This window comes from Stenotrophomonas sp. YJH_SMC_10 (genome assembly GCF_059371555.1).
Map to the genome: position 1 here is coordinate 1 of NZ_JCAFUS010000004.1, position 113,919 is coordinate 113,919.

The following is a 113,919-nucleotide window of genomic DNA, read 5'->3' on the forward strand; positions in this document are numbered from 1 at the left end:
TTACGCTGGCCTGAAGGCCAAGGGCAAAGCGAGCAAGGTGGCGCTCGTGGCGGTCATGCGCAAAATGCTGGTGATCCTAAACGCCCGTAAGCGGGACGCCGAGGTGGCCCTCGGCTGCCCCTGACAAGACAGTTGCTACTCGGCGGCACCGGCTACGGGCGCATGCCAGATCCGCTGCCACATCACGGCCAGCCGGCGACCGGCGTCGGCGCGCGCGGCCGGGCTGCGGTAATCCATCCGCACCTGCTCGGGAACGATCGCCCGCCACTGCCCGTCGGCTTGCTCGGCCACGACGAAGTTGAAGGTGTAGTCCGGCTCCAGGCCCATGCGCAGGTCACTCAGCACCAGCCGGCCGTCCACCACCCGTGCACGCATGAAGCCGCGGTTGAACCACTGCAGCTGCTGCACCGCCGGGATGTCTCCCGCTTCGCGCAAGGCCTGCACGTTGGACGCATGGCCTTCGAACCGCATCGGCCCGTGGTCGGCCACCAGCGAGCGATCACCCACCACGTAGCCGTTGGGCGTCATCGCCACCACCCGCCACAGCAGGGTGTTGAACGGCATCGGCACCGAGAAGCGCGGCGCATCGCCCAGGCCCATCGCGGCCAGGCTCTGCTGCGCGGCACGGTCGACCTGCGCCTTGGCGATCAGGCCCCAGCCCAGGTAGCCACTGCTGATCAGCAGCGCCACGCCCAGCACCTTGCCCACCCACGGCCGGGCGTGGCCAAACCAGGCCAGCACGCAGCCCAGCAGCAGCCACACCGTATAACCCGGGTCGATGATGAAGACACTGGAACCCATGGTCGGGTGTGGCCGCAACGGCCACCACAGCTGCGTGCCATACACGGTGAACGCATCGAGCACGGGATGGGTGACCAGCGCCAGCTGGATCGCCCAGAACCAGCGCACGGGTGACTGTGCGACCCGACCGTTGCCGAAGCGCTTGAACAGCCACCAGACCAGCGCCGCCACCCAGGGCAGCACCAGCAGCGAATGGCTGAAGCTGCGGTGCTCGATCATGTTCACCACCGGGTCGGCTGCGGTGAAGCCGAGCCACAGGGCGTCGAGGTCCGGCAGGGTGCCAAGCGCGGCACCGGCCAGCAGGGCCGCGCGGCGATGGCCGGGCGGAGCGATGGCAGCAGCGACGGCGCCGCCGAGCACGATCTGGGTCAATGAATCCATGGCCTGATGCTAGCCGCTTGCGGGCGCGCCGTCTCACTCCCGGACACCGCTTCTGTAGAGTCGACTGCCAGTCGACTGCTCTTCCATCAGGTTGCGGAAACCGCGCGCTACGCGCGACAGTCGACGCTACGGAAACGGGTCATGCTGCCTGCGACAAGCGCGCGCCTGGCAGTTCCGCCAGGGTCTGGCCGTTGTGGTCCAGCAGGCGCAGCGCGCCATCATGGTCTTCGGCCAGTGCGGTCAGGCTCTCCACCCAGTCACCATCGTTGGCATAGACCAGGCCATCGCGTTCGAGCAGTGCGGCACGATGGATGTGGCCACAGACGATGCCGTCCAGGCCACGCCGGCGCACGTCGTCCAGCCCGGCCTGCACGAAGCGCTCGATGTAGCGTTCAGCGGCCCCGCTGCGCTTCTTCAGGAACTCCGACAGCGACCAGTAGCGCATGCCCAGCCGCCGCCGCACTGCATTCAAGGCCTGGTTGCCGGTCAGGATGCGGTAGTACAGCCAGTCGCCGAACTTTTCCTGCAGGCCGCCGAAGTGGGTCACGCCGTCGTACTCGTCGCCGTGCGCGACCAGCAACCGGCGGCCATCGGCGGTCACGTGGATGGCGCGGCGGCGTACCTGCATGGCCGGCAGCATCACCCCGCAGACGTGACGCAGCGATGCGTCATGGTTTCCGGGAATGTAGATGATCTCGGTACCGGCACGGCGCAGCGCGTGCAGGGCCTGGATGACGTCGCTGTGCGACTGCCGCCAGTGGGCGCGGCGATGCGCCATCCACCACAGGTCGATGATGTCGCCGACCAGGTACAGCCGTTCGCAGCGCAGCTGCGACAGGAACCGTGCCAGCTCGGTGGCATGGCAATGACGTGAACCCAGGTGCACGTCGGAGACGAACACTGCGCGCCGGTGCGGCGACAGGTTCGCCAGCGTGCTCATGCCGGCGTCCCCGCGTCGCGCAGATAGCGTTTGCGCTTGTTTGGCCGGATCGCGCACAGGTCCACTTCGATCAGGCCGTCGATCGAATCGCTGAAGTCCGGGTCGACGCCGAACGCAAGGAAACGTGCGCCGCCGGGTTCGCACAGATCGGTGTACTGCCGGTACAGCGTCGGCACGCCGGTGCCGAGCGCGGCCAGGTTGGCCTTGAGCACATCGAAGGCTGCGCCTGCATCCAGCTCGCCGAAACTGGGCGGCGCGGCGAAGTACTGGAACGGACGGTTCGATTCGGCCAGGCCGGCGCTACCGCTGTAGTAGCGCTGGTAGTACGCCACCAGCTGCTCGCGTGCCTCGCGCGGCAGCGCCGCGCTGATCGACACGGCGCCGAACAGGTAGCGGATGCCGGGCCGGCACTGCAGGTAGGCGCCGATGCCCTGCCACAGGTAATCCAGGCTGCGGCTGCCCCAGTAGTCGGGCACCACGAAGCTGCGGCCCAGTTCCAGGCCCTCGGCGATGTGGGTGATCGCATCGTCGGAATAGCGGAACAGGGACGCGCTGTAGAGCCCGGACAGGCCGTGCCGGGCCAGGGCCTGCGCGCCGCGCATGATCCGGTAGGCACCGGCGATGCGCTGCGCGGCCGCGTCCCAGATCACGATGTGCTCGTACCGTGGGTCGTAGTCGTCCAGGTCGCGGCTGCGCCCGGTGCCCTCGCCGACCTGGCGGAAGGTCAGCTCGCGCAGGCGGCCCAGCTCCAGCAGCAGCGGGGAATCGGCGGTGCAGGTGGCCAGCAGGATCTGCTTGCCATCGGCGGTCTGGCCCAGCTGGGTCGCTGCGGCAATGCCGGCGGCGACCCGCGAAGGCGGCACCGGCGCCGCCAACGGCTCGGGGCCGGTGAACGCAGCGGCAGGGTCGGCCGCGCCGTTGCGGCCCAGCGCGTACAGCGCACGGCGCACGGCCAGCAGCTGCGTGCCCGGGTCACCGCCCTTGCCCAGCTGCATCGGCTCGCCGATGCTCAGCCGCAGCGGGCGGCCACGACGGGTGAACATCTCACGTGCCAGCAGCGCGGTACCGGCCGGCTTGAACAGGGTCGAGGCGCCGTAGAACAGCGCCGAGTTGCGCGCCTCCACCCGTACCGGCAGCACCGGTGCCCCGGCGGCGCGGGCAAAGCGGACGAACCCGCGCTGCCAGCGGCCATCGCGGATGCCGCGCAGCGACAGGCGCGAGACCTCGCCGGCCGGGAACACGATCACGCACTGCTCGGCAGCCAACGCCTGCTCCACCGCATGCAGGCTGCCGCGCTGCGCCTTGCCGCCGAGGATGCGCACCGGCAGCAGCAGATCCTGCAGCGGTGCGATCGCCCCCAGCAGGTCATTGGCCACGATCCGCACGTCGCGGCGTATACGGCCGACCGCGTCCAGCAGCGCCAGCGCATCCAGGGCTCCGGAAGGGTGGTTGGCGACGATCAGCAGGCGGCCGGTGGCCGGAATCCTGGCCAGCGCGGCCGGATCCACCTGGTACTGGCCACCGATGAATTCCAGGCCGGCGGCGACGAAGCCGAAGCCGCGCAATCCCGCACTGCGCTGCAGGAAGGCTTCGATCTGGTCCAGCCGCGACCAGCGGCCGACGCTGCGCAGCAACGGCCGCGCCAGTTGGCCGCGACGGCCGTGGAACCAGTCGGGGAAACGTTGCTGGAGGCGCTGTTCGAGTTCCTGCATGGCGGATCCACGGATGCCCGGCGGCCGGATTGGCCGACAGCCTGCGCTCGCCAGGCGGCAGCCAGATGGCGGTTTCGGGGCAGAACGATGACGCCCGCCCCCTGCCGACGGACCCGCGACCTGCGCGGCCGGCCCCGGCAGCCCCCGCCCCGCTGTCACGCTGGTGGAACACTGGGCCCCGCGCCCGGGGCCCAATCCCGCTGGGACAGGCCCTGCAGGCCGACACGGGCTTAACCACCGGCAACCGGTACAGGTTCACAATGCACAGGCGGCGCACCCCGTGTATCATGCGCGCCCATCTTTCCATCCGAATCAAGGGATATTACGCCTGATGTCCAGCTATCTCTTCACCTCCGAGTCGGTCTCCGAAGGCCATCCGGACAAGGTTGCCGACCAGATCTCCGATGCGGTGCTGGACGCGATCCTGACCCAGGACCAGCGCGCCCGCGTGGCCTGCGAGACCATGGTCAAGACCGGCGTTGCCATCGTGGCCGGCGAAATCACCACCAGCGCCTGGATCGACCTGGAAGCGCTGACCCGCAAGGTCATCACGGACATCGGCTATGACAGCTCCGACGTCGGCTTCGACGGCGCCACCTGCGGCGTGCTGAACCTGATCGGCAAGCAGTCGCCGCACATCGCCCAGGGCGTGGACCGCAAGAAGCCGGAAGAAATGGGCGCGGGCGACCAGGGCCTGATGTTCGGCTATGCCACCAACGAGACCGACAGCTACATGCCGGCCGCGATCCACCTGTCGCACCGCCTGGTCGAGCAGCAGGCCAAGATCCGCAAGAAGAAGAACTCGCCGCTGTCGTGGCTGCGCCCGGACGCCAAGAGCCAGGTCACCCTGCGCTATGAGAACGGCGTGGTCTCGGCCATCGACGCCGTGGTCCTGTCGACCCAGCACGCCCCGGGCATCAAGCAGAAGGACCTCATCGAGGCCGTCCGCGAAGAGATCATCAAGCCGGTGCTGCCGGCCAAGTGGCTGCACAAGGGCACCAAGTTCCACATCAACCCGACCGGCAAGTTCGAGATCGGCGGCCCGGTGGGCGACTGCGGCCTGACCGGCCGCAAGATCATCGTCGACACCTACGGCGGCTGGGCCCGTCACGGTGGTGGCGCGTTCTCCGGCAAGGACCCGTCCAAGGTCGACCGTTCGGCGGCCTACGCGGCCCGCTACGTCGCCAAGAACGTGGTCGCCGCCGGCCTGGCCGACCGTTGCGAAGTGCAGGTCTCCTACGCCATCGGCGTGGCTGAGCCGACCTCGATCTCGGTCACCACCTTCGGCACCGGCAAGATCAGCGACGACAAGATCGAGAAGCTGATCCGCAAGCACTTCGACCTGCGCCCGTACGGCATCATCAAGATGCTGGACCTGATCCACCCGATGTACCAGCAGACCGCGGCCTATGGCCACTTCGGCCGCAAGCCGAAGGAGTTCAGCTACCTCAACGGCGAAGGCGAGACCGTCAACGCCACGGCCTTCTCCTGGGAGAAGACCGACCGCGCCGCCGCCCTGCGCGCCGATGCGAAGCTGAAGTAAGACAGACGAAGGGCCGCGCAAGCGGCCCTTCTCTTTTCTGGTAGAGCCGGCCGCTGGCCGGCTTTTTCATGGCCTCCGGAAACAATCGCGCGGTTGCCGGCCAGCGGCCGGCCCTACCCGGTTGCCGATACAATCGCCCCATGTCGACCGAACTGAAAACCCACCAGCTGTCCATGACCGTGCTGATGTCGCCGGAGATGGCCAATTTCTCCGGCAAGGTCCACGGCGGTGCCATCCTGCGCCTGCTCGACCAGGTCGCCTACGCCTGCGCCAGCCGTTACGCCGGCAGCTACGTGGTCACCCTGTCGGTGGACCAGGTGATGTTCCGCCAGCCCATCGCGGTGGGCGAGCTGGTCACCTTCCTGGCCTCGGTGAATTACACCGGCACCTCGTCGATGGAGATCGGCATCAAGGTGGTGGCCGAGGACATCCTCAAGCGCAGCGTGCGCCACGCCAACAGCTGCTTCTTCACCATGGTGGCGGTGGATGAGGAAGGCCGGCCGACGCCCGTCCCGTCCTTGCAGCCGGCAACATCCGACGAAAAACGCCGCCAGGCCGCAGCACAGATCCGCCGCCAGCTGCGCCAGGAAATGGAACAGCGCCACCTGGAACTGCTGGCGTCGAATCCGCCGTCGCCGGAAGAATGAGGTAGTGCCGGGCGCTGGCCGGCAACCTCGTGCGTGCCGCGAAACATCATGAGGTTGCCGGCCAGCGGCCGGCACTACCGCGACACCTCAACCGGTGTTCTGCACACCCTGCGAAACGCCGTTCACGCACGCCACCAGCGCGCGCAGCAGATCGTCATCCTCGCGCCCGCTGGCCCGCCAGCGCTGCAGCAGGTCGACCTGCAGCACGCTGATCGGGTCGACGTAGGGATTGCGCAGGCGGATCGACAATGCCAGACGCGCATCGTGGTCCAGCAGCGTCTGCTGGCCCATCAACGCCAGCAGCCAGTGCCGGGTGAGTTCCAGTTCGCGCTGCACCTGCGGGAAGAACCGGCCGTGCAGGTCGCCCGACAACCGCGAGAACTGCTCGGCGATGGTGATATCGCCCTTGGACAGCACCATCGCGATGTCGTCCAGGAAGGTGCGGAAAAACGGCCAGTCTCGCGCCATGTCGCGCAGGGTCTGTTCGTGGCCGGCATCGACCGCCGCCTGCAGGCCGCTGCCCACGCCGTACCAGCCGGGAATGACGGCACGCGCCTGGCTCCAGGCGAACACCCACGGAATCGCACGCAGGTTGCCCAGCGCGGCATCCTGGCCGAGCCGGCGCGACGGCCGCGAGCCCAGCGTCATCCGCTCGATCACGTCGATCGGCGTGGCGGTACGGAAGTAATCCATGAAACCGGCCTGTCCAACGAAGGCGCGATACACCTCGCTGCTGGCAGAGGCGACCGCGTCCATCACCGGCCGCCAGTCGTCCTCGCGGGGTTCGGCGGCACGCGGGCGCAGGCTGGCGCGCAGCACCGCACCGGTGGCCTGTTCCAGCGACCGCAGCGCCAGCGCACGGATGCCGTACTTGCGGTGGATCACCTCGCCCTGCTCGGTCACCCGCAGGCGGCCATCGATGCTGCCGCGCGGCGACGCATCGACCGCATGCGTGGTCTTGCCGCCACCGCGGCTGATCGAGCCGCCACGGCCATGGAAGAAGGTCAGGCGGATGCCCGCCTCGGCTGCCACCTCCAGCAGTTCCACCTGCGCACGTTGCAGGCCCCAGCGCGAGGCGGCGATGCCACCGTCCTTGCTGCTGTCCGAATAGCCGAGCATCACCATCTGCACGTCCTCGCGCGCACGCAGGTGAGCGCGGTACACCGGATCGGCCAGCAGGTCACGCAGGGTCGCCGTGCCGCGCTTGAGGTCGTCCACCGTCTCGAACAGCGGCGCGATGTCCAGCGGGACTGATCCATTGCCTTCCACCAGCCCGCCACGGCGCGCCAGCGCCAGCACCGCCAGCACGTCGCTGCGGTCGTGTGCCATCGAGATGATGTAGCTGCCCAGCGCGTCACCACCGTGGCGCGCACGCGCATCGGCCAGTGCGGCGAACACCGCGTCCAGGCGCCGGTTGCCTTCGTCGTCGCCCTTCGGCAACGGGGCCTCACCGCTGGCATGCGGGGCCAGCAGGCGCGCGCGGCCCAAGGCATCCAGACCCTCCCACGTCGCGTCGCCGCCCAGCACTGCGGCCAGCGCGCGCGCATGCACGCTCGATTCCTGGCGCACGTCCAGCCGTGCCAGATGGAAGCCGAAGGTCTTCACCCGCCACAGCAGGCGTTGCACAGCGAAGCCACCGGCATGTTCACCGCGGTTCGCGCGTAGGCTGTCCAGGATCAGCTGTACGTCGTCGATCAGTTCGTCGGGACCGGCATAGGCGCCTTCGCCATCCTCCAGCGTAGCCTGCAGGCGTGCGCGCATGCGGTCGTTGAGCAGGCGGTACGGCATGTCCGCATGGCGCGGCCGCGGCTGCACCTGCGGCAGCAGCTGCTGGTAGTGCGCCACACGCGCCTGCAGCGCCTCGCTCACGCCCACCCGCTCGGTGGACTGGCTGAGCAGGCTGGCCAGCTGCAGCAGTTCCTTCTGGTAGCGCCCCAGCACTGCCTGCCGCTGCGCATCCAGCGTATTGCGGATGGTGTGCGCGTCCACGTTCGGGTTGCCGTCCATGTCGCCGCCCACCCAGGTACCGAAGCGCAGCAGGCGCGGCAGCGGCAGTTCCTCGCCGTAGGTATCACGCAGCGCCTGCTGCAGCGATTCGTACAGCACCGGAATCACCCGGTACAGCACCTGCACCAGGTAGAAGCCGACGTGCTCGCGCTCGTCGTCGACGGTGGGCCGCACCGGCGAGGAGTCGGTGGTCTGCCACGAAGCGGTCAGCGCCATGCGGAAGCGCGCGGCATCGGCGGCCGCCTCGCCCGGCGTGCGCTGGCCGTCGAGGTTGTCGACCAGGCTGGCCACCATCAGCTGCTCCTTCTCCAGCAACGCACGGCGCACGGCTTCGGTGGGATGCGCGGTGAACACCGGCTCGATGTCGATGCGCGGCAGCCACTGCGCCAGTTCGTCCAGCGTCACGCCCTGCGCCTTCAGGTGCTGCAGCGCATCCTGCAGGCCATCGGGCTGCGGCGCGGTGGTGCCCGCGCGCTGGTAATCGCGGCGGCGGCGGATGCGATGCACGCGCTCGGCGATGTTGACCACCTGGAAGTAGGTGCTGAACGCCCGCACCATGGTCTCGGCCTGCTGCGGCGTGCGCCCGGCCAGCCCTTCGGCCAGCTCCGACAGCGGCGCCTGGTTCTCGCGGCGGGCGATGGCGCGGGTGCGCACGTCCTCGACATCATCGAGGAACGCGGCCGATACCTGTTCGACCAGCAGGTCGCCGACCAGTGCGCCGAGCCGGCGCACGTCATCGCGAAGCGGAAGATCGGGAGAAGCAAACTCGATGCTGCTGCGGTACTCGTTCATCGGCGACGCACAGGCCTCGGTCAACGGATCCAGACCCCAAGCCTATCCCAGATCGGGCGTCGTGCTGCGATGCAAAAATGGTTTCATCTGGTAGTGCCGGCCGCCGGCCGGCAACCTCAGGGGGCGTGGGTCCATGAGGTTGCCGGCCGGCGGCCGGCACTGCCCGGTCCGGTCAGCGCTTCTTCTTCGCCGTGCCCTGCGCGGCCGGGCCGATGGTCTGCTCCAGCCAGCGCTCGCTCTCGGCCAGCATGGTCATGATCGATTCGCGTGCGCGGTAGGCATGCGATTCGTTGGGCAGCATCACCAGCCGCGCGGTGCCACCCAGGCCCTTCACCGCGGCGAACATGCGCTCGCTCTGGATCGGGAACGTGCCGGAGTTGTTGTCGTCCACGCCGTGGATGAACAGGATCGGATCCTTGATCCTGTCGGCGTAGTTGAACGGCGCCATCTTCTGGTAGACGTCCTGTGCCTGCCAGTAGTTGCGTTCCTCGGCCTGGAAGCCGAACGGCGTGAGCGTGCGGTTGTAGGCGCCGCTGCGTGCGATGCCGGCCTTGAACAGGCGGGTGTGTGCCAGCAGGTTGGCGGTCATGAATGCACCATAGGAATGGCCGCCGATGGCGATGTGGTCGCGATCGGTCACGCCACGGCGCACCACCTCATCCACCGCGGCCTGCGCGTTGGCGACCAGCTGTTCGATATAGGTGTCGTTCGGCTCCTTGTCGCCCTCGCCGATGATCGGCATCGACGGGCTGGCCAGCACCACGTAGCCCTTGGCCAGGAACGCCTGCGGGCCCCAGTAGCTGATCGCATTGAAGCGGTACGGCGAATCGGTGACCTGGCTGGCCGCGGCCGCGCTCTTGAACTCGCCCGGGTAGGCCCACATCAGCAGCGGGCGCGGGCCATCGCGCTTCGGGTCGTAGCCCGGCGGCAGCAGCAGGGTCGCGGTCAGGTCGACGCCATCCTTGCGCTTGTAGCGGATCTGCTCCTTCTGCACGCCCTTCAGCTGCGGCAGCGGATGGGCAAAGTGGGTCAGTGCGCGCGGCGCGGCGCTGGCATCGGCTAGCGACTGCACGAAGAAATTGGCCGGCTCGTCCGGGCTCTCACGGCTCAGCAGCAGCGAGCTGCCCTGGTTGTCCAGCAGTGCCACCGGCAGCGAATAGCTCGGCGCCTGCGAGTGGAACAGGCGCGTCGCCTTGCCCGTGGCGAGGTCGAAGCGATCCACGAACGGACGGTCGCCTTCCGGCGACGCGCCAGCACCGGCCAGGTACAGGCTGCCGCCATCGGGGCTGGTCTGCAGCAGCGAACGGCCGCGCGCGTCGCTGGCCAGCAGCGGCCGGCCCGGATCGGCGTAGCGGTCCTGCGCATCGCGATCCCACAGCAGGCGCGGTTCGGCGCTGGCAGTGTCCGGGGCGATCAGCCAGGTCTTGGTCCTGCGGGTCTTCCACCACGATTCGGTCAGCACGGCCAGGTCACCGCGGCCCCAGCTGATGCCGGCCAGGCGGCTGCCCAGCTGGGCCAGCGTCACCGGCGGCTTGTCGAACGGCGCGGCCTGCATCAGCACCGCGTCGCGCACCTTCGCGTCCCTGTTCGGGTCGCCACCATCCTGCGCTTCGGCCCAGACCAGGGTGGCATCGGCATCCCCCCGCCAGCTGATGTCGCGCACGCCGGTCACTTCGGCATCGTTGCCGGTCGGCAGGCCTTCCACCAGCGGCCGCACCGCCACGGTGTGCACCAGCGTGCCGCTGGCGCGGTCGATCACTTCGATGCGGCGCGGGAAGCTGCTCACCGGCACCACGTAGGAATACGGGCGCTGCACCGGCTGGCGCAGCACGAAGCGGCCATCGGGCGACACCGAGAAGCCCATGAAGATGCCGGCCGCACCGATCGCGCGGGTGCGCCCGTCCAGGCTGACTTCCACCGGCTGGGTGGTGGCGTAGTAGTCGAACTGGCGCGCATCGGCTTCGTTCTTCAGCAGGTCCTGGTAGGTCCGGATCGACACGACGCCGCCATCCTGGCGGGTCTGCTGCACGGCCGGGCCGGTCGGGATGCCGTCGGCGGCCGGGGCGGGCCCCAGGTTCGCCGGGCGGGTGAACACCACCAGCCCCCGACTGTCCGGCAGCCACTGGTAGCCACTGCCGATGACGGTGTTCAGGCCCGCAACCAGGCGGCGGGCGCTGCCGGCGGCCACGTCCACCAGCCACAGTTCGTTGGCGCCGCTGGTGGCGTCGACCTGGTTGAAAGCGAGCCACTTCTGGTCCGGCGACCACATCAGGCTGGCGATCGACAGCGTGGCCGGCAGGCCGCTGATCGGCCGTTCCCTGCCATCGGCCACGTTCATCAGCCACAGCTTCTCGCCGAAGCTGAAGCGGCTGTCGGAGAACGTGCGCGGGTTGATGCGCAGGCCGGCCAGCTTCAACTCCGGTTGCGCCACCACCTGGATCGACGGCAGCGACGGCATCTGCATCATCGCGGCCACGTCGCGGCGCGGCGACAGGAACAGCGACGGCGCGCGCGGCGCATCGACCACCGCCTGCAACGCCGCCGAGGGCAGTTCGTAGCCGGTGACGCCCTGGGCCTGCGCTGCAGCAGGCTGCGGCGCCAGCGCCCATGCCAGCGGGGCCACCGCCAGCAGTCCCATCGACAGGACCAGGCCGGTCCAGCGCCGCGTACGGCGCGCGTGCATGCTCATCGTTCCACCTGTGTGATGCGTGAAAACACCGACCTTAACAGCCCATGCACGCTTGCCCACCTGCCGATGGTTGGGTCATCCGGATGTCATGGCGAGGCCGCGATATAATGGGGGTTCTCCCCTGCCGAGGGGCGCTGCGACCGGATCCCCCGAGGCCCGGCCAGGCTCGGTAAGGTGGCTTTGTAACAACGGCGCCCGGCCAGATGCGAGCACCCGCTCGCCCACAACCGGAGCACATCAATGAACGCTGTTGCCAAGACCTTCTCCACCGAAGGTGATTACAAGATCCGCGACATCACGCTGGCCGACTGGGGCCGCAAGGAACTGGACATCGCCGAGCACGAGATGCCGGGCCTGATGTCGATCCGCCGCAAGTACCAGGCCGAGCTGCCGCTGAAGGGCGTGCGCGTGACCGGCTCGCTGCACATGACCATCCAGACCGCGGTGCTGATCGAGACCCTGAAGGACATCGGCGCCGACGTGCGCTGGGCCTCGTGCAACATCTTCTCGACCCAGGACCACGCCGCTGCCGCCATCGCCGCCACCGGCACCCCGGTGTTCGCCTGGAAGGGCGAGACCCTGGAGGAGTACTGGGACTGCACCCTGGACGCGCTGACCTTCACCCTGGCCGACGGCACCCTGACCGGCCCGGAGCTGGTGGTGGACGACGGTGGTGACGTGACCCTGCTGATCCACAAGGGCTACGAGCTGGAAAACGGCAGCGACTGGGTCAACACCGCCTCGTCCTCGCACGAAGAACAGGTCATCAAGAACCTGCTCAAGCGCGTGGCCAAGGAGCGCCCGGGTTACTGGGGCCGCGTGGTCAAGGACTGGAAGGGCGTCTCCGAAGAGACCACCACCGGCGTGCACCGCCTGTACCAGCTGGCCCAGGCCGGCACCCTGCTGATCCCGGCGATCAACGTCAACGACTCGGTCACCAAGAGCAAGTTCGACAACCTGTACGGCTGCCGCGAGTCGCTGGCCGATGGCCTGAAGCGCGCGATGGACGTGATGCTGGCCGGCAAGGTGGCCGTGGTCTGCGGCTACGGCGACGTCGGCAAGGGCTGCGCCGCCTCGCTGCGTGCCTACGGCGCGCGCGTGATCGTCACCGAGATCGACCCGATCTGCGCCCTGCAGGCGGCGATGGAAGGCTACGAAGTCAACACCATCGAATCGACCCTGGGCCGTGCCGACCTGTACGTCACCACCACCGGCAACCGCGACATCATCCGCATCGAGCACCTGAGCGCGATGAAGGACCAGGCCATCGTCTGCAACATCGGCCACTTCGACAACGAGATCCAGGTCGACGCACTGGTGTCCTACCCGGGCATCAAGCACGTCAACATCAAGCCGCAGGTGGACAAGTACATCTTCCCGAACGGCAATGCGATCTTCCTGCTGGCCGAAGGCCGCCTGGTGAACCTGGGCTGCGCCACCGGCCACCCGAGCTTCGTGATGTCCAACAGCTTCGCCAACCAGACCCTGGCACAGATCGACCTGTGGGCGAACAAGGACAGCTACGAGAAGAAGGTCTACCTGCTGCCGAAGAAGCTGGACGAGGAAGTGGCTCGCCTGCACCTGGAAAAGATCGGCGTGAAGCTGACCACCCTGACCCAGGACCAGGCCGACTACATCGGCGTGCCGGTGGAAGGCCCGTTCAAGCCGGACCACTACCGCTACTGATGCCCTGCGCGGTGCCGGCCAGCGGCCGGCACTACCGGTGCATGCAAAGAACGGAACGGGCGCCTTGGGGCGCCCGTTCTGCGTTTGCGTGCGGCCGGGCACCGCGCATCCTCACCCGGGGCGGCAACAATAGCCTCGGTCAAGGCACGGCCCCCGCCGCACGCTACGATGCCTGCATGACCCCGGCCATCAACCTGCTCAAGCGCGAGAAGATCGCCCACACCGTGCGCAGCTACGTGCACGACGCCCACGCCGAATCGTATGGCGGCGAAGCCGTCGACAAGCTCGGCCTCGACCCGGCCCAGGTGTTCAAGACCCTGCTGGCCAGTACCGAGGCCCACGAACTGCTGGTGGCGATCGTGCCGGTGGCCGGCCAGCTCGACCTGAAGGCGCTGGCCGAAGCGGCCGGCTGCAAGAAGTGCGAGATGGCCGCCGCCGACGCCGCACAGCGCGCGACCGGCTACCTGGTCGGCGGCATCAGCCCACTGGGGCAGAAGAAGCGCCTGCGCACGTTCCTGGACGCCAGCGCGCAGGCGTTGCCCACGCTGCACGTCAGCGCCGGCCGCCGTGGCCTGGAAGTGGAACTGGCGCCGGCCGACCTGCTGCGCCTGACCGCTGGCCACTTCGCCGCCATCGGCAAGGCACGCTGATGCGCTGGCCTTGGACTGCCCGCCCAATACCGCGGCTGGACGATGCGCAGGCCGATGTGCTGCTGCAGGACCTGCTGTCGCGCGACGCCGAGCGCATCACCGACGCCGCCCGCGTCGTCGCACGACTGTTCAGTGCACCGTCGCTGGACGCATTGGCCGCGCATGTGGACCTGATCGAACGCAGCTGCCAGGGCATCGCTTTCGGCGGCATGCTGATCAGCAACCAGGCGCATCTGGAGGCGGCCCTGAAACGGCTGCGGTACTGGCAGGCGCACGCAGGCTGCCTGTGCGCGCTCAATCCCGGCTACCCGTTCTTCGATCCGCGCCGCCTGATCGAACAAGGGCAGATGCAGCTGCTCGCGTTGCAGGCGGCCGAGGAGGGTTGGGGCGATTGCCACAACGTTGCCTGCACGCACTGCGGCCAGCATTGGCAGGCCATCGACCGCGAGTACCACTACCCGTGGTGGGAGTGGAAAGCTGCCTGAAGGCCAGGCAGCCACGCATGGCGTGGCTCTACTGCGGTCTGTACATTCACGTGAGGCGTGGATGATCAATGTCGCTCAGGGCCGCCAGTTGGCGTTGTTCTCCCAGAACGCGACCGAGCGCCGGTAGGCCTCGCGGTCCAGTGGTACGCCGGAACCGCCCTCTTCCACACCCAGCGCATTGCGCATCATCGTGATCGGCGCCATCGGCACCTCTTCCGGTTCGGCGGTATAGATGCAACCGACGATGCCCCACTCGGCCTCGATCGGCGAGCCTTCCTTCGCCAGCTGCCCGGCGCTGTACAGGATCACCACCAGGTAGTTCGCACGCGGCGACTCCACGCCCTCGAACCAGCGCACCAGCACCGGCAGTTCGTCGCGATTGCGTGCCTCGTAACCACTGCGCAGCAGAGGGCGGTTGGCCTCGGTGATCGGCACGGTCAGGCAGCGCGTGCTGGTCCAGTTCTCGTAGACGAACAGTTTGCAGAACGGTGCATAGCCGTCCAGCACCTTCAGCGGCGCGTGCGCGTTGAGGTGCGCCTCGAACTGTTCGGCAGTGCAGTCCTGGATCGTGTTGCCACGCGGTACGCGCGGGAACAGGCGGGGACGGGCGAAATCGGTGAGGACGATGGACATGGCGCGGCGTGATCTGGGAATCCGCTGCACAGGGTAACCGCTGGCAGCGCCTACAGCGCCATCCGCTCGCGCAGCTCCCGCGCCTGCCGCCGCGACACCTCCACCTCGCTGCCATCCTCCAGCGTCAGGTCGTAGCCATCGCCGATGCTGGGCGCTATGCCGCGGATACGGCGCAGATTGACCAGCGTGTTGCGGTTGGCACGGAAGAACAGCTCCTGCGGCAGGCGAGCCTCCAGCGCGCTCAGGCTGCGGGTCAGCAACGCGTTCTGGTCGCGGAACCACAGCCGCGTGTAGTTGCCGTCCACCACCAGCCTGCGGATCTCCGAGACCGCGACGAACCAGCAGCGTTCGCCCTCGCGCACGAACACCTGGTCCTGCGCAGCCAGCGTGCTGCGCAGTGCCGGCGCCCCGCTCGCCCCTGCGTTGCGCTCGCGCGCGCGCTCCAGTGCTTCCAGCAGGCGCGGTGCCTCCACCGGCTTCACCAGATAGTCCAGCGCGTTGGCCTGGAACGCGCGCACCGCGTAGCTGTCATAGGCGGTGACGAAGACCACCGCCGGCACTGCCTCCAGGCCCTCCAGCACGTCGAAGCCGCTGCCGGAAGGCATCTGCACGTCCAGCAGCACCAGGTCCGGCGCCAGCGCGGCGATCGCCTCGCGTGCGGCGGGCACGTCGTCGGCTTCGCCGACGCACTGCACCCACGGCAGCGCCGACAACAGCGTACGCAGTTCCTGCCGCGCCAGCCGCGCATCATCCACGATCAACACGCGCAGCAGGCCACTCATTGTGGAATCTCCAGCAGGGCCTGCATGCGGTCGCCGACCGGCTGCAGCACGAATCGGCCACGCGTGCCCAACTGCGCATGCAGGTAGGCCAGGCCGACGCCATGGCCATGGGTGGGTTCGCTGCCGGTTGCACGTGGGTTCTCCACCTGCAACCGCAGCACGTCATTGTCCAGCGTGGCGCGGATCTGTACCTCGCCGCCGCCGGGGCGGCTGGCGATACCGTGCTTGATCGCGTTCTCCACCAGCAACTGCAACGCCATCGCCGGCAGCTGCGCCTGCGTGGCATCGGCATCGATCTGCTGCCGCACCTGCAGGCGCTGTTCGAAATGGACCGCCTCGATGGCCAGGTAATCGTCGACCACCGCCAGTTCCTCGGCCAACGTCACCTGCTCGCTGCGGTTGTGCGCCAGCGCCTGGCGCAGCGTGCGCGACAGCCGCGTGACCATGTCGCGCGCACGCTCGGGATCTTCCAGGATCAGCGCGCGCAGGTTGTTCAGCGCATTGAACATGAAGTGCGGATTGAGCCGCGCACGCAGCGCGTCACGTTCCAGCGCACTGCGTTCGGCTTCGGCGCGCAGGCGTGCCAGTTCGGCGCCGCGCACACGGCGAAGGCTGTGCAGGCTTGCCCAGAGCGCGGTCCACAGTGCCAGCATCACCGCGGTGGTGTACCAGTAGAGCAGCAGCGCCTTGGGGCTGAAGTCGGCCACCTGGCGACCGATGTCCACCCATCCCCAGGCCAGCGCTGCGTGCAACGCGATGTTCACCAGCACCTGTGCCAACGCAGCGCCTACGCCCACCGACAGCGCCAGTCGCAGCAGCAGCCCGGCGGTCCCGCGCGACCACCAGCCGGCGCCCAGGGCCAGGGCGCGGATGCCGCCGCTGCACGCGAACAGGGTCAGCGCCAGGCCGACCGTGATCAATGCACCCGCACTTCCGGCGTCGGCGAGGTAGGCATGCCGCAAGCCAAGTCCCGCGGCGCCATAAAGCGCCCATACCAGTGCATTGAGCAGCCAGAAGCGTACCGTCGAGGAGGAAGCCGGCATGTCCATTCCGAGGCGTGGTGAAACTCAGGGGTGGCGGTCGAGGAAGGCCTGCACCTGCCCGTGCAGCCAGCGCGGATCATCCCACATCAGGAAATGGAAACCCTGCGCGCTCATCGCGATCTGCACGCCCTGCAGCTTCGCGTACTGGGCCTGGAAGACGGCACGGGTGCTTTCCTCGGTGCCGCCCATCGGCTGGTAGCCGGCCCAGCTGCCGAGCACCAGTGTCGGTGCGGTGATCGACGCAATGCTGTCGCGAAGGTCGGTGGTCATGACCGCATGCATGGCATCGGCCGTGGTCTGGCGATCACTGGCGTCGCCCCAACGACCCAGTTCGGCCTGGCGCTGCGTATCGCGGGTCAGGCCCGGCAGGCCGGCCTTCAGCTGCGCCTGCCATTGCGCGGCGTCGGCGGCGAGCATGCCGCTGCGCAGCCGGTCGGCCATGGGCCGCACGCTGTCTGCGGTGGCACTCGGGTCACGCGCCGCAGGCAGGAACGGCAGTGCATCGACCACCACCAGTGCGCTGACCGCCGTCGGCTCGGCCTGCGCCATCTGCAGGCCCAACAGGCCCCCCAGGCTGTGGCCGATCACCGCCGGATGGTCCAGCTTCTGGTCATGCACATAGGCCAGCAGCTGGTCGCGCATGGCCGGAAGGAAATCCGCCGGCCGCGGGTCTGCCGGCGCGGCGCCGGCAAACCCCGGCAGCTGTACCAGGTGGCACTGCACATCCTTGAGGGCCCGGCAGGTCCCGCGCCAGACCTCGGCGCTGCTGTTGAGACCGGGGATCATCAGCAGCGGGCGGCCCTTGCCGACCACCTCGACCTGCACCTTGCCAGCGCTCGCGCCGGTGGCGGCATGTGCGGAACCGGAGCCCAGCACGGCCATCGCCATGCCGATCATCGCCAGTCGGGCCAGGGCGTTCATCGCGTACCAGAGTGCCAGCAAGATCTTCATCGTCTGCTCCTTCGTCGGGTGGGTGCTGCCGGGATGGGAACAGCGTGGCGCCGGCGCGGGGCCGCCGGTTGCGGTTCCGGAGCAACGGCCGGTCGCCGCCGCGAACGGTCGCGTGCCCCGGACGAGCGACCCTCACACCGTAATCGCACATCCATCTTGATGAAGCGATATACTGATCCGCACCCGCCGCCGCCGCCCGTGCCATGACTGCCATCAGCTTCGAGTTCTATCCGCCCAAGACCGACGAACAGCGCAGCCAGCTGGACCGCGCCGCGGCCAGGCTGAAGGACTACAGCCCCGAGTACGTGTCCTGTACCTTCGGTGCCGGTGGCTCGACCCTCAGCTACACCTCCGAGACCGTGCGCCACCTCAACCAGCACCACGGCTTCGAGGCGGCACCGCATCTGTCCTGCGTCGGCGGCACCCGCCAGGAAATCCGCGAACTGCTCAAGCTGTACCGCGCCATCGGCTGCCATCGCCTGGTCGCGCTGCGTGGCGACCTGCCCTCCGGCATGGGCTTCCCCGGCGACATGCGCTATGCCGCCGAGCTGATCGAGTTCATCCGCGCCGAGCACGGCGATGCCTTCCGCATCGAGGTCGGCGCCTACCCGGAGACCCACCCACAGGCCTCCGATGCACTGGCCGACCTGAAGCACTTCAAGGCCAAGATCGATGCCGGCGCCGACGCGGCGATCACCCAGTATTTCTACAACCCGGATGCGTATTTCCATTTCGTCGATGCCGTGCGCCGGCTCGGCGTGCAGGTGCCGATCACGCCCGGCATCATGCCGATCGCCAACTTCAGCCAGCTGCGCCGCTTTTCCGAACAGTGCGGTGCGGAAATTCCGCGCTGGATCAGCCGCAAGATGCAGGCCTATGGCGATGACGCCGAATCGGTGCGCGCGTTCGGTACCGAAGTGGTGGCCAGGCTGTGCCAACGCCTGGTCGAGGGCGGCGCGCCGGGCCTGCACTTCTACACCTTGAACCTGGCCAAGCCGACCACGTCGGTGTTGAAGCTGCTGCACGGCTGAAAGCACGCCATCTGGCCACGATCGGCGCTACCCTGCGGCGATGAACCGGCTTTCCTTCCTGCTGTTGCTGCTGTCGTTGTGCTCGGCATCGAGCGTTGTCCATGCGCAGTCCACGCGCTTGAACCGCTGCACCGATGCGCAGGGCCAGAGCGTGTATACCGACCGGCCCTGCGACAGCGTCGGCGCCCGATCACGATTGCCACCGCCCGCGCCCGCCGGCAACACCCCGCCGCGCGATACCCTGGGTGCGCGCTGCCCGCGGCGGCTGAGCGAACTGGTGGAGGCGCTGCGTACCGGCATCGTCAGCAACGATGTGAACCGGCTGTCCTCCCTGTACCTGTGGGGCGCGGTTTCCGACGTGGGCGCACAGCGCATCCTCGGCCAGTTGGAATCGTTGGCGCGGCGGCCGCTGGTGGACGTGGTGCCGGTGTATCCGTCACAGGGGCTGGCGGCCTCGCAGGAGGACGGTCAGAGCGCTGCGGCGCAGGAATCCGACCCCGAGCCGCCGCCGGCGCGCCATCCGATCGGCCTGCGCCTGGAACAGACGCTGCCCGGCAGCGTGTCGCGCGCTTCGACCGTGCTGGGGTTGCGGCGGCAATACGGATGTTTCTGGATCACGTTGTGATCGGACGGGGCCGGATCCTTTCCAGCGGAAGGGCTCTGACCCCGGATCTCGGCCATGGGGTCAGAGCCCTGCCGCGCAGGGATCTGACCCCGCGTGCGCGGCGTTATGTTGGCCACAGCCCGCGGATGGCGGCGATCCCCTGCCCACCATGGCGGCGGGCTTCGGTGATGTGTCCCGCGGCCATGCCGCCCAGGGCGTAGATCGGCAGCGACACCTGCGCACGCAGTGCGGCGAAGGCCTCCCAGCCCAGCGGCGCTGCCCCGGGGTGGCTGGCGGTGGCCTGCACCGGGCCGAGCACTGCGAAGTCGCAGCCCAGCCGCTGCGCCGCCTGCAACTGGTCCAGGTCATGGCAGGACGCGGCGACCAGCTGCCCCTCCGGCAAGGGCCGTTCCTGCAGGTCATGCAGCTGCTCGCTGCCCAGATGCACCCCCACGCCCAGTGAGCGTGCCAGCGCGATATCGCGGTTGAGCAGCCACTGCACGCCGCGACGATGCGCGCGCACGGCCTGTTCGATCATCGCCTGCCGTTGCGGGTGTTCCGGCGGCAGCCGCAGCTGGATGCGCTGCTGGCCCGCCGCGACCGCGCGCTGCAGGCAGTCATGCCAGTGCTGCACGCCGCTGGCATCGTCGGCCGGTGCCGGGGTGATCAGGTAGCGGTCCGGTTGGCGCAAGGCGGCCACCACCGGCAGGTCGGCCGGCGGCATCGAGTAGCGGCCCAGCTTGTCCTGCGCCACCCAGGTGATCGCCTGGCCCTCGCGGCCACGCGGGGTGCCCTTCCAGCTGCGCACATGGCGCACCTCCAGGGTCAGGTGCTTGTCGGGGTAGCGCTGCGGCACGTCCATCAGCCACGGCCCGACATCGGCCTCGATGCCCAGCTCCTCGCGCAATTCACGCACCAGCGCCTGTTCGGAGGTCTCGCCGGATTCGCGCTTGCCGCCGGGGAATTCCCACAGGCCGGCCATGTCGCGGTTCTCGGTACGGCGGTTGAGCAGCACGCGGCCGCGGGCGTCGGTGATGACGGCAGCGACAACGTGGATCGATCGGGTGGGGGAAACCATGGGGGCAGCATGCCCAGAACAGGGCGACCAGCGCAATCACGAATCCGCGCCGGATTGCCCGCGCCAAAGCAGAAGGCCCCGCTTGCGCGGGGCCTTCCGGGGTCAGCTCAGCTGGCCGTGGCAGTGCTTGTACTTCTTGCCACTGCCGCACGGGCACGGATCATTGCGGCCGATCTTCGGCTCGTCGCGCTGCAGCGTGGCCACGCCCTGCTGGGCGGCTTCCACCTGCGCGGCTTCCTCGTCGGCGCTGTAACCGCCGGCATCCTGGTGCTGGAACTGCGACTGGCTCAGGCGGGCCTGCGCCTGCTGGCGCTCGGCCGCTTCCAGCGCCTGCACTTCCTCGTCGCTGCGGATGCGCACGCGGGCCAACAGGGTCACCACTTCGCGCTTGACGTTCTCCAGCATGTCCGAGAACAGCTCGAAGGCTTCCTTCTTGTATTCCTGCTTCGGCTGCTTCTGCGCGTAACCTCGCAGGTAGATGCCCTGGCGCAGGTAATCCATGCGTGCCAGGTGCTCCTTCCAGCTCTGGTCCAGCACGGTCAGCATCACGTGCTTCTCCAGCGCGCGCATGGTCTCTTCGCCCAGGCCGGCTTCCTTCTCGGCGAAGTGCTGGTTGACGCGCTCCTGGACCTTGGCGGCGATGGCCTCCGCGTCCAGTTCCTCATGCGCCTTGACCAGGTCGGTCAGCGACATCTGCAGGCCGAAGTCCGACTCCAGGGTCGCTTCCAGGCCACGCAGGTCCCACTGCTCGTCGATCGAGTTCGGCGGCACGAAGCGCGCCACGGTGTCGAAGATCACGTCGTCGCGGATGCCGTCGACGTTGGCCTTCACCGACTCGGCGTCCAGCAGCTCGTCGCGCTGGGCGTAGATCACCTTGCGCTGGTCGTTGTTGACATCGTCGAAGTCCAGCAGGTTCTTGCGGATGTCGAAGTTGTGGGCCTCGACCTTGCGCTGCGCCTTTTCGATCTGGCGGCTGACCAGGCGGTCCTCGATGACGTCGTCTTCCTTCATGCCCATCATGCGCATGGCCTTCTGCACCCAGTCGGAAGCGAAGATGCGCATCAGGTTGTCTTCCAGCGACAGGTAGAAGCGGGACGAACCCGGGTCACCCTGGCGGCCCGAACGGCCGCGCAGCTGGTTGTCGATACGACGCGATTCGTGGCGCTCGGTACCGACGATGTGCAGGCCGCCGGCCGCCTTCACTGCCTCGTGGCGCTTCTGCCATTCGGCCTTGACCGCCGCCTTCTGCTCGTCAGTCGCGTCCTCGCCCAGGGCGTGGATCTCGGCTTCCAGCGAACCGCCCAGCACGATGTCGGTACCGCGGCCGGCCATGTTGGTGGCGATGGTCACTGCGCCCGGACGGCCGGCGTTGGCGACGATGGTCGCTTCGCGGTCGTGCTGCTTGGCATTGAGCACCTCGTGCTTCACGCCCGCCTTGCTCAGGTGCTCGGACAGCATTTCCGAGGTTTCGATCGAGGTGGTACCCACCAGCACCGGCTGGCCGCGCTTGGCGCACTCTTCGATGTCGGCCAGCACCGCATTGAACTTGCCCTTGCGGTTGAGGAACACCTGGTCCGGGCTGTCCTTGCGGATGGTCGGGCGGTTGGTCGGGATCACCACCACTTCCAGGCCGTAGATGCTCTGGAACTCGAATGCTTCGGTATCGGCCGTACCGGTCATGCCGGACAGCTTCTTGTACATGCGGAACAGGTTCTGGAAGGTGATGCTCGCCAGCGTCTGGTTCTCGCGCTGCACCGGCACGCCTTCCTTCGCTTCCACCGCCTGGTGCAGGCCATCGGACCAGCGGCGGCCGGCCAGGGTGCGACCGGTGAACTCATCGACGATGACCACTTCGCCGTCGCGCACGATGTAGTCCACGTCACGCTGGTAGATCGCGTGCGCGCGCAGGGCGGCGTTGAGGTGGTGGACCACGGTCAGGTTCTGCGCCGCGTACAGGCCTTCGGTCTCGCCGTCGAGGATGCCGGCTTCCACCAGCAGCTGCTCGGCGTGCTCCATGCCCGCCTCGGACAGGTGCACCTGCTTGCCCTTCTCGTCGACCCAGAAATCGCCGTCGCCGTCTTCCGCTTCCTGCTTGACCAGGTGCGGCACGACGCGGTTGACGCGGATGTACAGCTCCGGGGAATCATCGGCCGGGCCGGAGATGATCAGCGGGGTACGCGCCTCGTCGATCAGGATGGAGTCGACTTCGTCGACGATGGCGTAGTGCAGGCCACGCTGGTAGCGATCGGCCTTGGACAGCGCCATGTTGTCGCGCAGGTAGTCGAAACCGAATTCGTTGTTGGTGCCGTAGGTGATGTCGGCCGCGTAGGCTTCGCGCTTGTCGCTGTGCGGCATGCCCGGGTACACCACGCCCACGCTCAGGCCCAGCCAGTTGTACAGCTTGCCCATCTGCGCGGCGTCGCGACGGGCTAGGTAGTCGTTCACGGTGACCACGTGCACGCCCTTGCCTTCCAGTGCATTGAGGTACACCGGCAGGGTCGCCACCAGGGTCTTGCCTTCACCGGTGCGCATTTCTGCGATCTTGCCCAGGTGAAGCACCATGCCGCCGATCAGCTGCACGTCGTAATGGCGCATGCCCAGCACGCGGCGGCCGGCTTCGCGGCAGACCGCGAACGCTTCCGGCAGCACCTTGTCCAGGGCTTCACCGCCAGCGATGCGCTGCTTGAACTCCGGCGTCTTGGCCTGAAGCTGCTCGTCGGACAGCTTCTCGATCTCCGGCTCCAGCGCATTGATCTTGGCGACGATGCGGTTGAGCTGGCGCAGCTGTCGTTCGTTACGACTGCCAAATACGCGGGTAAGCAGGCTGTTGATCATTGAAGGAACCGGGTTGGATGGACACGACGCCCGGCCTCCCCCTGGGGATCCGTCCGCCGCAAACGAAACAGGGCGCCTGGCGCCCTGTCGATGGCAACACCCATTGTAGCTTGGGACGGGCGCGAGGGGTTTCAACCCTTTGGCGGCAATGGCATCCGAACCTTGCCGGTAATGCCGGCCGCTGGCCGGGTACGCGATGCCGCCGCAGATCATGAGGTTGCCGGCCAGCGGCCGGCACTACCAGATCAACCGAATCCGGCCCGGGCATCAGCCGCGGCTGATGCGGCCGACCGGCGTGTTGCCGCCGTCGCCGAGGAACTTGCGCGGGTTGACCACGTTGCCGTTCTCCCACACCTCGAAGTGCACGTGGGCACCGGTCGAACGGCCGGTGGAACCGGCCTTGGCCACTTCCTGGCCGGCACGGACCAGGTCACCGGCCTTCACCACCAGGCGCGAATTGTGCGCGTAGCGGGTGACGTAGCCGTTACCGTGGTCGACATCGACGACATTGCCGTAGCCGCCCTTCACACCGGCGAAGCTGACCACGCCCTCGGCCACGGCCATCACCGGATCACCGACCTTGGCGTGGAAGTCCATGCCCTTGTGGGTGGCGGCGCCGCGGCCGAACGGGTCGGCGCGGGTGCCGAAACCGGAGGTCACGTAGCTGTTGCGGATCGGCATGCGCGAGGGCACGGCGTTCTGCTGCAGCTGGTGGTCGAACATCAGCGATTCCATCACCGACAACTGGCGGCCTGAAGCAGCGAAGCGCTGCTCCAGCACCTGTAAGTCGGCGTTGACGTCCTTGACCGGGATGTCGCTGGTCGGGCCGCCGGCGTCGCCATCACCGAGGCCGGGGGTCTCGTTGAAGTCGAACTCGCCATCTTCCAGCTTGCCCATCTGGGTCAGCCGTTCGCCAAGGGCGTTCAGGCGGGTGGCCTGCGCCTGCAGCTCGCCGAGGCGGGCGGCCAGCGCGTTGACCTGGGTCTGCGCATCGCGCTTGACCTTGGCCAGCTCCGCATCCTGGCGCTCGACCTTGGCCTGCAGGCGCGAATCATTCAGCGCACTGGCGCCAATGCCGCCGGCAAGGCCGATAATGCAGCCTACCCCGAGCACGCTGCCCAGCAGGGCGCGGGGGCGGTCCTCGAAATAGAACCGCAAACGCGTGATCGGCGACACCTTGGCCTGTCCTTCACGCGTTTTGATTACGATCTTTTTGAATGCCATCAGTGAGTTTTCATGTCTGAGCCGAAATCCAGCGTTCGCCCCGCGTCAGTGCCGAAACCGGCGCTGGATGCGGTAATGGCGGACAAAAGCGGGAACCCGCTGCGTCGGGCCTTGTGGCTCGACGCGCTGGACCGGCAGTTGCGCCCCCAGTTGCCGCCACCTCTGCGCAGCCGCTGCCGGCTGGCCAATGTGGACGGGGAACACCTCGTTTTTCTCGTCGAATCGCCGGTCTGGCATGCCAAGTTGCGGCTTGCCGAAGCCCAGTTGCTCGACGCGGCCCGTTCCATCGGGCTGAAGGCCACCAGGGTGACCATCAAGACTGCGTCCACCACTCCCTCACGCTCCCCAGCGATCGACAACCGGAATGGCCCCCACGCAGTTTCAGCCGCCACGCACAAAGGGCTACGCGACGCCTTGGCTTGCCTGCAGGACGTTCCCTCGAAGCCGAAGAAGCGGTCCTGATGGCAACGGAGCATCCGGCTCCGCTCCCCGTCGCGCGTGTCACCACGGCGTGAAACATTTCGGGGGCCGGGTCGCATCCTAGCGGCCATCCGGGGGCCTGTCGTTAGATTGGAGTTAAAACTTCGTTAAATTCAGGCTTCCGATCCAACAGGTTCACAAAACCGTGATCTCGAACCGGGCTTGACACGATCCAAGCGCGCTGAATACGTCGACGATGCCAGAAACAACAACGCCGCCCGGAAAGGCGGCGTTTTTATCTTTAAATTCAACGATCTACGGAATCAGGCGTAGGCCGGGGTGGCGTATTCAACCGGATCCGGGGTGGCCGGCGAGTCGAAGGTGACCCATTCCCAGGCGCTGGCGTCGGCCATCAGGGCCCGCACCAGCTTGTTGTTGAGCGCATGGCCGGACTTGAAGCCCTCATAGGCGCCCAGCACCTGGCCACCGGCCAGGTAGAGGTCGCCGATTGCGTCAAGAATCTTGTGGCGCACGAATTCGTCCGCATAGCGCAGGCCGTCTTCGTTGAGTACGCGGAACTCGTCCAGCACGATGGCGTTGTCCATCGAACCGCCCAGGCCCAGGTTGCGCTCGCGCATGTATTCCAGGTCGCGCATGAAACCGAAGGTGCGCGCCCGGGAGATTTCCTTGGTGTAGGCCAGCGTCGAGAACTCGATTTCCTGGCGCGACTGCTTGGCCGGGATCATCGGGTGGTCGAACTGGATGGTGAAGCCCAGCTTGTAGCCCTCGTACGGGGTGAAGCGGGCCACCTTGTCGCCCTCGGTCACTTCCACGGTCTTGAGCACGCGGATGAAGCGCTTGGGCGCATCCTGTTCGACGATGCCTGCCGACTGCAGCAGGAACACGAACGGGCCGGCCGAACCGTCCATGATCGGCAGCTCGGCCGAGGACAGTTCGACGATGATGTTGTCCACACCCAGGCCGGCCAGCGCCGACATCAGGTGTTCGACGGTCTGGATCTTGGCGTCGTTGCAGGTCAGGCCGGTGCACAGGGTCACTTCGGTGACCAGTTCGGCCTTGGCCGGCACCTCCACCACCGGGTCCAGGTCCACGCGGCGGAACACGATGCCATGGTTGACCGGTGCCGGGCGCAGGGTCATGTAGACCTTGTCACCACTGTGCAGGCCAACGCCGGTGGCGCGGATCGTGTTCTTGAGGGTGCGTTGCTGGATCATGGGGGATGGACCGGAAGTGACACATTAGATTAACACGCGCACTCCCCTACCCTGGCTGAAACGCCAGTGGCAGCCACCGGCAGGACCCACCGGCACGCCGCTGGAAAGCGCGTGAAGCAGGGCGGCCGGGCCCATCCTGGCCCGGCGCCCGCATTTTCAGGACATGGTGGCGCAACCCGGGGAGGACAACCCCGGGCCGCCCCGCTTAGTCCGCCTGGCGGCGCAGGAAGGCCGGGATGTCCAGGTAATCGTTCGGCAGTTCCGCCGCCGCCGGGGCCGATGCGGCCGGGGCAGACGGTGCGGACGCCGCCGCGGTGTCGCTGCTGGCACGACGCAGGCCCATGCCCATGCCCATCCCGCCGACGGCCTTGGACACGGCGTCGCCGCCGTTGTCGAAGTCGCCGAACTCCGGCTGGCCGGTCGTGGCATTGCGGACCAGCTTGATCGGTGCGCGCTCGCCCGGACGCTGGGTCTTGCTGGCCGAAACGCGGTTCAGGCCGGTGGCGACCACGGTCACGCGCACTTCGTCCTGCATGTCCGGATCGAGCACGGTGCCGACCACCACGGTGGCGTCTTCCGAAGCGAAGCCATCGATGGTGCGGCCGATCTCGTCGAACTCGGCCATGGTGAAGTCGGCGCCGGCGGTGATGTTGACCAGGATGCCGTTGGCACCGGCCAGGTTCACATCGTCCAGCAGCGGGTTCTGGATCGCGGCTTCGGCAGCGGCCTGGGCACGGTCATCGCCACGGGCGGTGCCGGTACCCATCATCGCCAGGCCCATTTCGGACATGACGGTGCGCACGTCGGCGAAGTCGACGTTGATCAGGCCCGGACGCACGATCAGGTCGGCGATGCCCTGCACGGCGCCCTGCAGCACGTCGTTGGCGGCACGGAAGGCCTGGATCATGGTCGCGTTGCGACCCAGCACGGTGATCAGCTTCTCGTTCGGGATGGTGATCAGCGAGTCGCAGTGCTGGCTCAGTTCCTCGATGCCCTTCAGCGCCACCTGCATGCGGCGACGGCCTTCGAACGGGAACGGCTTGGTGACCACGGCCACGGTCAGGATGCCCATTTCCTTGGCCAGCTGTGCCACCACCGGCGCAGCGCCGGTGCCGGTGCCGCCACCCATGCCGGCGGTGATGAACACCATGTCCGCGCCCTGCAGCGCGTCCATGATGCGCTCACGGTCTTCCAGCGCGGCCTGGCGGCCGACTTCCGGGTTCGCGCCTGCGCCCAGGCCCTTGGTCACGTTGGTACCCAGCTGCAGCTGCAGCTTGGCACCGCAATTCTTGATGGCCTGCGAGTCGGTGTTGGCGGTGATGAATTCCACGCCATCCACCGCCGAGTTGACCATGTGCGCCACGGCGTTGCCGCCGCCACCGCCCACGCCAACCACCTTGATCACCGCATTGGGTGCCATCTTTTCGATCAGTTCAAAATGCGCCATGTCCGTGTCCTCGTTGTATCCGCTTGTCGGTGGCATGGACGGTCGGGCCTCCTGCCTTCGCGTGTCATGTTGCCGTTGCGGCTGTGTGGGTTGTGTAGTGCGTTGCTGCGTTGTGATGCGGGTACTGCGGGTGTTGCACCGGGGTGACCCGGGTGTTGCGGGTTCCGCGTCAGAACTCGCCGCGGAACCAGGTCTTGAGTTTCTTGAACATGCTTCCAGCGCGCCCGGTCGGCAGCGACGGCCGCCGCGGGTGCTCGATCTGGCTGCCCATCAGCAGCAGGCCCACGCCGGTGGCGTGCACCGGGTTGCCGACCACTTCGCCCAGGCCGGTGACGTGCTGCGGGATGCCCACGCGCACCGGCATCTGCAGCATTTCCTCGGCCAGTTCGACCACGCCTTCCATCTTCGACGCGCCCCCGGTCAGCACCATGCCGGCGCGCACCAGTTCCTCGAAGCCGGAGCGGCGCAGTTCAGCCTGCACCATCTCGAAGATCTCCTCGTAACGGCCCTGCACGGCCTGCGCCAGCGAGTGGCGCGGCATGCGGCGCGGCGGACGATCACCCACCGACGGCACCTGGATGCTCTCCTCGGCGGTGGCCAGCTGGGCCAGGGCGCAGGCATAGCGCACCTTGATCTGCTCGGCTTCCGGGGTCGGCGTGCGCAGCATGTGCGCGATGTCGTTGGTCACGTGGTCGCCGGCGATCGGCAGCGAGGCCGTGTGGCAGATCGCGCCCTGCACGAACACGGCGATGTCGGTGGTGCCGGCGCCCATGTCGACCAGCACCACGCCCAGCTCGCGCTCGTCGGCGGTCAGCACCGCCACGCTGGAGGCCAGCGAGGACAGCACCAGGTCATCCACCTGCAGGCCGCAGCGCTGCACGCACTTGCTGATGTTGGCCGCGGCCGACTGCGCGCACACCACCAGGTGCGCATGCACCTCCAGGCGTACGCCGGTCATGCCCACCGGATTGCGGATGCCTTCCTGCGAATCGTCCAGCACGTACTCGCGCGGGATTGCGTGCAGGATCTTCTGGTCGGCCGGGATCGCCACCGCCTTGGCCGCATCGAGCACGCGATCCAGGTCGCCCCAGGTCACTTCGCCGTCGCGGATCGGCACGATGCCCGGCGAGTTCTTGCACTGCACGTGGTTGCCGGAGATCGAGGCGTACACCGAACGGATCTCGCAGCCGGCCATCAGCTCGGCTTCTTCCACCGCACGCTGGATCGACTGCACGGTCGATTCGATGTCCACCACCACGCCACGCTTCAGCCCGCGCGATTCGTGCGAGCCGATGCCGATCACTTCGATCGGGTTGCCCGGCGAATACTCGCCCACCAGCGCCACCACCTTGGAGGTGCCGATGTCCAGGCCAACGATCAGCGATTTGTCACCCTTGCGATTCATGTCCTTTCCTGCGTGCTTCTGGCCGGGGTCGCCGGCGTTTTCGCCGGCGTGGCCGGGGTACCCCAGCTCAGCGTGAAACCATTGGTGTAGCGGAGATCGGCGCGCTCGATCGGCACGTCCTGACGGTTGAGCTGCGGCAGCACCTTGACGAAGCGCTGCATGCGCGAGCGCGCGTCGTCACGGCCGACCACCACTTCGGTGCCATTGCTCAGCACCAGCGACCAGCTGCCGCGCGCATCCATCGTCACCCGGCGCACATCGACGCCGGCCGGTGCGAACAATGCACGTGCGTCGCTGTACAGCTTCATCACTTCTCCGGTCTGGCTGTCCGGGCCATCCAGTTCGGGCAACGCCAGGTCGGACAGCTTCTTCGGCGTGGGGAACAGCTTGCCCTGCTCGGACACCAGGCGGTCGGTGCCCCAGCGTGCGAACGGCTTGTGCTCGACCAGGGTCACTTCCAGCACGTCAGGCCACTGCTTGCGTACCTGGGCACTCTCCACCCAGGGCAGCTTTTCCAGGGCATCCTGCGCATCCTGCAGCTTGACCGCGAAGAACCCGGCGCGCGCATACGGCAGCAGCACCTGCTGCAGCTGCTCGGCCGGTACCCGCTTGAACTCGCCATGCACGCGCAGCTTCGCCAGCGGCCAGCGCTCGGCGCCGACCCAGCCATTGACCACGGCCACCACCGGCAGTGCAACCACCGACAGCGCCAACAGCCAGACGAAGATGCGCAGTAGCGCGTTCATGCGTGCGCGGCCTCCAGGGTCTGTTCCAGCACGCGCCACACCAGTTCCTCGAAACCGATGCCGGCCTGGCGCGCCGCCTTGGGTACCAGCGAATGGCTGGTCATGCCCGGCGCGGTGTTCACTTCCAGCAGGAAGAAACGGCCGCTGGCACGGTCGCGCATCACGTCCACGCGGCCCCAGCCACGGCAGCCGGCGGCGCGGAACGCGACCAGCGCGATGCGCCGGATCTCGTCCTCGGCATCGCCTTCCAGGCCCGGGCACAGGTACTGGGTATCCTCGGCGATGTACTTGGCGTTGTAGTCGTACCACTGGCCCTTGGGCACGATGCGGATCGACGGCAGCGCGACGTCGCCGAGAATGGCCACGGTCAGTTCGTCGCCGACCACCATCTGTTCCATCAGCAGCTGGCCGTCGTAGCGCGCGGCCAGGGCCACGGCCTCATCCAGGCCCGCCTCGTCGGTGACCCGGCTGATGCCCACGCTGGAGCCTTCGTTGGCCGGCTTCACCACCACCGGCAGGCCCAGCTCGGCGGCCAGCGCATGTACGTTCGAGGCGTCGACCTTGCGGTACTGCGGGGTCGGCAAGCTCAGCGACAGCCACACCTGCTTGGTGCGGATCTTGTCCATGCTCAGCGCCGAGCCCAGCACGTCCGAGCCGGTATACGGCACGCCGAAGGCGTCCATCAGGCCCTGCACGATGCCGTCCTCACCGCCACCGTTGTGGCCGTGCAGGATGTTGAAGACGCGGTCGATGCCACCGGCGGCCAGCGCGCTGGCCAGCGCCGGGATGCCATCCACCGCGAACGCATCGACGCCGCGCGACTGCAGGGCTTCGAGCACGTTGCGGCCCGAGTCCAGCGACACCTCGCGTTCACTGGAGCTGCCGCCGAGCAGCACGGCGACGCGGCCGAACACGGCCGGGTCGGTCACGCGCAGCGGCGGGAAGGTCAGCGTACTCACGCCTGGCCCTCCCCCTTGAAGCCTTCCACTGCGATGTGGGTAGCCACGGCACCGATGTCGCCGGCCCCCATCATCAGCAGCAGGTCACCGTCCTGCAGCACGTCCGGCAGCACGCTGGCCAGCTCGGCGGCCTTGCCCACCACCACCGGCTCGCTGCGGCCGCGCGCGCGGATGGCGCGGGCCAGCGCATGCGAGTCGGCACCGGCAATGGGTTCCTCACCGGCCGGATAGACCTCGCTCAGCACCAGCGCGTCGACGCTGGACAGCACCGCGGCGAACTTGTCGAACTGGTCGCGGGTACGGCTGTAGCGGTGCGGCTGGAAGGCCACCACCAAGCGCTTGTCGGTCCAGCCCCCGCGGGCGGCGGCGAACACTGCCTCCAGCTCGCTCGGGTGATGGCCGTAGTCGTCGATGATGCGCACCTTCGCACCGCTGGCGGTGGTCACTTCGCCCAGGTCGTTGAAGCGGCGGCCGACACCGGCGAAGCCTTCCAGCGCGCGCGCGATCGCGTCCGGGGCAACGCCGAGCTGCCAGCCCACCGCCGCGGCGGCCAGCGCGTTGAGCACGTTGTGCCTGCCCGGCAGCGCCAGCACCACTTCCTGGCTGGTGCCCTGCGGCAAGCGCAGCGTGAAGCGCATGCGCGAGCCTTCCTGCACCACGTTCTCGGCGCGCACGTCGGCCTGCGGGCTCATGCCGTAGCTCATCACGTGGCGCGGGGTCTTGGCAGCCAATGCCGCCACTTCCGGATCATCGATGCACAGCACCGCCAGGCCGTAGAACGGCAGGCGCTGCAGGAACTCGGCGAACGCCGCCTGCACGCGGGCGAAATCGTTGCCGTAGTTCTCCAGATGATCCGCATCAATGTTGGTGATGATCGACATCAACGGGTTCAGGCGCAGGAAGCTGCCATCGCTTTCGTCGGCCTCGGCCACCAGCCACTGCCCGCCACCCAGCTTGGCGTTGGCACCGGCGGCCAGCAGCTGGCCACCGATCACGAATGTCGGGTCCAGGCCACCTTCGCTCAGCACCGCAGCGGTCAGGCTGGTGGTGGTGGTCTTGCCATGGGTACCGGCCACGGCGATGCCGCGGCGGAAGCGCATCAGCTCGGCCAGCATCGCCGCACGCGGCATGATCGGAATGCGCTGGCTGCGCGCTTCCATCAGCTCCGGGTTGTCCTCGCGGATGGCGCTGGAGACCACCACGCAGTCGGTGCCCAGCACATTGGCGGCGGAGTGGCCGCGCATGATGCGCGCACCCAGGCTGGCCAGGCGGCGGGTCGCCACGTTGTCAGCGTTGTCCGAGCCGGACACTTCGTAGCCCAGCGTCAGCATCACTTCGGCGATGCCGCTCATGCCGGTGCCACCGATGCCGACGAAGTGCACGCGCGGGAACGCGCGCACCAGGTCGTTGGTGTCGTGCAGGCGACGGATCATGCGCGGCCTCGCGCAGGGCAGGCGCGGTGGCATGCCTTCTTCATACAGCTTCCTCGAGAATGATATCGGCGATGCGCTCGGCGGCATCGACCTTGGCCAGGGCACGCGCGGCTTGCGCCATCTGCATGCGGCGGGCGGGATTTTCGGACAGATCGCGCAGCAGTGCGGCGATGCCGTCGGCCAGCGTTCCGTCCTGCTTCAGCAATACCGCCGCGCCGCGCTCGACCAGGTACTCCGCGTTGCGGGTCTGGTGATCGTCGACGGCAGCGGGGAATGGCACCAGCACGCTGCCGACACCGACCGCGCACAGCTCGGCCAGGGTGGACGCGCCGGCGCGGCAGACGACCAGGTCAGCCCAGGCGAAGGCCTCGGCCATGTCCGCGATGAACGGGGTGATCTCAGCCTGCACGCCGGCCTTGGCATACGCTTCGACCGCTTCGGCATGCATCTTCTCGCCGCTCTGGTGGCGCACCTGCACCGGCACGTCGGCGCCCAGCGCGGCGATGGCCTGGGGCACGCCGGTGTTGAGTGCACGCGCGCCCTGGCTGCCCCCGACCACCAGCACGCGCAGCGGGCCGTGACGGTCGGCGAAGCGCTGCTCCGGCGGCGCAATGGCGGCGATTTCCGCACGCACCGGGTTGCCGACGAATTCCTCGCGCTGGGCAAAGGTGCCCGGGAAACCGGTCAGCAGGCGGCGCGCATAACGCGACAGGATGCGGTTGGTCAGGCCCGGCGCACGGTTCTGCTCATGCACGATCAGCGGCAGGCCATGCAGGCGCGTGGCCATGCCGCCGGGACCGGAGGCGAAGCCACCGAAGGCGACCACCGCGCGCGGCTGGCGCTTGCGGATGATCAGCCCGGCCGCGCGCAGTGCACGCATCAGCCGCCACGGTGCCGCCAGCAGGGCCAGCTTGCCCTTGCCGCGCAGGCCGGTGATGGCCAGCGTATCGATGGCAATGTCGTGCTGCGGCACCAGGCGCGTTTCCATCGCGCCTTCGGCACCCATCCAGGTCACCGGCACGCCACGCCCGCGCAGCACGCGGGCCACGGCCAGGCCGGGGAAGATGTGGCCGCCGGTGCCGCCGGCGAGGATCATCACCGGACGCGCGCTATCGGTGGCCGCGCTCATGACAGCCTCCCGAAGGTCGGTTCGATGCGCGACTGCAGGCGGCTGGTGCCGCGCGCGGCGTTCGCTGCAGCAGGCGCGGGGGCGACCGGGGCGGCGCTCAGCGGCACGCCGGTGGCCATCGGTGCGGCCGGCGTGTCCACTGGCTCGGCCGCGGCGTCTTCGGCGCCACCGATGCGCACGGCCTGGCGGCGCTCGGCGCGCTTGAGTTCATACGACACGCGCAGCAGCAGGCCCATCGCCACGCAGGTCATCAGCACCGACGAACCGCCGGAGGAGATCAGCGGCAGGGTCAGGCCCTTGGTCGGCAGGATGCCCAGGTTCACGCCGATCGAGACGAAGGTCTGCATGCTGATCCACAGGCCGATGCCGAAGGCGATGTAGCCGGAGAAGTGGCGCTTCATTTCCACGCAGCGCATGCCCAGCCAGAAGGTGCGGCCGACCAGCAGCGCATACAGCGCCACGATCACGCAGGTGCCCAGGAAGCCGAATTCCTCGGCGGTGACCGAGAAGATGAAGTCGGTGTGCGCTTCCGGCAGGTAGTACAGCTTCTGCACGGAATTGCCCAGGCCGACGCCGGTCCATTCGCCACGGCCCACTGCCATCAGTGCGTTGGACAGCTGGTAGCCGTCGCCCTGCTGGTCGGCCCACGGGTCCAGGAAGGAGGTGATGCGGCGCATGCGGTACGGCTCGATGATCGCCAGTGCGCTCATGCCGACCAGGCCGATGATCACCGGCATCGACATGCGCGGCATGTTGACCCCGCCCAGCACCAGCATGCCGGCGGTGATCGCCAGCAGCAGGGTCGAGGAACCGAAGTCCGGCTGCAGCAGCAGCAGCACCACCAGCGCGCCGGCCACGCCCAGCGGCTTGAGCATCGCCGGCCAGGTCGCATTGACCTCGTCGCGGAAGCGCACCAGGTAGCTGGACAGCCAGACGATGTAGAGCACCTTCACCGCCTCGACCGTCTGGAACTTGGAAATGCCCAGGTTGATCCAGCGGCGTGCGCCGTTGACCGTGCTGCCCAGGCCCGGCGCGAACACCGCCAGCAGCAGCACGAAGCAGCCCAGCAGCAGCATCTGGTTGTACTGCTCGATCGACTTCAGCTCGGTGCGGGCGGCGATGACCGCCAGCACGATACCCACCGCCAGGAAGATCAGGTGGCGGTTGAGGTAATAGAACGGGCTGCTCATCAGCGCGATCGAGCTGGAGGCCACCATCACCACGCCGACACCGGTGAGCGCGATGATCGCGCCCAGCAGCCACTTGTCGTAGCTGCCTTCGATGGCTTCAAGGCGTGTTGCCTGGCGGGACAGGTCGTTCATCTCAGCGCACCTTCAACGTGGCCAGGCCGATCAGCACGAGCACGACGGAGATGATCCAGAAGCGCACGATCACGCGCGGCTCCGGCCAGCCCTTCAGTTCGAAATGGTGGTGGATCGGCGCCATGCGGAACACGCGCTTGCCGGTCAGCTTGAACGATGCGACCTGGATCATCACCGACAGCGTCTCGATGACGAACACGCCGCCCATGATCACCAGCACCAGCTCCTGGCGGGTGATCACCGCGATCGTGCCCAGCACCGCACCCAGCGCCAGTGCACCGATGTCGCCCATGAACACCATGGCCGGATAGGTGTTGAACCACAGGAAGCCCAGGCCCGCGCCGGCGATCGCCGCGCAGATGATGACCAGCTCGCCTGCGCCCGGAATCTGCGGGATCTGCAGGTAGTTGGCGAACACCACGTTGCCCGAGGCGTAGGCGAACACGCCCAGTGCGCAGGCCACCAGCACGGTGGGCATGATCGCCAGGCCGTCCAGGCCGTCGGTCAGGTTCACCGCGTTGGAGAAACCGACGATCCAGAAGTAGGCGATGGCCACGAAGCCGATGCCGGCCAGCGGCAGCGCGACCGACTTGAACATCGGGATGTAGAACGTCAGCGCCGCCGGCACGTCGGCCGTATAGAACAGGAACAGGCCCGCGGCCAGGCCGAAGATCGACTGCAGCAGGTACTTCCAGCGCGACTTCAGGCCGTTCGGGTCACGGCGGACGATCTTGATCCAGTCGTCATACCAGCCGATGGCGCCAAAGCACAGCATCACCGCCAGCACCAGCCACACGTAGCGGTTGCGCAGGTCGGCCCACATCAGTACCGACAGGGTGACGGTGAGCAGGATCAGCGAACCGCCCATGGTCGGCGTGCCGGCCTTGGAGAAATGGGTCTGCGGACCGTCCTTGCGGATCGGCTGGCCACCCTTGAACTGGGCAAGCTTGCGGATCATCGCCGGGCCGAGCCACAGCGACAGGAACAGGGCCGTCAGCGCGGCAAGGATGGCGCGGAACGTCTGGTAGTTGAACAGCCCGAACAGGCTCTCCAACTGCTGCAACCATCGAGCCAGTTCATACAACATGCGGGGATTCCTCTCCTTGCGCCAGCAGCGCTTTGACAATCGTGTCCATGGCGCTGCCACGGGACCCCTTGACCAGGCAGCGCACGCCGGCGTGCAGCTCGTCCTTCAGCGCCTGCGACAGCGCGTCATGGGTGGCGAAATGACGGCCACCGTCGCCGAAGGCGGCAGCGGCGGCGGCGCTGAGCGGGCCCAGCGCATACAGGCGCTTGAGTCCGGCGGCGCGTGCGCGGAGGCCCGCCTGCGCATGCAGCGCTTCGGCATCCGGGCCCAGCTCGCGCATGTCGCCCAGCACCAGCCAACCCTCTTCCGGCGCGGCGGCCAGGGCATCGATGGCCGCTGCCAGCGAACCGGGATTGGCGTTGTAGCTGTCGTCCACCAGCACCGCGCCATTGCGCAGCTGATGGGCGATCTGGCGGCCCGGCACCGGCTGTGCCTCGGCCAGGCCTGCCGCGATGCGTGCCAGGTCGATGCCGGCGGCCAGCGCCAGGCTGGCGGCGGCCAGTGCATTGCTGACGTTGTGGCGGCCCGGCAGGCCCAGCACCACGCGGGCTTCGCCGGCCGGCGCGACCAGGGTGAACTGGCTGCCCTGCGCACCGGCGCGGATGTCGCGCGCGGTCACGTCTGCCGAATGCTCCAGGCCAAAGCGCAGCACGCGGCAGCGCGCCGGGGTGCCGACAAAATGCTGTTCGAACCAGCGGCCGTACGCATCGTCGGCATTGATCACCGCCACGCCATCGGCGGGCAGCGCGGCATAGATCGCGCCCTTGGTCACCGCCACGCCGAGCAGGCTGCCCATCCGCTCCAGGTGCGCCGGGGCGATGTTGTTGACCAGCGCGTAGCGCGGGCGGGCGATGTCGGTCAGGTAGGCGATGTCGCCCGGCTTGCCGGCACCCATCTCGTAGACGGCATAGTCGGCATCTTCCGGTGCATCGATCACCGCCAGCGGCAGGCCGATCTCGTTGTTGCGGTTGCCCGGATTGGCGTAGACCACCTTGTGCGCGTGCTGGGCCACCTGCTGCAGGATCGACAGCAGCAGGCTCTTCACGCTGGTCTTGCCGTTGCTGCCGGTGATCGCGAACACCTCGGTGCCACGGTCACGCTGCATGCCGGTGGCGATCCTGGCCAGTGCCAGTTCGCTGTCGGCCACCAGCACCTGCGGCAGTTCGATCGGCAGCAGGCGCTCGACCAGCAGCGCACTGGCACCGCGCGCCTGCGCGTCGGCTGCGAAGTCATGGCCGTCGAAACGCTCGCCGCGCAGCGCGACATACAGGCTGCCGGGGCCCAGGTTGCGGGTGTCATTGCTGACCGCATCGATGGCCACGTCGTCGCCATGGATCTCGCCGCCGGCCCAGTGTGCGATCAGCGAAAGCAGGGTGCGCTTCATGCGGCGCCCTCCCCGGCCTGTGCCTCTAGAACACCGGCCTTGGCCGCCAGTGCGGCCGCGGCCACTTCGGTGTCGTCGAAGTCATGGCGCACGCCATTCACTTCCTGGTACGGCTCGTGGCCCTTGCCAGCGATCAGGATGATGTCGCCGGCACCGGCGCGCTTCACCGCCAGGCCGATCGCGCGCGCGCGGCTGCGCTGCACGGTCACGGCATCGGCGTTCTGGAAGCCGGCCAGGATGTCGGCCACGATCACGTCGCCGTCTTCGCCACGCGGGTTGTCGTCGGTGACGATGACCTGGTTGGCCAGGCGCTCGGCGATCGCCGCCATCTGCGGGCGCTTGCCGGTATCGCGCTCGCCACCGCAGCCGAACACGCAGAACAGCGCGCCGTGCAGGTGGCCCTGCAGGCTGTCCAGCGCCTGCTCCAGCGCGTCCGGGGTATGTGCGTAGTCGACCACCACGGTCGGCAGGCCGTTCTCGCCGCCGAGGCGGTTCATGCGGCCACGGATCGGCTGCAGCGCCGACAGCACTTCGGCGATACGCGGCAGCGGCTGGCCCTGCGCGTGCAGGGTACCGGCCACGGCCAGCAGGTTGTCCACGTTGAAGCGGCCCAGCAGCGGCGACTGCACCGCAGCGCGCTGGCCGTCGATGACCAGTTCGAAGGCGATGCCACGACCGTCAAGCTGCAGCGCCCCGGCGCGCACGCTGGCGTCCTCGGTACCACGCGAGCTCAGCCCGATCGGCTGCACGCAGGCCGGCAGGCCCGCGAACAGCTGGCGGCCGAAGGCATCGTCCAGGTTGATCACCGCCGCCTTCAGGCCCGGGCGATGGAACAGCCGCGCCTTGGCCGCGCCGTAGCTGGCCATGTCGCCGTGGTAATCCAGATGGTCGCGGGTGAGGTTGGTGAACACCGCCACGTCGTAGTGCACGGCGTCCACGCGGCCCTGGTCGAGCGCATGCGAGCTGACTTCCATCGCCACCGCGCGCGCACCGGCGTCGCGCAGCTGGGCCAGCAACGCATGCATCTGCAGCACCAGCGGCGTGGTGAAGCCGGTCGGCTCGACGGCACCATAAAGTCCGGCGCCCAGCGTGCCGATACTGCCACTGGGCGTTCCGAGCAGGTGCCAGGCCTGGGCCAGCAGCTGCACGGTGGAGGTCTTGCCGTTGGTGCCGGTCACGCCGACCATCGCCATTGCCCGCGACGGTGCGCCATGGAACTGGTCGGCCATCGCGCCCATGCGCGCGCGCAGGCCCGGCACGGCGATCGCATCGGCCGGTGCCGGCAGATCGGCCGGTGCCGGCGGTTCGAACAGGATGGCACTGGCACCGGCAGCGCGCGCCTGCTCGACAAAGCCCAGGCCATGCGCGCCGAAACCGGCGATGGCGACGAAGGCGTTACCGGGGCGCACGGCACGGCTGTCCAGCACCAGGCCGGTCAGAACGGGATCATGACCCGCCAGGGCCACGTCCGGAAGCAACTGCGAAAGCAACATCGAAGGACTCATTGCGTGCCTCCCGTAGCGGGCGGCGTCTGGGCTTGCGCGCTCGGCAGCGCAGCGTCGAATTCAGCGGCGGCATCCACCGGCAGCGCGGTCTCGGCCGGCGGCGCAGGCAGGATCGAAGCCGAATGGCCGACCTTGCCGGACTGCTGTGCGGCCAGCCACGACTGCAGGTCGTCCAGCGGCACGTCCATCAGGCGCAGGGTGCCTTCCATCACGTTGTGGTAGACCGGCGCCGAGACCAGGCCGCCGTAGAACTTGCCGGCCTGCGGGTCGTTGATGACGATGACGGTGGCAAAGCGCGGGTTGGTGGCCGGCACCACGCCGGCGAACAGCGCGTTGTAATGGCCACGCTCGTAACCACCCGGGCCGGCCTTGCGCGCGGTACCGGTCTTGCCGGCCACGCGGTAGCCCAGCACGGCCGCCTGCTTGGCACCGCCCTGGGTGACCACCGTTTCCATCATCGCCACCACCTGCCGGGCGACGTTCTCGTCGATGATCTGCTGGCCCTCGTTGCGCTGGCCCTTGACGAAGGTCGGCGCGATCAACCTGCCGCCGTTGGCCAGCGCCGAATACGCCGTAGCGATCTGCAGCGGCGTCACCGACAGGCCGTAGCCGTAGGACATGGTGGTCTTGGTGGTGCCCGACCAGCGCGCCGGGCGCATCACCACGCCGGCCGATTCCCCCGGGAAACCACTGTGCGGCGCCGAGCCATAGCCGAAGCGGCGCACGCCGTCGTAGAAGGTCTGGTCCGGCATCTTCGCCGCAACCTTGGCCGCACCCACGTTCGAACTGCGGGTGATCACGCCGGTCACGTTGAGCACGCCGTTGTTGCGCGGCACGTCGCGGATGGTGAAGCGGCCCAGGGTCATGTAACCCGGGTTGGTGTCGATGATGGTGTCCTTGGTCACCGCCCCGGCCTGCAGCGCGGTGGCGATGGTCAGCGGCTTCATCGTCGAACCGGGCTCGACCAGGTCAGTCACCGCGCGGTTGCGGCGCGTATCGGGGATCGCGCCGGTCAGCGAGTTCGGGTTGTAGGTCGGCAGGTTGACCATGGCCAGGATCTCGCCGGTGGTCACGTCCATGATCACCATCGAACCGCCGGCCGCCTTGTTGGCCACCAGCGCGTTGCGCAGTTCCTTGAAGGCCAGGTACTGGATGCGGCGGTCGATGCTGAGCGTCAGGTCCTTGCCCGGCTCGGCGGCGCGCAGCAGATCGCTTTCGACGGTCTCGCCCTTGCGGTTGCGGATCACCCGCTTCGCACCGGGCTTGCCGCGCAGCCATTCGTCGAACGCCAGTTCCAGGCCTTCCTGGCCGCGGTCGTCGATATTGGTGAAGCCCAGCACGTGCGCCATCGCCTCACCCTGCGGGTAGAAGCGGCGAAACTCGCGCTGCGCCGCCACGCCCGGGATCTTCAGCGCGACCACCTTCTCTGCCTCGTCCGGATTGATCCGGCGGCGCAGGTACATGAATTCCTTGTCCGACTTCTGCGACAGACGGCTGCTCAGCTCATCCACCGACATGCCGACCGCCTGGGCCAGCTCCGGGATGCGCTCGGGCGAACGCAGCAGGTCCTGCGGGTTGACCCAGATCGAGGCGACCGGGGTGGACACCGCCAGCGGCTCGCCGTTGCGGTCGGTGATCATGCCGCGCGAGGTCTTGATCGGCAGCTCGCGCAGGTAGCGGGCCTCGCCCTGGCGCTGGTAGAAGTCGCTGTTGATGATCTGCACGTAGGCCGCGCGACCCACCAGCGACACCGAGCACAGGCCGAGCGCCAGCGCGACCCAGCGCAGGCGCTGGCGCAGGTTGAAGGCGTTGCGCGGGCGGTTGCGGCCGGTCTTGCTCATGGGCGCACCACCACGATGTCAGCCGCCTCGGGGAACTTCATGCCGAGCTTCTCGCGGGCGATGCGGTCCACGCGGTTGGCTTCGGCCAGGGTGGCCTGTTCCAGCTGCAGGCGGCCGAACTCAAGATTGATGTCATCGCGCTTGCGCTCGGCACGCGACAGTTCGATGAAGGTCTGCCGGTGGCGGTGGCGCACGAACACCACGCCGATCGCCGAGGCGACGGTGCAGGCCAGCAGGATGATCAGCAGCAGCCGGCTCATGCATCGGCCTCCCGCTTCTGTGCCACGCGCAGCACGGCGCTGCGGGCACGCGGGTTGGCGGCCAGCTCTTCGTCGGTGGCCTTGATGGCGCCGCCGATCAGGTCCAGCGTCGGCACGAACGCAACCGCCTCGGGCAGCCGGCGGTTGGCCGGCGGCGCCTTGGCCAGGCGGTTCATGTACTGCTTGACGATGCGGTCTTCCAGCGAGTGGAAGCTGATCACCGCCAGGCGGCCACCGGGCTTGAGCCGTTCCACCGCCGCATCGAGCCCGGCTTCCAGATCGGCCAGCTCGCGGTTGATGTGGATGCGGATGGCCTGGAAGCTGCGCGTGGCCGGGTGGATCTTGTCTTTCCCACGCGGCATCACCGAGGCGATCAGCTCGGCCAGTTCGGCGGTGCGGGAGAACGGCTGCTTCTCGCGGCGGGCCACGATGGCGCGGGCGATGCGCCGGCTCTGCCGCTCTTCGCCGTAGGTCCACAGCACATCAGCGATCTCGCGCTCTTCCACGCGGTTGATCCACTGCGCGGCGCTTTCACCGCTGTCCGGATCCATGCGCATGTCCAGCGGGCCGTCCTTGCCGAAGCTGAAGCCACGTTCGGCCACGTCCAGCTGCGGCGACGACACACCCAGGTCAAACAGCACGCCGTCCAGGCCTTCGGCCGTCGCATCCCACTGCAGCAGCTGGGCGAAGCTGCCACGGAAGATGGACACGCGCGGGTCCGGCGCGAAATCGCGCTCGGCAACGGCGATGGCTTCCGGATCCTTGTCCATGACCAGCAGGCGCCCCTCGGGACCGAGCTGGGTGAGCACGCCACGTGCATGACCGCCACGACCGAACGTGCCATCCAGATAACGTCCGTTTTCGATCACCCTCAGGCCTTCAAGGACCTGGGTGTACAGGACCGGCAGGTGCACCGCCGGCGACTGCGACACCGGAAGGTGACCGGCCTGCGCTTCTGGGCGCATCCGGGCACCCCGGCTCACAACTTCAGGTCGAGCAACCCATCACCCAGATCCTCGTCAGACAACGTCTGCTGGATCAGGGCCCGATGCGCCTGCTCGCTCCACAATTCGAACTTGTCGCCCATGCCGAGCAATACCGCCTTCTTCTCAATGCCCACCGCACCGCGGTGGCTGGCGGGGATGCTGATGCGACCGTTGCCGTCCAGTTCCAGATGGGCGGCCGAGCCGACCAGCTTCTGCTGCAACAGGCGCACGACGCGCTGGGTGTTGGGCTTGGACATCACATCGTCGCGGACCCGCTCCCATTCCGACTCTGCGTACAGCCACAGGCAGCCGGCTTCGAACGGGTTGTAGGTCAGCACGAGACGGTTGTTGCTGGCGCGCGCGACGAGGTCGCGGTAAGCGGTGGGAACCGCCATGCGCCCCTTGTCGTCAACTGTGATGGCCGTCTCGCCCTGGAACACGACGCCTGCACCTTGTCCTTCGCCCGGTGAAACATTGAACCACGAAAACCCACAAAACACCCGGATTTCCCTCTGATGCCCACCTTAGCAGCGGGCGGAGGGTTGTCAACAACTTTTCAGCAGGGAAATCGCCAGCCGCATCAATGGCTTGCAACAACCTTTAGAGAATTGTTCAAGGCTTATCCACAAGTTGCTGATCCGTCTCAATTTTTGAGATTGAACGGAAGTTCAGGGGCGTGGACAGGGCGTGAAACATCAGCCGCGCATTCATCCGGAGCGGGCCGGAAACGGCGCCAGACTGCGCAAACCGTGCACAATGAAGCCATGTGCCTGCTCGCTCTTGGCTGGATGCACCACCCGCGGTGGCGGCTGGTGATGGCCGGCAACCGTGATGAGTTCCACGCCCGCCCGACGGCGGCGCTGGCCCCCTGGCAGGATGAGACGTCGGTCATCGGCGGTCGCGACCTGCGCTCCGGCGGAGGCTGGGCCGGGGTTGGCGCCTCGGGCCGGATGGCGGTGGTCACCAACGTCCGCGACCCGCTGGCCGCCCAGACCGGCCCGTCGCGGGGCGCGCTGGTGGCCGACTTCCTGCGCGGCCGCGAGCCGGCGGCCGTGCATATCGACCGCTTGGCGACCGTGGCTGGCGCCTACGCCCCGTTCAATCTCCTGCTGGCCGATAGCGACAGCCTGGAGTACCTGGGCAACCATCCCGCCGAACGGCAGACCCTCGGTCCGGGCGTTCACGGCATGTCCAACGGCGCGCTGGACGCCCCCTGGCCGAAGACCCGGCGGCTGATGGCGGCCCTTGAAGCCTGGCTGCAGGAAGACGGGGTCAGAGCCCTTTCGCAGCGCGAAAGGGATCTGACCCCGCTCTGGGCCGCCCTGGCCGACGAACACCGCCCCGCCGACAGCGACCTGCCCGACACCGGCATCGGCCTGGAGCGCGAGCGCTGGCTGAGCCCGGCCTTCATCCGCGGCGACGACTACGGCACCCGTGCCAGCACCGTGCTGCTGATCGATGGCGACGGCCACGGCGAGATCCACGAGCGCCGCTTCGGCCCGCAGGGTGTCCCCAGCGGACAGAGCCACGTCATTTTCTGACGCGGTCATGACGGCCCTTGGCCGGATGCTCTTGGCGGGGGGGGGTAGTGCCGGCCGCTGGCCGGATTCGGTTGCCAGCGTGGTAGTGCCGGCCGCTGGCCGGATTCGATTTGCCAGCGTGGTAGTGCCGGCCGCTGGCCGGCAGCGCTGCGATGTCTGGACAGACAGGACGTTGCCGGCCAGCGGCCGGCACTACCCGCACGCGTGTCGTCATTGAAGTGACGGTCGTCGTCAGCGCACCACGCCTGAAACGTCATTCAGCTTCCAGCGCCGACCGCGATCCGCCCGTGCCACAGGGTTCCAGCATCGCAGCCGGCCCACTGTGTCCTTTTCGCATTCGGCACTGTGTCTATAAATGTCGGCCCTCACCTCCCAGGGTGGTCGCGCCCGGCCTTTCGCCGCGCGATCGACCGCAACCACAAGGAGGCCCCATGCGCCGCATCCTCATCCTGCTCGCCACCCACCTGCTCACCCTCGGCCTGGGCTTCGGCCTGGGCGTCTACCTTCTGCCGATCCTGATCGCCCCCGATGACCCGCCGGTGGAACAGGTACAGGCCGCCATGAAAGACGCCGCCTACCGCACCACCTTCCGCCGCGACCTGAAGGGCAGCGACGCAGTGCACTGGGCCGAAGGCAAGGTCAGTGTCAGCGCCACCCAGGTCGCCTTCGACGGGAAGATGGGACCGGGCCCGGATTACAAGGTGTACCTGGTCCGCGACTTCGTCGACAACAAGGCCGACTTCCTGAAGATCAAGGCGCAGGCCCAGCGCATCGGCGAAGTGAAGACCTTCAACCGCTTCCTGGTCGAGGTGCCCGCGAACGTGGATGTGGACGACTACACCACCGTCGTGGTGTGGTGCGAGCGCTTCTCGCAGTTCATCTCCGCCGGGCAGTACCGTACGCCGGGCTGAGGACCGCGCGACGTCGAGGTAGTGCCGGCCGCTGGCCGGCAGCACTCTGTCCGCCGCTGCGGGCATCGTGAAGCTGCCGGCCAGCGCCCGGCACTACCGATGCGCGGTTCATGCATATCGAAGAAAGAGGCGGAGCCGGCCGATAAGCCGGGTTCTGTCGTGGACAGTCATTCCTCTAGGCGTTACGTCACCGCAACGCTCAAGCAACCTACCCGGATCCAACGCGGGCCGCGCCAAAGGATCCCTATTTGGTCTTGCTCCAGGTGGGGTTTGCCGTGCCGGTCTGTTGCCAGACTCGCGGTGCGCTCTTACCGCACCATTTCACCCTTACCGGCCTTCCGAAGAAGACGTAGGCGGTATCTTTCTGTTGCACTTTCCGTCGGCTTGCGCCGCCCAGGCGTTACCTGGCACCTTGCCCTATGGAGCCCGGACTTTCCTCGGCACCCCCGAAGGGATGACGCGACTGTCTGGCCGACTCCGCCAGCGCGTATTCTAGCGTACGCACGCCCTTCCTGCCGTGCCGATCGCGGCGTCCGGTTCAACCTTCCACGCGTGGCGTGGCTCTAGCGGCCCTTCGCCCTCGCCATCACCGCCGCCCGCGACTCCAGCACCACCCCGACGATCAATTCCCGCACCTGCGGTTGCGAACCGTCCCATTCAATGCGGCGGACGCGCACGTCCACGCGATCGCCCGGCGCGTGGGCCTTCAACGCTTGGCCGATACCGAAGACGGTCTTCACTCGGGTACCCGCCACGGCCAGCACCTCATCCCCCTTGCGCAGGCCGGCGCGATGGGCCGGACCTTCGTCAGGCTCGGATTCGATCACGGTCGCGCCCCCCATTTGAACGCCGAGTACCGGGCGCAGCGCATCGCTACGCGAATCCCCTTCCCCGGCCTGCTCGCGCGCCAATTCGGTGGCGCCCAGCAGTGCATCGTCCAACCCCGCATCGAAATACGGCGCGTTGTCCACGAATGCGGCGCATTGCCACGACGCGCGCTCGGGCACCGGCTCGCGCCCCGCACGAAGGGCCTGCCGCAGGTCGCGCCATTGCGCTGCGCTGACGTACCGCTGCTGGCTGTTCACCAATTGCTGGTAGGCCGCCTCGATCTGTGCGTGGTTATCGGCCCCCACCTGCAGACATCCCTCGTAGTTCTCCAACGCGTCACGTGCCGCGCGATAGGTCAGGTAATTGCTGTAATCGCGGACCGACTGCAGCCGATTGAATTCGACCAACCCCGGATCGAACAGCAGGTAGCCAACATAGTCCGGACCCAGATCGGCTTCGGTAATGGCCGCAGGTGGCGGCCCTTCAGCTGCAGGAGCTGGCACGTCGGCCAGAGCGAACAACAGGAACAGTCCCTTTTCCAGCATCTGTCTTCCCTCCCTCAAGTAAATTTGAGAGCTTCACTCCTTCACCTCCGGAATTCCGCCGCTCATTCGTATTGCAGCGTCCCAGGCTGTGAATGACCATGCAGCCTGCACGCTTTTCAGGACTTTTCGTCCAGCTCCCGGCGAAGATCGTCAACCCATCGCTTTCTGCTGCTACGGTCATACTCGGCCGGCGAGAACGGCATCGACGCACGCGCATAATCGTCGATCAGTGCCAGCAGCGCCTGCCTGTCGACACGCGCGTCGAGAGGAGTGTGGGTGTCACTGGCGAGTGCGACCAGTTGTTCCTGGAGCAGCTCCTTTCTTGCGATGCCGGCGCCGGTGGACGGATCTGCGATACACAGACCGAAGGTCCCGTTGAAGAAGTGCGGGAGCAGCAGTTGCGCCTTGTCGTGCGCAGCGTTGGCATCCCCAAGCACGGCTGTCATGTAGCCCTCGAGCTCCTGCAGCAGAACGTCGACGACAGCCGCCCGCTCACTGCCCGGTGGTGCATGATCGGCAATGCGTATCCAGCGTGCGCAATCGGTACGGAAGTACTCCCCCACAAGGTCTTCGCTGATGGGAATGGAGCCGAACACTGCAGATCGGATGGTGCCACCTTCGCAAGTGTAGGTGGGCTGCGGCACCGCGCCCACTGCAATCAGGTGACTGAGTCTTTCTTCTGACACATTGCAGAATGCGGCGAACGCATCCTTTGGCAGGAAATGAGCTTGAAGGTAGGCTGTCAATGCCATCTCGAACAATTACTCCCAAGGGGGGGGATGAAGAGGCGTGTGCAGGGGCGTCTTCGTCCAGGACAGACATCCCGAGCACCGGTCCTCACGCCTCAGAGGCCGCGGAAATGGGGTCACACTACGGAAACCCTTCCGCATCGGGAGTATCCGCACGGGCTCGACTGATCTCAATGTCGCTCTGCAGGACGTCCCCTAATACCCAAGGCTGCTGGCTTCGTACGATCATCAGTGGGTCGGTCGTTGCTGCTCATCACGACATTGTCCGTCCCCGGATTCGTCCCTCAGCCGCGCACGTGGGCACGTTCACGCGCCAGAGGTTGGCGCCCCTCCGGCGGATCCGAACCGTTTCGCATTTCGCGCCGCGCGCTCCGGGACATGGCCCGGAGCGATCCATCAACTGCCGTACAACGCCTTGCGCGGCGCACCGGTCAGTTCCGCGGCCAGCTTCGCGGCGGTCGACGGCGGCAGGTGCTCGCTCAGCTTCGCGTAGACGCGGCGGCCGTGTGCCAGCTGCGCTTCCTCATCATCGCCGGCGCCCTGCACCATCACCACGAACTCGCCCTTGCGCTGGTTCTCGTCGGCCTCGACCTTCGCCAGCAGGCCCGCCAGGTCGCCATCAAGCACGGTCTCGAACAGCTTGGTCAGCTCGCGGGCCAGCACCGCCGGGCGCTCGCCGCCGAAGATCGCCGCCATGTCGGCCAGCGATTCGGCGATGCGGTGCGAGGATTCGTAGAACACCATCGTGCGCACTTCGCCGGCCAGCGCCTGCAGGCGGTCGCGGCGGCCGCTGGCCTTGGCCGGCAGGAAGCCCTCGAAACTGAAACGGTCGCTGGGCAGGCCGGCCACGCTCAGTGCGGCGATGGCGGCGCAGGCGCCGGGCACCGGGCTGACCTTGATGCCCGCCGCGCGCGCGGCACGCACCAGGCGGAACCCCGGATCGCTGACCAGCGGCGTACCGGCGTCACTGACCAGCGCCAGCGACTCGCCGGCCTGCAGGCGCGACACCAGCCGCTGCGCCAGCGCCTCCTCGTTGTGTTCGTGCAGGGCCACCAGCGGCTGCTGGATGCCGAAATGGGACAGCAGCTGGCCGCTGCGGCGGGTGTCCTCGGCACAGATGGCCGCCACCGAGCGCAGCACCTCCTGCGCGCGCGGGCTCAGATCGGCCAGGTTGCCGATCGGGGTGGCGACGACGTACAGGGTTGGGACACTCATTTCAGCGGTACTCACGGGGCAAGGGTAGAATCGTAGCGTGTACCCGGCCAAGGCCGCTGCCCTCATCGCATGGACCCGATCATGAACAAGCCCGCCGCACGGATCTCCGCCCTGTCGTTGTCGCTGATGCTGCTGGCCGGTTGTGCCACCACCAGCCTGACCAGCACCCCCGATTCGCCGGCCCAGGGCCAGGCGCTGGCGCTGATCGAACAGGGCAAGCCGCGCGACGCCGCACTGCAGCTGGAAGGCCTGGCCGCCACGCTGCGTGGCGGTGCCCGCAGCAACGCACTGGCCGATGCGGCCTGGGCCTGGCACCTCGCCGGTGACAGTTCCCGCGCGCGCAGCCTGCTCGGCCAGCTCACCGCCCGCCAGCTGTCCGGCGCCAGCCTGCAGCGCTACCAGCTGACCAGTGCCGAGCTGGCCCTGGCCGACAAGCAGCCGGCGCAGGCGCTGGCCCTGCTGAAGGACCATGGCGACAACGTGCTGCCGGCCCTGCGTACGCGCTGGTACCTGGCCCGTGCCGGCGCCCTGCAGGGCACCGGCGATGCCTTCGGCGCCGCCACCGAGCGCGCCCGCGCCCATGCCAGCCTGACCGGCAGTGCGCGCAGCGATAACCAGGCCGCCATTGCCGGCCTGCTCGGCACCCTCGACGACGCCACCCTGCGCAGCCGCGCCGCCGCCCTGCCGGCCAACGACCCGCTCTACAACTTTGCCGGCCGCGCACTGATCGCGCGTGGCCTGCCGCTGCCGCGCCCGTTCGACCGCGATGGCGCGGCCCAGTTCGACACCAGCAAGCGCCCGCCGGCGATGAGCGACGGTTACCGCCCGCCGGCCAAGCTGGCCGTGCTGCTGCCGCTCAGCGGCCGCCTGGCCACCGCCGCACAGCCGGTGCGCGATGGCCTGTTGAGCGCCTACTACGGTGAAAGCCGCCGCCGCCCGGACATCAACTTCTTCGACACCGCCGGCACCCCGGCCGGTGCCCTCGCCGCCTACGACAAGGCCGTTGCCTCCGGTGCCGACTTCGTGGTCGGCCCGCTGGGCCGCGACGAAGTGGACGCGGTGTACGGCCGCCAGCAGCTGCAGGTGCCGGTGCTGGCCCTGAACCGTGGCAAGGACGCACCGCCGGCCGGCAGCGCCGGTTTCTCGCTGGCACCGGAAGACGATGGCATCGTCGCGGCCGAGTACCTGCGCGGCCGCGAGCGCGGCAAGGCGCTGGTGATCAACAGCGCCGACGACACCGGCCGCCGTGCCGCCGCCGCCTTCGCCCAGCGTTTCGCCCAGCGCGGTGGCCAGGTCGTGGCCACGGTCGGCGTCAGCGATGCGGTGGGCGACGTCAGCGCCCAGGTGCGCAACGCCGGCCAGGTCGATGCCGTGTTCCTCGCCGTGCGTGCGCCGCAGGCCCGCCTGCTGGCGCCGCAGCTGGCGCTGGCCGGTGCCGGTGGCGCGACCCGCGTCGGCACCTCGCAGCTGACCGTCGGCAGCGGCAAGGTGGAAGAAGACGTGGCGCTGGACGGCATCGTCTACCCGAACGAAGCCTGGAACGTGCGCAGCGTGTCCGGCCTGCCGTCGGCCAGCCAGGTGGCCAGCACCCTGCCAAGCGCACGCGGTGCGGCCGGCCGCCTGTTCGCCTTCGGTGCCGACGCGTGGAAGATCACCGCCTACCTGGACAAGCTGTCCAACGAAGGCGGCCTGGACGGTGCCACCGGCACCCTGTTCCTGGACAGCAATGGCAACATCCTGCGCCAGCCGGCATGGTCGACCTTCAGTGGCGGCCGGCCGATGCCGATCGTCGGTGGTCGCTGAGCGCAGCCAACGGGGCTCGGCGGTGGAAGCCGCCGCCGAGCAGCACCTGCAACTGGCCGGACTGCGGCCGCGTGCACGCAACGTGCGCTATCGCGGCGGTGAACTGGACCTGGTGATGGACGATGCCGGCACCGTGGTGTTCGTGGAAGTGCGCTACCGTGCGCGATCGGATTTCGGCGGTGGCGCCGCTTCGGTCGATGCGCGCAAATGCCGGCGCCTGGCGCATGCCGCGCAGCTGTACCTGCAGGACCACCCGGCGCTGGCCAATGCGCCCTGCCGCTTCGATGTGGTCGAGGCCACCGGCGAGCCGCCGCAGCTGCATTGGCTGCGGGATGCGTTCCGATTGGATGACTGCTGATGGTTACTCTTTGCCGGCCAGCGGCCGGCACTACCCGTCGGACCTGCAGCCGGCCAGCGGCCGGCACTACCCGTCGGGCCTGCAGCCGGCCAGCGGCCGGCACGACCATGGTGCGTGACTGATGCCGTCGATCATGACCCATGCCGCGGTGCCGCTGGCGCTGTGGTGCGCCGCTGATCGTGGCCGCATCCCACCACGCCTGCTGGCGGCCGGCGTGATCGCAGCGATGCTGCCCGATGCCGATGTACTGGCCTTCGCGCTGCATATTCCCTATGCGGATGCCTTCGGCCATCGCGGCGCCAGCCATTCACTGCTGTTTGCCAGCGTGCTGGCGGCATTGGCCGCGGTGTTGGCGTTCTTGGGTAGTCGCCGACCTTGGTCGGCGGTTTCGTGCCAACCAAGGTTGGCACCTGCCAAGGCAGGGCCAACGGTGGCATCGACCGTACAAGCCGCTGTATTCGTCTTCGTATGCGCGGCCAGCCATCCCTTGCTCGATGCGATGACCTCCGGTGGCCTCGGCGTCGCGCTGGCCTGGCCGTGGAGTGAACAACGCTTCTTCGCACCGTGGCGACCGATCCGGGTTTCACCGTTTGCCCCGCAATTCTTCAGCGCGCGCGGCCTGGCTACCCTGCTCTCCGAACTGCGCTGGGTGTGGCTGCCGCTCGCCGGCGCCGTTGTCGCCTGGAAACTGATCCAACCCGCTCCTGCTGCCCCGCGAGATCCGTCATGAGTACCGCACTGCCTGCTGCCCTGGTTGCCGAACTGTCCGCCCTGCTGGGCGCGGAGGGCTGGCGCATGGATGACAGCGCGCTGGAGGCCAACGCGCAGGACAACTCATGGCGCCGCCAGCGCCCGGCGGCGGTGGCACTGCCGGCCGACATCGAACAGGTGCAGGCACTGGTGCGCGCCTGCCGCGTGCATGGAGTGGCCCTGGTCGCGCGCGGTGCCGGCACCGGCACCACCGGCGCCGCCGTCCCACAACCGGGCAGCATCGTGCTGTCGTTCACCCGCATGGACCGCATCATCGAGATCCGCGCCGGTGATCGCTGCGCAGTCGTGCAGCCGGGCGTGCTCAATGGCACCCTGCAGCAGGCCCTGGCCCCGCACGGCCTGTTCTGGGCACCGGATCCTTCCAGCGCGGAGATCTGCAGCATCGGCGGCAACCTGGCCTGCAATGCGGGCGGCCCGCGCGCGGTGAAGTACGGCACCAGCCGCGACAACGTGCTGGGCCTGGTGGCGGTGACCGGCACCGGCGAGGTGATCCGTTGCGGTGGTGCCTACACGAAGGACGCCACCGGCTACGACCTCACCCATCTGCTGGTGGGCAGCGAAGGCACGCTGGCACTGATCGTGGAAGCCACGCTGAAGCTGACCCCGTTGCCGGTCAGCCAAGCCGGGCTGCGCGTGCTGTACCGCGATGCCGATGCCGCCGCCGCCGCCGTATCACGCTTGATGTCGCAGCCTGTTGTGCCGACCCGCCTGGAGTTCATGGACGCGCGCAGCCTGGAACTGCTGCGACTCAATGGTGCTGACGTGCCGGAGGCCGGTGCGATGCTGCTGGTCGAGGCCGATGGCGACCACGACACCCTGCCCTATCTGCTGCAGGCCCTGGCCAGCGCCGCCGAAGGCGAGGGCATGATCGAACTGGACGTGGCGATGGAAGGCCGAGCGCGCGACCAGTTGTGGGCGGCGCGCAAGGCACTGTCGCCTGCGCTGCGCAGCGTGGCGCCGGGCAAGATCAATGAAGACGTAGTGGTCCCGGTGTCGCGCATTCCGGAGCTGGTGGCCGGCGTGCAGGCGCTGGCACGCGACTACACGCTGACCATCGTCACCTTCGGCCATGCTGGCAATGGCAACCTGCACGTCAACATCCTCTACCACCCGGACGATGCCGACGAGAACGCACGCGCGCAGGCCGCGCTGCCAAAGATCTTCGCGCTGACGCTGGCGCTGGGTGGCACGCTGTCGGGCGAACACGGCATTGGCCTGGCCAAGCGCGATTTCATGGCGCAGGCCTTCACCCCGGAAACGCTGGCGACGATGCGCGCGATCAAGGCCGCGCTGGACCCGGACGGCATTCTCAACCCGGGCAAGGTGCTGCCGGCGGCATAGACCGAACGCTCTCCTGCAGAGCCGGGCCGTGCCCGGCTGCTCTCCCTCCAGATCGCACAAGCCGAGCTTGGGCTCGGCGCTACACCGTCTTGTCGGCTGCGATATCGATCAGGGTCTGCCGGAAGCTGGGCAGCAGCACGCGGTTGCCATGGCCACTCAGGTGATCGTTGTCGAAGAACAGCGGTTCGCCCTCTTCCACCGCCGAACAGGTCTGCGGCCCGCACAGCAGCGGCAGCGGATCCCATACGGTCAGTGAAGGGTAACGTGCCGCCAGGTCATCCAGCAGTGCCATCTGCGGCACGCGCAGCATTTCCAGATCCGCACGCGGCATGCTCAGACCGCCGGCACACGCCGGATTGCGGCGGTTGAACCAGTCCGAACAGCGGTACGCACCGGCCTTGAACAATGGCAGCGGTGCATCGATCACCACGTGTACGCCCAGCTTCTGCAAACGCCCCAGCACGCGATCGGCTTCGTCGCGTGCCGCCTGTGCATGCGCCGGCGTGCGCTCGGCCAGCAGCTGTTGATAGATCGGCTGTGCGTCCTGCTGCTGCCAGTCGAAGCCGCGCAGTTCCGGCATGCGCAAGGCCGCCAGCAGCACGATGTCACCCGGGCGCGCCTCGCGTTCGATGGTCGACAATGTGTCTTCAATGAAGTCCTGGCAGTCGGCCGGGCTGGCCCGCAGCAGGTTGACGAAGCTGCAGCCGCCGCGATCCTGCTGGCGCACCTCCATGCCGGTCTGCCGCGCGACCATGCTGGTCATGGTGCGATACGCCGCCGCGTGCGAATCACCGGCCACGAACAGGCGCCGCCCTTCGAGCGCCGGCGCACGCACCGGCTCCAGCGGGCGCCACGCGGGGTAGCGGCGCGCCTGCCATGCGTAGCCGTCGCGGGTGACGCTGAGCGAGACCTGCTCGTGGTACTCCACCGTGGCCCAGGCGCCGGCACCGCACAGCGCCACCAGCGGAAACGCCATCGCCAGCACCTTGGCCGGTGCCAGCCGCAGCAGCGGCGCCGCAGTGCGCAGCGGGCGCTCGATGACGTGGTAGGACGCGGCCGACACCGCCAGCAGCAGCACCGGATACAGCCACAGCGCGACGCCATGCAGGCCATACGTCCAGCGCAGCAGCACCAGCAGCGGCCAATGCCACAGGTACAGCGAATAGGACAGCCGGCCCAGGTAGGCCAGCGGTGCGCAGCCCAGCGCACCGGCGATGCGCGATCTCCCCGCTGTCGACACGCTCGCCAACAACAGCAGGGTACCGGCCACGGCGGCCAGCACACCCGGTACTGGCATCGCCAGCTGCGGGGCAATCACCACGCCTGCGGCCAGCAGCGCCAGCCCGGCCACTGCAACCGCGTCACCGTTCCGGCCCGGTGTACGCGTACGCATCCACTGGTACAGCAGCGCGCCCGCGGCCAGCTCCCAGAACCGCGCCGGCAGCAGATAGAACGCTGCCGCCGGTGCCGTTTGCGCCTGCCAGCCCGCCCACGCCAGCGACAGCACGGTGAGCACCGGCAACAACCAACGCGACCACGGCCAGCGCTCACGCCCGCGCAGCCACGCGAAGAACAACAGCGGGAAGACCAAGTAGAACTGCTCCTCCACGCCCAGCGTCCATGTATGCAGGAACGGATTGAGTTCAGCACCGGGTGAGAAGTAATCGTCCTGCTGGCCAGCCAGTACGATGTTGCTCAAGCCGACCAGCGCGGCCCAGCCGGTCTGGTCGAACTGCTCATTGCGCCACGCGCGGGGAATGAACAACGCCGACAGCACGAAGGTGGCCATCAGCATCACCAGCAGCGCCGGCAACAGGCGCAGCACGCGACGCCGGTAGAAGTCGAGCAGCATCGCGCCCAGCGACGCATGGGTGCGCGAGGCCAGCGACTGGCTGATCACGAAGCCGGACACCACGAAGAACAGGTCCACCCCGGTGAAGCCACCGGGCAGCCAGGTGGCGTTGGTGTGGAAGAGGACGACGGCCAGCACCGCCAATGCGCGCAGGCCATCGATGGCGGCGTTGTGGGAACGTTCGGCAAGGAACACGCGGGCAACCAGAAGCGAGCAATTGGCCAGCATCGCCACCTTCGCCGCAGTCATTCAATGGTCAATTGCGACAGAGCTGGGCATCGTTCAGGTCCGGTCACAGCGCGACGCGGTTGTAGAGCCGAGCCATGCTCGACTGCCCTACCTTCATTCGGCTCCACAGCAGCAACTGGGGGTCAGAGCCCATTGCCTTGGCAATGGGATCCGACCCCGCTTCACGCGCTTACCAGGCCATGCGCAGGCCCAGCTGGCCGCCCACGTTGCGGTAGCCATGATCGCCGCGCTGCACGCTCATGCCACCCCACGCGCCCCAACGCTGGCCCAGCCTCAGCTCGGCACCGGCCTGCACTTCATAGCGGTTGCGCGGCACGTCCGCACCCAGCGTGTCACCGTTGAACCGCAACGTGCTGCTGCCGCTGCCACGCAGCCAGTTCACGCCCAGGTACGGCTGCACGGAGTTGCCGGCGGCCGTGCCATGGCCGAACACACGCACGCCCAAGCGCCCGCTCAGGCCACCGGCGTCGGCGTGGTCAATCACCGTGGCGTTGCTCTCCACGTGGCGATCGGCGCGGAAATCGACATGGCTCAGCTGCAGCTGCGGCTGCACGTACAGCGCGCTGGCGTGGCCCTGCCACACGTTGAAGGTGTAGCCGGACTCCAGTGACGCACTGGTCATGCGCGAGTCGTAATGCTCCGGCGCCAGGCCGATGCCCTGCACGCGGTTGTCGAAGCGGCCGTGCTGCAGGGCGGCGTCCACATACGCGCCTCGCGTGCCGTCCGCTTCCTGCATCCAGGTGCCGTACACACCCACCGCGCTGCCACGCACCCGGCCCTTGGCGCTGTAGCCGGTCAGATCGGACACCGCGCTGCTGTCGGCGCGGCCGCTGCCCAGCATCACACCGGCAACCGCATTGCCACGCCGCAGCAGGTCAGCACCGATCTGCAGCACCGAGGTGGTGCCATCGATCGACAGTTGGCCGCCGACCGCGCTGAAATCCGCCTGCTGCCGGCCCACGCGTGCCCAGGACTGGCGCGCGCCGCCCATCGAACGCGCGCCATTGCGCTCGTGCATGCGGTGCGCGAACAGGTTGATCGCCGCCGACTGGTTGGCCAGGTAAGCCCCCGCTTCCGGGCGCAGCACCGGCGGCGGCAGGATCGGATTGACTGGATCGACCGGGTCCAGCGGATCCACAGGGTCCGTCGGATCGATCGGATCCGGGCCAGGATCGACCGCGCATCCCGGCGCAGCCGGGTTGTCCTGGCAGACATCGAACCACTGCGAACGCAGGTACCAGTTACCATCGGAAGGATCGGCCAGGCCCCCCTGGAACAGGAAGTACTCATACGATCCGCCCACCGCGCGGCCGCTCAGTGCGTAGCTCGCCAGCGACGCGCCGTCGATCTCGATCAGCGGGATGCCATCCACCGTCGGCGCGCCCACGCCACCGATGTTCTTCACCGCGATCAGCGCGTCGCCGGAGGTGTCACCGCGCACGTGCAGGCGGTCCATCGCGCTGTCATCGCCGGCCAGCGCCCCCTGGAACAGGAACGTAGCCCCTTCGCTATGCAGGTCGCCGTCCACGGTGAGCGCATTGAAGCGACCACTGCCGTCAGACAATGCCACGCCACTGTTGAGCACCTGCAGTTCGCCCACCGTGGCGTCACCGGTCAACGTCCACTGGCTGCCGCTCTCGATGGCCATCGTCTGCACCAGATCCGACGAACCCTGCCAGAGCGATCCATTGGCCAGGCGCACATGTACGTCGGACAGCGGAACCAGCCCCGCATCCTCGTCCTCCGGCGTGAGGACGATGTCGCCCACCAGCTGCGAGCCACCGTCCAGTGCCACATCGAAGCGCCCGGCCACTGCCGCATCCAACGCCAGCGCGATGCCATTGCCGCCCGATACCACCGCTCCGTTGGACAGGATCAGGCCCGGCTCGCGGCTGCTGCGCAGCCATACGCCACCATGCTGGGCGCTCACCAGCGAGCCGCCGTCGATGCGCATCTGACCGTTGTCATTGATCACCGCCGCCCACGCGCCCTCGCCTTCGGTGCGTACATGGGTGTTGCTCAACGTCATTTCACCGGTCCCGCCAGACAGCACACCGTGCGAGTTGATGCCGGTGGTGCGCACCACGCTGTCGGCCAGATGCACGGTGCCGCCCAGTCGCGCGATCGCACCGATGGCGCCATCGCCGTCGGTCAAAATAACGCTGTCACCCACCTCGGCCAGCGGTTGCCTCCCGCTCCCTCCTTCTGCATACAGTCCGTGCCCGTTCTGGCCGCGGGCATGCAACTGGCTGGACGTAATCCGCGTCGTCCCGCCGTACAGCGCGACGGCCTGCCAACGGTTGCCCTCGGCGGTGATCTGCGAGCCCTCGATATCCAGCTCGCCTTCATTCATCAGCCGGACACCGATGCCATTGCGCGTGGTGATGGTCGATCCGACGACACTGGCGTTGCCATCACGCTGGTTGACGTCAATACCAATGCTCTCACTGCGCAACTGGCTGTTGCGCAGGGCCAGTTCAGTTCCTTCGGTCATGATGATGCCGAAGTGTCCGTAAACATCGACGCCATCGAGCAGCAGCGTCCCGCCGGAGCCCGTCGCGAAGCTGATCGCGCTGGCGTGATCCCCACCTGTGTGGATACTGCCCCCTCGCATCTCAACGTCTCCGACGACATAGAGTCCCTGGCCGGAACGCCCGTGGGTCAGGTTGATGTCCACATCCTCCAGCAGCAGCTTTCCAGTACCGGCCAGCACACCGCCTGCACCTGCACCTGTCCCGTTGATCTGAACCGAACGCAGGTGCACGTCGGCCCCGTCCTGCAGCCATGCGCCGTAGCCGTCACCGTGCATGTCGATGCGGACATGCTCCGCCGTCAAGCTGCCACCGCGCACTTCCAGACCATTGGACTGGCTACCCTTGACCTCGATGACGGCACCTTTCACATCGGCCGCCCCCCCCTGCACGAAGACACCATGCGACAAGCTACCTTGCGTGGTGATGCTGACGCGATCCAGGACCAGTTGGCCGCCCAGGGCCTCTGCCCCATTCGACACCCTGCCTTCGGTCTGGATGCGCGTGTCAACCAACTCGATATGCCCGCCATTGGCGGCAGAGACCCCCGCCGCACCCGAGCCTGTCGTCAGTATGCTGCCTTGCTGCAACGCAATCTTGCTGCCCGCATCCTCCGCCCGCGCCGCGGCGGCGCGCATGCCGTCCGTACGAAGATTGACCGCACCGGTTGGAACAATGGTGCCTCCATTGAGTGCGTGGAAGGCATAGCCAGCCGGGTTGCCAGGCTCCACCGGCTCGGTCGTGGCATAGTCGCCGGCCGCAGGCGTCTGTTCGTCACCGTCGGCGACGACCTGTTGTGCGTGCGCGGTGGAAGTGGCGGCGAGTATGGCTGTCAACGCCAGTGCCAAGGAATCGTGGCGGGGGAAGTGGTCGTGCATGGCATGTCTCTGGGGAACTGCCTTACATGCTCGGTGTCTGCAGCGCTCTCGGACATCGAATGATTTGCAGTCTGCGCAGGTGCGACCGTCTGCCGCAGTTTCATGAACGCATGCAGTTCGATGAGAGGCGGAAAGCCGGCTTTACAACTATTTGCATGGCTCCGGGGCAGGGGGAGCGCAAGACTGGGCTCATTGCAGACACGCGCTGTCGCAAAAGCCCCTATCACATCGTCTTCACGCTGCGTGCGCGTAATACGCACACGCATGAACAGGGGGTCGCTTTCACCGCAGTGCGAAGTCCAATTCGTTTCCGCCTATGAGGACCTTCCGATGCGTCATCACTACCGCTTTCCCCGACCCGCCCTTCGGCCGTTGGCTCGCAGCCTGCTGGTGGCAATGGCCTTGGTGCCAGCAGCCACCGTCGCCGCGGGAGATCTGGATAACGAACACAAGATTGTGGGATCGGGCGACCCTGTCGAAGAGTGGACGCTGCGGAACTGGTCGCTGCTTCGCGTTCAAGGTGGCGAGACGAATGCGATCCAAGCCAACAATTCCGACGTACTGGCACTCGATGCCATCGTCCGTCGCAGTGGCACCCACCAGGTCGCAATCGACCTCAGCGGGGACTCTTCTCTGCAACTCGGCACCAGCACCGTGCGCGGTGGCGGTATCCGTGTCAGTGGTTCATCAAACGCCCATCTGATCGGCAGTCGCATCCTGGTCACCGCCGCAGACGGCCTGTCACCCACTGAATCACTCAGCATCGGCCTCTCGATGGGTGGCACGCCGGCCAGCGCACCGCTGCCCGGTGCATGGGCCATCATCGATTCCACCTACATGCGGGTGGAGGACACTACCGCCGGCGATGATATTGCCAGCGGCCTGGGCGTGCGCATGCAGAACGGCAAGATCAGCATCATCAACGGGTCGCGCATCGATGCAGACAACGTGGGCGTGCTGATGATTGGCACGCGCAACACCCCCGACACGCTGCAGCTCGCCGTGGACGGCTCCACGATAGCGTCTGGCCGCGGCGCCGCCATCCGTGTAGCGGCCGACCAGCCCGCCGACTTCGTCATCAACGTCAGTAACGGCGCTCAGCTGCACGGCGGCAACGGCAACCTGCTGCAGGTCGATTCCCGCAGCGGCAGCGCTACGCCGGGTGCCAGCCACGTGACCTTCAACGTGGATGATGCTCGGATTGCAGGCAATGTCAGTTTCGACGCAGCTACTGTCGACGGCACCCTCGATGTCTTCCTGCGCAACAAGGCGCAGATCGATGGCCGCTTCCTCAACGTCACCTCGGCCAGCATCGAAAGCGACAGCACCTGGCTGATGACCGGCGACAGCAATGTCGGCCACCTGGCGCTGGGCAGTACCGGCACGGTGGCGCTGGGCAATGGCAGCACGTTCAACACGCTCAGCGTGGATACCTTCGACGGTGCCGGCGGCACCCTGCTGTTCAACACCCAGCTGGGTGACGACAGCTCGGCCACCGACAAGCTGATCATCAAGGGCGATGCCAACGGCCAGGCCAACGTGCGTGTGCTCAATGCCGGTGGCGCGGGCGCGAAGACCGACAAGGGCATCGAGCTGATCCGCGTGGGCGGTGCGTCCAATGCGCAGTTCGACCTGCAGGGCCGCGCGGTGGGCGGTCAGTACGAGTACTTCCTGTTCAAGGACGCCACCAACGGCGGCTGGTACCTGCGCTCGGAGCTGGCCGGCACGCCGGACCCGTGCGTGGTGGATCCCACGCTGCCAGAGTGCACGCCGGTCGATCCGGTGGACCCGGTCGATCCCATTGATCCGATCGACCCGACGCCAGTGCTGCGCCCGGAGGCCGGCGCCTACCTGGCCAACCAGTTCGCGATGGACCAGCTGCTGCGCCACGGCTGGCGCGACCGCCAGGGCGGCAACACCTCCGCCGTTGATGGCGTGCGTGGCTGGGCCCGCGTGGACGCTGCGCAGAGCAAGCTGTCGGCGGTGGAGGACCAGCTGGACCTGCGCGTGGACCGCTCGCGCCTGCAGCTGGGTGCGGACATCGGCGTGTTCGACAACGGCCAGGGCCGCGTCGGCGTGATGGGTACGTTGGCCAAGGCCGATGCCACCTCGCGTTCGCAGCTGACCGACTACAGCGCACGCGGCAAGGTCAACGGTGGCGCGCTGGGCGTGTACGGCAACTGGAGCAACGATGCACTGTATGTGGATGCCAGCGTGCAGCGCGGCCAGTTCCGCAACCGCGTGCAGGGCGAAGGCCTGGCCGAGGAACGCTACGACTCGGACATCTGGCAGTCGTCGCTGGAAGCCGGCTACCGCATTGGCATCGGCCAGATCGGCGGCACCGCGCTGAGCCTGCAGCCGGAGCTGCAGCTGGTCTACACCGACGCCAACACCGATCGCCACGAAGAAACCAACGGCACGGTGGTGCGCAGCCTGGGCGACAGCGGTCTGTCCGGCCGCGTGGGCCTGCGCCTGCAGGGCGAAGGCCGCAGTGCCGCCGGTGCGTCGGTCAGCCCGTATGTGGTGGCCAACTGGTACCGCGATGGGGCCAGCAACGGCATGACGTTCGATGATGAAGCGCTGAAGGCCAGCGTGCCGCGCAACCGCTACGAGCTCAATGCCGGTGCGCGCGTGGACTTCCGTTCCGGCCTGAGTGCGTGGGGTGGCTTCGGCGTGATGCGCGGTGACCATGGTTACCGCGAAGCGACGGCCAATCTGAGCATGTCGTACAAGTGGTGAGGTAGAAGCGCGTTCTACTTTCTGTAGAGCCGAGCTATGCTCGGCTGCTTCTCGATGAGATTGTGATGAGCCGAGCGCTGGTTCGGCTCTACACGAATGTCGTGATTGCCACGCTGTGGCGTGCGCCGCACGATTGCAACGCTTTCGAACTTTCCAACAATTCTCATTGGCAGCATTGGCGCTTCATGCAAATCATGTAGCGCCACCGACAACGGGTGGCACGGGCTTCCAATCCCGTTGGGTAACTCTGTTGTTTACGCTTGCCTGCCGGCGTCACCCTTTCCTTGTTGGGTGGCGTCGGCAGGCATTCTGTCCGCGCACCTATGGCGGGCGGTGCGTGGGGGCCTCGTGCCCGCCGGCGTTTCGCAGAGCTACCACCGGTATTGGAACCACGCACCGTCCGCCACCCCGCTGTTAAGCAGGGTGGCCCCTTGCCGCTTGCACAAGGACGCCGTCATGACCGCTTCCCCCTACCCGCACCTGTTCGCCACCCTGGGCGAGGCCGCCGCGCGCCTGCCCGATGACCTGGCCCGCACGCTGGAAGACACCTTCGTTGCGCTGCAGACCGGCAACAGCCCTGGCGCCATCACCCTGCAGGCCTGCCTGCAGTACATCCGCCAGGGCGATGCCGCCGATGGCCAGCCGTGGCCCGGCAGCAACCGTACACCCGGGCAGCGCCTGGCCTTGGCGCGCATCGACCGCGCCAATGCGGGGCTGAGTTTCCTGCTGGAACTGCTGCACGCCACCGAACGCGTCCGCGTGGACGGGGATATCGACCAGCACATGGATGACGGCGCGCGCGAAGGGCTGTTGCTGGCCTGCCGTGGGCTGGCCGAGTATGTGGATGTGCAGTTGCGGGCGGTATGACAACCCGCAACCGCAGCCTGTTCAATCGTAGAGTGCAGTCACGGTAATGGCCGTCTCCACGGCACCCGCGTTGACGCCGCTGGTCGTGGGCAGGTAATAGCCCGCGCGCAGCGTATAGCTGGCCGTGGCGCCGGTCACGGGTACTTCAATACCGGTATCGCCCTTCTTCAGGTAGACGTTGCCCGAGGCCCCGGCCAACAAGGCGACCGAAACGCCTCGTGCCGGATCGGTGCTGGCCGTGTTCTTCCAGCGCTGCGCATCACCATCGGCCGCGATGCCGTCGAAGGACAGCGTGGCTTTGGCAACACCGATGCAGCCAGTGAAGTTCAACGTGCCCTGCTTGAGCAGGTTGTCACCCACCTTCAGCTCGTCGGCCTTCACGTTGTCCAGGGTGATGGCCGGTGCCGTCAGCGTACAGGTGCCGGGCAATACGCGACCGGAAATGGTGAGCGTGGCCGCCGCAGCGCTGCCGAGCGGCACGACCAGTGCCAGAAGGGTGAAAGAGGGTAGCAGCAGGCGTTTCATCGGGTACTCCAGGAGATCAGTAGACGGGGAGGTCGGCCGTTGCCGATTGGGGTGAGGTCGCCAAGGGCTGGCAGATGCCCTGCGACCAGGACGGGCCGTAGGCATCGGGCGCGTCGGGTAGTTGATAGACCAGGCGGCAGCGCTGCGGGCCGTCCGGATCGACGATCAGCGCGCCTTCGGGCGGTGCGCCACGCAACTGGATGACGCCGCCCTGCCCCACCGCGCCGGCGGGCGTGCCGTCCTCGCGCTGCACGCGCGCCGCAAACGGCAAGGGCTGGCCCAGTGCATCGGTGGCATCGATGAACAAGGTGTGCTCGCGGCGCACCTCGAACGGCACGCGCACGATGCCGCCGGCGGTGGGCGCAACACGCTGCGAGGTCTGCAGCAGTTCCACCTCCAGCGGCAGCCCCGAAGGGTCCAGATCGATGCGATTCCAGCGATAGGGGCTGACGTGCGGCAACAACGCGTAGCCATTGCGTGCCACGCGGATATCCACACCCGTGCCCACCTGCGCGCCCTCTGCGCCCGGCGCATGCACCAGCACGAAACCGTCGCCTGCCGGTGGCCCCATGTTCAGGCCGCCGGCGTGCGCCACCAGCGTACCGGAGGCACTGAGTGTCTGGCTGCTGTGGCCGCTCGCCCGGCTGTAGGCCGCGTTGACGTTGGCGTAGCGGCCCTGGTAGTCCAGATAGGCGCTGCTGCTGGTTCCACTGCGGCCCTGCACGCTGGACACCGAATAGTTCAGCGCGCGCCGCTCGCCGAGGTACCCACTCACGCCTGCCTGCACCTGCTGACCGCCACTGGCGTGACTGATCCGGGTGCTCACCCGCGGGGCGTTTCCGGTGCGTCCCAGCGGCATGCTGAGGGTGAATGCATAGCGTGTGTCGGGCCGGCCACTTCCCAGCCGATAGCGCTGCACGGAAACACCATAGTTGGCCAGGCCGACTGTGCCGTTGAAGCCGAACTGGAAGTCGGTCTGCCGCTGTGCAGTGTCCCAGTACGCTACGTGCCCGCCGTTGAGGAACAGCTGGCCGGCCGTGCCCAGGCGCTGGGACAGGTTGGCCTGGTAGCGCTGCCGCGCACGCCCGGCGTAGCCCCAGTCGTCGGCCGCCGCGCGCGCTACATCGTTCAGGGTGAGGAACCCCTGCGTGCTGTAGCGATAGGCGGCAAGACCGACGTTGGTCCCCGTGCGCGAGACGTAGCGCTGGTAGTTCAGGCGCAGGCTGCTGCCGGCGACTGCAGGGCGTCCGTGCAGCTGCGCCTGCGAGTGGGTGACATCGGCGCCAATGGCGCCCCATCGCGAGTTGACTGCAGCACCGGCGATGACCGCCCGATAGCCCTGTGCGACCTGGATGCCGCCCAATGCCGTGAGGTGATTGCTGAGACCGCGCGCATACGTACCCTCGGCGAAGCGCAGCGCGGTGACGTCGTTGCCAACGTCCCGCAGCGCGCCGGCACTGGCACTGAATCGGGAGCTGCCTTCGCGCAGGGCCTGCGGCACCGCGGAGAAGCTCACGTTGAAGCGCTGGCTGCGCCCGTCGGCTTCGGTAACGACGACCTCCAGGTCGCCGCCATAGTTGGTCGGGTACAGATCGTCGATGACGAACGGCCCGGGCGCTACGCTGACTTCATGGATGACGATGCCGTTCTGCTGGATGCTGACCAGGGCGTTGCCTTCGGCGATGCCGCGCACGGCCGGTGCGTAGCCACGCAACGAGTCGGGCAGCATGCGCTCGTCGGTATACAGGCGGGCCCCGGTGAAGGCCACGCTGTCGAACAGTTCGCCGCCGGTATGGCCCTCACCCAGCAGCAACTGGCTGTTGATGGCCGGCAGATCGCGTTGCAGGTGGCTGCTGATCGTTCGATAGCGGGTTCCCTGCGTGCCGTGGCTGAACGCACCGCGATGGCGCGCGCGCCAGTGGCCCAGGTTGAACCCCCCGTTCAGGCCTACGTAGCTGCTGTCGCGGGTGTCGCTGCGGTAGTGGTTGGCGGTGTAATTGACGAAACCGGCGGCAATGCCGGGATCGCGCTGCTCGGCCATCACGTGGCCGCGGGCAGCGCGTTCCTGCATCGCCTGCGGCACGGTCAGCAACAACTGCAGGCTGCTGTCGTCGAAGGTGGCCGTGGCGCCCGGCACAACCGTCGGCAGATCGATACAGCCGGTATCGACGGCGTCTGCGCGGACCACCTGCAGCCGTTCCGCACGCAGCTGCAATGCGTCCAGCAGGCCATCCGGCAGGCAGGGGCGTGCGCTGGCGTGTCCGTCCGGGACCACGAAGCGGATATCCCGGGTCTGCTCAAACTGGCCGTTGATCCAGACATCGACCCGGTGCAGACCGGCCTCGACCGGATTGCCCTGCGCATAGCGGCGCATATCGATGGCCTGCCCACCCACCAGGAAACCTTCGCTGAACTCGATGGCGGGCGCGGCAACAGCGGCGCCAGGAACCGAGAGGGACAGCGCCGCTGCAATGGCACGCGGCAGGCGGCAGCGCTCGCGTGCGCGCGTGAAGGATCGAAGGGTGGTCATGACAGGTGGTGTACGAAGGGACGTCGCGCAAGGCCGCGCGGTGGCAGCGACAGGAAGGAACGCGCGTGCATCAGTAGTAGTCGGCAAGCAGCGATACTTCGCTGCGGATGGTCCCGGTGCGCAGTTCTGCAGGCGTGCGCTGGTAGCGGGCACTGAACGGAACCGACATGACCGTGCCCGTGGTGGTGCCATAGCTCCACGGCTGCTGCATGCGCACGGGTGCTCCAGCCTGCAACACCTGCAGTGCAACGCCTGCCGTCGTGCTTTCCGGCGCAGGGGCCAGGATGTCGCCGGTGTTGGCAGCATCGTGCACGTCGCGCATCTCCAGCACCAGCGGACGACCGCTGGCGCCACAGTTGATGGCAACGTTGAAGGCCTTTTCGCCTGCGCTCTGCTGCTGATCGAGCGTGCTGGCATCGATCGGATCCAGCGTTATGGCCTGGGGCGTTACCGCGCAGGTCTGCGCGTGGAAGCGGAAGCCCGCGCTGATGTGGTGCTTGCCGCCGCTGCCACTGAAAGTGGTAGAGACCGTACCGACAGGCATCGCTGCGACATCACGCATCGGCCCCCCGCGTGAGTAGATGGTGAGATGGACGACCACCTCCTTGCGATCACCCCAGTGCATGTCGACGGCCTGGGGAACACCATCGCGGAACGGCGTACTGCCACCTTCGACCTCTTCAAGCGGGCACTCCGCATCGTGTTCGTCGCAGGCGCCATAGGTGAAAGAGAGCACGATCAGGGGCGAAGTCGCGTTGATCTCATACGCGGGATCGAGGCCACCATCTGGATTCATGATGTCGCGCGCGTAGCGCAGGCCGTTGAACAGTGGCTGCAGCTGCGCCCTTCTGTCGGCGGGGTCGCAGACCAGGGCCAGGCGGCCGCTGGCCTGGCCAAGGAGCTGATCGGGCGCATCGACGAAGGCAACATCGAACACGCGATCGATGAACACATCGCCACTGATGGGGCGACACGCAGCGGAGGCACCCGACGCAGCAGCCAACAGTGCCAGCGCAAGGGGGAGCGTTCGTGGATTGAGATGTGCGCCGTGCATGGAGTGGCTCCGGGAGGGGGCGAAGGCAGGTGCCTGTGAGCCGAATCGCAAGTGCGGCTCGGCGGCAGCCAGTAACGGAAGGAAGCGCACAGTATTTCGCCCCACCCTGCAGCCCCATACAAAAAGTTGCATTCGCCGCCAGCAGGAAACCGTTTACAACAAGTTGCATGGTGGTTCGGCTGCGCGGCAACGACACTGCGCACCGCTCGGTGGCCCGCGGCCGCCGACGCCTCCCATTCCGCAACGAGAAGGCTTCGATGTCGATCAAACTGAACCTGCTGGCGCTGTCCGCGCTGGCGATCCTGGCTGCACCCGCTGCCCAGGCCGAACGGCTGGAAATCACCGGCGAACTGATGACCTCCACCTGCAGTGTCGGCTCCGCGGGCGGCACCATCACCGTGCCGATGGGCAAAGTGGACCTGGCGTCGGTCAACGCCGGTACCCGTGCCGGCCAGAAGAATTTCAGCATTGCCCTGGACTGCTCCGGCTCGGGTGCTGCGCAGGACGTTGGCGTGCGCTTCGGTGGCACGCCTGAAGGAAGTACCGGCAACCTGGCACTGACCGCAGCATCGGGGGCGACCAATGTGGGCGTGGCGCTGTATGACGCGGCGGGCAATCACCAGAAGATCGGTGATGACCCGACCCAGTGGGTGACCATCGCCGCCGGTGGCACTGGCCAGCTGGACTACAGCGCGTGGTATGCCTCGCCGGCCCAGAACGCTACGGCCGGCACCGCCAACGCGTCAGGCGACTTCGTGGTGCTCTACAAGTAAACGGTATCCGGCGCACGCGCACGGATGCGCGCGTGCGTCGCCTGCATGAGGTGTTCCATGAAACTCTGCCCATCGTTGTGGTTGCCGGCCCTGCTGGTCACCGCGCTTGTGCTGCCGGCGCAGGCCGCGGTAACCCTGCAAGGCACGCGCATCGTGCACGACGCCAGCAAAAGCCGCGATGTCACGGTCAAGGCCAGCAATGTGGGTGAGCAACCCGCGATGACGCAAGTCTGGATCGACGCGGGCGACAGCCATGCGCGTCCGGAGAGCGTGCGCACGCCGTTCCGACTGACGCCATCCGAGCCGCGCCTGTTGCAGGCCAAGCGGGCACAGGCCTATCGCATCACCTATGCGCCGCGGCCTTCGGAAGCGCCGCTGCCGACTGATCGCGAGTCGGTGTTCTACTTCAACCTGCTGGATATCCCGCCCAAGCCGGCCAATGCCGGCGACCGCAACCTGCTGCAGTTCGCGGTGCGCACGCGGGTGAAGCTGTTCCATCGCCCCGCCGGCCTGCCGGGCAGTGCGCGCGATGCGCCGGGCCAGCTGCAGTGGCGCATGGCGGCAGGGGCATTGCAGATCAGCAATCCCACTGCCTATCACGTGACACTGACTTCGTTGACCTTGCCCGATGGCAGCAGGGTGCCGGCGGACATGATCGCGCCCGGTGCACAGGTACGGCTGCCGCTGCCAGCCAGTGCTTCGGTGCCCAACAGCCTGACATTCCAGTGGCTGGACGACTACGGCACCACGCGCGATGCCCAGGCAAAGGTCATTCACTGATTGACGCCGGGCAATGGCTCGGCGCTACCTAGAGAGAGAAACACACAGCATGAAAAAGATGATGACTCCGCTTACCCGCTACACCCAGTTCAGCGGGCGCGCCAGCCGCAGCGAGTTCTGGTGGTTCCAGTTGTTCGTCGTGATCGCGTTGATACCGTCGAATGTGCTGGGCTTCATTGCTGGCTACACCGGTTCAGGCACGCTGGCACTGATATCGACGGGCGTGGGCGCGCTGGTGTGGCTGGCGATCATCGTGCCGATGATTGCAGTGACCGTGCGCCGCCTGCATGACACCGACCGTTCCGGCTGGTGGTACCTGCTGATGCTGGTGCCGATTGTGGGCCTGGTGGTGCTGGTGTTCATGCTGCTGCCGAGCACCCCGGGCGACAACCGCTTCGGTGCGCCGGTGCCGCATGTGTAATCGCCTCGGGGTCAGATCCCTTTGCGGCGCAAAGGGATCTGACCCCACGCCGGAAGGTTGGCACCCAGCAGTGCAGTCCTGCGGCTACGCGAAGTGCTGGTAACCGCCGTCGGCGGCTTCGCCGTCCACGTGCACGCCCTGCCCTTCGGCGATGCGGCCGATGCGGGTGAGCGGCACGTCCAGCGATTCGGCCAGGTAGTGCAGCGCATCGCGCTGGTCGGCAGCCGCGGTGAAACACAGCTCGTAGTCGTCGCCCCCGCGCAGTGCGCAGTCGCGTGCAGCGTCGCGGCCGAGCAGCTCACGCAGCGCGTGCGAGATCGGCAGCGAATCGGCATCCACATGCGCGGCCACGTTGCTGCGCGTGGCGATATGACCGAGGTCGGCCAGCAGGCCGTCGGACACATCCACCGCCGCGTGCGCGAAAGCCCGCAGGCGCAGGCCCAGGGTTACGCGCGGCGTCGGCCGCAGCAGGCGCAGGCGCAGGCTTTCGTAGTCGGCCAGCAGCGTGGCGGTGGCGATGCTCAACGCACCTTGTTGCCACAGGCGCAGCGCGCCGGCGGCATCGCCCAGCGTGCCACTGACCCAGACATCGTCACCCACCTGCGCGCGGTCGCGCCGCAGGGCCTGGCCACGCCCGACCTGTCCCATCGCGGTCACCGACAGCGACAGCGGACCGCGCGTGGTGTCGCCACCGACCAGCGCGATGTCGTGCTGGTCGGCCAGGGCGAAGAAGCCATCGGCAAAGGCCTCGATCCAGTCTTCAGATGCTTCCGGCAGCGACAACGCCAGCGTGCACCACGCCGGGCGCGCGCCCATCGCGGCCAGGTCCGACAGGTTGACCGCCAGGGTCTTCCAGCCGATGTCGAAGGCCGGGGTTTCCACCGGGAAGTGCACGCCGCTGTTGAGCGTATCGGCGGTGACCACCAGCTGTTCGTTGGCACGCGGCTGCAGCAGCGCGGCGTCGTCACCGATGCCGAGCAGGATGTCGTCGCGCTCGAGGGTACGGGCGCGGATGCGGTTGATGAGGGCGAATTCGGCCAGGGACATGGGGCGTTCCCGCTGTTGTTCGTGCCGCGCATCGCGCGGTGGGCGGTAGTGCCGGCCGCTGGCCGGCAACCTCAGGATCCCTGCAGCTGCCGGCCAGCGGCCGGCACTACCACAGGCGGGTCAGTGACCCGATTCGACCTTGCGCCATTCCACGGCGGCACGATCCAGCACGCCGTTGACGTAGGTGTGGCCGTGTTCGGAACCGAAGCGCTTGGCCGATTCGATGGCTTCGTTGATCACCACGCGGTACGGCACGTCCAGGCGGTAGCGCAGCTCGTAGGCGGCCAGGCGCAGCACTGCGCGTTCGATCGCGTCCACTTCCTCGATGCCACGGTCCAGGTACGGGCCGAGCGCTTCGTCGATGTCGCGACGGTTGTCGAGCACGCCGTGCACCAGCGCCTCGAAGTACGCCAGGTCGGCAATTTCGCGGGCCTGCTCGTGGGCAAACTGGGCGATCAGCGACTGGGCGTTGCCGCCGGAGATCTGCCAGGCGTAGATGGCCTGCACGGCACGACGGCGGGCGCGCGAGCGCAGCACCGGATCGACGCCATCGCGGCGGACGGGTTTACCGGAGGGCTTGCCCTGGGTGTTCTTGTTCATGGCAGTTGCTCCAGCAGATTGACCATTTCCAGTGCGGCGAGTGCGACTTCCTCGCCCTTGTTGCCGTGGCTGCCGCCTGCGCGGGCCTCGGCGTCTTCCACGCGTTCCACCGCTAGCACGCCGTTCAGCACCGGCACGCCGAAATCCAGCTGCACGCGCATCAGGCCTTCGGCGCAGCGGTCGGCCACGTGTTCGTAGTGGCGGGTGTCGCCACGGATCACGCAGCCCAGGGTGAGGATGGCGGCGTGTTCATGGGCGGCGGCCAGGCGTGCGGCCACCAGCGGCAGTTCCCACGCACCCGGCACGCGGATCACGTCGATGTTGGCTTCGGTGATGCCGTTGCCGGCCAGGCTCTGGCGGGCGCCAGCGACCAGCGTGTCGGTGATGCGGGCATTCCAGCGGCTGGCCAGGATGGCGAAGCGCGCCGACTCGGGAGTGCGAAGATCGCCTTCGTAGTGGCTCATATGCGGCTTGGGGAACTCGATAAGGGGGTAATTCTAGCGTGGATGGGCCCCGGCCGTGGCTGGCGGGGGCCCGCAGGGGCTGGCGACCAGCGGCCGGCACCCACCGGTAGTGCCGGCCGCTGGCCGGCAACCCCAATCACAGGGTGACCGTCTCCACCACTTCCAGGCCGTAACCGGCCAGGCCAACCTGGCGGCGCGGGGTGCCCAGCACGCGCAGCTTGCCCAGGCCCAGGTCGGACAGGATCTGCGCGCCGGCACCGTTGCGGCGCCACTGGCCCACGTCCTTGTCCTTGCCCGGCACCACCGGCGCCGGCTGCTGGCGCAGGCGGGCCAGCAGGGCTTCGCCATCGCGCGGGGCCGACAGCACCACCATCACGCCGGCGCCCTCGGCATCGATCGCACGCAGGGCATCAGTGGCGGCCACGCCGAAGTCGTCGCGGCGCCAGTGCAACAGGTCGGCCAGCGGGTTTTCCACCTGCACGCGCACCAGGGTCGGTGTTTCCGCATCCGGCGTGCCGCGCACCAGCGCGAAATGCAGGTCGTGGGCGATGCGATCGCGGTAGGTCACCAGCTTGAACGGGCCGAATTCGGTGTCGATCTCGCGCTCGTCCACGCGTTCGACGGTCTTTTCCGTGGCCAGGCGGTAGGCGATCAGGTCGGCGATGGAGCCCATCTTCAGGCCGTGCTCGCGGGCGAACACTTCCAGCTCCGGGCGGCGCGCCATGCTGCCATCCGGGTTCAGGATCTCCACCAGCACGCCGGCCGGCTCCAGCCCGGCCAGCATGGCCAGGTCGACGCCGGCTTCGGTATGGCCGGCGCGGGTGAGCACGCCGCCCGGCTGGGCGATCAGCGGGAAGATGTGGCCCGGCTGGTGCAGGTCCGACGGCTTGGCATTGGGCTTCACCGCGGTGCGGATGGTGTGCGCGCGGTCGTGGGCCGAGATGCCGGTGGTAACGCCCTCGGCGGCCTCGATGCTGACCGTGAAGTTGGTCTGGAACTGCGCGGTGTTGGCCTGCACCATCGGCGCCAGGCCGAGGTCGGCGGCGCGGGTGCGGGTCAGCGGCAGGCACACCAGGCCACGGCCGTGGGTGACCATGAAGTTGATGTCCGACGGCTTGACCAGCTCGGCGGCCATGATCAGGTCGCCTTCGTTCTCGCGGTCTTCGTCATCGACGATGACCACCATGCGGCCCTGGCGAATGTCTTCCAGGATTTCCGGAATCGGGGCGAAGTTCATGCGCGTGCTCCTTCGCCCAACAGGCGTTCGACGTAACGGGCCACCAGATCGATTTCCAGATTGACCGCGCTGCCCACGCCGGTGGCGGAGAAGGCGGTGTTGGCCACGGTGTGCGGGATCAGGGCGACTTCAAAACCTTCGTCGTCCACTTCGTTGACGGTGAGGCTGACGCCGTCCACGCAGATCGAGCCCTTCTTGGCGATGTAGCGGCGCAGCGAGGCCGGCGCGGCGAAACGCCAGCGCTGGGCCCGCGCGTCGTCGTGGATGGACAGCACCTGGCCGAGGCCGTCGACGTGGCCGCTGACCAGATGGCCGCCCAGGCGGTCGGTCGGGCGCATGGCGCGCTCCAGGTTGATGACCGCCCCTTCGCCCAGTTGGCCCAGCGTGGTCAGGCCCAGGGTCTCGGTGGAGGCATCGGCCTGGAAGCTGTTGGCGTCGAATGCGATGACGGTGAGGCAGACGCCGTTGATGGCAATGCTCTCGCCCATCTGCACGTGGTCGAACGGCAGATTCCCGACATGGAAGGTGAAGCGGACATCGCCGCCGATGGATTCGCGTGCGGCCAGACGGCCGACGCCTTCGATGATTCCAGTAAACAAGTAACGTTCTCCGCGAAAAGTGAGCGAAAAACGCCGCAAGGCAAACAGGCGGGCGCAGGGCCGCGAAGGCCCTGTGGCACCGTCTTCTTTCATCCGGACTATACCGTCGGCTCCGGCATCGGACCGGATCTGCTGACCCCCGGCCGTGGGCCGGGGCGCTCGCGGGCTCGTGCTTGCGCACCTACCGCCGGTGGGGAATTGCACCCCGCCCTGAAGACGTTTGTGTACCGGCGAACCGGCGTGGCTAGTGTACCAGCCCGGGCTGAACGGGGTGGGATGCCCGGGGTCGGATCGCTTTCCGCAGGAAAGGGGCTCTGTCCCTGGGCCTCTCGGAATCGCGGAGGGGTCAGAGCCGTTCCCCAAGGGAAAACGGATCCGACCCCGGCCACGTCTGGCCAGCCTGTGACGACGGTCTCTCGCATTTTGTAAAACTTTCATTAAAATCCGCAGCGGACGACATGAGGTCGCCACGGGCAGCTGCGATGGCAGGCCCGCCAATGGACTGAAATTCACAGGAATTCCCATGCGCAAGATCCTGATCGCGGCTGCCCTGCTGGCCGCTGCCCCGTTCTCGGCCTCGGCCGACGCCCTGAGCTACACCTACGTCGAAGGCGGCTGGACCCAGGTCCAGGTTGACGACAACGTGCTGGACGACCCGAAGGTCGACGGCGGCTACCTGCGTGGTTCGGTCGCGCTGGCCGAGCAGGTCTACGTGTTCGGTGGCTGGTCGCGCACCAGCAAGACCCGCCACTACGGCGAAGATTCGCTGAAGCTGGAACTGAACCAGCCGGAGCTGGGTATCGGCTACCACATGCCGTGGACCGACCGCCTGGACTTCACTGCCGATGCCGCCTGGGTGCGCCAGAACGCTGAATCGACCCTGCGCTACGACGGCGTGCGTTACCACGGCAAGGACCACACCAACCTGGGCCGCGTCACCCTGGGTATCCGCGGCAAGCCGTCGCGCATGACCGAAGCCTGGGCCAAGGCCGGCTACATGGATGGCGGCAACAACTACAAGGGCACCTGGGTCGGCACCGTCGGCGGCCAGATCAACTTCACCAAGACCTGGGGTCTGGTGGGCGAGATCGCCGGCTATCGCGACGTCACCCAGTACTCGGTTGGCGTGCGCGCCAGCTTCTGATCCAACGATCGCTCCTCGTCGTGCGATCGAACGGGCCCCGCGAGGGGCCCGTTTTTTTTGGCCCGCGCGTGCCGGCCCGTGGCGACCGAGCGTCATCACGCCCGCGAACAGATGCGCTAGGCTTGCGCGCATCTGGAACCGGAAACACTGTCATGAAGACCCCCTTGCGTACCCTGCTGGCCAGCGCCCTGCTGGCTGCCCCGCTGCTGGCCGCCGCCGCCCCGGCCACGCTGACGCCCGAACAGGCCTTCGACCTGTATGCACGCGTGCTGCTGGAAGACGATGCCGCCGCGACCCGCACGCTCAACGATGCGCTGAAACCCGCCTTTGAAGGCCAGGATGCGGTAACCCCGAACCCGGGCGCGTTGGCCAAGGCGCTGGCCGAACCGTGGCAGGTGGTGCTTGCCAGCGCCGGTGCCAAGGCCGACGCTGCCGCCACCGAAGCGCTGTATGCCAAGGCCCTGCGTGATTCGAAGTGCCGCGCGACCAAGAGCGTGATCGAAGACAACGAATACGTCGAAGGCCAGAAGCTGGCGCGCATCGCCTTCAGCTGCCAGGTGCCCGACCTGGGCAACGTGCGCCCGTTGTTCGCCGCCAGCCTTGCAGCCGATGCCAGCCCGGCCTCACGCAAGCAGTTCACCGACGCCTACACCCAGGCGCTGCAGAGTGGCGCGCGCGTGCCGGTCAGCGGCACCTTCACCCTGTACCCGGCCAAGGACAACGGCTACTGGTACAGCGGCAATTTCGATGACCTGGTAGGCACCGTGGCCGGCGCGCTGGCACCGTTCGAGGACTGGATGCAGGACGCGCAGGCGGCCACCGCGCCGAAGGTCACCGGCGTACCGGGCTGCGACCTGCTGCTGCAGCAGCACCGCGCCTGCGTGGCGAAGATCGCGCCGGACCAGATCAGTGGCGTGGACGCGATGGCCGAGGAACTGAAGGCCAAGGCCAAGGTGAAGTCGGCCGAAGACATGACGCAGGAATGCAAGGCACTGCGCCCGATCGCCGAGATGATGTGGACCGACGAATGCGCGTAAGCGCGATGTAACGCCGAGCCTAGGCGCTGCTCAGCGTTGCCGACGGCAAGGGCAACTGCATTTTCAGAACCGTTGCATGGCCCTGTGCAGCCTCCATGGTCAATGCTGTTGCCCTCTTCCACTGGGGGCAACCGCATGAACCACCGTATGACGTCGACCGCGATCATGGTGCTGGCGCTGATGGCGTGCTGGCAGGCCGAGGCGTCCAGGTTCAAAGCCACGAAGATCATCGTCGTCCAACCGTCGGTCGCCTTCGAGTCAACGCAGCTGAGCGACAGGCACCTGGATGCGTGGATGAGTGAGGATGATCACTGCCGCGACTTCCTGATGTACCACGATCAATGTGCCGTGCTGGTACTGCCGGATCAGTACGACGACGGTTTCACCCGCCACCAGCTGCGATTGAAGGCCAGGCAGCTGCCGGGCGAGGCATTGGGCGCGTACTGCCGCGACCTGCATGTGCTGTGGAAGCAGCAATGGAAAGGCCAATGCCCCGTTGGCGAAGAAGACGACGAAGGCGCCTGAGGCTGAGGGCATAGCGCCTGCTCTGCGTTAGTCCCTCACGGGCGCAGCAGCAGCCGGATGTCCTCGCCCACCTGCCGCTGGTCGACCACGCGCAGGCGACGCTGCTGGTCCATGGCATCGATGCCGAGGCCAGCCAGCAGCGGGCGTCCGTTGTCGCCCAGCAGCGTGGGGGCCTGATAAAGCAGAAGCTCATCGACCCAGCCGCCGCGCAGCAGCGCACCGGCCAGCGTGGCACCGGCTTCGGTGTGCACTTCGTTGATGCCGCGCTCGGCCAGCAGCGCCAGCACCGCGCCCAGATCCAACCGCCCATCAACGCTGGGCACGCTGGCGAATTCGGCATCGGCCGCGTCCGGTGCGCTGACCGCCGCAGCGTGCAGGTACAGCGTCGGTGCCCCGCCCTCGCGCACGCGGCTGCATTCGAGCGAACGCAGGCGCGAATCGAGCACCACCCGCAGCGGTGGCATCACCTCGGTATCGGCCAGGCGCACGGTCAGCATCGGGTCATCAGCGAGCACCGTGTCGGCGCCGGTCAGGATCGCACCGGCGCGTGCCCGCCAGTGCTGCACGTCTTCGCGCGCGGCCGGCCCGGTGATCCACTTGGAACTGCCATCGGCCATCGCGGTGCGGCCATCCAGGCTGGCGGCCAGCTTCACCCGCAGCCACGGGCGGTTGCGCTCCACGCGTGACAGGAAGCCCTTGTTGAGTTCGCGCGCCTGCGCCGCCATCAGCCCTTCGGCAACCTCGATGCCGGCGTTGCGCAGCAGATCGAAGCCACCGCCATCCACCTTGGGGAACGGATCGCGCATCGCCGCAACCACGCGCGACACGCCCGCTTCGATCAGCGCCAGTGCACACGGCGGTGTGCGCCCGTAATGGGCACAGGGCTCCAGGGTGACGTAGGCGGTGGCACCGCGCGCCTCGCTGCCGGCATCGCGCAGCGCGAACACTTCCGCATGCGGGCCACCGGCGCGCTGGTGCCAGCCCTGCCCCACCACGCGTTCGCCATGGGCGATCACGCAGCCGACCATCGGATTGGGGCGGGTGGTATAGGCAGCGCGCTCGGCCAGGCGCAGCGCGTTGGCCATGTGCAGGTGATCGAGGACGGAGAACGGGGTGGTCATGCGACCATGGTAACGCTGCCGGTGGCGATGCACGCCATCAGTGCCCACCAGTGCGGGCACTCACCCAGGCAGAGGCGGTCAGCCCTTCTTCTTCTTGGTCAGGGCGATCACATCACCCAGCAGCTGCAGCTGTTCGGTACTGGACGGCAGATCGCGCTCGAGCTTCTCGATCTCCTCGCGGAAATCGGCCACGTCCTCGAAGCTGCGGTACACCGAAGCGAAGCGCACGTAGCCCACGTGGTCGAGCTTGCGCAGTTCGTTCATGACGAACTCGCCGACCTTGATCGAGGGCACTTCGCGCTCGCCGCTGATGCGCAGCTGGTGCACCACCGCCCGTACCGCCGCTTCTATCTTGTCTTCGGGCACCGCGCGCTTCTGCAGCGCGCGGTCGAACCCCGCGCGGACCTTGCGCTGGTCGAAGGCCTCGCGGGTGCCGTCACTCTTGACGATGGCCGGCAGCTTCAGCTCGACCGTTTCCAGGGTGCTGAAGCGCTCGCCGCAGGCTTCGCATTCCCGCCGACGACGGATCGTCGCGCCGTCTTCGGAGACGCGCGAGTCGATGACCCGGGTATCGGCATGTTGGCAGAAGGGGCAATGCATGAAACGCCTGGCTCAGGGAAGTACCTATTGCCACGGTCATGGCAGCGTCGCAAAGGTACCTGAGAAGGGGCGCAGCAGCAAATGCTGCCTGCACGGAAGCGCCTGCAATTCAGCCCGCCAGCCCGGGCGAGGCCGCGACGCGCCGCTCAACCGGGTGCGGGTGGCGGCGATGCGGCGCGTGCCCAGCGCAGCCAGGCCAGGTGCCCGGCCATCACCAGCAGCGGCGGACCAAACCCGAGAAGGCCCAAGGTCGAGATCTCGCCATTGCTGATAGTGAAGTACAGCGTGGCGACGACCACGCCCGACGCGGCCAGGCTGCCCAGCGCCAGGCCGACCCAGGCCACAGCCGGTGATTGGCGCAGGCCGGCAACACCGCGCCACAGGAACAGGCCGCTCAGCCACAACCACGACAGCAGGCCGATGAGGCCGGCCGACGACCACAGCAGCAACAACGTGTACTCGTCGCCCGTCAGGTACTTGCCCTCCCAGACGACCATCAGCCCCAGCACGGCCCCGGTGCCGCCTGCCGCCACGGCGGGCAGGCCCACCAGCAGGCCGGCAATGGCCATCCAGCGTTTGTGATGACGCTCATCCATGCGTTCCGTTTCCTTCGATAGGCTGTGCCCGGCCGCGGCGCTTGACCCACACCAGCCTAGCGGCCGGTACCAGCATCGACGGGCCCAACAGCAACAGGGCGATGCCTTCGGCGTGGACGGTGATGCTCCACCACAGCGCCAGCCCCAGCAGGGGCACGGCGGCAAGACTGCCGGCCAGCAGCATCCACCACCAGAGGCGATGCACCTGCAGCCCGGCACGTCCCTGCAGCAGATACCCGGCGCTGAGCCACAACCAGGCCAGGCAGCCGGCAATGCCGGCCAGGCCCCACAGCGGCATCAGGGTCACCGCGGCCAGCGTGCCATGGCCGAACTGGCCCAGCCCCGTCAGCAGCAGCATCGTCGCCGCGGCACCGCCCGCCACCAGGCTGGGCAGGCCGAAGACCACCGCCAGGACGGCATACAGATACCGGGCGCGGCGCTCATCCACGCAGGCCTACTCCTTTGACCGTGTCGGGCCGGATGGCTCGCCCACGGCGTCAGCACGCAGCCGCAGCAGGATCAACATACCGGTAGGCACCAGCAGGGACGGCCCGGCGAACAGCCCGCTGAGCACGGACGAACCCAGCTCGGCGAAGTAGTACAGCGCCATCGCCAGCAAGGGCAGGCCTGCCAGCACGCCCATGCCCAGCAGCAGCCACCAGCGGCGTGATGACATGTGCAGCCCGCGTGCGCCATCGCGCAGCCAGACGATGCTGAGTGCGACCCAGGCCACGAGGCCGGCGATCGCGCACGATCCCCACGCGAACATGCCGGCGGCAAACCACAGTTTGTCCGCGTCCAGCGAGACGAGCCCGATCACGCCCATGACCACGGCGATGCAGGCACCGGCACCGCCGAAGAACAGGCTGGGCAGGCCGAACAGCACCGCCAGCGCAATGTACAGGTACTTGAGGCGGCGCTCATCCATGCGCGGGGTTCCCGGTGACGGGGTCAGAGCCCTTCCGTGCGGGAGGGGATCCGACCCCTGCGTCGTGGCGGGGTCGGATCCCTTTCCGCCAGGAAAGGGCTCTGATCCCTGCCCCGATCAGCCGTAGACCGGGTACTTGCGGCACTGCGCGCTGACGGCGTCGCGCACGCGGGCGATGACGGCGTCATCGTTCGGCGCATCGAGCACGTCGGCGATCCAGTTGGCCAGGTCCACACAGTCCTGTTCGACGTAGCCGCGGGTGGTCACCGCCGGGGTGCCCAGGCGCAGGCCCGAGGTCACGAACGGCGAACGCGGGTCGTTCGGCACCGAGTTCTTGTTGACGGTGATGTGGGCCTTGCCCAGCGCGGCTTCCGCGTCCTTGCCGGACACGTCCTTGCCGATCATGTCGACCAGCATCAGATGGTTCTGGGTGCCACCGGAAACGATCTTGTAGCCGCGCGCGATCAGCGTGCTGGCCATCGCCTGGGCGTTCTTCACCACCTGCTGCTGGTAGGCCTTGAAGCCCGGCTCCAGCGCTTCCTTGAAGGCCACGGCCTTGCCGGCGATGACGTGCATCAGCGGACCGCCCTGGATGCCCGGGAACACGATCGACTGCAGCTTCTTGACCAGGTCTTCGTCGGCGCCCTTGGCGATGATGATGCCGCCGCGCGGGCCGCGCAGGGTCTTGTGGGTGGTGGAGGTGACCACGTGGGCGTGGTCCAGCGGGCTGGGGTAGACGCCAGCGGCGACCAGGCCGGCGACATGGGCCATGTCGACGAACAGGTAGGCACCGACCTTGTCGGCGATGGCACGGAAGCGCGCCCAGTCGATCACCTGCGAGTACGCCGAGAAGCCGGCCACGACCATCTTCGGCTTGTGTTCCAGGGCCAGGCGCTCGACTTCGTCGTAGTCGATCAGGCCCTGGTCGTTGACGCCGTACTGCACGGCGTTGAACAGCTTGCCCGACGCATTGACCTTGGCACCGTGGGTGAGGTGGCCGCCGTGGGCCAGGCTCATGCCGAGGATGGTGTCGCCCGGCTGCAGCAGGGCGAAGTACACGGCCTGGTTTGCCTGCGAGCCGCTGTGCGGCTGCACGTTGGCGTAGTCGGCGCCGAACAGCTGCTTCAGGCGGTCGATCGCCAGCTGCTCGGCGATGTCCACGTATTCGCAGCCACCGTAGTAGCGCTTGCCCGGGTAGCCTTCGGCGTACTTGTTGGTCAGCTGGCTGCCCTGCGCTTCCATCACCGCCGGGCTGGTGTAGTTCTCGCTGGCGATCAGCTCGACATGGTCTTCCTGGCGCTGGGTTTCGGCGGCGATGGCCTTGGCCAGTTCGGGATCGTAGGTTTCGATGCGGACGTCACGCGGGAACATCGGTTACTCCAGGCAGGGAGGGAACAGCAGGGCCTGCGATTGTAAGCGGGCTGGCGGGCCCGGGCGACCGCAGCGGAAGGGGCTTGGGCAACACGCTGTGGCATGATGTGCTGGCATGCCTGCGTGTGCCGTCCGCAGCGCCCTGCACAGGCCTCGCCCATCGGCAATTTCCGCCGGAAGTGTGACCTCCTTCCTTGCAAAACCGAATTACCAGCTTTCACAAACCTTAAAGTCCTGCACTCCGCGGCCGATACGCCCTGTCCATACAGGGGAAAATCCGCGTGACCCATTCGCACCAAGTTTCGCCGGCAATGATGCTGGCACCACGTCGCACGCCCGCAGCACCCCGCCGCGCCCTTTCCACGCACCTGCTGGTCCTGGCGATCGGCCTGGCCATGGGCGGCCCGATGACGGCGGCCGCGGCCACGGTCACCGTGCGCGACCCGAACCTGCTCGATGGCCGCTGGTACGCACCGGGCGCATGGAGCAATGGCGATCCGAACCTGACCGTTGAAAACCATGCCTACATCGACAGCATGACACCGGTTGTCGTCGACGGCATCCGCGCCGACTCTTGGCGCGTGGACATCGGCCACGCCGGCAGCGGCGAGCTGTCCATCCAGAATGGCGGCGTGCTGGAAAGCACCGCCATCTTCATCGCCACGCTGCCCGGCTCGACCGGCAAGGTCACGGTGACCGGCGCCGGTTCGCGGTGGATCGGCAACAACAGCATCGGTGTCGGCCATGAAGGCAGGGGCTACCTGGACGTGCTCGATGGCGGCCAGGTGATCAATGCCCAGGGCACGTGGGTTGCCTCGGAACTGGGCAGCAGCGGCGTCCTGACCGTGTCCGACAAGGATTCGCGCTTCGCCACCAACCAGATCCATGTGGGTGCGCAAGGCACCGGCACCGTGAACGTGCGTGCCGGTGGCACCTTCGAGACCGGTGTCGCGCGCCTGGGCAGCTACAGCAGCGTGGCCCGTGGCGAAGCCACGGTGACAGGCAAGGGTGCCAGCTGGTTGAACACCAGCGACCTGCTGATCGGCGTGTCCGGCACTGGCAGGATGACCGTGGCCGACGGCGCCACGCTGACCGTGCAGGGCAGCACGCAGCTGGGCCAGCAACGGCACACCGCAGGCGTGCCCGATGGCGTGCTGGTACTGACCGGCGCGGGCACCACCGCCACGGCCGGCTTCATCGCCGTGGGCCAGAACGCGGTGGCCGAACTGGATGTCCTTGACGGCGCCGCCCTGACCGCGGGCGACGTGGGCGTGGGTGAGAATGCGCTGGGCGATGGCACTTTCCGCGTGGCCGGCGCCGGCAGCTCGGCCAGCGTGGGCCGCCTGACCATCGGCAATCTGGGCACCGGCAGCGTGTCCATCCATGACGGTGGCGCTCTGACGGTCAATGACGTGCTGGGCCTGGGCGGCGCCAACGGCAGCCGGGGTTCACTGGCCATCGGCGCGCAGGGCACGCTGACCCTGGCCGGTGGCCAGATCTACCAGGGCGCCGGCACCGCCAACGTGCTCATTGCCGATGGCACGCTGCACCTGACCCGCAAGGCCTTCACCACCGCTGTTGAAATGGCGCTGGATGGCACCGCTACGCTGGATACCGACCAGGTCGATGCGATGTTCAGCGGCCGCCTGACCGGTACCGGCGCACTGCGCAAGACCGGCAGCGGTACATTGACCACGTTTGCCAACAACACCTACGGCGGCGGCACCCGCATCGAGCAGGGCACCCTGGTGCTGGCCGGCAATGGCGCGATCCGTGGCGCGGTGGATGTGGCGTCGGGTGCGACACTGCAGTTGCAGCGCAATGGCCAGACCCTGTTCGCCAACGTGCTGTCCGGCGCCGGCGATGTGGTCAAGCTGGATGCGGGCCTGCTGAGCCTGTCGGGCGACAGCAGCGGCTTCACCGGCACCACCCGCGTGCGCGCCGGCGCCTTGGACGTGCGTGGCCGCCTCGGCGGCCTGACCGAGCTGGCCACCGGCACCGAACTGAGCGGCGACGGCCAGCTGGGCAGTGTGATCCTCCGTAGCGGCGCCACGCTGGCACCGGGGGCGGCCACGACCTACGGCACGCTGTCGATGACCGGCAACCTGCTGCTGGAAAATGGCTCGCGCTATCTGGTGGACCTTGGCGCCGATGGCGCCGGCGACCGCGTGCAGGTGGGCGGCGGCGCTACCCTGCAGGGCGGCAATACGGTGGCCATCGCCAGCGAGGGTGACTGGCAGCCGCGTACCCGCTACACCATCCTGAGCGCGGCGCAGGGCGTGCAGGGCACCTTCTCCGGCGTAAGCAGCACGCTGGCCTTCCTGACACCCACGCTGGACTACGACGCCAGCAACGTCTACCTGACCCTGGCCCGCAACGATATCGCCATGCCGGATATCGAACTGGCCTTCCCCGATGTGGTGGTAAATCCCAACCAGAAGGCCGTGGCCGGCGCGGTGGAAGCGCTGGGCAATGGCAACGCCGTGTATGACGCGGTGGTGCGCCTGGCGGTGGCCGACGTCGTGCCGGCCTTCGACAGCCTGTCCGGTGAAATCCATGCCGCGCATCGTGGCGCGCTGCTGCAGAACCGATTCCTGCACGAGGGCATCGACCGCCACCTGGACGGTGCCACGATGGCTGCAGAGATCGCCCCGGGCGTGCACGCGTGGGTCGGCGGCAGCGGTGGCCAGCGCCGTACCGATGCCAGTGCCGACAACGCTGGCCTGCGTTCATCGCAGCACGGCGTGATGGCTGGCGCCGGCTGGCGCCTGGGTGAAACGCTGGAAGTGGGCGTGGCCGCGGGTTCGCAGCACCTGGTCAGCCGCCTGGCCCGCCGCGAAGGGCGCGCCGAAACCGACAGCACCGAGTACGGCGTGTACGGCCAGTACCGCTGGCAGGGCCTGAGCCTGCGTGCAGGTGTCAGCCGTGCCGATTACCGCACCGACAGCACCCGCACCGCACAGGTTGGCACCCGCCTGGATGAACACCTGTCGGCCCGCGAGGATGCCACCGGCACCACCGCGTTCCTGCGTGCCGGTTGGACCTTCGGCGGCCCGCGCCTGCAGCTGACACCGGAACTCGAAGTGGCGCAGGTACGCGTGGAAAGCGACGGGAGCCAGGAGCGCGGTGGTCACAGCGCGCTGCAGTGGAACGGTGGCAGCGCACGCTACCGCACCGGCCTGGCCGCGTTGCGCGCGGACTGGGATATCAGCGCTGGCCAGCGTGACCGTGCGGCGCTGACCGCGCGCGTGGGATGGCAGGTGGCTGGCGGTGATCGCCTGCCGCAGGTCGATGCGCGCTTCGTCGAAGGTACCCAGGGCTTTGCGATCAGCGGCGCACCGCTGGCCCGCCACAGCGCCCTGGCCCAGTTCGGTGTGGCAGTGAGCCCGACCGACCGCAGCCGCGTGGCGCTGCAGGTGCAGACCCGCCGTGGTGATGGCCAGCGCGATGTCGGCGCGCAGCTGGACTGGTCGGTCGCGTTCTGACCGCGATGGTGGCGGCTGAATGAAGAAGGGCGCCCTCGGGCGCCCTTTCTTTTTCCACTGCAAGAGGACCAGGGCCCTTTCCCAACGCGTGGGATCCGACCCTACCTCGTGCCTCAGCGGCTGCTGACGATGTAGTCGGCGATGATGCCGCTGGCGATGGCCACCAGCAGCATGTTGCCGCGGTCATCGCGGATCCACTGGTGGCCGTACGGCGGGCGGCGCAGGTGGTAGCGCGGGTAGTCGTTCACCACGTAGATCGGGCCGCGGTAGTAATCACGGTAGCGGTGTCCGACCTTCCAGCCGTAGCCCGGGCCATAGGCCGGGCGGTAGACCACGCGCGGCGGCGGTGCCGGGCGATAGTAGCGGTCGTGGTCGCGGTGCCAGTCGCGGCGGTCGCGTTCCCAGTCGCGCCGGGCCTCACGGCGGTCGCGTTCCCAGTCACGGCGGTCCTGGCGCCACTCGCGGCGATCCTCCCGCCATTCGCGGCGGTCACGGTGGTCGTTGTCGGCGAAGGCGGGGGCCACCGCGCCGAGCGCCAGCACAGAGGCCACGGCTCCGGCCATTACTCGATTGATGCGCATGTCAGACCTCTGCTTGGGTGGGTGGTGAGCCCATATTGCGCAACCGATCTGAACCGTTTCCGGCTGGAAACGCTTCCCGCTGCAGGACTGTGACGGAGTATTCAGGCCACGGCCAGCCTGCGCGGCTCCGGCCGGGCGCGGGCCGGAACCGGTTCCGGCTATAATTGGCGGTATTCCATTCCAGTCTGTGCCCGCTGCCGCAACGGGATGTTCCCGTGACGGGTCGGGCGCAGGGCCGCGCCTACGGAGACCGCATGTCCTCGCAATACATCTACACCATGAACCGCGTGTCCAAGGTGGTCCCGCCCAAGCGGCAGATCATCAAGGACATTTCCCTGTCCTTCTTCCCGGGCGCGAAGATCGGCCTGCTGGGCCTGAACGGCGCCGGCAAGTCCACCGTGCTGAAGATCATGGCCGGCGTGGACACCGATTTCGAGGGTGAAGCCCGTCCGCAGCCCGGCATCAAGGTCGGTTACCTGGCGCAGGAACCGGAACTGGACCCGAACAAGACCGTGCGCGAGTCGGTCGAGGAAGGCGTGGGCGAAGTGCTGCAGGCCCAGGCCGCGCTGGAGGCGGTGTACGCCGCCTACGCCGAGGAAGGCGCCGACTTCGACGCGCTGGCCAAGGAACAGGAGCGCCTGGAGGCGATCCTGGCCGCCGGCGACGCGCACACCCTGGAAAACCAGCTGGACGTGGCCGCCGATGCGCTGCGCCTGCCGCCGTGGGATGCCAAGATCGCCAACCTGTCCGGCGGTGAAAAGCGCCGCGTCGCACTGTGCCGCCTGCTGCTGCAGAAGCCGGACATGCTGCTGCTCGACGAACCGACCAACCACCTCGACGCCGAGTCGGTGGAATGGCTGGAACAGTTCCTGGCGCGCTATACCGGCACCGTGGTGGCCGTCACCCACGATCGCTACTTCCTGGACAACGCCGCCGAGTGGATCCTGGAACTGGACCGCGGCCGCGGCATTCCGTGGAAGGGCAACTACACCGAATGGCTGGTGCAGAAGGATGAGCGCCTGAAGCAGGAAGAGAACCAGGAAAAGGCCCGCCAGAAGGCGATCCAGAAGGAACTGGAGTGGTCGCGCCAGAACGCCAAGGGCGGCCGCTCCAAGGGCAAGGCCCGTCTGGCCCGCCTGGAAGAGCTGCAGTCGCAGGATTACCAGAAGCGCAACGAGACCAACGAAATCTTCATCCCGCCGGGCGAGCGCCTGGGCAACATGGTGATGGAGTTCAAGAATGTCTCCAAGAAGTTCGGCGACCGCCTGCTGATCGACAACCTGTCGATGCTGATTCCGCCGGGCGCGATCGTCGGCATCATCGGCCCGAACGGCGCCGGCAAGTCGACGCTGTTCAAGATGATTACCGGCCAGGAGAAGCCGGATTCGGGCGAGATCGTGATCGGCCCGACCGTGCAGCTGTCCTATGTGGACCAGAGCCGCGACAAGCTGGAAGGCAACCACAACGTCTTCCAGGAAATCGCCGGTGGCCTGGACATCCTCAACATCAACGGCATCGAGATCCAGTCGCGCGCCTACATCGGCCGCTTCAACTTCAAGGGCCAGGACCAGCAGAAGATGGTCGGCTCGCTGTCCGGTGGTGAGCGTGGCCGCCTGCACATGGCCAAGACCCTGCTGCAGGGCGGCAACGTGCTGCTGCTCGACGAACCGTCCAACGACCTGGACATCGAAACACTGCGTGCGCTGGAAGACGCGCTGCTGGAGTTCCCGGGCAACACCTTCGTGATCTCGCACGACCGCTGGTTCCTGGACCGCATCGCCACGCACATCATCGCGTTCGAAGGCGACTCGCACGTGGAGTTCTTCCAGGGCAACTACCGCGAGTACGAGGAAGACAAGAAGCGTCGCATGGGCGACGATGCCGCGCCGAAGCGCCTGCGCTTCAAGGCGCTGAAGTAAGCCAGACCGCAGAACACGAAAGGCCGCGCTCGCGCGGCCTTTCGTCTTTCAGGCCGTCCTGTCGCCAGTTTTTCCAGGTGTTTTCGCCGGTCGGAATTCAACCGCTGATGAACGCCCGAGCCCCAAAAGGCGTGAAAGCCTGTCGCCGCCGGACTTTGCAATTCCTTGTATGTATTCACCCGCCCACATCGGTTTTCCTACGTCCCCGCTCCATCCCCCCAACGTAGGAAACCGCAATGAAAGCACTGATCATCACCACGGCAGCCCTGATGCTGTCGGGCACCGCCACGGCCGCGACCACCGACTGGGACGGCTTCTACCTGGGTGCCCAGGCCTCGCATGGCGAGGGGCACAGCAACGACCGCAGCAATGCCAACGCCTCGGAAAAGAGCGTGCGCGGTTTCACCGGCGGCATGCAGGGTGGCCGTCGCTGGCAGTTCGACAACAACATCGTGGTCGGTGTTGAAGGCGCGCTGTCGTTCGGCAACGTCAGCCGTGACTGGAAGGATCGCGAACAGCACCAGTACAGCCCGTACTACGGCAAGGATGCGGTGACCCGTTCGGGCACCTTCGATGTGACGCTGGGGCGCGTGATGGGCCGCTGGCTGCCCTACGTCGGCGCAGGCGTGACCGTGGCCCAGCAGGAGTTCACCCTGGGCTGCGACAAGTCGCTGGTGGAGGCCACCCACGGCTGTCGCGTGGCCGAGTTCGAGACCCGCGCGTCGCACCTGTCAACCGGCGCCCACGCCACCGCAGGCGTGCTGTACCGCTTCAACGAGCGCCTTTCGGCCGGTGCCGAATACCGCTACACCCACCTGGGTTCCAGCCCGGTGACCTTGGAAGACCCCAACTACCCTGCTGCGGCCCGTCGCAGCTTCCATACCGACTACAGCAGCGTTACGCTGAAGTTGAACTACCACTTCTAAGCGCCTGACGACGCACCCGCAGCTCCCCTACGGGCGGCAGGGCGCGCAGGCATGAGAGATCTGCGATGTCCCTGTTCGAACGCCTGTTCCAGCTGCAGCAGCACGGCACCACCGTGCGCACCGAGCTGCTGGCCGGTGTCACCACCTTCCTGACGATGTCCTACATCGTCTTCGTCAACCCGGAAATCCTCGGCACCACCGGCATGGATGCAGGTGCGGTGTTCGTGGCCACCTGCCTGGCCGCTGCGCTGGGTTCGGCGGTGATGGCGCTGGCGGCCAACTTCCCGGTGGGCATGGCACCGGGCATGGGCCTGAACGCGTTCTTCGCCTTCACCGTGGTCGGTGCCGCTGGCCTGCCGTGGCAGCAGGCACTGGCTGCGGTGTTCATCTCCGGCCTGGTGTTCCTGGTGCTGTCGCTGACCGGTGTGCGGGCGTGGCTGGTGTCGGGCATCCCGGCCTCGCTGCGTTCGGCGATCGTGGCCGGCATCGGCCTGTTCCTGGCGATCATCGCGCTGCAGAAATCCGGCGTGATCGTCGGCAATGAAGACACGCTGGTGGCGCTGGGCCCGTTGAACACGGCGCCGCCGCTGCTGGCGCTGGCCGGCTTCCTGCTGATTGCCGTGCTGGAAGCGCGCCGTATCCGTGGCGCGATCCTGATCGGCATCCTGGCGGTGACCGGCGCGGGCTGGGCATTGGGCGACGTGCAGTACCAGGGCCTGGTCTCGCTGCCGCCGAGCCTGGCACCGACCTTCCTGCAGCTGGACCTGCCGGGCCTGCTGCACCACAACGGTGGCGCGCCGATCGCCGTGTTGCTGCAGGTGGTGCTGGTGTTCGTGCTGGTGGAAGTGTTCGATGCCACCGGCACCCTGTATGGCGTGGTCGGTCGTGCCGGACTGCTGAAGCTGCCGGGCGCGCAGAAGCGTTTCGGCCGCGCGCTGCTGGCCGACAGCACGGCGATCGTGGCCGGTTCGATGCTGGGCACCAGCAGCACCACCGCGTTCGCTGAAAGCGCCTCGGGCGTGCAGGTGGGCGGCCGCACCGGCCTGACCGCACTGGTGGTGTCGGCGCTGTTCCTGGCCGCACTGCTGTTCTCGCCGCTGGCGGCGATGGTGCCCGGCTATGCCACCGCACCGGCGCTGCTGTTCGTGGCCGGCCTGATGTTGCGCGAACTGGTGGACGTGGACTGGAGCGACCTGACCGAATCGGTGCCGGCCGCCCTGTGTGCGCTGGCGATGCCCTTCACCTATTCGATTGCCAACGGCCTGGCGTTCGGCTTCATTGCGTATGCCGCGCTGAAGGCCGGCACCGGGCGCTGGCGCGAGGTGCATCCGGCGGTGTGGCTGGTGGCGGTGCTGTTCGCGCTGCGCTACGCGTTGGAATAATCGGGGGCGATGCCGGCCAGCGGCCGGCACTACCGGGTGGTGATTCACCTGCCACCCGGGGGCGATGCCGGCCAGCGGCCGGCACTACCAGAGCACGCGGTGGCCGGCGGCCGGTACTACCCGGTGCGGGGTTCACCTTCCAGCCACGGTGCTCTGGGATGATGCGGGCATGCTTCGGCCTGACCTTTCCACGGATCCGACTTCGCCATTGCGCCGCCGGCTGCTGCGCGCGGCGTTGCTGGCGCCGCTGGCCGGTACGCTCGCCACCCTGCCCGGCTGCTCGCTGCCGGTGCACGTCGATGGCACCTTCCTGCAACCGTGGCGCAGCCATCTGCAATGGGGCCTGTCCGACTGGCAACGCTCGTTGAAGCTGGCCCATGCGCTGGGGTGCCGGCAGCTGGTGCTGCAATGGACCGGCATCGTCGGTGGCAGCGATGGCGACTGGTCACTGCCCGACGGCAGCCTCCAGCAGCTGTTCACTGCGGCCCGCGAGAATGACCTCCGCATCCGCGTCGGCCTGCCCTTCCAGCAACGCTGGTGGCAGGCCATCGGCGCCGACGACGCTACGCTGCAGGCGTTCCTGGCCGACAGCCTGGCGCACGCGCGCAGCTGGCTGGCACAGGCGCCGTGGGCGCAGCAGCCGGCCTTCGGCGGCTGGTACCTGCCCTACGAACTGGAGCAGTTCCACTGGGCCAGTCCGGCCCGCCAGCAATGGCTGGCGCAGTGGCTGCACGGGCTGGTGCAGGCCGCCAGCGCGCGCGGCGGTGACTGTGCGATCTCCTGCTACTTCAGCCGCCTGCAGTCCGATGGCAACCTGGTCACGCTATGGCAGGCGGTACTGGCCCAGGCCACGCTGCGGCCGATGGTGCAGGACGGGGTGGGTGTTGCCGGCGCCGGCAACGTGCAGCAGCTGCAACCCCTGCTCGACCATTTCCAGGCACAGGGCATCGGTTTCGATGCGATCGTCGAACTGTTCTGCGAACTGCCTGGCAGCGCCGCTGATGGCAGCGGGTTCAAGGGCGAAACCGCCGATGCCGCACGCATCCAGCGGCAGCTGGCGTGGGCACGCGGCAGTGGCGCACAGCACGTGCTGGTCTATGCGCTGGAGCCCTGGCTGACCCAGGACACGCCGCAGGCGGCGGCGCTGCGGCGACGCTGGGGGCTGGCTCAGTAGTACAGGATGGCGGTGGCGAACAGGCCCTTGGCGCGCTGCGTATCTCCGCCGCCGATCGCGAAGCGGTACTGTACGGTCAGGTCAAGGTAGGAACGCGGGGTGTTGTAGTGGTCCTCGCGGAACCAGTAGCGCACGCCCACGCCCGGTCCTGCGCCGAGTGACCAGCTGCGCTGCGTATCGTTGAGCGCGAACGACTGCGCCGGGAACAGCGGGTAATGGATGTCGCGCACCCGCGAGCGCTGGTCCAGCCAGTCCGCCCCCACCACCACATACGGCGTGACCACCCAGTGGGTCTGCCCGGCGCCAAAGCGGATGCTGCGGCCGGCGCGCAGTTCAGCGGCCGCGAACCACTGCTCGCGATGCAACCGCCCGTGGGCATCGCCGATCCGCCGCACCGGCGTGCCGTTGGCATCCAGCGCGTCGAGGGTGAAGTGGGCGCTGTTGTCGTCCCAGGTGTAACCGCCCTGCGCGTAGCCGCTGACCATCCACCACTGGTTGACGTCGGTGCGCAGGTCGGTGCCGTGGTAATAGCCGTAGGTCAGGTAGGACATCCAGCCGCCAGAACCGCTGGCCAGGCGGTAGCGGGCCAGCGTGCTGGCTTCCAGTGGCGGGTTCCGGGCCAGCTGCAGGCGGCACTGCACGGCCGCCGATGCCGGATAGACATCACCCGAACGGGTGGCACTGCCGAGGAACTGGCGGCGCTCGATGCCGGCGCTCAGGCCGGTCTGGCCGAAGGCGTAGCGCAGGCCGAACGAGGCGATGGTGGACGGCCAGCCGGTGGTGGAACGCGAGCGGCTGAGCCGTTCGGCGCGTGCGCGTGCGTCGGGCGTCGATTCGCCGGTGCACGGGTCCACCGCGCGGATCGATTCATAGGTGCCGCCCTGGTCGTACAGCGTGTTGAGCAGGCGTGCGTAGAGTTCCAGCGTGCCATGGGCGTCGTTGAAGGCCGGGGGTCGCCAGAACGCCTCGAGCGTGCTGAACACCGAATCGCCCGGCGTGCTGATCGCTGCGCCGCCGACATTGGTCGCCGCCTGGCGTGCACCGCGGAAGCCCGCCGAGGCGATCACGCCCCACTCGCGCGAGTAACTGGCGATGGCACTGCGCACGTTGTAGCGCTGGCGCTCATCCAGCGGCAGCTCGCCGGCATCGGCACGATCAATGGCCGTCCGCAGCAGCGTCACCGCCTGCGGGTGATCGCCGCTGGCCGCGCTGGCGTAGGCCTGGTCAAGCACCACGCTCTTCGATGCCCTGCCGGTGGCCTCGGCGGCACGGAAGTCGGCCAGTGCGCGCGCCGGTTCGTGGGCCTTCTGGTTGAGGTAGCCGCGCTGCATCAGCAGCCCGGCGTCATCAGGGCGTTGCGCCAGTGCCGCGTCCAGGCGCAGCCGTGCTTCGTCCTGCTGGCTGCGGTTGCCTGCCGCCAGCGTGGTGGTCAGCAGCCCCTGCAGGCTCGCGTCCTCCGGTGCGAGCTGCACGGCCTGCCGCGCCTCGCCGATGGCCTCGGCGTAGTCCCGCCGCGCGTAGGCCGCATACGCGCGCTGTGCGGCACCACCGTCGCCCTGCAGGTCGACCGGCATCAGCGTGCAGGCATCACCGGTGTCAGCAGGCGGGCAGTGCTGGAACGGCGCCGGATACGCCTGCGCACTCAAACCCGCAGGCGCACGACTGGACCGGATCGCCCTGGCGCGCTGTTCGATGCCCTGCTGCAGAAGCTGCTGCGCGCGTGCGTCGCCCGCATCCGCAGGCGACGCCGCCTGCAGTGGCGCCAGCAGTGCAGCCGCACGTGTGCGGTCCCCAGCGGCCAGGGCCGCATCCACGGCCAGCAGGCGCACGTTGCGCTGCTGCATGGTTGACCCCGGCGCGGCGAGTGCGGCGTCGAAGTCTTCATTGGCCAGCAGGGTCTTGCCCTGGCGCTGGCGCAGATAACCACGCATCACCCGGGCATTGAGATCCCCGCCGTCGGCCTGCAGTGCCTGGTCGGCGCTGCGCTCGGCGTCGGCCAGCTGCCCCTGCTGCAGCTGCGCGGTGATCAACAGCCACCGGTACGAAGCAACATCCGGTGCAAGTTCGACGGCGGCACGTGCCTGCGCAACGGCCGCTGCATCATCCTGCGTGGACAGCGACCGATACGCCTGCTGGGCCTGCAGCAGCGCGCGCTGTCGATCCAGCGCCACGCGACGGACGCGCAGTTCCTCGACATTCGGTGCGCCCAGCTGCAGCGCCGTGCCGATGGCCGCGTCGGCCAGGTCGGCCTGTTGCTGTGCTTCCAGCGCCGCCACCCACAGCATCGCCCAGGCGCCCTGCTTCGGCTGCTGGCGGAAGGCCTGCTCGGCCTTGCTGGCCGCTTCCCCCATGCGCCCGGCGTCATAGGCAGCATAGGCCTCGGTAGCCAGCGTGTAGGCCTGCTGCCTGGCGCGGTCTGCGCCGCTGCCGGCCGCACGCGGTGGGGAGGGCGCGCGCGCGCCCCTGGCATCCGGGGGCGTGCTGCGTGCAGCGGTGGCAGCGGCCAACGCCGGCAAGGCCGGATCCTTCAACCCCGCATCCAGTGCACGGCGCGCCTGCTGCTGCGCCTCCGCCGGCCGGCCCAGTTTCTGCAGCGCGTAGATCTGCAGCAGGCGCAGCCGCACCACGTCCGGGCGCAGCCGGATCGCTTCGGTGGACTGCTGGTAAGCCGCTTGATAGTCGCCGCGCTCGTAAGCGGCGAAGGCCTGCTCGGCGACGCGGTATGCAGCGCCGGACAGCGGCAGGGCCGCATCGGCCTGTGCCAGTACCGGCGTGGCGGCGGTGGCCAGTGCCACGGCAATGACGGTGGACAGCAGCGTGGTCTTCATGCCGGCAAGGCTCCGGGAGGCGGCGACTGCAGCACGGCCGCACGCCGGCGCTGCTCCTGCATGGCCTGGGCGACGGCGTCCTCGGTGGTGACGCCCTGCTTGACCAGGTAGTCACCGATGCGGCCATCGCGCTGCGGCTTGTAGGCATCCAGTGCGATCTCGAAGCGCGCGTGGTCGATCAGGCGCATCTCCACCAGCAGGTCCCCGAGCAGCGGCACGTTGTCCAGCTGCCAGTCCCGGTCACTGCCGATCAGGCGCAGCCCTGCGTTGATCTCGCTCTCGCGGGCGATGTTCTGTTCGATGTGGTCGCTGCGGGTTTCCTGCTTGAGCAGCGCCAGTGCCTCCTCGGGCAGCGGGCTGGCCACGGCCAGACGCAGGGTCCCCGGCTGCCGCGGCGGCAATGGCAGCATGCGCCATTGCACGCAGGCGTCGGCACTGACCGGGAACGGGCCGGCCCGCAGGTAATCCACGTCGATCACCGCACGTGGCAGGTCGCCCTGGAAGGCAATCGCCTCGGCCAGGGTCTCATCATCCAGCCACCCCTGGGTGAGCAGGATGCGCCCCAGCGGCTGCTGCCGGCCGTCCTGCTGCTGCTCCAGTGCCTGCTGCAGGCGCTCCGGCTCCACCGCCTGCCAGGTGGTCAACAGTTCGCCGAGCTGCTTGCGCGTCTGCACCAGCTGCGCCGCATCCGGGAAGTCGTGCATGGTCTTGTCCCACACCATGCGCTTGCCGAACAGCAGGTAGGCCAGGAACACCTTCCACGCGCGGGCGGTGGCCATGAAGTTGATCATGTTGCCGACCACCATCCGCGGGATCGACATCAAGGCATGCTCCCAGCCGTACAGCCGGTTGACGAAGTAGAAGCGCTGCACGACGCGGGTGGCCAGCGCTGCGGTGGTCAGCAGCGCCACCGTCATCTGCCAGGTGCCGGCCTGGAACACGCTGGGAAACTGCATCGTCCAGACCCCGGTCATCTTCAACAGCCAGAACAGCAGCAGCTGCAGGAAGATGAGGTAGGCAATGATGCTGACAAACGAGGTGATGATGCCCTTGCGGTCGCGCGCCAGCAGGTACTTGGTGGCCAGCGAGCCTCGCCAGCCCAGCGACTCCCAGCTCTGCAGGCCGATGCCCAGCACCCAGCGCGCCTTCTGCCGGTAGGAGGCGCGGAAATTGTCGGGGAAGTACTCGCGCACGCACAGGGCCATCTGCTGGGTGCGCTCGCGCACCGGCCCCCAGCCGAACCATGACGGGCGGCGCACGCGGAACTGCACCGGGAAGCGGGCGAAGATCGACTGCATGCCCATGGCTGCCAGCCGCGCACCCACGTCGTAATCCTCGGTGAGGCTGTCGGTGTTGAAGGGCTGGTTGTCGGTCTGCGCACTCAGGGCCAGCAACGCGCGCCGCGAGAAGCAGGTACCGACGCCGGCCGACGGCACCATGCCCGATACGCTCTCGCGCACCACCAGGTCCTTGGCGTGCCATTCGGCGAACTCGTCCATGTAGACCCCGGCCACCAGTTCGTACCACTCGCGGTCCAGCGAGGTCACCGGCAACTGGATCATGTCCTTGCGTGGCAGCAGGTAGTTGTAGAACCGCAGCTCCATCGGGTGCAGCACGTCCTCGCTGTCGTGCAGGATCACCCCGGCGAACTCGATGTCGTGGCGCTTCTCGTAATCGAAGATCGCCAGGATCAGCCAGTTCAGGCAGTCGGCCTTGCTGGTCGGCCCGTCGTGCGGCACTTCCACGCGGCGCAGGCGCTTGTAGCGGCGACGCATGCGCTCGACCTCATCGATGGTCTGCTGGTCGTTGGGATAGGTGCCGACGAACACGACGTACTCGCGGTAATCGAGCACGTTGATCATGTTCTCCACCATCTGCGCGATGACGTCGTACTCCATCCATGCCGGCACCATGATCGCCAGCGGCTGCTGCGGGCGCTGCAGCAGGTCGTCCTGGGTCAGCGGCCGGTATGCGTCGCGGCGCTTGATGGTCAATGCCCGCCAGCTCTCGCGCACCCAGTACCAGACGTCGATGAACAGGTCATCGAGGCTGGAGATCAGGATCAGCACGGCCACTGCCGCCGCCGTGGTTTCCAGGGCGGCGTAGTAGTTGGCCAGCTGGATGTTCCAGAACAGACCGTCCACGGTGGATCAGTGCCCTGCGTTGGCGGACTTGCGGCGGCGCACCTGGGTGACGCGGGCGGCCAGCAGCGCGAACACGATCACGCCGACCAGCAGCAGCAACCAGACCATGTGCCGTTCCCACTTCGATTGCGGGTTGCCGTCCTGCGCGACACGCGTGCCATAGGGATCCTGGCGGTCGAATTCGCGCACGGCGTCACTGCCGTCGAGCACGGCCAGGTCGCCCTTCAGCAGCCGGAACGGTGCGCCGAACGACGGTGCCTGTGCGCCCAGGTCGCTGTACAGCACGCCCAGCTGGCCGCCGGAGGTGCCCACCTGCACCACGGCGGCGCGATCCAGGCCGCTGACATCCAGCAACGGCTGCGACGTGCCACCGACCCGCAGGTGGCCGTCCTTCAGGCCGGCCACATCAACCCCGGCCGGCGCCACGGCGAAGGCCAGCCACGGCGCACCCGGGCTGACGGCGGCACCGGCGTCGACCACCTTCAGTTCCGACGCTTCCGGCGAGGCGCCCACTGCACTGGCCACGGCGATGACCTTGCCCAGCGAGGCCGGCGCGTCCTGCAGCCACGCGCCGGGCACGAACACCTGGTTACCGCGCGACAGCTGGCTGCTGGCACCGACGAAATCATTGCCCAGCGATCGCTTGGCCAGGGTCAGATGGCTGCTGGGCAGGATCGAGACCGGATAGCCCGTGGCCGGATCGTGGCAGTAGGGACGCGCCGGCTGGCGCAGGAAGCTGACGCGGATCTCGTTGCGTGCCGACAGCGCGTAGGCCGGCACCTTGGCCACCAGGCGTTGCGGCTGGCCGTTGGCCGACAGCACCTTGCCGCCCAGCAGGTAATCGTTGAGGTAGATCGTGGCGACCGCGCCCTGCCCGGCCGCGTTGGGGGCCGCCGAGACATCGATCACCACCTGCTCGGGCAGGCGGCCATCGGCCGACAGTGCGCCGAGGTCGAAGCTGGCGCTGCGGTCGGCGCGGGTCACCACATCCATGGTGCCGGCGATGTTGCCGAGCCGGCTCAGCAGCACCTGGTCACCGTCCAGTCTGGGCGTGCCCGCTGCGCTGACCTGCAGGCTGCGGCCCAGTGCATAGCTGCGCCACTGCTCGGCGAGCAGCCCGGCGACCTTGCCCGCCGCCGCCGGATCGACCACCAGCGTCGGACGCCCGGCAACGGCCACCACGCCGACCGAGGCAGTGGCTGCGGGCTTTTCCAGGCCCGCCATGCCACCCGCGCGCCACGCGGCGAACGCGCTGCCTGCATCCGCACCGGCTGCGCCGACCTGCGCGCCCAGCGCATCCAGCGCCGCGCGCACGCCGGCGCGCAGTGCATCGCTGCCGATCATCACATCGGCAGCCAACGGCCCGCTGTCGCGCAATGTCAGCAGCGCGCCGACTTCGGCCAGATCCCTGATCGCATGCGCGCGCTCACCCGTGGCCAGCGCAGCGTAGGCCGGCACGCCCTGCAGGCTGGCCGGGATGCTGATACCGGCCAGGTCGACGCTGTCACCGACCTTGGGCAGGGCCACCACCTGCACCTGCTTGCCACCGGCCTGCAACGCGGTACCGATGCGCCAGGCCGCATCGTAGGCCGGTGCCTGCAGCGCCTTGCCATCCACCAGCAGGCGCACCCGCGGTGGCAGCGCCCCCCAGGCCTTGGCCACGGTATCCACGGCGCGGCCGTCGAAGCGGTAGCTGAAACGCGAGTCCGGCGACAGCCGCAGCACGTTGGCCGGCGCGCTCTGGTCGGCGCACTGGTAATCGGACACGATCGACCACCAGCCGACGCCGACGCGCACGAAGCCGCTCTGGCGGGGTTCGCCGTCGATGGCCAGCAACTGGCTGGCATCGCCCTGTGCATCGGTGATCGAACGCGCCGCGATCGGGTCGCCATCGACCGACCACAACCCCGAGGTACGCCCGGCGTGGCCGCGTACATAGCGCCCATCCAGCTGCAGCTGCGCGTCGCGGGTGGCGACTCCGGCCGGCACCGGCAGGTAGACCTCGCGCTGGCTTTCCTGCCCGCTCAGCACCAGTGGCTGGCGGAAACCGAGTTCGCGCAGGGTCATCTGCCGGTTCACCGTGCTGTCGCTGCTCCATTCGGTGAACTGACCGGCGACGGTGTCAGCGGCATGGGCAGTACCGACCACGCCCGACAGGACGAACGCAGCGGCGGAGGCAAACAGGGAGGAGCGGCCGGTCAGGGTCATGGCGTCACTTCATGCGGAAGGGGCTGGGCGGCACCGCCACTGCGGAGACCGGGCGTGAACTCGGGAAGGGGCATGCCGCGCAGCGCGGCGACGATGCGCGCGCTGGCGCGGCCATCACCGTAGGGACTGGCATCGGGGTCGAAGCGGGTCGGCTGCGGTGGCTGGGCCAGTGCCGCGTTGACGCCCGCGACGATGCGCGAGGGCGTGGTGCCGACCAGCGTCACCACACCGGCCTCGACCGCCTCGGGGCGCTCGGTGACGTCGCGCATCACCAGCACCGGCTTGGCCAGGGCCGGCGCTTCCTCCTGCACGCCACCGGAGTCGGTGAGGATGACGTCGGCGCGCTGCATCAGGCGCACGAAGCGCAGGTAATCCTGCGGCGGCACCAGGTGCACGTTGTCGAGCGTGCCGAGGTGGGCATTGACCGGTCCCTGCACGTTCGGATTGAGGTGCACCGGGTACAGCACCTGCAGGTCCGGCCGCCGGGCCAGTTCGGCCAGCGCACGGCAGATGTCCTCGAAGCCCTGGCCGAAGCTCTCGCGGCGATGGCCGGTGACCAGCAGCAGGCGGCGCCCGGGGTCGAGCATGTGGAAGGGTTCGTCGGCCCGGGCACGCAGTGCCGGATCAGCATCCAGGCGCTGCACGGTCTGCTGCAGGGCATCGATGACGGTGTTGCCGGTGACCAGGACCTGCCCCCCCAGGTGTTCACGGGCCAGGTTGGCACGCGAGCCCGGGGTGGGCGCATACAGCTGCTGGGCGACCACATCGATCACCCGCCGGTTCATCTCCTCCGGCCAGGGCCGGTGGATGTCGCCGGTGCGCAGGCCGGCCTCGACATGGCCGATCGGGATGCGTTGGTGGAACGCGGCCAGGGCGGCGGTCATCGCCGTGGTGGTATCGCCGTGCACCAGCACGTAGTCGGGGCGGACCTGCGTGTAGAGCGCATCGAGCCGCTCGAGCAGCCGGGCGCACAGGCCATTGAGGGTCTGGTTGGGCACCATGACGTCGAGGTCATGGTCGGCGGTGATCTCGAACAGCGACATCACCTGGTCGAGCATCGCGCGGTGCTGGCCGGTGATGCAGACCACCGATTCGATGTCCGCGGCCTGGGCCAGGGCGCGCACCAGCGGCCCCATCTTGATTGCTTCCGGTCGGGTGCCGAACACCGACAGGACCTTCACCGGGGTGCTCCGGAAGGACGGTGCTGGAGAATGCCAGGAGCTGTAGCCACGTCTGGATCCTTTCGGCGTTACCGTCCAATGCCCGCAGGCAGGAGACGGTCACCTCATGAGGAAACTCCAAAATCGCGACGTACATCACATTCGATTGATGGTACGTGCGTCGTGGCACTGATCTTCATCGTTGGAAGATCAAGACGCAGTCAACGCCGCCCGTGAGCCGGGCGACGTTGCGGTGGAACGCAGCAGGGACAGCCGCCGGGGCGGCCTTACTCGTACTGGATGGTGAACGTGGCCTGGCCGTTTGCGACACCAGCACCGACCGTGCCGGCCTGGGTCTGCACGTAGCGCGCGCGCAGCGGCAGCGCCATGACGCTGGTGCCCGGCGCCGTGGTGCCGACGTTGATGGTCTGGCCGAAGCGCACTTCGCGCTCGGTGGTGCCATCGCGCTGGACCATCTGGATGCCGATGCGGGTCGCGCTGTTGGCAGCCGCGCTGAGCTTCAGCACGCCCGGCATGTTCGAGCTGTCCTGGTCGGCATCGAGGCGGATGCCGATCTTGCTCTGGTAAGCGGCGACATTGCTGCCCTGGCAGTTCAGCCGGATCTCGAAATCGCGGTCGACGGCCCTGGAACCGACACCGGTGAAGGTGGTGTTGGGCACGCTGCCGAAGTCGACGGCGATGTTGCGGCTGCCGGCCTGCACTTCGCAGGTCGGGCTGACCACGGTGGTGCCCGAGCCCTTGAAGGTGGAGGTCAGCACCGGTCGGCCGGCGCCATCACCGTCGAAGTAATACGTGGTGAAGCGACCGTTCGGTGCGATCACGCCCGAGCCGGTCTGTGCCGCAGTCTTGATCAGCTGGATGCGGAACGTGCCTCCGACCAGCGAGATGGTGCTGTTGCTGGCGAAGTTGATGGTGTGCGGATAGTAGGTCTGGATCGCGCCGGAGTCGCGGTACAGGCGGATGCCCACGCCCGCCACATCGGTTTCATAGACGTTCGAGAACCCGGCCACCGGGCGCTTCTGCGCGGCATTGACGTACTCACCGATCGAACGCCCGCCGGACCAGTCGCAGCGCGCCACGCTGTTCTGCTGGTTGATCGGCTCGCTGATCTCCTTGATCACGCCGCCGACCGGCGTGCTGGGCAGGATCACGATCTGCCCCATGTCCATGGTTACGTCCTGGGCCACGAACCAGCTGTTCTGGATGCGGCACGATGCACTGGCCTGCTGCGCCAGCAGCACGCCGCCCATCACGGTCAAGGCGGCCAGCAGCGTGCGGCCACGGGAAGAAATCATCGGCATGCTGCCTCCAGCGGGATGAAGCCGGTCTTGGACGCATCGGCGCCCGCCGGAACCTGGTAATCGATGGTGCAGCGCTGCTCGGCACCGGCGCCCCACTCCACCAGCAGGCGGCCCTGGTTCTTTTCACTGCGCACGTACAGGCGACCGCCCTGGCTGACCATGCCCACCGGCTGGCCCTGCTCGTCCTTGACCTGCGCACCGAACGGCATGCTGCGGCCATCCGGGTTGCGTACCTGGATCAGCAGCGCGTTGCCCTTGCGGGTATCAAAGCGCAGGTAGCTGATGGCGCCGGCAAACGGTGCGATCGACTGGCTGGTGCTTTCCAGTTCGACGTCGTGGGCCATGCCCTGCGGGTCGAGGGTGACGGTGTTGAGGCGGTACGGCGACACGTACGGCACCACCGCATAGCCGCGGCCATCGACGCGCAGGCCCGGGGCGTTGCTGACGATCGCATCGCGCGCGCCCGGTGCTTCGACCAGCACCATGGTGTCGCCCCGCTGCGGGGTGAAGGTGAAGCCACCCGGATGCACGACCACGCTGCCGTTGGCACCGACCGACGCCTGGCGGAAATCACGCGAGTGGCTGTAGGTGGCGTTCAACGCGGAGTAGCGGCTGCGGTACTCGGCATTGCCGACCGCGGTGGTGCCACCCTCGCGGGAATCGGACAGGGCCACGCCGTAGCTGAAGTTGTTGTCGAGGCCAGCCGAACCGGTGATGCCGACGCGGCTGTTGTCGTAGCCACCACGATCGCGCATGCCCAGATCGGCGCTGAACGACACCGGGTGGGTACCCCGGCCCAGCGGCACGCTCATCGACAGCAGGTACTGGGTATCGGAACGGCCGAGCACGCCCTCTTCGGTGCGCAGCGCCGAGAAGCCGTAGTTCACCGAACGCCAGGCGTTGTTGTAGCCCACCTGGTACTGCTTGGAGGTGCCGGAACGGTCGTAGAAGTCACGCACCGAACCGGTCACGTACAGCGCACCACCACGGCGGCCGAGCGGCTGGTTCAGGGTGACCTGGAACTGGCTGCGCTGGCGGCCACGGGTGGTCGGATCGATGCCGCGCGCGTCCGAATCACGGCCATACAGGGCGTCCTGCAGGCTGTAGAAGCCTTCGGTCGAGTAACGGTAGGCGGCCAGGGTCAGGTTGGTGCCGGTCTCGCCGATCATGTTGCTGTAGCTCAGCCGCACGCTGGCGCCGGTGTGGCTGCCGTAGTGGTCGAACGAGGTACGCGCATGGGTGACGTCGGCAGCGAACGCGCCGACCCGGGTCGACAGGCCGACACCGTACAGCAGCGACAGATAGCCATCGCTCAGCGCGCTGCCGCCGTAAAGCGTCAGCTGGTTGCCGATGCCGCGCTGGTAGGTGCCCTGCACCAGCCAGGGCTCGTCGGCCAGCAGCTTGTTGCGCACCTGGCCGGCGGTCAGCGAGTAGCGCGACACGCCCTCACGCAGCATCTGCGGCACCGAGCCGAACGGCACCTTGAATTCGCGGCGGCGGCCATCGGCCTCGATCACGCTCACTTCCAGGTCGCCGCCGTAGCCGGTCGGGTACAGGTCGTCGATGACGAAGCTGCCCGGCGAGACGGTGGAGGAGTAGATCAGCTGCTGGTTCTGGCGCACTTCGATGCGCGCATTGGTCTCGGCGATGCCGCGCACCACCGGCGCGTAGCCGCGCAGCGAATCGGGCAGCATGCGGTCGTCACTGGCCAGGCTGGCACCGCGGTAGCCGATCGAGTCGAACAGCTCGCCCGTGGTGTAGGCCTCACCGATGGTGAGCATGCCGCGCACCTGCGGGATGCCGCGCTGTGCGTAGGTGGCGATGCTCTGCCAATGGCGGCCGTCACCCTCGGACCAGGTCAGGTTGGAATCGTGGCGGAACTGCCAGCCGCCCAGGTTCAGGCCGGCATTGAGGCCGAGATAGGCGCTGCGGTTGCGCTGGCCACCTTCGACGCGGCTGTTGCTGTCGATGGCATTGAAGCTGTAGCCGACGAAGCCGGCATTGATGCCGCGGTCCCACAGCGCCGGGTTGACGTAGCCGCGCGCCTCACGTCGCAGGAACACCTGCGGAATGCTGAGGTCGTAGCGCAGGTTGCCGCTGTCGTAGACACCGTAGGCGTTGGCCATGCGCTGCTGCACCGGCACGCAGCTGGTGGTGTCGGTCGGCAGCGTCGGGTCCTGCTGCAGCAGCACGGCCTCGCTGTCCACGCCCATTTCTTCCAGCATCGGCAGCGGCAGGCAGGCGTCCACGCGCCCCTGTGCATCGGCCTTGAACTGAAGGTCGCGGCGGCCCTGCCAGGCGCCGTTGACGTAGACGTCGACGCGGTAATTGCCGGCCACCATCGGGTTGCCGTTGCTGAAGGCGGCCAGGTCGACCTGCTTGGCCTGGCCGGACAGGAAGCTGGAATTGAACTGGGCCGATTCCGGTGCACGCGCAGTGGCCGCACCGCTCTGCGCCATCAGCGCCTGTTCGCCGAGATTGGCCGGTGCCGCCAACGCCCATCCTGGGCAGGCCGCGCCAACAACCAACAGGCAAAGCGCCTGATGGATCGACAATGTCAATCTGTTTCCGATCACACTGACATTCCTTCAATTCGCCGCACGGCGGCGGTGGCGGGATGCGCAGACCCATGGCCGGCGCGGCGCGTTCAGCCCCCGGTGCTGTCGAGGCGGACGGTGTGCTCGACCCGGCCGCCGTAATCATTGATGGTGATGAAGCGCACCTGCTGCGTGCCCGCCGGTGCGGCGAACTCCAGGCTCTGCTTCGGCGCGACCATCGCGCCCTTGTCCTCGACCGCCTTTTCACTGCTGCCGGTCACGGCATGGACTTCGGCCAGAGTGACGTGGAAGGGGCTCGGGTTGTCCACCCGCAGGCGGTCGCCGGCGCGGGTCCAGCGCAGCGCTGCCGGTGCGTCGTTGGCGACGCCCTTCAGGCCCTGCGGCCGGTAGAAAAGCTTCAGTCGCGAACGGAACGCGACCTGCAGGTAATTCTGGTCGCCGCTGTCGGCATTGTCCGGCGACGGCGGTACGTCCAGCACGTTGAGCCAGAACACGGTCTCGCGATCGGTCGGCAGCTGTGCGCCGGAGAAGATCAGGCGCAGCGCCTGGCTGCGGCCCGGTTCGACGCGCGCGATCGGCGGCGTCAGCACGAACGGGGCATCACTGGTGTCGGCGGTCTGGTTGGCGTCGCCACTGTCGATCCAGGCCTGGACCAGTGCGGGCGAGTCGCCCACGTTGTCCACCTGCACGGTGACTTCGCGCGCCTGCGCCGGGTAGATCACCCGCGTGCCATTGACCACCACGCCGGCCAGTGCGTTCTGGCAGAAGGGCAGCGTGAACGCTGCCAGCAGCAGCGCCCGGGGAAAGAGTGCTTTCATCGGAAGTACTACGCTCGAGGGGTGTGGCCAGGGGCCGCGGAACACCGGCCGGCGCGAACGCCGGCCAGTGCGGGCACGACTGCGATCAGTTGTAGATGATCGTGTACTTGACGCTGCTGGTGACGTCGCCCGGGGTGGCGGCGGCAGTGGCGTAGTACTCAGCGTAGTAGTTCAGGTCGGCCGAGCCGTCGGTGCCGACGGTGACCCACTGCGAGTTGGTCTGGGCCAGGCCAGCGCCAGCAGCCTTGATCGGCAGGAACTGGTTGTTCGAGCCCAGCAGCTGCAGCTGCACGTTGGTGGCGGCGTTGGCCGACGCCTGGTTGACCAGACGGCCGCTGTTGAAGTCAACGGTCGAACCCGGCTCGAAGTAGGTGGCGACGTTGCCGGCGCTGCACTTGGTCAGGTTGATGGCGAACGGGGTACGGCCCGCAACGGCACCGGCGGTGGCCAGGGTGTTCTTGGACACGGTCGGCAGGGTCACGGCGAAGTCCTTGCCGCCCGGGGTCGAGATGGTGCAGGTCTTGTCGGTCACCTTGCCATTGAAGGTGATGGTGCCGTCGGCGGCGTTGGCGGCCAGCGGAGCGGCGGCCAGCATCAGAGCGGCAATGAGGTTGATCTTGTGCATTCGCTTTTACCTAACCCTACTGAAGAGATGAGAAGTAGAGGAGGAAGCAAGGAGCACTGCCGGGCTAACAAGACCCATCCTTGCGTCTCACCTGTGGCCGGACTCGGACGTACCTCTCCCTGAATCCGTGACGCAAGTATATGCACAACTGTGATGAAAGTCTCACTATTTTTCTGAACGACGATTTATTGACGCTCCAAATGTGACGTGATAGGCGAAATCGCGTCCCTAGGCGCGCGGGAGAATTGACGCAGCCATGGGCGGGGCACAAGCGACCGTAAATGACGCAATGGCTGACGCGTTCGGCATGCGCGAAAACAGGCTTTTTTCAGGCGGAAATCGCTTTGTTTGATGCGCATCACTCTTTCTTGGTGATGGCCCTAGCAGATTCGGAATCGTCCTATTAAAGGCTGATCGAACCTGTCGCTAACTAGGACACACCGAACCAGAGAACGTGTCATGAGGAACTCCATTCTGCTGTGCGTGGCCCTGATGTCCGTCAGTGCGCTGGCCCAGGCCAGCAGTGGCAGCATCCGTTTCAGCGGCCGCATCGCCGAGCCGGGCTGCACGACGAACCTGTCCCAGGGTGAGCTGAGCCTGGCCGCGTGCCCGCCATCGGCCAAGGGCTCGACGGTGGCCGTGACGGCGCTGGCCGATGGCCAGGCCGCGACGCTGCGCGATGGCAAGCGCCAGGGCCAGAAGCTGTCGGTGTCGGCCAGCGCGATGCGCGCCGGCGATATCGCCTTCTCCGAGCGTTACAGCGTGCAGGCCACCAAGCAGCAGCCGCTGCAGGGCGCCTACCTGGTGGTGGTCGACTACCTGTAAGCGCCGTTGAGGGCCGGCGGCGTTACGCCGGCTGAGGCAGCTCGAAGACCTGGCGCAGGTAGGCCAGGTAACCCGGGTCGTCGCACATGCTCTTGCCCGGCGAATCGCTGAGCTTGGCCACCGGCTGGCCATTGCAGCGGACCATCTTGATGACGATGTTGAGCGGCGTCGGCCCCAGATCATTGGTCAGGTGCGTGCCGACGCCGAACGCGACCTGGCAGCGCCCGCGGAAGTAATCGTACAGGCGCATCACCTTGGCAATGTCCAGCCCGTCGCTGAACACCAGCACCTTGCTGCGCGGATCAACCCGGCGCTGCTGGAAGTGCGCCAGCATGCGGTCGCCCCAGTCGAACGGATCGCCGGAGTCGTGGCGCACGCCGTCGAACAGCTTGCAGAAATACATGTCGAAATCGCGCAGGAACGCGTCCAGGCCCACCACGTCGGACAGCGCGATGCCGAGGTCGCCACGGTATTCGCGCGCCCACGATTCCAGCGCCGCCACCTGTGAATCCCGCAGGCGCGGGCCCAGTGCCTGGAATGCCTGCAGGTACTCGTGCGCCATGGTGCCGTGCGGAGTCATGCCGTACAGGCGGGCGAAGTGCACGTTGCTGGTGCCGACCAGCTGCGGGCCGAGGGCGTCGCGCAGCAGCGGCAGCAGGCGGGCATGCCAGTCACGCGAGTAGCGGCGGCGGCTGCCATAGTCGGCAATGCGGCACTGCTCGAAGCCGGGGGTATCGCGCAGCAGCGCGGCCTTGGCCTGCAGGCGGCGCTCACCTTCGGCGAAGTCGGCCGTGGTGGTGTTGCGGAACCACACTTCGTTGATGATCGCCAGCAGCGGTACTTCGAACAGGATGGTGTGCAGCCACGGGCCGGTGATGTCCAGCTCGATCTCGCCGGGCACGGCCGTCGACGCGCGCAGCTGGATGTACTTGCGGTCCAGATGGAACAGGCCGAGGAAATCGGCGAAGTCCGGCTTCACGAAGCGCAGGCCGCGCATGTAGTCCAGTTCCGCGTCGCTGAAACGCAGGCTGCACAGGTGGTCGATTTCTTCGTCGATCTGGTCGATGTAACGGGCCAGGTCGATGCCGGGGGTGCGGCACTTGAACCGGTACTGCACCTGGGCGCCGGGGTGCTGGTGGAGCACCGCCTGCATCATGGTGAACTTGTACAGATCGGTGTCGAGCAGGGACTGGATGATAGGCATGGGGCGGATTATGCGCCCGGCGGAGTGAACCGTGGGCGCGCCCGCCTTCCGTAGGCCGAGCCACGCTCGGCTGGAGCGTTGCCTGAGCCGCGCGTGGGCCCGGTGCTACAGCGACCTGCGCAGCAGGCGCGGCACCAGCATCAGCGCGTGTGCCCAGATCGCGGCCCACACCGCAGCCCGCACCGGCAGCGAACGCTGCCCGGCTTCGAACTTCTGGAAATAGCGCCACAGCCCCTTGTGCTTGTGCCACTCCACGAAGAACGGCCGCGAGCGGCTGGAGACACCGCGCACATGGGTAACCTGCAGATCATTGGCGATGGCCACCACCGCACCGGCCTGGCGTGCGCGCCGGCACAGGTCCAGGTCCTCGGCATGCAGCCGGTAGCCCGCGTCCCAGCCGCCGATACGGTCGAACAGTGCGCGCGGCATCATCAACAGCGCACCGGACAATGCCGGCACCCGCTGCAGTGCCTGGTGCGGGTCGCGCGCCACCGCCAGCTTCGAGCCCTTGCCGGGTGAGCGCAGCATCATCAGGAAATCCGGATCGCGGCGACGCACCGCCTCGTCGGCATGACCCTGCTCGTCCACCTGTTCGACGCCCAGCAGGCAGTCACCCAGCGCTTCGGCCCGGCGGCGCAGCTCGGCCAGCGTGCCGGGCTCTACCATCAGGTCCGGGTTGATGAAGGCCAGCCACGGGCTGTGCGAGTCGGCCACGCCCTGGTTGTTGGCGGCGGCGAAGCCGGGATTGTCCGGGTTGCCGACGAAGCGTACGCGGGCATCGTGGCTGGCATGGCGCTGCACGATGTCCAGGGTGCCGTCCAGCGAACCATTGTCGATCACCCGGATCTCGGCCACCTCCTCTGCCTGGCGCAGCCGCGAGAGGCAGGCATCGATGGTGCTGCCACTCTGGTAAGTGACGACGATGGCGGCAATGGCTGCATTCAAACGGGGAACTCCTACGCGGACGGAACGAACAGGTCGCCCTGTTCCCGCGGCATTATCGCCTGCCGCATGCGCTGCTGCAGGTCGGCACGCAGCCCGTGCAGCGGATCATGCATCAGGAAGTCGGCCAGGCGCGGCACCCAGGCCGGCCAGCGCGCCGCCAGCGCTTCCAGATCACCGTCGCGGCTGACCGCCTCCCCTGCCCGGCTGACGAAGGCGGTCTCGCACAACACATTGCGCCACCCCAGGCCAGCCATGCGCAGGCTGAGATCGACCAGCGCGGCATTCCAGCCCGCATAGCTTTCCACGTCCAGGCCACCGGCACGACGGCGCGCGTTGCCGCGCACCAGCACCGCATGTGTGACTGCAGAAGGCAGTTCCGGATGCAGCGTCGGCAGCGTGGCGCAGGTCTGCGCGAGCACCGCGGGGTCATTCGGTTCGGGATTGATCTCGCCCAGCCGTGGCCACGCCGCAGTCTCGCCGGCGTTGCACCAGGGCGTCGCCGTGGCGATGGAGGCGTCGCGGGCGAAGGCGTCCTGCAGCTGCTGCAGCCATCCCGGCGCGGGCACGCTGTCCGGTGCGAGCACGGCCACGTCCATGCCATCGCAGGCGCTCAGCATTTCGTCCAGATGGGCAACTTCGCCCAGTGGCCGCGCGCGCCGGGTGTATTCGGCCTGCAACGGCGTATGCGCCAACCAGTGTTCGACCACGGCCTGCGCACGCGGCCCGGTCTGCGCATCATCGGCCAGCCAGACCGCAGTGCCCGGCGCCGTGCCGGCATCCAGCGCGGCCAGGCAGCGGTCGAGCGCGGCATCGTCCACGCACAGCGGCAACAACACGATCGCCCCCATCCCGCCTCCGTGGTTGTCGGTGGCCACAGCGTAGCACCGGGCGGGTATCGGCCGGGTTGCACCCGCCGCCCGGCCGTAACCCCCTTATTTCTTCGCGCGCGGCGCGTTCAGCGGCTCCATCGCACGGAAGCGCTTGCTGTACTCGTCGGTCAGGTTGCGCGACTCCTGGTTGTTGCGGACGATGGTCGGCGTCAGCAGCACGATCACCTCCGAACGACGGCTGGTGCGCGTCTTCTGCCCGAACAGCGCACCGACCACCGGAATCCTGCTCAGGCCCGGAATGCCGCTGCTGCCATCGGTGGCCGAGTCGGTGATCAGGCCCGCCAGCATGATGGTGTCGCCACTCTGCACCGCTGCTTCGGTGGACAGCTTCTTGGTCGAGATGCGCGGGTTGCAGTTGCGCTCGGTGGGGTTGCAGCTGTCGGGCACGTCCGAGGCGCTGCTGACTTCCTGCACGATGTCCAGGAACACGGTGCCGTCGCGGGTCACGCGCGGGCGCACCTTGAGGATCACACCGGTGTCGATGTACTGCACCGAGCTGTAGGTGCTGGTGCCCACGCCGGTGTTCACCGTGGTGGTGTTGATCGGCACCTTGTCGCCCACGTTGAGCGTGGCCTCGGCGTTGTTGCGCACGAACACCGACGGCGTCTGCAGCAGGCGCAGGTCGGTCACCTTGTCCAGCGCACTGACCACCGCGGCCGCGTTGTGGCCGGTGAAGGCCCAGCCGACGCCGTCGTTGCCGGTGACGCCGCCGGCGAAGGTGTTCCACGAGCCACCTGCAGCCGGCGGCAGGGTCAGGCCCGCCAGGGCTCCGGTGAGCGCGCGACCGGCCACGGCATTGTCGAAGAACCAGTTCACGCCGTACTTCAGGTCGCCGGTCAGCGCGACTTCGGCCACCTGCGCCTCGATGTGCACCTGCAGCGGCATCACGTCCAGCTTCTCGATCACCTCGCGGATCGAGCGCCAGGCCTGCGGGCTGGACCGCACCAGCAGGGTGTTGGTTTCTTCCACCGCCGATACGCCGACGCGGTCACCTTCCACTTCCAGGCTGACGCTGACGTTGCCGGGCTGGCGCTGCGGCAGGTTCAGGCTGCCATTGCCGCTGCCGCCGCTGCCACTGGTACCGCCCAGCGTCGAGCCCAGGGTGCTGCTTGTGGTATCCATGCCACGATCGCCGTCACTGCCCAGCTGCGACGGGATCGCCCCCGGCGCGAGCGAGGCCGGGCTGGAAGCGCCCCGGTTGCCACTGCTGGCAAAGGCCTCGCTGAGGCGCTCGGCCAGGTCGCGCGCCTTGATGTAACGCAGTTCGTAGGAGAACAGGCGGGCACTGCCGCCGGCGGTGTCGATGCGGTCCAGCCACTGCTGGATCTGGTCCAGGTAGCGCACCTGCGGGGTGATCACCAGCACGGCGTTGGCGTTCTCCAGCGGCAGGAAGCGGAACATGCCGGCGCTGGGCGTCTTGCTCTCCTCGCCGAACACTTTCTCCAGGTCGGCAGCGACCTGCTCGGCCTTGCCCGACTGGATCGGGAACACGCCCACCGACATGCCCGACAGCCAGTCGACATCGAAGATCTCGACGGTGCGCAGGTAATTTTCCAGCTCGGCGCGGGTACCGCCGAGGGTGATCACGTTGCGCCCGCTGTCGACGTTGACGATGGCGTTGGGGCGCGCATACGGCTCCAGCACCTTCTTCATCTCGGTGGCGGAAATGAACTGCAGCGGGACCACGCGGACCTCGAAGCCGCGCGCGCTGGCGGCCGGCGCGGTGCTCGGTGCCACCGTGCCGGCCAGGGCCTGGTCGGCGGCGACGATGTTGTAGCGCCCGCCGCTGTAGACCATGCGCGCGTTGTTCCAGCCCAGCACCATCTCCAGCAGGTTCAGCGCCTGCGCCGGCGAGACCGGCTTGGGCGTGGCCAGGGTGACCGTGCCCTGCACGCCCGGTGCGATCACGTAGTTCTGGCCCAGCATGTCGCCGAGGATGGCCTTGACCACCGCATGCAGCGATTCGCCTTCGAAGTTGAAGGTGGCCTCGCCGGTGCTGGCGCCATGCAGCGCCGGCGCCGGCGCGCGCGCGGCCTCACGGTTGATCATCGTGCCGGTGCCACGGCGGATTACCGCCTGCGGCGCGCCCTGGCTCTCGCGGGCGGCATCGGCGACGCCATCGGCCGCCTGGCCGGCGCCGGCGCTGGGCGACAGGTTGCCGTTGCGCTGCACGTGCGGCGCGGACACCGTACTGCAGCCGACCAGCAGCGCGAGGGCAAAGGACCAGGGAAGAAAACGCAGGTTCATGCATTCACTCTATCGGTTGGTGCCATCGCCCGGGGGCGGCGACGGTTGTTGCTGCTGTTGCTGCAGCTGGCGACGGCGGGCCTGGATGCGTTCGCGGATGGCCTGCATCTGCGCTTCGCTGGGCCCGTTGGTGTTGGCCGGTGGCGTGTTCGTGGGTGCGGCCGGCGCGGCGGCGGCAGCGGCGTTGCCGGTACCGCGCTGTGCACTGACCCCCGGTGCAGCGACCGGCGCGGCGGGGGGCTGCACCGGTGGCGGTGCCCCGCTGCCCGGCGCTGGCGGCACCGCGCCATTGGCACCCCGCAGCACGGTCGGCGGCTCTCCGCCCTGGCCGTTGAATACCGCCAGTTCAAGGACCTGGTTGCCACCGGGGCCGATCACGGTCGCCTGCCGCGGCTGCAGCGCCACCAGCTGCCAGCCGTCCACGGCGTCGCCGTTGAGGCGCAGCCGCAGCGAGCGGTTCTGCTCGGTGGTGAAGGTGGCCATGCCGAAGTCGCCGGTCAACAGCACGCCGGTCAGGCGCAGCGCGGCACTGGCCGCGGGTTCGCTGCCACCCAGCAGGTACGGGCGCGGCCTGCGGTCTTCGGCGAACAGCGGGCGCTCGCCGATTGCGCTGTAGCTGTCGGCGCTGGCCATGCGCTCGGCCGCCAGCGGCGGCAATGACGGCAGCGCAGGCGCGGCGTCGGCATCACCGCCGGCACCGGGCAGATGGCTGCCCAGCCCGAAGCCCGTGGCCAGCCAGACGGCGGCGGCCCAACCGGCCAACGCCAGCAGGAAGCCGGTGCGCAGGCTGATCTGTTCACGTTTCATCGGCCACCTCCTGCCCTTCGGACGGGGCGACCGGCGGCGGCGCAGGGGTCGCCTCGGCCGATGAAGGCAGCGCTGCGGGCGCTGCGGCAGGCGTTGTCGCCGCGCCGTCGGCGGCGGCGCCCGGCAGCAGGTAGCCGGCCAGCTCGAACGACACGTCCAGGCCCAGCCCCGATTCATTCGGCGATTGCTGGAAACGCTGCGCGATCAGGTTGAGGTTGTCGACGAACAGGCGTGGGCTGCCGGTTTCAAGGCTGTGCAGCACGGTGGCCAGTTCGGCCACGCCGCAGCGCAGCCGCACCTGCATCGCGACACGCACGAACTCGGCATCGCGGCGGTTGTCGGCCAGCGGCGTGCGGTTGCTGATGGTGCAGCTGCGGTTGCCCGGGCTGGCCATCGCCACGGCATCCTGCAGGCGGGCGCCCAGTGCGGCGGCAGCGGCTTCGGCCGTGGCTTCGCGCAGGAAGCCCGGCCGCTGCTGCAATGCCTCGCGGGTGGCACGCAGGCGCTGTTCGATCTGCGGCTGCTGCTGCAGCTGCGCCTGCACGCGCGCCTCGCGCTCGCGCAGCGCGGCGACATCGGCATCGATCGCACGCAGCGGCTGTGTGAACCATGGGTGCACCAGCAACAGATACGCCACGCCGAGCACGGCCAGCAGCAGTGCCAGCGCCAGCCAGCGGTCACGGCGTGCGCTTGGCATCGGCATCGGCCGCCTCCGGGCTCGGTGCCGCGGCCGGCAAGGGCTGCAACTCGGCGGTCATGGTGAAGCGGTCACGGCCACTGGCGGCGCCATCAGCCTGCAGCACCCCGGTCAGGTTGACCTTGCGCCACTGCGGTGCATCCTGCAGCAGCTGCACCAGCTGCGATGCCTCGCGGCTCAGGCCGATCAGCTGCAGGTTGTTGTTCTCGATCGCCAGCTTTTCCAGGTAGGTGCCTTCCGGCAGGCGCCGGGTCAGTTCATTCCAGATTTCCACGGTACCGGCGCGCTGGCTGCGCTGTTTCTCCAGGAACGCGGCACCATCGATCAGCGCCTGCAGCTGCGCGCGTTCGCTGGCCACGCCACGCGCACTGCGCGCGCTGCGCTCGACCTGCTCACGCAGCGCGTCGGCGGCAGCCCGGCGGTTGTCCAGCAGCTGCACTGCTGCCAGCACCAGCATCACCGCTGCCGCCACCGCCAGCAGCAGGTTCCAGCGCCGCATCGGGTCTGGACGCACCTGGCGCTGCGCGGGCGGCAGCAGGTTCACCTGCAGCACGTTGCCCTGCACATCGATGGCATCGACACCGGCCAGTGCGTCGGCCCACGAGCCCACGCCACTGCGCCATGCGTCCAGCTGCCGCAACGGCCACGCCACCAGTTCGACCTGCAGCTGGCCTTCGCCGGCCGCGCCCAGTTCACGCACGTCATAGCTGACCTGGGACGCTTCGAACGGCGTCTGCCGGTCGATCTCGAAACCGACCACCGCGCGCAGGCGATCGGCCGCGGCGGCGGGCAGGCGCAGGGTACGCCGCAGGACGTCCGTCGCCGGCAGCAGCCACACCCGCGGCAGAGTACGCAGACGAGGCTCCAGCACGCGGTCCAGGTCCGCCGGCGACAGCGGCCACGGCAGGCGCGCCACCGCTTCGCGGCGCTCACCGGCCTCGCGCCAGACCTGCAGCTCGCCCCCCTGCTGCTGCAACAGCAGGCGTGCCTGACCCCAGCCCAGCGCCCATTGCCAGCGCACCGGCACCCAGGCCAGCAGCGATTGACGCCACCAGCGCAGGAAACGGCCCGCGCCCGGGCCGATCCGGCCCTGCACCTGCCGCAGACTGTCCTGCCACGCCGTCATCTTGCTGTCATTCCCTGCTCCCAGCGAAGCACTGTGTAAGTCCGCCCGGGAACCCCGCCCGAGCCACTGCGTACCACTGCCTGCACCACCGACCTGCGTCCACTGCTGTCGATGGCACCGGACTCGATACTATAGGTGCCGCTGCTGCTGGCAAGCGTTGTCGTACCGCCAGCGGAATCTGCATCACGCTCCTGCTGTGCGCGCTGCGCCATCACACTGTCCGCATCCAGGCCCAGCGCGGTCAGCACCGGTGCGCTGGCGAACTGCGGATCCGGGCGTGCCTGGCGGCTGTACAGGGTCAGGTGCGGCAGCATCGCCCGGTACAGCGGGCCGCGCATGCCCAGCACCCGCTGCAGCTCGCCCAGGGTCTCGAAGCGCTTGTTGCGGGGACCGTAGGGCAATCCGGCTGCGGCGTAGTCCTGCGCTTCGGCGCCCCCTCCCGGCTGCAGCAGGCTGTCCTCGTCGCGCCAGTCGATGATCGCCCCGGCCAGCTGCCGGGCCTGTGCATCGTCTTCGCCCAGCGCCTTGAGGAAGGCGGTCAGCAGCGCCGCATCGGCCAGATTCAGGTTGATCTTGCCGTTCTCGTCCAGCACCTTGATCTCGATGCTGGCGTCGTCGAACTGCCAGCGGTAGGTACGGCCATCGGCACGCCAGGGCGCGCGTTGCGGATCGGCCGACAGCCGCAGCAGGGCATATTCAAGGCCGGCGCGCGCACGTTCCTGCCCGCGTGCATCGTCATCCAGCACGCGCTGCTGCAGGTGCTCGACCCGTGCGCTCAGCGCGAATGCACCGACCAGCGCCGTCATCAACGCGATCAGCCACAGCACCAGCACCAGTGCCGCCCCGCCCTGCCGGCTCATCGTGCGCCTCCACTGCCACCGGCACGCAGCGCCACCACCAGCGGCGGCCACGGCGCGCCGCGGTTCGGCACGATCTGGATTTCCACCAGCATCGGCAGGCGGCGGGTGTCGTCCCAGCGCGGCAGCCAGTCGGTGACCTGCCCGGTGCTGGCATCGATGCCGCGGTAGCGCAGCTGCACCGACTTCAGGTTCTCCACCAGCACCTCCGGCGGGCGCGGCGGATTCTCGGCGATGCGCTCGCCTTCCTGCAGCAGCACCAAGTCCAGCAACAGGCGCTGTTGGCCACCGCGTCCGTCCACCTGCAGCGCGTGCAGGTAGGGTCCGCCACGGCCGAGGTAACCGGGCAGGTCGGCGGCGAACAACATGCGCTGCTCCTCACCTTGGAAGAAGACCGGCTCGCGGGTGGGGTCCGGGGCCTCCAGCGGGGTGCGCAGTGCACCCGCCAGCTGCCTGCGCAGCAACGATTCCACCGCGCGCATGCGTTCGCTTTCGGCAGCGATCTGCTCGCCGCGCTGGCTGACCGCCATCGCCGAGCGCACGCTGGCAAAGGCCAACGCCAGGCCGCCAGCCAGCAGCACCGTCGCGAGCATCACTTCGACCAGGGTGAAGCCCGCGGCGCGCCGCTTCATCGCGCGTTCTCCAGGTCGGGCGGCAACAGGCGCAGGCTGCGCCAGTGCAGTTGTTCGCGCTCGCTGTCGCCCCAGCGCACCTGCAGCTGCAGCTCGGCCAGCCATGGGGTCCCCGGTGACGTGGCCTGCACGACGTTGCCGGCGCGTGGTTCGACCCACGGCTGGACCTGCAGCTCCCAGTGATAGCGTCCCTGTTCCCAGTCACCCTGCTGGCTGCCCACCTGCAACGGCGTGTCGACGCCGGCCTGGGCCAGCAGTGACTGTGCATGCAGCACCGCGCGCGTGCGCAGTTCGGCGTCACGCACCTGTTTCGCGCCACCGGACAGGCTGCCCAGCAGCAGGGTCAGCGCCAGGCCCAGCAGAGCGAAGGCGATGATCACTTCCAGCAGGGTGAAGCCGCGCGCGCGCCGCTTCATGGCGCCCGCCAGGGCCCGGAGCGGACCTCGCCGGTGAGCCAGCCGACGTCGATGCGCCACTCGGCGCCGTCGCGCTGCAACCGGATGCGGCCGCCGCTGGAGCCGCCATCGGGATGGAACTCGATCACGCCCTGCCCCGGTGCGGTGGCCAGCTGCGCGGCGCCTTCGAACTGCACCTGCAGTTGTGCCGGCACCTCGCCCTGGCGCTGGTTGGCTCCCTCCCAGCGCCGCCGCGCCGGCTCGATCACGAAGCGCTGCGGCTCACCACGGGAAATCGCCTGCGCGCGCACCATGCGCAGCTGGTTGGCGATGTCCTTCCCGGCGCCGCGCAGCTGCATGCCGGCGAACCCTCGTGACAGGCCGGCAGCGGTGATCAGGCCGATCGCCGCGATCAGCGCGATCACCAGCAGCATCTCCAGCAGCGACAGGCCCGCCGCGCGCCTGCCGGGCAGGCGCGGGTGCGGCACCCGGCGCGGCAGGAAAGGCGTCATGCGCGGTTACGGCTGATAGCGGATATCGGCGTCGACGCTGCTGCCACCGGCCTTGCCATCCTTGCCCAGGCTGACCAGCTCGTACGGCTGGCCTTCGCCGGGCGCGCGGTATTCCAGCGCGTGGCCCCACGGATCATTCAGGTCGGCCGGCTTGGCGTATGGGCCGAGCCAGCCGCCGACGCCGGCCGGCGCGGTCACCAGGTCATTGAGCGTGCCCGGCAGCTTGCCGGTGTCGATCTGGTAGTTGTCGATCTTGGAGGCGACGGTCTGCACCTGCGCCTTGGCGATGTTGGCCTTGCCACGGTCGGCACCGCCCAGCACGCGGCTGGCGACCAGGGTCAGCACCGCGCCGATCAGCACGATGACGATGATGATCTCCAGCAGGCTCATGCCCGACTGGTTGCGCGCGGCGGCGAAGGAAAGGCGGATCGGTCGGCGACTGGCAATCATGGACGGTCCTTTCAGTTGCGGAGTGTCAGGGTTGCGGAGCGTGCCATCGTCAACCGATGGCATTGGTCAGGTCGTACAGCGGCACCAGCACGGCCACGATCACCGCACCGACCACCGAGGCCAGCACCAGGGTGATCGCCGGCACCATCGCCGCCAGCATGCGGTCGATGCGCCGGGCGCTGTCCTGTTCGAAGGTATCGGCCGCTTTCAGCAGCATGGTATCGAGCCCGCCGGATTCCTCGCCGACCTGGATCATCTGCAGCGCCAGGCGCGGGAACCGCTTGCCGCGCGACAGCGCCAGCGACAGGCCGGCACCGTTCTTCACTTCATCGGCGGCCGTTTCGACGTCGGCGGCCAGGGCGCGGTTGCCCAGCACGTTGCGCGCGATGCCCAGCGCACCCAGCAGCGGCACGCCATTGCGCAGCAGTGTGCCCAGCGTGCGCGCCAGCCGGGCGGTTTCCAGCTCGCCGATGAGGCGGCCGATGCCACGCCGCTGCAGCAGCCAGCCATCCAGCGCCAGACGGAACGCCGGTTGCCGCGCCTTGCGCTCGAAAAACAGCACCAGCACGCCGGGCACCACCAGCAGCAGCACCCACCAGTCGCGCACGAACAGGCCCAGCTGCAGCACTGCGTTGGTGAACCACGGCAGCGCCACGTCCAGGCTTTCGTACATCTGCGCGAACTGCGGCACCACGTAGCCGAGCAGGAACAACAGCGCGCCACCGACCACCACCAGCAGGATCGCCGGGTAGACCAGTGCGTTGATGACCTTGCCCTGCAGCGCACGGCTGCGCTCGAGGTAGTCGGCCAGGCGCTGCAGGGTTTCATGCAGGCTGCCACCGGCCTCGCCGGCACGCACCATGTTCACGTACAGGCGCGAGAACAGCCCATGCTGGCGTTCCAGCGCGGTGGACAGGGGCGCACCGCCGCGCACTACGTCGCGGATGTCGGTGATCGCGCGGCGTGACCGTTCGTCCTCGGGCAAGCCCAGCAGGATCG

96 protein-coding genes, 1 other RNA gene, 2 pseudogenes and 2 riboswitches (1 of these 101 only partly in view) are annotated in these 113,919 nt (G+C 68.0%); of the genes and pseudogenes, 30 read left to right on the plus strand and 69 right to left on the minus strand.

The window, feature by feature from the left end; genetic code table 11:
- Positions 1–124: pseudogene (locus tag AC5P9C_RS07500) on the plus strand (IS110 family transposase); the annotation flags it as partial.
- 11 nt (positions 125–135) lie between these two features.
- Here the strand turns inward: AC5P9C_RS07500 and AC5P9C_RS07505 are convergent.
- The 3 genes from AC5P9C_RS07505 to olsF form a co-directional block, all read right to left on the minus strand.
- Entirely contained in the window at positions 136–1,182 is a 1,047-nt protein-coding gene (locus AC5P9C_RS07505) for a metal-dependent hydrolase (RefSeq protein ID WP_343543526.1), read from the minus strand.
- 139 nt (positions 1,183–1,321) lie between these two features.
- Positions 1,322–2,122: a UDP-2,3-diacylglucosamine diphosphatase gene (locus AC5P9C_RS07510; protein WP_150827554.1), complete on the minus strand. Its 801-nt coding sequence runs from the start codon at positions 2,120–2,122 to the stop codon at positions 1,322–1,324.
- Positions 2,119–3,834, minus strand: coding sequence for a bifunctional ornithine lipid synthase OlsF (gene olsF / locus AC5P9C_RS07515; RefSeq protein WP_343543525.1), 1,716 nt, complete (start codon positions 3,832–3,834; stop codon positions 2,119–2,121). Before olsF ends, AC5P9C_RS07510 begins: the two co-directional genes overlap by 4 nt.
- Before the next feature lie 331 nt (positions 3,835–4,165).
- On the opposite strand from olsF, the gene metK reads away from it, so the two are divergent.
- Together metK and AC5P9C_RS07525 are read left to right on the plus strand one after the other, a co-directional pair.
- Positions 4,166–5,377, plus strand: a complete 1,212-nt coding sequence (metK, locus tag AC5P9C_RS07520) for a methionine adenosyltransferase (protein WP_005408103.1) — start codon at positions 4,166–4,168, stop codon at positions 5,375–5,377.
- A gap of 140 nt (positions 5,378–5,517) precedes the next feature.
- Positions 5,518–6,024 carry an acyl-CoA thioesterase gene (locus tag AC5P9C_RS07525; RefSeq protein ID WP_049468190.1) on the plus strand — a complete coding sequence of 169 codons (507 nt, stop codon included), beginning with the start codon at positions 5,518–5,520 and terminating at the stop codon, positions 6,022–6,024.
- 87 nt (positions 6,025–6,111) lie between these two features.
- Here AC5P9C_RS07525 and ppc read toward each other — a convergent pair whose 3' ends face one another.
- Entirely contained in the window at positions 6,112–8,823 is a 2,712-nt protein-coding gene (gene ppc / locus AC5P9C_RS07530) for a phosphoenolpyruvate carboxylase (protein WP_495205126.1), read from the minus strand.
- A 172-nt stretch (positions 8,824–8,995) separates the two neighbouring features.
- The gene (locus tag AC5P9C_RS07535) at positions 8,996–11,512 is read right to left on the minus strand and encodes a S9 family peptidase (protein WP_495205127.1); all 2,517 of its coding nucleotides are present in this window, start codon (positions 11,510–11,512) and stop codon (positions 8,996–8,998) included.
- Between the two features lie 120 nt (positions 11,513–11,632).
- Positions 11,633–11,716: riboswitch (S-adenosyl-L-homocysteine riboswitch) on the plus strand.
- 36 nt (positions 11,717–11,752) lie between these two features.
- Between AC5P9C_RS07535 and ahcY the strand changes: the two genes are divergently transcribed.
- The 3 genes from ahcY (at position 11,753) to AC5P9C_RS07550 (ending at position 14,333) form a co-directional block, all read left to right on the plus strand.
- Entirely contained in the window at positions 11,753–13,198 is a 1,446-nt protein-coding gene (gene ahcY / locus AC5P9C_RS07540; protein WP_053462184.1) for an adenosylhomocysteinase, read from the plus strand.
- Between the two features lie 176 nt (positions 13,199–13,374).
- Positions 13,375–13,848 (plus strand): Cys-tRNA(Pro) deacylase, encoded by a 474-nt coding sequence (ybaK, locus tag AC5P9C_RS07545; protein ID WP_057494302.1) that lies wholly within the window; start codon positions 13,375–13,377, stop codon positions 13,846–13,848.
- Complete coding sequence (locus AC5P9C_RS07550; RefSeq protein ID WP_182067965.1) at positions 13,848–14,333, plus strand: hypothetical protein; 486 nt, start codon at positions 13,848–13,850, stop codon at positions 14,331–14,333. The genes ybaK and AC5P9C_RS07550 overlap by 1 nt, the downstream gene beginning before the upstream one ends.
- A 75-nt stretch (positions 14,334–14,408) precedes the next feature.
- On the opposite strand, the gene AC5P9C_RS07555 is transcribed toward AC5P9C_RS07550, so the two are convergent.
- From AC5P9C_RS07555 to AC5P9C_RS07570, 4 genes are read right to left on the minus strand one after another with little or no spacing between them, the layout of a single operon-like run.
- A complete protein-coding gene (locus tag AC5P9C_RS07555; protein ID WP_049468200.1) occupies positions 14,409–14,966 on the minus strand; it encodes a DUF3228 family protein in 558 nt (185 codons plus the stop codon).
- A gap of 50 nt (positions 14,967–15,016) precedes the next feature.
- Positions 15,017–15,748: a LytR/AlgR family response regulator transcription factor gene (locus tag AC5P9C_RS07560; protein WP_343542865.1), complete on the minus strand. Its 732-nt coding sequence runs from the start codon at positions 15,746–15,748 to the stop codon at positions 15,017–15,019.
- A complete protein-coding gene (locus tag AC5P9C_RS07565) occupies positions 15,745–16,791 on the minus strand; it encodes a sensor histidine kinase (RefSeq protein WP_343542863.1) in 1,047 nt (348 codons plus the stop codon). The genes AC5P9C_RS07560 and AC5P9C_RS07565 overlap by 4 nt, the downstream gene beginning before the upstream one ends.
- A 24-nt stretch (positions 16,792–16,815) precedes the next feature.
- The gene (locus tag AC5P9C_RS07570) at positions 16,816–17,742 is read right to left on the minus strand and encodes an alpha/beta fold hydrolase (protein ID WP_343542861.1); all 927 of its coding nucleotides are present in this window, start codon (positions 17,740–17,742) and stop codon (positions 16,816–16,818) included.
- A gap of 203 nt (positions 17,743–17,945) precedes the next feature.
- Here AC5P9C_RS07570 and metF point away from each other — a divergent pair, with 203 nt between their 5' ends.
- Entirely contained in the window at positions 17,946–18,773 is an 828-nt protein-coding gene (metF, locus tag AC5P9C_RS07575; protein WP_049468206.1) for a methylenetetrahydrofolate reductase [NAD(P)H], read from the plus strand.
- A gap of 40 nt (positions 18,774–18,813) precedes the next feature.
- Positions 18,814–19,398 (plus strand): DUF4124 domain-containing protein, encoded by a 585-nt coding sequence (locus AC5P9C_RS07580; RefSeq protein WP_130768482.1) that lies wholly within the window; start codon positions 18,814–18,816, stop codon positions 19,396–19,398.
- A 103-nt stretch (positions 19,399–19,501) separates the two neighbouring features.
- On the opposite strand, the gene AC5P9C_RS07585 is transcribed toward AC5P9C_RS07580, so the two are convergent.
- From AC5P9C_RS07585 to AC5P9C_RS07595, 3 genes are all read right to left on the minus strand, one after another.
- The gene (locus AC5P9C_RS07585) at positions 19,502–20,455 is read right to left on the minus strand and encodes a Nudix family hydrolase (protein WP_164688291.1); all 954 of its coding nucleotides are present in this window, start codon (positions 20,453–20,455) and stop codon (positions 19,502–19,504) included.
- Between the two features lie 102 nt (positions 20,456–20,557).
- Positions 20,558–23,290: a preprotein translocase subunit SecA gene (gene secA / locus AC5P9C_RS07590; protein ID WP_414615181.1), complete on the minus strand. Its 2,733-nt coding sequence runs from the start codon at positions 23,288–23,290 to the stop codon at positions 20,558–20,560.
- 267 nt (positions 23,291–23,557) lie between these two features.
- Positions 23,558–24,514, minus strand: coding sequence for a M23 family metallopeptidase (locus AC5P9C_RS07595; protein ID WP_495205128.1), 957 nt, complete (start codon positions 24,512–24,514; stop codon positions 23,558–23,560).
- A gap of 12 nt (positions 24,515–24,526) precedes the next feature.
- Here AC5P9C_RS07595 and AC5P9C_RS07600 point away from each other — a divergent pair, with 12 nt between their 5' ends.
- Positions 24,527–24,976: a DciA family protein gene (locus AC5P9C_RS07600; RefSeq protein ID WP_032956682.1), complete on the plus strand. Its 450-nt coding sequence runs from the start codon at positions 24,527–24,529 to the stop codon at positions 24,974–24,976.
- Positions 24,977–25,257: 281 nt separating this feature from the next.
- On the opposite strand, the gene lpxC is transcribed toward AC5P9C_RS07600, so the two are convergent.
- The 15 genes and pseudogenes from lpxC to mraZ all read right to left on the minus strand — a co-directional run bounded on the left by lpxC (position 25,258) and on the right by mraZ (position 42,113).
- On the minus strand, positions 25,258–26,169 hold the full coding sequence (gene lpxC, locus AC5P9C_RS07605; RefSeq protein WP_049468216.1) for a UDP-3-O-acyl-N-acetylglucosamine deacetylase: 912 nt from the start codon (positions 26,167–26,169) through the stop codon (positions 25,258–25,260).
- A 205-nt stretch (positions 26,170–26,374) separates the two neighbouring features.
- Positions 26,375–27,616, minus strand: a complete 1,242-nt coding sequence (ftsZ, locus tag AC5P9C_RS07610; RefSeq protein WP_049468218.1) for a cell division protein FtsZ — start codon at positions 27,614–27,616, stop codon at positions 26,375–26,377.
- Between the two features lie 169 nt (positions 27,617–27,785).
- Positions 27,786–29,021, minus strand: a complete 1,236-nt coding sequence (gene ftsA / locus AC5P9C_RS07615; RefSeq protein ID WP_005408083.1) for a cell division protein FtsA — start codon at positions 29,019–29,021, stop codon at positions 27,786–27,788.
- Positions 29,022–29,089: 68 nt separating this feature from the next.
- A pseudogene (locus tag AC5P9C_RS07620) lies at positions 29,090–29,767 on the minus strand (cell division protein FtsQ/DivIB); the annotation flags it as partial.
- Entirely contained in the window at positions 29,764–30,726 is a 963-nt protein-coding gene (locus AC5P9C_RS07625; protein ID WP_343542104.1) for a D-alanine--D-alanine ligase, read from the minus strand. The pseudogene AC5P9C_RS07620 and the gene AC5P9C_RS07625, both read right to left, overlap by 4 nt.
- Positions 30,723–32,159: a UDP-N-acetylmuramate--L-alanine ligase gene (gene murC / locus AC5P9C_RS07630; protein WP_049468223.1), complete on the minus strand. Its 1,437-nt coding sequence runs from the start codon at positions 32,157–32,159 to the stop codon at positions 30,723–30,725. Before murC ends, AC5P9C_RS07625 begins: the two co-directional genes overlap by 4 nt.
- A 40-nt stretch (positions 32,160–32,199) precedes the next feature.
- Positions 32,200–33,288 (minus strand): undecaprenyldiphospho-muramoylpentapeptide beta-N-acetylglucosaminyltransferase, encoded by a 1,089-nt coding sequence (gene murG / locus AC5P9C_RS07635; protein ID WP_064237667.1) that lies wholly within the window; start codon positions 33,286–33,288, stop codon positions 32,200–32,202.
- Complete coding sequence (gene ftsW / locus AC5P9C_RS07640) at positions 33,285–34,610, minus strand: putative lipid II flippase FtsW (RefSeq protein WP_343542101.1); 1,326 nt, start codon at positions 34,608–34,610, stop codon at positions 33,285–33,287. Before ftsW ends, murG begins: the two co-directional genes overlap by 4 nt.
- A 1-nt stretch (position 34,611) precedes the next feature.
- A complete protein-coding gene (mraY, locus tag AC5P9C_RS07645) occupies positions 34,612–35,697 on the minus strand; it encodes a phospho-N-acetylmuramoyl-pentapeptide-transferase (RefSeq protein ID WP_033834434.1) in 1,086 nt (361 codons plus the stop codon).
- A complete protein-coding gene (locus AC5P9C_RS07650) occupies positions 35,687–37,081 on the minus strand; it encodes a UDP-N-acetylmuramoyl-tripeptide--D-alanyl-D-alanine ligase (RefSeq protein WP_053462171.1) in 1,395 nt (464 codons plus the stop codon). Before AC5P9C_RS07650 ends, mraY begins: the two co-directional genes overlap by 11 nt.
- Positions 37,078–38,586, minus strand: coding sequence for a UDP-N-acetylmuramoyl-L-alanyl-D-glutamate--2,6-diaminopimelate ligase (locus AC5P9C_RS07655; RefSeq protein ID WP_343542097.1), 1,509 nt, complete (start codon positions 38,584–38,586; stop codon positions 37,078–37,080). Before AC5P9C_RS07655 ends, AC5P9C_RS07650 begins: the two co-directional genes overlap by 4 nt.
- Positions 38,583–40,427 (minus strand): peptidoglycan D,D-transpeptidase FtsI family protein, encoded by a 1,845-nt coding sequence (locus AC5P9C_RS07660; RefSeq protein ID WP_049406060.1) that lies wholly within the window; start codon positions 40,425–40,427, stop codon positions 38,583–38,585. The genes AC5P9C_RS07655 and AC5P9C_RS07660 overlap by 4 nt, the downstream gene beginning before the upstream one ends.
- The gene (gene ftsL / locus AC5P9C_RS07665; RefSeq protein WP_005415286.1) at positions 40,424–40,687 is read right to left on the minus strand and encodes a cell division protein FtsL; all 264 of its coding nucleotides are present in this window, start codon (positions 40,685–40,687) and stop codon (positions 40,424–40,426) included. Before ftsL ends, AC5P9C_RS07660 begins: the two co-directional genes overlap by 4 nt.
- The gene (rsmH, locus tag AC5P9C_RS07670; protein WP_049468237.1) at positions 40,684–41,652 is read right to left on the minus strand and encodes a 16S rRNA (cytosine(1402)-N(4))-methyltransferase RsmH; all 969 of its coding nucleotides are present in this window, start codon (positions 41,650–41,652) and stop codon (positions 40,684–40,686) included. The genes ftsL and rsmH overlap by 4 nt, the downstream gene beginning before the upstream one ends.
- 14 nt (positions 41,653–41,666) lie before the next feature.
- Entirely contained in the window at positions 41,667–42,113 is a 447-nt protein-coding gene (mraZ, locus tag AC5P9C_RS07675; protein ID WP_004143635.1) for a division/cell wall cluster transcriptional repressor MraZ, read from the minus strand.
- 324 nt (positions 42,114–42,437) lie between these two features.
- Between mraZ and AC5P9C_RS07680 the strand changes: the two genes are divergently transcribed.
- Positions 42,438–43,214, plus strand: coding sequence for an NRDE family protein (locus tag AC5P9C_RS07680; protein WP_049468238.1), 777 nt, complete (start codon positions 42,438–42,440; stop codon positions 43,212–43,214).
- A 431-nt stretch (positions 43,215–43,645) separates the two neighbouring features.
- Positions 43,646–44,125 carry a DM13 domain-containing protein gene (locus AC5P9C_RS07685; protein ID WP_053505691.1) on the plus strand — a complete coding sequence of 160 codons (480 nt, stop codon included), beginning with the start codon at positions 43,646–43,648 and terminating at the stop codon, positions 44,123–44,125.
- A 127-nt stretch (positions 44,126–44,252) separates the two neighbouring features.
- On the opposite strand, the gene rnpB is transcribed toward AC5P9C_RS07685, so the two are convergent.
- The 4 genes from rnpB to rsmI all read right to left on the minus strand — a co-directional run bounded on the left by rnpB (position 44,253) and on the right by rsmI (position 47,462).
- An RNA gene (gene rnpB / locus AC5P9C_RS07690) (RNase P RNA component class A) lies at positions 44,253–44,604 on the minus strand.
- 84 nt (positions 44,605–44,688) lie between these two features.
- Entirely contained in the window at positions 44,689–45,498 is an 810-nt protein-coding gene (locus AC5P9C_RS07695) for a PDZ domain-containing protein (protein ID WP_103282801.1), read from the minus strand.
- Positions 45,499–45,614: 116 nt separating this feature from the next.
- Positions 45,615–46,250, minus strand: coding sequence for a DUF6058 family natural product biosynthesis protein (locus AC5P9C_RS07700; RefSeq protein ID WP_146038150.1), 636 nt, complete (start codon positions 46,248–46,250; stop codon positions 45,615–45,617).
- A gap of 393 nt (positions 46,251–46,643) precedes the next feature.
- Entirely contained in the window at positions 46,644–47,462 is an 819-nt protein-coding gene (gene rsmI, locus AC5P9C_RS07705; protein WP_019661063.1) for a 16S rRNA (cytidine(1402)-2'-O)-methyltransferase, read from the minus strand.
- Positions 47,463–47,543: 81 nt separating this feature from the next.
- Here rsmI and AC5P9C_RS07710 point away from each other — a divergent pair, with 81 nt between their 5' ends.
- The 4 genes from AC5P9C_RS07710 (at position 47,544) to AC5P9C_RS07725 (ending at position 51,735) form a co-directional block, all read left to right on the plus strand.
- Positions 47,544–49,265, plus strand: a complete 1,722-nt coding sequence (locus AC5P9C_RS07710) for a penicillin-binding protein activator (protein WP_343542580.1) — start codon at positions 47,544–47,546, stop codon at positions 49,263–49,265.
- Positions 49,255–49,623, plus strand: a complete 369-nt coding sequence (locus AC5P9C_RS07715) for a YraN family protein (RefSeq protein WP_057494395.1) — start codon at positions 49,255–49,257, stop codon at positions 49,621–49,623. Before AC5P9C_RS07710 ends, AC5P9C_RS07715 begins: the two co-directional genes overlap by 11 nt.
- A 121-nt stretch (positions 49,624–49,744) precedes the next feature.
- Positions 49,745–50,353, plus strand: a complete 609-nt coding sequence (locus tag AC5P9C_RS07720) for a metal-dependent hydrolase (RefSeq protein ID WP_103282803.1) — start codon at positions 49,745–49,747, stop codon at positions 50,351–50,353.
- A complete protein-coding gene (locus AC5P9C_RS07725) occupies positions 50,350–51,735 on the plus strand; it encodes an FAD-binding oxidoreductase (protein WP_343540826.1) in 1,386 nt (461 codons plus the stop codon). Before AC5P9C_RS07720 ends, AC5P9C_RS07725 begins: the two co-directional genes overlap by 4 nt.
- A gap of 79 nt (positions 51,736–51,814) precedes the next feature.
- On the opposite strand, the gene AC5P9C_RS07730 is transcribed toward AC5P9C_RS07725, so the two are convergent.
- On the minus strand, positions 51,815–53,836 hold the full coding sequence (locus AC5P9C_RS07730; protein ID WP_343540828.1) for an acyltransferase family protein: 2,022 nt from the start codon (positions 53,834–53,836) through the stop codon (positions 51,815–51,817).
- Positions 53,837–54,005: 169 nt separating this feature from the next.
- Positions 54,006–56,330, minus strand: coding sequence for an autotransporter family protein (locus AC5P9C_RS07735; RefSeq protein WP_414615180.1), 2,325 nt, complete (start codon positions 56,328–56,330; stop codon positions 54,006–54,008).
- Between the two features lie 12 nt (positions 56,331–56,342).
- Between AC5P9C_RS07735 and AC5P9C_RS07740 the strand changes: the two genes are divergently transcribed.
- The 3 genes from AC5P9C_RS07740 (at position 56,343) to AC5P9C_RS07750 (ending at position 60,851) form a co-directional block, all read left to right on the plus strand.
- The gene (locus AC5P9C_RS07740; RefSeq protein ID WP_414615179.1) at positions 56,343–57,308 is read left to right on the plus strand and encodes a hypothetical protein; all 966 of its coding nucleotides are present in this window, start codon (positions 56,343–56,345) and stop codon (positions 57,306–57,308) included.
- A gap of 333 nt (positions 57,309–57,641) precedes the next feature.
- Positions 57,642–59,984 carry an autotransporter family protein gene (locus AC5P9C_RS07745; protein ID WP_414615178.1) on the plus strand — a complete coding sequence of 781 codons (2,343 nt, stop codon included), beginning with the start codon at positions 57,642–57,644 and terminating at the stop codon, positions 59,982–59,984.
- Between the two features lie 456 nt (positions 59,985–60,440).
- Positions 60,441–60,851, plus strand: coding sequence for a hypothetical protein (locus AC5P9C_RS07750; RefSeq protein WP_057494401.1), 411 nt, complete (start codon positions 60,441–60,443; stop codon positions 60,849–60,851).
- A 21-nt stretch (positions 60,852–60,872) separates the two neighbouring features.
- Here the strand turns inward: AC5P9C_RS07750 and AC5P9C_RS07755 are convergent, their stop codons facing one another.
- From AC5P9C_RS07755 to AC5P9C_RS07765, 3 genes are all read right to left on the minus strand, one after another.
- Entirely contained in the window at positions 60,873–61,376 is a 504-nt protein-coding gene (locus tag AC5P9C_RS07755; RefSeq protein ID WP_478438007.1) for a fimbrial protein, read from the minus strand.
- A gap of 16 nt (positions 61,377–61,392) precedes the next feature.
- Complete coding sequence (locus AC5P9C_RS07760; RefSeq protein WP_495205129.1) at positions 61,393–63,906, minus strand: fimbria/pilus outer membrane usher protein; 2,514 nt, start codon at positions 63,904–63,906, stop codon at positions 61,393–61,395.
- A gap of 70 nt (positions 63,907–63,976) precedes the next feature.
- The gene (locus tag AC5P9C_RS07765; protein WP_343540837.1) at positions 63,977–65,050 is read right to left on the minus strand and encodes a fimbrial protein; all 1,074 of its coding nucleotides are present in this window, start codon (positions 65,048–65,050) and stop codon (positions 63,977–63,979) included.
- A gap of 167 nt (positions 65,051–65,217) precedes the next feature.
- Here AC5P9C_RS07765 and AC5P9C_RS07770 point away from each other — a divergent pair, with 167 nt between their 5' ends.
- From AC5P9C_RS07770 to AC5P9C_RS07780, 3 genes are read left to right on the plus strand one after another with little or no spacing between them, the layout of a single operon-like run.
- Positions 65,218–65,733, plus strand: coding sequence for a fimbrial protein (locus AC5P9C_RS07770; RefSeq protein ID WP_049468313.1), 516 nt, complete (start codon positions 65,218–65,220; stop codon positions 65,731–65,733).
- A gap of 57 nt (positions 65,734–65,790) precedes the next feature.
- Complete coding sequence (locus AC5P9C_RS07775) at positions 65,791–66,513, plus strand: fimbrial biogenesis chaperone (RefSeq protein WP_343540840.1); 723 nt, start codon at positions 65,791–65,793, stop codon at positions 66,511–66,513.
- A 49-nt stretch (positions 66,514–66,562) separates the two neighbouring features.
- Entirely contained in the window at positions 66,563–66,934 is a 372-nt protein-coding gene (locus tag AC5P9C_RS07780; RefSeq protein ID WP_074725568.1) for a DUF805 domain-containing protein, read from the plus strand.
- Between the two features lie 84 nt (positions 66,935–67,018).
- Here AC5P9C_RS07780 and thiL read toward each other — a convergent pair whose 3' ends face one another.
- The 5 genes from thiL to AC5P9C_RS07805 all read right to left on the minus strand — a co-directional run bounded on the left by thiL (position 67,019) and on the right by AC5P9C_RS07805 (position 70,881).
- A complete protein-coding gene (thiL, locus tag AC5P9C_RS07785; RefSeq protein WP_057494406.1) occupies positions 67,019–67,981 on the minus strand; it encodes a thiamine-phosphate kinase in 963 nt (320 codons plus the stop codon).
- 120 nt (positions 67,982–68,101) lie between these two features.
- Positions 68,102–68,581 (minus strand): transcription antitermination factor NusB, encoded by a 480-nt coding sequence (gene nusB / locus AC5P9C_RS07790; protein WP_005415268.1) that lies wholly within the window; start codon positions 68,579–68,581, stop codon positions 68,102–68,104.
- Positions 68,578–69,045: a 6,7-dimethyl-8-ribityllumazine synthase gene (ribH, locus tag AC5P9C_RS07795; RefSeq protein WP_010481977.1), complete on the minus strand. Its 468-nt coding sequence runs from the start codon at positions 69,043–69,045 to the stop codon at positions 68,578–68,580. The genes nusB and ribH overlap by 4 nt, the downstream gene beginning before the upstream one ends.
- Before the next feature lie 136 nt (positions 69,046–69,181).
- A complete protein-coding gene (gene ribB / locus AC5P9C_RS07800; protein WP_053506800.1) occupies positions 69,182–70,282 on the minus strand; it encodes a 3,4-dihydroxy-2-butanone-4-phosphate synthase in 1,101 nt (366 codons plus the stop codon).
- Positions 70,279–70,881, minus strand: a complete 603-nt coding sequence (locus AC5P9C_RS07805) for a riboflavin synthase (protein ID WP_049468273.1) — start codon at positions 70,879–70,881, stop codon at positions 70,279–70,281. Before AC5P9C_RS07805 ends, ribB begins: the two co-directional genes overlap by 4 nt.
- Before the next feature lie 77 nt (positions 70,882–70,958).
- Positions 70,959–71,103: riboswitch (FMN riboswitch) on the minus strand.
- Positions 71,104–71,404: 301 nt separating this feature from the next.
- Between AC5P9C_RS07805 and AC5P9C_RS07810 the strand changes: the two genes are divergently transcribed.
- The 3 genes from AC5P9C_RS07810 (at position 71,405) to AC5P9C_RS07820 (ending at position 73,587) form a co-directional block, all read left to right on the plus strand.
- The gene (locus tag AC5P9C_RS07810) at positions 71,405–72,025 is read left to right on the plus strand and encodes a hypothetical protein (RefSeq protein ID WP_343540846.1); all 621 of its coding nucleotides are present in this window, start codon (positions 71,405–71,407) and stop codon (positions 72,023–72,025) included.
- A gap of 152 nt (positions 72,026–72,177) precedes the next feature.
- Positions 72,178–73,062 carry a hypothetical protein gene (locus AC5P9C_RS07815; protein ID WP_312559029.1) on the plus strand — a complete coding sequence of 295 codons (885 nt, stop codon included), beginning with the start codon at positions 72,178–72,180 and terminating at the stop codon, positions 73,060–73,062.
- A 135-nt stretch (positions 73,063–73,197) separates the two neighbouring features.
- A complete protein-coding gene (locus AC5P9C_RS07820; protein WP_049468279.1) occupies positions 73,198–73,587 on the plus strand; it encodes a hypothetical protein in 390 nt (129 codons plus the stop codon).
- 35 nt (positions 73,588–73,622) lie between these two features.
- Here AC5P9C_RS07820 and ribD read toward each other — a convergent pair whose 3' ends face one another.
- From ribD to glyA, 6 genes are all read right to left on the minus strand, one after another.
- Positions 73,623–74,708, minus strand: coding sequence for a bifunctional diaminohydroxyphosphoribosylaminopyrimidine deaminase/5-amino-6-(5-phosphoribosylamino)uracil reductase RibD (gene ribD, locus AC5P9C_RS07825; RefSeq protein ID WP_150827529.1), 1,086 nt, complete (start codon positions 74,706–74,708; stop codon positions 73,623–73,625).
- 78 nt (positions 74,709–74,786) lie between these two features.
- A complete protein-coding gene (nrdR, locus tag AC5P9C_RS07830) occupies positions 74,787–75,308 on the minus strand; it encodes a transcriptional regulator NrdR (RefSeq protein WP_005415256.1) in 522 nt (173 codons plus the stop codon).
- A gap of 146 nt (positions 75,309–75,454) precedes the next feature.
- A complete protein-coding gene (locus tag AC5P9C_RS07835) occupies positions 75,455–75,904 on the minus strand; it encodes a hypothetical protein (RefSeq protein ID WP_049468281.1) in 450 nt (149 codons plus the stop codon).
- Positions 75,897–76,352, minus strand: coding sequence for a hypothetical protein (locus AC5P9C_RS07840; RefSeq protein WP_049468283.1), 456 nt, complete (start codon positions 76,350–76,352; stop codon positions 75,897–75,899). The genes AC5P9C_RS07835 and AC5P9C_RS07840 overlap by 8 nt, the downstream gene beginning before the upstream one ends.
- 6 nt (positions 76,353–76,358) lie before the next feature.
- Entirely contained in the window at positions 76,359–76,832 is a 474-nt protein-coding gene (locus tag AC5P9C_RS07845; protein ID WP_103282812.1) for a hypothetical protein, read from the minus strand.
- A 117-nt stretch (positions 76,833–76,949) separates the two neighbouring features.
- Positions 76,950–78,203 (minus strand): serine hydroxymethyltransferase, encoded by a 1,254-nt coding sequence (gene glyA, locus AC5P9C_RS07850; protein WP_049468287.1) that lies wholly within the window; start codon positions 78,201–78,203, stop codon positions 76,950–76,952.
- A gap of 281 nt (positions 78,204–78,484) precedes the next feature.
- Between glyA and AC5P9C_RS07855 the strand changes: the two genes are divergently transcribed.
- Positions 78,485–81,688, plus strand: a complete 3,204-nt coding sequence (locus AC5P9C_RS07855) for an autotransporter domain-containing protein (protein WP_343543179.1) — start codon at positions 78,485–78,487, stop codon at positions 81,686–81,688.
- A 113-nt stretch (positions 81,689–81,801) separates the two neighbouring features.
- On the opposite strand, the gene AC5P9C_RS07860 is transcribed toward AC5P9C_RS07855, so the two are convergent.
- Positions 81,802–82,269 carry an RcnB family protein gene (locus tag AC5P9C_RS07860; protein WP_057494413.1) on the minus strand — a complete coding sequence of 156 codons (468 nt, stop codon included), beginning with the start codon at positions 82,267–82,269 and terminating at the stop codon, positions 81,802–81,804.
- A gap of 254 nt (positions 82,270–82,523) precedes the next feature.
- On the opposite strand from AC5P9C_RS07860, the gene ettA reads away from it, so the two are divergent.
- From ettA to AC5P9C_RS07880, 4 genes are all read left to right on the plus strand, one after another.
- Positions 82,524–84,188, plus strand: coding sequence for an energy-dependent translational throttle protein EttA (gene ettA / locus AC5P9C_RS07865; protein WP_005415249.1), 1,665 nt, complete (start codon positions 82,524–82,526; stop codon positions 84,186–84,188).
- A gap of 236 nt (positions 84,189–84,424) precedes the next feature.
- Complete coding sequence (locus tag AC5P9C_RS07870) at positions 84,425–85,114, plus strand: outer membrane protein (RefSeq protein WP_049468291.1); 690 nt, start codon at positions 84,425–84,427, stop codon at positions 85,112–85,114.
- 65 nt (positions 85,115–85,179) lie between these two features.
- Positions 85,180–86,496: an NCS2 family permease gene (locus AC5P9C_RS07875; RefSeq protein WP_343543540.1), complete on the plus strand. Its 1,317-nt coding sequence runs from the start codon at positions 85,180–85,182 to the stop codon at positions 86,494–86,496.
- Between the two features lie 208 nt (positions 86,497–86,704).
- Positions 86,705–87,670 (plus strand): DUF4434 domain-containing protein, encoded by a 966-nt coding sequence (locus AC5P9C_RS07880; protein ID WP_343543542.1) that lies wholly within the window; start codon positions 86,705–86,707, stop codon positions 87,668–87,670.
- On the opposite strand, the gene AC5P9C_RS07885 is transcribed toward AC5P9C_RS07880, so the two are convergent.
- The 8 genes from AC5P9C_RS07885 to AC5P9C_RS07920 form a co-directional block, all read right to left on the minus strand.
- Entirely contained in the window at positions 87,664–90,498 is a 2,835-nt protein-coding gene (locus AC5P9C_RS07885; protein WP_414615177.1) for an NfrA family protein, read from the minus strand. The genes AC5P9C_RS07880 and AC5P9C_RS07885 overlap by 7 nt on opposite strands.
- Positions 90,495–92,642, minus strand: coding sequence for a glycosyl transferase family protein (locus tag AC5P9C_RS07890; RefSeq protein WP_057493416.1), 2,148 nt, complete (start codon positions 92,640–92,642; stop codon positions 90,495–90,497). The genes AC5P9C_RS07885 and AC5P9C_RS07890 overlap by 4 nt, the downstream gene beginning before the upstream one ends.
- Before the next feature lie 6 nt (positions 92,643–92,648).
- The gene (locus AC5P9C_RS07895) at positions 92,649–94,850 is read right to left on the minus strand and encodes a hypothetical protein (protein WP_206632203.1); all 2,202 of its coding nucleotides are present in this window, start codon (positions 94,848–94,850) and stop codon (positions 92,649–92,651) included.
- Positions 94,847–96,031, minus strand: a complete 1,185-nt coding sequence (wecB, locus tag AC5P9C_RS07900) for a non-hydrolyzing UDP-N-acetylglucosamine 2-epimerase (RefSeq protein WP_343541083.1) — start codon at positions 96,029–96,031, stop codon at positions 94,847–94,849. Before wecB ends, AC5P9C_RS07895 begins: the two co-directional genes overlap by 4 nt.
- Before the next feature lie 266 nt (positions 96,032–96,297).
- The gene (locus AC5P9C_RS07905) at positions 96,298–97,332 is read right to left on the minus strand and encodes a fimbrial protein (protein ID WP_057493413.1); all 1,035 of its coding nucleotides are present in this window, start codon (positions 97,330–97,332) and stop codon (positions 96,298–96,300) included.
- Positions 97,323–99,887, minus strand: a complete 2,565-nt coding sequence (locus AC5P9C_RS07910) for a fimbria/pilus outer membrane usher protein (protein WP_343541085.1) — start codon at positions 99,885–99,887, stop codon at positions 97,323–97,325. The genes AC5P9C_RS07905 and AC5P9C_RS07910 overlap by 10 nt, the downstream gene beginning before the upstream one ends.
- 92 nt (positions 99,888–99,979) lie before the next feature.
- Positions 99,980–100,708, minus strand: a complete 729-nt coding sequence (locus AC5P9C_RS07915) for a fimbrial biogenesis chaperone (protein ID WP_049468303.1) — start codon at positions 100,706–100,708, stop codon at positions 99,980–99,982.
- 85 nt (positions 100,709–100,793) lie between these two features.
- Positions 100,794–101,333, minus strand: a complete 540-nt coding sequence (locus tag AC5P9C_RS07920) for a fimbrial protein (protein ID WP_005415238.1) — start codon at positions 101,331–101,333, stop codon at positions 100,794–100,796.
- A gap of 459 nt (positions 101,334–101,792) precedes the next feature.
- On the opposite strand from AC5P9C_RS07920, the gene AC5P9C_RS07925 reads away from it, so the two are divergent.
- The gene (locus tag AC5P9C_RS07925) at positions 101,793–102,158 is read left to right on the plus strand and encodes a hypothetical protein (RefSeq protein ID WP_074725553.1); all 366 of its coding nucleotides are present in this window, start codon (positions 101,793–101,795) and stop codon (positions 102,156–102,158) included.
- Positions 102,159–102,180: 22 nt separating this feature from the next.
- On the opposite strand, the gene pncB is transcribed toward AC5P9C_RS07925, so the two are convergent.
- The 13 genes from pncB to xpsF form a co-directional block, all read right to left on the minus strand.
- Positions 102,181–103,362: a nicotinate phosphoribosyltransferase gene (pncB, locus tag AC5P9C_RS07930; protein ID WP_053462135.1), complete on the minus strand. Its 1,182-nt coding sequence runs from the start codon at positions 103,360–103,362 to the stop codon at positions 102,181–102,183.
- A gap of 105 nt (positions 103,363–103,467) precedes the next feature.
- Positions 103,468–104,307, minus strand: a complete 840-nt coding sequence (locus tag AC5P9C_RS07935) for a glycosyltransferase family 2 protein (protein ID WP_074725552.1) — start codon at positions 104,305–104,307, stop codon at positions 103,468–103,470.
- 11 nt (positions 104,308–104,318) lie between these two features.
- Complete coding sequence (locus tag AC5P9C_RS07940) at positions 104,319–105,155, minus strand: glycosyltransferase family 2 protein (RefSeq protein ID WP_495205130.1); 837 nt, start codon at positions 105,153–105,155, stop codon at positions 104,319–104,321.
- An 84-nt stretch (positions 105,156–105,239) separates the two neighbouring features.
- Positions 105,240–107,444, minus strand: coding sequence for a type II secretion system secretin GspD (gspD, locus tag AC5P9C_RS07945; RefSeq protein ID WP_057493410.1), 2,205 nt, complete (start codon positions 107,442–107,444; stop codon positions 105,240–105,242).
- A 9-nt stretch (positions 107,445–107,453) separates the two neighbouring features.
- Positions 107,454–108,251, minus strand: coding sequence for a type II secretion system protein, XpsN-like (locus AC5P9C_RS07950; protein ID WP_057493409.1), 798 nt, complete (start codon positions 108,249–108,251; stop codon positions 107,454–107,456).
- Positions 108,241–108,954 carry a type II secretion system protein GspM gene (gene gspM / locus AC5P9C_RS07955; RefSeq protein WP_057493408.1) on the minus strand — a complete coding sequence of 238 codons (714 nt, stop codon included), beginning with the start codon at positions 108,952–108,954 and terminating at the stop codon, positions 108,241–108,243. The genes AC5P9C_RS07950 and gspM overlap by 11 nt, the downstream gene beginning before the upstream one ends.
- The gene (locus AC5P9C_RS07960; RefSeq protein ID WP_074725549.1) at positions 108,929–110,074 is read right to left on the minus strand and encodes a PilN domain-containing protein; all 1,146 of its coding nucleotides are present in this window, start codon (positions 110,072–110,074) and stop codon (positions 108,929–108,931) included. The genes gspM and AC5P9C_RS07960 overlap by 26 nt, the downstream gene beginning before the upstream one ends.
- Positions 110,071–110,934 carry a type II secretion system minor pseudopilin gene (locus AC5P9C_RS07965; protein WP_064237626.1) on the minus strand — a complete coding sequence of 288 codons (864 nt, stop codon included), beginning with the start codon at positions 110,932–110,934 and terminating at the stop codon, positions 110,071–110,073. The genes AC5P9C_RS07960 and AC5P9C_RS07965 overlap by 4 nt, the downstream gene beginning before the upstream one ends.
- Positions 110,931–111,563, minus strand: a complete 633-nt coding sequence (locus tag AC5P9C_RS07970; protein WP_262231896.1) for a type II secretion system protein J — start codon at positions 111,561–111,563, stop codon at positions 110,931–110,933. Before AC5P9C_RS07970 ends, AC5P9C_RS07965 begins: the two co-directional genes overlap by 4 nt.
- A complete protein-coding gene (xpsI, locus tag AC5P9C_RS07975; protein WP_049464286.1) occupies positions 111,560–111,979 on the minus strand; it encodes a type II secretion system protein XpsI in 420 nt (139 codons plus the stop codon). The genes AC5P9C_RS07970 and xpsI overlap by 4 nt, the downstream gene beginning before the upstream one ends.
- Positions 111,976–112,470, minus strand: a complete 495-nt coding sequence (xpsH, locus tag AC5P9C_RS07980) for a type II secretion system protein XpsH (RefSeq protein ID WP_049464284.1) — start codon at positions 112,468–112,470, stop codon at positions 111,976–111,978. The genes xpsI and xpsH overlap by 4 nt, the downstream gene beginning before the upstream one ends.
- 6 nt (positions 112,471–112,476) lie before the next feature.
- Positions 112,477–112,920, minus strand: coding sequence for a type II secretion system major pseudopilin GspG (gene gspG / locus AC5P9C_RS07985; protein WP_049464282.1), 444 nt, complete (start codon positions 112,918–112,920; stop codon positions 112,477–112,479).
- A 49-nt stretch (positions 112,921–112,969) separates the two neighbouring features.
- Positions 112,970–113,919, minus strand: the 3' portion of a protein-coding gene (gene xpsF / locus AC5P9C_RS07990; protein WP_262231895.1) for a type II secretion system protein XpsF. The gene runs 271 nt beyond the window's last position; the window shows 950 of its 1,221 coding nt (coding positions 272–1,221); its start codon lies beyond the right edge, outside the window — the gene reads right to left on this strand; the stop codon is at positions 112,970–112,972.

Excerpts from the sequence above, each read along its gene's own strand:
- AC5P9C_RS07720 (WP_103282803.1), top strand. The coding sequence starts at position 49,745 with ATGCCGTCGATCATGACCCATGCCGCGGTGCCGCTGGCGCTGTGGTGC.
- gspM (WP_057493408.1), bottom strand. The coding sequence starts at position 108,954 with ATGCCGATGCCAAGCGCACGCCGTGACCGCTGGCTGGCGCTGGCACTG.
- AC5P9C_RS07780 (WP_074725568.1), top strand. The coding sequence starts at position 66,563 with ATGAAAAAGATGATGACTCCGCTTACCCGCTACACCCAGTTCAGCGGG.
- murG (WP_064237667.1), bottom strand. The coding sequence starts at position 33,288 with ATGAGCGCGGCCACCGATAGCGCGCGTCCGGTGATGATCCTCGCCGGC.
- ribD (WP_150827529.1), bottom strand. The coding sequence starts at position 74,708 with ATGACCACCCCGTTCTCCGTCCTCGATCACCTGCACATGGCCAACGCG.
- AC5P9C_RS07725 (WP_343540826.1), top strand. The coding sequence starts at position 50,350 with ATGAGTACCGCACTGCCTGCTGCCCTGGTTGCCGAACTGTCCGCCCTG.
- ftsA (WP_005408083.1), bottom strand. The coding sequence starts at position 29,021 with ATGAATCGCAAGGGTGACAAATCGCTGATCGTTGGCCTGGACATCGGC.
- murC (WP_049468223.1), bottom strand. The coding sequence starts at position 32,159 with ATGATCCGTCGCCTGCACGACACCAACGACCTGGTGCGCGCGTTCCCG.
- AC5P9C_RS07655 (WP_343542097.1), bottom strand. The coding sequence starts at position 38,586 with ATGAGTCCTTCGATGTTGCTTTCGCAGTTGCTTCCGGACGTGGCCCTG.
- AC5P9C_RS07555 (WP_049468200.1), bottom strand. The coding sequence starts at position 14,966 with ATGTCCATCGTCCTCACCGATTTCGCCCGTCCCCGCCTGTTCCCGCGC.
- ftsZ (WP_049468218.1), bottom strand. The coding sequence starts at position 27,616 with ATGGCGCATTTTGAACTGATCGAAAAGATGGCACCCAATGCGGTGATC.
- pncB (WP_053462135.1), bottom strand. The coding sequence starts at position 103,362 with ATGCCTATCATCCAGTCCCTGCTCGACACCGATCTGTACAAGTTCACC.
- rsmH (WP_049468237.1), bottom strand. The coding sequence starts at position 41,652 with ATGCGCCCAGAAGCGCAGGCCGGTCACCTTCCGGTGTCGCAGTCGCCG.
- olsF (WP_343543525.1), bottom strand. The coding sequence starts at position 3,834 with ATGCAGGAACTCGAACAGCGCCTCCAGCAACGTTTCCCCGACTGGTTC.
- lpxC (WP_049468216.1), bottom strand. The coding sequence starts at position 26,169 with ATGATCCAGCAACGCACCCTCAAGAACACGATCCGCGCCACCGGCGTT.
- AC5P9C_RS07870 (WP_049468291.1), top strand. The coding sequence starts at position 84,425 with ATGAAAGCACTGATCATCACCACGGCAGCCCTGATGCTGTCGGGCACC.
- AC5P9C_RS07940 (WP_495205130.1), bottom strand. The coding sequence starts at position 105,155 with ATGGGGGCGATCGTGTTGTTGCCGCTGTGCGTGGACGATGCCGCGCTC.
- AC5P9C_RS07755 (WP_478438007.1), bottom strand. The coding sequence starts at position 61,376 with ATGAAACGCCTGCTGCTACCCTCTTTCACCCTTCTGGCACTGGTCGTG.
- ribH (WP_010481977.1), bottom strand. The coding sequence starts at position 69,045 with ATGAGCCACTACGAAGGCGATCTTCGCACTCCCGAGTCGGCGCGCTTC.
- AC5P9C_RS07680 (WP_049468238.1), top strand. The coding sequence starts at position 42,438 with ATGTGCCTGCTCGCTCTTGGCTGGATGCACCACCCGCGGTGGCGGCTG.
- AC5P9C_RS07695 (WP_103282801.1), bottom strand. The coding sequence starts at position 45,498 with ATGCTGGAAAAGGGACTGTTCCTGTTGTTCGCTCTGGCCGACGTGCCA.
- AC5P9C_RS07920 (WP_005415238.1), bottom strand. The coding sequence starts at position 101,333 with ATGCACAAGATCAACCTCATTGCCGCTCTGATGCTGGCCGCCGCTCCG.
- AC5P9C_RS07585 (WP_164688291.1), bottom strand. The coding sequence starts at position 20,455 with ATGGTTTCCCCCACCCGATCGATCCACGTTGTCGCTGCCGTCATCACC.
- AC5P9C_RS07700 (WP_146038150.1), bottom strand. The coding sequence starts at position 46,250 with ATGGCATTGACAGCCTACCTTCAAGCTCATTTCCTGCCAAAGGATGCG.
- AC5P9C_RS07745 (WP_414615178.1), top strand. The coding sequence starts at position 57,642 with ATGGCCTTGGTGCCAGCAGCCACCGTCGCCGCGGGAGATCTGGATAAC.
- rsmI (WP_019661063.1), bottom strand. The coding sequence starts at position 47,462 with ATGAGTGTCCCAACCCTGTACGTCGTCGCCACCCCGATCGGCAACCTG.
- AC5P9C_RS07710 (WP_343542580.1), top strand. The coding sequence starts at position 47,544 with ATGAACAAGCCCGCCGCACGGATCTCCGCCCTGTCGTTGTCGCTGATG.
- nusB (WP_005415268.1), bottom strand. The coding sequence starts at position 68,581 with ATGAACAAGAACACCCAGGGCAAGCCCTCCGGTAAACCCGTCCGCCGC.
- AC5P9C_RS07970 (WP_262231896.1), bottom strand. The coding sequence starts at position 111,563 with ATGAAGCGGCGCGCCGCGGGCTTCACCCTGGTCGAAGTGATGCTCGCG.
- AC5P9C_RS07860 (WP_057494413.1), bottom strand. The coding sequence starts at position 82,269 with ATGCGCATCAATCGAGTAATGGCCGGAGCCGTGGCCTCTGTGCTGGCG.
- metK (WP_005408103.1), top strand. The coding sequence starts at position 4,166 with ATGTCCAGCTATCTCTTCACCTCCGAGTCGGTCTCCGAAGGCCATCCG.
- AC5P9C_RS07965 (WP_064237626.1), bottom strand. The coding sequence starts at position 110,934 with ATGAGCCGGCAGGGCGGGGCGGCACTGGTGCTGGTGCTGTGGCTGATC.
- AC5P9C_RS07775 (WP_343540840.1), top strand. The coding sequence starts at position 65,791 with ATGAAACTCTGCCCATCGTTGTGGTTGCCGGCCCTGCTGGTCACCGCG.
- AC5P9C_RS07770 (WP_049468313.1), top strand. The coding sequence starts at position 65,218 with ATGTCGATCAAACTGAACCTGCTGGCGCTGTCCGCGCTGGCGATCCTG.
- AC5P9C_RS07505 (WP_343543526.1), bottom strand. The coding sequence starts at position 1,182 with ATGGATTCATTGACCCAGATCGTGCTCGGCGGCGCCGTCGCTGCTGCC.
- thiL (WP_057494406.1), bottom strand. The coding sequence starts at position 67,981 with ATGTCCCTGGCCGAATTCGCCCTCATCAACCGCATCCGCGCCCGTACC.
- AC5P9C_RS07560 (WP_343542865.1), bottom strand. The coding sequence starts at position 15,748 with ATGAGTGGCCTGCTGCGCGTGTTGATCGTGGATGATGCGCGGCTGGCG.
- AC5P9C_RS07760 (WP_495205129.1), bottom strand. The coding sequence starts at position 63,906 with ATGACCACCCTTCGATCCTTCACGCGCGCACGCGAGCGCTGCCGCCTG.
- gspD (WP_057493410.1), bottom strand. The coding sequence starts at position 107,444 with ATGAACCTGCGTTTTCTTCCCTGGTCCTTTGCCCTCGCGCTGCTGGTC.
- AC5P9C_RS07835 (WP_049468281.1), bottom strand. The coding sequence starts at position 75,904 with ATGGATGAGCGTCATCACAAACGCTGGATGGCCATTGCCGGCCTGCTG.
- AC5P9C_RS07845 (WP_103282812.1), bottom strand. The coding sequence starts at position 76,832 with ATGGATGAGCGCCGCCTCAAGTACCTGTACATTGCGCTGGCGGTGCTG.
- ftsL (WP_005415286.1), bottom strand. The coding sequence starts at position 40,687 with ATGAGCCGGCTGCTGCTGATCATCCTGCTGGCCTGCACCGTCGCCTCG.
- gspG (WP_049464282.1), bottom strand. The coding sequence starts at position 112,920 with ATGATTGCCAGTCGCCGACCGATCCGCCTTTCCTTCGCCGCCGCGCGC.
- glyA (WP_049468287.1), bottom strand. The coding sequence starts at position 78,203 with ATGTTCCCGCGTGACGTCCGCATCGAAACCTACGATCCCGAACTGGCC.
- metF (WP_049468206.1), top strand. The coding sequence starts at position 17,946 with ATGACTGCCATCAGCTTCGAGTTCTATCCGCCCAAGACCGACGAACAG.
- AC5P9C_RS07820 (WP_049468279.1), top strand. The coding sequence starts at position 73,198 with ATGAACCACCGTATGACGTCGACCGCGATCATGGTGCTGGCGCTGATG.
- AC5P9C_RS07510 (WP_150827554.1), bottom strand. The coding sequence starts at position 2,122 with ATGAGCACGCTGGCGAACCTGTCGCCGCACCGGCGCGCAGTGTTCGTC.
- ppc (WP_495205126.1), bottom strand. The coding sequence starts at position 8,823 with ATGAACGAGTACCGCAGCAGCATCGAGTTTGCTTCTCCCGATCTTCCG.
- AC5P9C_RS07600 (WP_032956682.1), top strand. The coding sequence starts at position 24,527 with ATGTCTGAGCCGAAATCCAGCGTTCGCCCCGCGTCAGTGCCGAAACCG.
- mraY (WP_033834434.1), bottom strand. The coding sequence starts at position 35,697 with ATGTTGTATGAACTGGCTCGATGGTTGCAGCAGTTGGAGAGCCTGTTC.
- AC5P9C_RS07810 (WP_343540846.1), top strand. The coding sequence starts at position 71,405 with ATGCGCAAGATCCTGATCGCGGCTGCCCTGCTGGCCGCTGCCCCGTTC.
- AC5P9C_RS07735 (WP_414615180.1), bottom strand. The coding sequence starts at position 56,330 with ATGACCGAAGGAACTGAACTGGCCCTGCGCAACAGCCAGTTGCGCAGT.
- AC5P9C_RS07660 (WP_049406060.1), bottom strand. The coding sequence starts at position 40,427 with ATGAGCAAGACCGGCCGCAACCGCCCGCGCAACGCCTTCAACCTGCGC.
- AC5P9C_RS07925 (WP_074725553.1), top strand. The coding sequence starts at position 101,793 with ATGAGGAACTCCATTCTGCTGTGCGTGGCCCTGATGTCCGTCAGTGCG.
- AC5P9C_RS07525 (WP_049468190.1), top strand. The coding sequence starts at position 5,518 with ATGTCGACCGAACTGAAAACCCACCAGCTGTCCATGACCGTGCTGATG.
- AC5P9C_RS07875 (WP_343543540.1), top strand. The coding sequence starts at position 85,180 with ATGTCCCTGTTCGAACGCCTGTTCCAGCTGCAGCAGCACGGCACCACC.
- AC5P9C_RS07685 (WP_053505691.1), top strand. The coding sequence starts at position 43,646 with ATGCGCCGCATCCTCATCCTGCTCGCCACCCACCTGCTCACCCTCGGC.
- ahcY (WP_053462184.1), top strand. The coding sequence starts at position 11,753 with ATGAACGCTGTTGCCAAGACCTTCTCCACCGAAGGTGATTACAAGATC.
- AC5P9C_RS07905 (WP_057493413.1), bottom strand. The coding sequence starts at position 97,332 with ATGCCGATGATTTCTTCCCGTGGCCGCACGCTGCTGGCCGCCTTGACC.
- AC5P9C_RS07815 (WP_312559029.1), top strand. The coding sequence starts at position 72,178 with ATGAAGACCCCCTTGCGTACCCTGCTGGCCAGCGCCCTGCTGGCTGCC.
- xpsI (WP_049464286.1), bottom strand. The coding sequence starts at position 111,979 with ATGAAGCGGCGCGCGCGCGGCTTCACCCTGCTGGAAGTGATCATCGCC.
- AC5P9C_RS07915 (WP_049468303.1), bottom strand. The coding sequence starts at position 100,708 with ATGAAAGCACTCTTTCCCCGGGCGCTGCTGCTGGCAGCGTTCACGCTG.
- AC5P9C_RS07730 (WP_343540828.1), bottom strand. The coding sequence starts at position 53,836 with ATGACTGCGGCGAAGGTGGCGATGCTGGCCAATTGCTCGCTTCTGGTT.
- AC5P9C_RS07950 (WP_057493409.1), bottom strand. The coding sequence starts at position 108,251 with ATGAAACGTGAACAGATCAGCCTGCGCACCGGCTTCCTGCTGGCGTTG.
- AC5P9C_RS07565 (WP_343542863.1), bottom strand. The coding sequence starts at position 16,791 with ATGCCGGCTTCCTCCTCGACGGTACGCTTCTGGCTGCTCAATGCACTG.
- AC5P9C_RS07570 (WP_343542861.1), bottom strand. The coding sequence starts at position 17,742 with ATGAAGATCTTGCTGGCACTCTGGTACGCGATGAACGCCCTGGCCCGA.
- xpsH (WP_049464284.1), bottom strand. The coding sequence starts at position 112,470 with ATGACGCCTTTCCTGCCGCGCCGGGTGCCGCACCCGCGCCTGCCCGGC.
- ribB (WP_053506800.1), bottom strand. The coding sequence starts at position 70,282 with ATGAACTTCGCCCCGATTCCGGAAATCCTGGAAGACATTCGCCAGGGC.
- AC5P9C_RS07885 (WP_414615177.1), bottom strand. The coding sequence starts at position 90,498 with ATGAAGACCACGCTGCTGTCCACCGTCATTGCCGTGGCACTGGCCACC.
- AC5P9C_RS07595 (WP_495205128.1), bottom strand. The coding sequence starts at position 24,514 with ATGGCATTCAAAAAGATCGTAATCAAAACGCGTGAAGGACAGGCCAAG.
- AC5P9C_RS07895 (WP_206632203.1), bottom strand. The coding sequence starts at position 94,850 with ATGACCCTGACCGGCCGCTCCTCCCTGTTTGCCTCCGCCGCTGCGTTC.
- AC5P9C_RS07650 (WP_053462171.1), bottom strand. The coding sequence starts at position 37,081 with ATGAAGCGCACCCTGCTTTCGCTGATCGCACACTGGGCCGGCGGCGAG.
- AC5P9C_RS07960 (WP_074725549.1), bottom strand. The coding sequence starts at position 110,074 with ATGACGGCGTGGCAGGACAGTCTGCGGCAGGTGCAGGGCCGGATCGGC.
- AC5P9C_RS07550 (WP_182067965.1), top strand. The coding sequence starts at position 13,848 with ATGCGCTGGCCTTGGACTGCCCGCCCAATACCGCGGCTGGACGATGCG.
- ettA (WP_005415249.1), top strand. The coding sequence starts at position 82,524 with ATGTCCTCGCAATACATCTACACCATGAACCGCGTGTCCAAGGTGGTC.
- ybaK (WP_057494302.1), top strand. The coding sequence starts at position 13,375 with ATGACCCCGGCCATCAACCTGCTCAAGCGCGAGAAGATCGCCCACACC.
- AC5P9C_RS07750 (WP_057494401.1), top strand. The coding sequence starts at position 60,441 with ATGACCGCTTCCCCCTACCCGCACCTGTTCGCCACCCTGGGCGAGGCC.
- secA (WP_414615181.1), bottom strand. The coding sequence starts at position 23,290 with ATGATCAACAGCCTGCTTACCCGCGTATTTGGCAGTCGTAACGAACGA.
- ftsW (WP_343542101.1), bottom strand. The coding sequence starts at position 34,610 with ATGAACGACCTGTCCCGCCAGGCAACACGCCTTGAAGCCATCGAAGGC.
- AC5P9C_RS07535 (WP_495205127.1), bottom strand. The coding sequence starts at position 11,512 with ATGAGCATGCACGCGCGCCGTACGCGGCGCTGGACCGGCCTGGTCCTG.
- nrdR (WP_005415256.1), bottom strand. The coding sequence starts at position 75,308 with ATGCATTGCCCCTTCTGCCAACATGCCGATACCCGGGTCATCGACTCG.
- AC5P9C_RS07580 (WP_130768482.1), top strand. The coding sequence starts at position 18,814 with ATGAACCGGCTTTCCTTCCTGCTGTTGCTGCTGTCGTTGTGCTCGGCA.